Genomic DNA, 111803 nt, shown 5'->3' with positions numbered 1-111803 from the left:
GCCGGTGTCGCCGGGGGTTTCGCTGTCGATCGCCGGATGGGGGCCGGCGAGCACCAGGCGGGCTTCGTCGCGCAGCGCCTCGAGCCGGGCGAGGTGGGCCGGGCGCGCCTTCATGCGCTGCTCGAGGCTGTCTGAGACGTCTTCACTGATGATGGCGTAGAGCATGGGGAGATCCTTGACGTGGAAAGCGGGGCCGGCGCGGGCCGTTGACCGGCCAGGTGGATGCGCGCACTATAGCGCGCTTGCAAGCCGCTCCGGGGCGGCGCCGGGCGTCAGCGCTCGAGCGTTGCGGCACGGCTACTTATACGTGAAGCCCCCCATTCTGACAAACTCCCCAACCGACGTCATGCCCATGCTCCGACTCCCCGTTACCGTGCTGCCCGAGACCTTCGACGCCGACCGCGGCTACCCGGTGGATCTGCACATGCACTCCACCGCCTCCGACGGTACGCTCTCGCCCACCGAGCTGGTCGCGCTCTGCGCCCGCCGCGAGCTTTCCTGTATCGCGCTGACCGACCACGACACCATGGACGGCGTCGACGAGGCCGCTCGCGCCGCCGAATACGAAGGGCTCACGCTGGTCGCGGGCTGCGAGCTCTCGACCCGCTGGCAGGGCATCAACATTCACGTGGTCGCGCTGATGCCCGGCGGCGCGCGTGGGGCGCTGGCCGAGGGGCTCAAGGCGCAGCGCCAGGCGCGTATTCAGCGCGCCGAGGTGATCGCCGAGCGGCTCGAAAAGGCCGGGCTCAAGGACGCGCTGGCCAAGGCGCGCCACCAGGCCGGAAGCGACCGCCCGCTGGGGCGCCCGGACTTTGCCAAGGCGCTTGTCGCGGACGGGCTGGTGCCGGACTGGGCCAGCGCCTTCAAGCGCTATCTGGGCAGCGGCAAGAAGGGCGACGTGAAGGCGCACTGGCCGGAGATCGGCGAGGCCGTGGGCTGGGTAGTGGCCTCCGGCGGGGTAGCGGCGATCGCCCACCCCTTGCGCTATGGGCTGACGCGGCGTAAGCGCGGGCTGTTGATGGATGACTTCTGCGCCGCCGGCGGCCAGGCCGCGGAGCTGGTCAGCGGCCAGCAGAATGCGGACAGCAGCCGCGATCTCGCCCGCCAGCTCGACGAGCGCGGGCTCTACGCCTCGCTGGGTAGCGACTTTCACTTCCCCGGCAGCCACGCAGCCCCGGGCAGCATGAGCGTGATTCCGCGCACCGCCGCACGGCCGATCTGGCAGCACCCGAGGCTGGCTCATCTGGGCGATGCGCCGGCGGGGCTGCTCGGCATCGGCGCGTAAGCCGGCCAACCTGGCTATTCTTCAGGAAGACCGCCCAGGCGGCGACGTATTCGCAACAGGAGGCAGCGATGAGCCAGTACTTTCAGATCCATCCGGAAAACCCGCAAAAACGCTTGATCGAGCAGGCCGTGGCGATCGTTCGCCAGGGCGGCGTGGTGGCATACCCCACCGACTCCGGCTACGCCCTGGGCTGCCACCTGGGGGAAAAGAAAGCGATCGAGAAGATCAAGTGGCTGCGCTCGCTCGACGACAAGCACAACTTCACCCTGGTGTGTTCGGATCTGTCCGAAATCGGCACCTACGCCAAGGTCGATAACGCCGTGTTCCGCCTTTTGAAGGCGCACACGCCGGGGCCCTACACTTACATTCTGGAAGCCACCACCGAGGTGCCAAGGCTCCTGTTGCACCCCAAGCGCCGCTCGATCGGCGTGCGCGTGCCGGATCACCGCATTACCCACGCCCTGCTTCACGCGCTCGGCGAGCCCTTGATGAGCGTCACGCTGATCCCGGTGGGTGAGGAGCTTCCGATGAGCGACCCGGAGGAGATCCGCGAGCGCTTCGGCGCCCATCTCGATTTGATCATCGACGGCGGCGCCTGCCACCTGGACCCGACCAGCGTGATCGATCTTCGAAAGCTTCCGCCCACCATCGTACGCGAAGGCCGCGGCGATACTGCGCCTTTCCAGAGCTGAAAGCGAAGCACTGCCGCCACGCCCGATCATCGAGGCGTGGCTTTTTATTGTTTGAGTGTTTAATAAAAATAAAATACGATGGTTTCATGCTCTTTCAATAACGCTGCGTTATTGATTTATCCGTGTGATGGCACGTTCAAAAAAGGAAGTGTGAATGAATCGCAACGTCAATCGTTTTGCGCTGAGTGCGCTGATTCTCGGGGTCGGTGGAGTGATGTCGGCAGGTGCGATGGCTCAGGAGTCTTCCAGCGAGCAGGCCTGTGAGCTCGACCAGTACGCCATGGGGCTTCGCTACCATCAGCAGTCCGCCGAAGTGGCGGCGCTTCAACGCCAGGGGTATGCGCTGGCGACCTACCGTTTGAAAGACCGCCTCGCCGAGCGCGATGACGAGACGCCGCTGGCGATCATTACCGATCTCGACGAAACCGTGATCGACAACAGCGCGCTGCTGGTACGCGACATGCAGGCGTGCCACGACTTCACGAGTTGGGACACCTGGAAGCATTGGGAGCGTGAGGGTGAGCCGCGACTGATCCCCGGCGCCAAGGAGTTCCTCGAGTTCGCCGACGAGCAGGACGTGGCGATCTTCTACGTGTCGGACCGCTATGAAGAGAACAAGGCCGCCACGCTCGACACCTTGAACGCGCTGGCGCTGCCCCAGGTGTCCGATGAGCACGTGTTGCTGTTGGGCCCGCCGAAAAGCGAGCGTCGCCAGCAGGTCACCGATGACTACACGCTGGTGATGCAGTTGGGCGATACGCTGCACGACTTCTCTGAGCTGTTCACTTCCGAGCTCGACGAGCAGCGCCGTCAGGTCGAGGAGAACGCCGAGCGTTTTGGCGATGACTGGATCATGTTCCCCAACGCCACCTACGGCAGCTGGAGCGACGCCGAGCTGGACGCTTGGCAGGCACCGTTCGAAGAGCAGTGATGAAAACGCCGCGATACGCAGAAGGCCGCCCACTGGGCGGCCTTCTGCGTCGATCAAAAGCATGTGGCTTTATGAGTCGTCTTCGCGGCGCTGCTCGTCTCTCTTCTTCTCTTTCTCGTCTTCCTTCTCCTGCGCCTCTTTGCGTTTCTCCTCGCGCGGGTCGTCGCTGAACTCGTCGAGCCAGGTGCCGCAACGCAGGCAGTAGCGGGCGTCCTTTTCGTGGCGATCATAACCGCAGCCGGGGCAGGCTTCGTCGGAGTAGCGATCTTCGCGAATCGAGCGCAGTACCTGAGCGGAGAACACCCCGGTGGGCACCGCGATCACCGAGTAGCCCAGAAGCATCAGAATCACCGTGATCGATTTGCCCAGCGGGGTGACGGGGACGATATCGCCGTAACCCACCGTGGTCATGCTCACGATCGCCCAGTAGATCGAGATCGGGATGCTGGTAAAGCCCGCCTCTTCGGACTCGATGGTGTACATCAGCGCGGCGAACAGCGTCACTACCATCAAAATGCTGCTGAAAAAGAGCAGAATCTGGCGCGAGCTGCGTTTGAGCGCCTCGAGCAGCATGTGCCCTTCGCCGACGAACTCCATCATCCGCAGAATGCGAAAGATACGCAGCACCCGCAAAAGGCGCACGATCACCAGCCCGTGAGCGCCAGGTACCAGCAGCACCAGCCAAGCGGGAAGAATGGCGATCATGTCCACCACACCGTAGAAGCTCTTGAGGTAGGAGAGCGGCCGGTCGAGACAGTAAAGGCGTACCAGCAGCTCGATGCTGAACAGGACCGTGATCGTCCACTCGATATAGAGAAACAGCTCCCCGTAAGGCTGAGCGATGCTCTCGACGCTGCCGAGGATGATGAGCGACACGCTGGTCAGAATGGCGATGATCAGCGCCAGGTCGAAGGCCTTGGCGCCGGGCGTGTCGGACTCGAAAATGATATGAAAAAGCTGCGAGCGCAGGCCTTCCGGGCCCGGCGCGAGGGGAAAACTCATGGCATCGTCCTTTTGCTGGCTAGCTGGTTCAGCTTAGCGCGCTTTGCAGGGCCAGGCGATGCGCCAGGCTCAGCGCGTTGTAGCCAAAGGAGATCGTCAGGCGCTGGTCGTCGAGGGCGCGGTAGAGCGCCGCCGCCGTCGGGCGCAGCGTCTCATCGAGGGCCGAATGCTCGGCCAGCGTCTTGTAGGCGTGCTCGGCGTGCTCGAAATAGGCGCGCTCGCCGCTGTCGTTGAACGCATCGAGGGCCACCGTGGCGCGGTGAAGCCACTCGCCGGGCGTGGTGGCCTCGGGCAGCGCCCACGCCTTCTGGCCCAGCGCGTTTCCCCGAGCGGCCTTGCTCGAATCGCTCGGGCGCAGCGGCGTCTGGGCCGACAGCGACAGCGCCAGCGACCAGAGCGCCTGGGGGGAGCCGCTCTTCAGCTCGAGCTCGACTTCACAGATGGTGGCTCGGGCGCCCTGGCACTCGATCTCGCCTTCGTCGAGCACCAGCTCGATTCGGCTGTCGCTCCAGTCGATCAGCCAGCTGCGCCGCTCGAAGTCGGTGCGCAGGTGGGGAGACAGGGCGGCTATCGTACTGCTCAGCTCGCCTTCGAAAGGGGGGAGCGCCTTGAGCGAATCGAGATCCAGCTCTCCCTTGACCGGCCACTCCCACTCGCTGCGCGTCGACAGCCCGCCGCCGCCGTGGCCCCGGGTCTTGACCGTTTGCAGCGTGGCGGCGCCTATCTTGCGCAGGCGCAGGGCGATGCCGGCGCTGGCGAGCGCACCGTCTGGCGTATCGTAATAGGTGTTGGCCAGGTGCGACCGGGTCGGGGCGGCGCCAAGGGCCGGGTAGCTCAAAAGCGCGGCGATAGACGTTGAAGGCAGCGCTAGCTTGAGCTCTACTTCAACCGGGGCGTGGTCTTTCATGACAATGGCTACCTTGACGTTGTGAAGATGGCGTTAAATTTTGATGACATTTATGAACTTTTCATGACGGCGGCGAGCGCACTCTTTATACTGGCGCCCGCTATTTCCAGGCTTTCGAACAAAGGCTCATAAGCTTTATGGCTACCAGCAATCCTTTTTCAGCGATGTTCGGCCGCTCGCCATTCCACCCGTTGCTGGCGCACATCGTCAAGGCCAACGAGTGCGCCGACCAGCTGCTGCCGTTTTTCGAGGCGACGCTCATTGGCGACTGGGACAAGGCCGCCGAGCTTCGCGAGAACGTGACCCAGCTCGAGCACGACGCCGATGTCCTCAAGACCGAACTTCGCCTGAACCTGCCCAATACGCTCTTTCTGCCGGTCTCGCGCACGGACCTGCTCGACCTGATCAGCGTGCAGGACAAGATCGCCAACAAGGTACGCGACATCACCGGCATCATGATGGGGCGCAAGATGCGGGTGCCGGACGAGTTGGCCGAGCTGATGCGCGATTACATCGTGACCAGCGTGGCCTGCGTGGGCCACGCCCGCCAGGCGCTGGAGGAGCTCAAGGAGCTGCTCGAGTCCGGCTTTGGGCGCACGGTATCGGACGTGATGCGCAACATGATTCGCGAGCTGCACAACTTCGAACATCAGGCGGACGATCAACAGGTCGCCATCCGCCGTCGCCTTTTCGAACTCGAAAGCCAACTGCCGCCGGTGGACGTGATCTTTCTTTACAAGATCATCGAGTGGATCGGCGAGCTTTCCGATCGCGCCGAGCGCGTGGGTAGCCGACTCCAGATTTTGACTGCGCGCTAAGGGGGCGTCATGCAGATTATTGCCCAGCACGGCGAGGTGTTCATCATCCTCGCCTGTTTGTTCGGCTTTTTCATGGCCTGGGGGGTGGGGGCCAACGACGTCGCCAACGCCATGGGTACCTCGGTGGGGTCGAAGGCGATCACCATCAAGCAGGCGATCATCATCGCGGTGATTTTCGAATTCCTCGGCGCCTGGCTTGCCGGCGGTGAGGTCACCGCGACCATTCGCGGCGGCATTCTCGACCCGGCCCTGCTGGCCGCGCATCCGGAGCTTCTGGTGTACGGCATGCTTTCGGCGCTGCTGGCGGCGGGGCTCTGGCTCATGGTTGCCTCCTCACGGGGCTGGCCGGTGTCCACTACCCACTCGGTGGTCGGCGCGATCGTCGGTTTCGGCGCCGTGGGTCTCGGGGTGGACGCGGTGGACTGGGGAAGCGTTGGCACCATCGCCTCGAGCTGGCTGGTGTCGCCGCTTCTGGCCGGCACCATCGCTTTCGTGCTGTTCAAGTCGGTGCATCACCTGATTTTCGAAAACAGCGACCCCTTCGTCGCCGCCAAGCGCTACGTGCCGGGCTACGTCTTTCTGGTCGGTTTCATCGTCTCGATGGTCACCCTGATCAAGGGGCTTTCCCACGTGGGGCTCGACTTGAGTTTTGGCCAGAGCTTCGTGCTTTCGCTGGTGCTGGGGCTTGCCATCACCGGGCTTGGGGTGGTCATGCTGCGCCGGATCAAGTACGAAAAAGCGGCCAGCGACCACTTCGGCTACGCCAACGTCGAGCGGGTCTTCGGCGTGCTGATGGTGTTCACCGCCTGTGCCATGGCCTTCGCCCACGGCTCCAACGACGTGGCCAACGCCGTTGGCCCGCTCGCCGCGGTGATCGGCGTGGTGCAGAGCGAAGGCATGATCGACAGCGCCTCGCTGGTGCCCTGGTGGGTGCTGATTCTGGGCGGCGGCGGTATCGTCTTCGGTCTGGTCACCTACGGCCACAAGGTGATCGCCACCGTCGGTACCGGCATCACCGAGCTCACGCCGAGCCGCGGCTTCGCCGCGACGCTGGCCGCCGCCACCACGGTGGTGCTCGCCTCGGGTACGGGTCTGCCGATCTCGACCACTCACACGCTGGTCGGCGCGGTGCTTGGCGTGGGCCTGGCCCGCGGTATGGCGGCACTGAATTTGCGCGTCATCGGCACCATCGTGATGTCCTGGCTGATCACGCTGCCGGCGGGGGCGGGGTTGGCGATTCTGTTTTTCTTCATGTTCAAGGGCATGTTCGGCTAACGCCGGCGTGCGCTGACAACGCGGCACCGTTTTGCTGGTCGTTCGAGCAAAGCGGTGCCGCTTTTTTTGGCGCTGTTTTTTCAGGCTCTGGTAAAGTAGCCGGTCTACCTACGCTTTCACTCACCTGCGCCGGAGAGCGGCCCCTTGGATACACGCTTCCCCTTTGTCGACTGGTTTCGCAACGCCTCCCCGTACATCAACGCCCACCGGGGGCGAACCTTCGTCGTACTGATCGAGGGCGACGCTCTGGCGGCGGGGCGCGGCGAGCAGCTGGTACAGGATCTGGCGCTGTTGCATACCCTGGGCGTTCGGCTGGTGGTGGTGTTCGGCGTGCGCCCGCAGGTGCAAAGCGCGCTGACCGAGGCCGGTATCGAGCCGATCCGGGTCGAGGGGCGCTGGGTGGCGGACCGCGCGGTGATGGCTCAGGTCGAGCGGGTTGCCTCGCACCAGCGGCTTTGGCTCGAAGCGAGGCTCTCGCTTGCGCTGCCCAACTCGCCGCTTCACGGCGTCGAGCTGAGCGTGGTCTCGGGTAATCTGGTGACTGCCAAGCCTTTCGGCGTGCGCGAAGGGGTCGACTTCGACCACAGCGGCGAGGTGCGCCGGGTGCGCGCGGCGGCGATCGAGGAACTGCTCGCTCAGGGGTCGCTGGTTCTTTTGCCGCCGCTCGGCTTTTCCAGCACAGGTGAGGTGTTCGATCTGGATGCGGCGGACGTCGCTCACCACGCCGCCGTCGCGCTCAAGGCGGACAAGCTGATTCTGCTCGGCGATTCCGAAGGGCTCGAGGATGAGCAGGGTGCGCTTTTGCGCCAGCTCACTCCCGCCGAGGCAGAGCCGCGGCTTGCGCGCGCCGAGCCGGGCTCGGAGCTTGCCCGTCACCTGAGTGCGGCCTGCGCCGCCGCGCGCCACGGCGTGGCGCGCACCCACCTTCTATGCTGGCGCGACCCGGATGCGCTGTTGGGCGAGCTTTTCACTCGCGACGGCGTCGGCACCATGATCACCGAGCACCGCTACGAGCAGCTTCGATCGGCCACGCTCAGCGATATCGGCGGTCTACTGGAGCTTCTGGAGCCGCTGGAGCGTCGCGGCATGCTGGTGGCGCGCTCTCGCGAGCGCCTGGAGCACGAGATCGACGACTATCTGGTGATCGAGCGCGACGGCATGGTGATCGGCTGCGCGGCGCTGCACGGCTTTGCCGACAGCGCCATCGGCGAGCTCGCCTGCGTGGCGGTGCACGAAAACTACCGCGGCGGCGAGCGCGGCGAGCGCCTGGCCGGGGCCATCGAGCAGCGCGCGCGCAAGCTGAACTTCACGGCGCTGTTCGTGCTCACCACCCATACCGCCCACTGGTTCGTCGAGCGCGGCTTTCAGCCGGCGAGCCTGGAGGCGCTACCGCCGCTCAAGCGCGACGCCTACAACCACGCGCGCAAGTCCAGGGTGTTGATCAAGACGCTAGGGTGAGACAGGCAAGACGCGCCGGGTCAAAAGCTGGATAATGGGCGCATCGCCCGATGCCTTTGAAAGAGCAGGGCACACTCATCGATCCGGACGTCTCTCCATGGAAATCAAGGTCAACTACCTCGACAATTTACGCCTCGAGGCGAAGTTCGACGACTTCAGCGTCGTCTCCGATCAGCCGATTCGCTACAAGGGCGATGGCTCCGCCCCCGGGCCGTTTGATTATTTTCTGGCTTCCTCGGCGATGTGCGCGGCGTACTTCGTCAAGGTGTACTGCAACGCGCGCAACATCCCGACCGACAACATTCGGCTTTCCCAGAACAACATCGTCGACCCGGAGAACCGCTACAAGCAGATCTTCAAGATCCAGGTCGAGCTGCCCGAGGATATCTCGGAGAAGGACCGCGAAGGCATGCTGCGCTCCATCGACCGCTGCACGGTGAAAAAGGTCGTGCAGACCGGCCCGGAATTTCAGATCGAGGTGGTCGAGAACATCGACGAGGACGCCCAGGCGCTCTTGATGGGCGCGCCGGAAGGCAGTGAAACCTTCATCGAAGGCAAGGATGCGCCGCTGGAGCAGACGATCGCCACCATGAGCGGCATCCTCGCGGATCTCGGCATGAAGATCGAGATCGCCTCCTGGCGCAATATCGTGCCCCACGTCTGGTCGCTGCACATTCGCGATGCCGCCTCGCCGATGTGCTTCACCAACGGCAAGGGCGCGACCAAGGAGAGCGCGCTCTGCTCGGCGCTTGGCGAGTTCATCGAGCGGCTGTCATGCAACTTCTTCTACAACGACCAGTACTTCGGTGAGGAGATCGCGGACAGCGACTTCGTTCACTACCCCAATGAAAAGTGGTTCCAGCCCGGCCCTGATGACGCGCTGCCCGAGGAGATTCTCGACGCCCACACCCGGGCGATCTACAACCCGGAAGGCGAGCTTGCCGGCTCTCACCTTTATGACACCAACTCCGGGCGCGTGGATCGCGGTATCGTGTCGCTGCCGTTTACCCGCCAAAGCGACGGTGAGACGGTCTACTTCCCGTCGAACCTGATCGAGAATCTCTTTCTGAGCAACGGCATGAGCGCGGGCAATACCCTGGCGGAAGCCCAGGTACAGTGTCTGTCCGAGATTTTCGAGCGCGCGGTCAAGCGCGACATCCTCGAGCAGGAGCTTTCGCTTCCGGACGTCCCCCAGGAGGTGATTGCGAAGTACCCGAGCATTGTCGAGGGCATCAAGGCGCTGGAGGCCCAGGGCTTTCCGGTGCTGGTCAAGGATGCCTCGATGGGCGGGCAGTTCCCGGTGATGTGTGTAACGCTCATGAACCCGCGCACCGGCGGCGTGTTCGCCTCCTTCGGCGCGCATCCGAGCTTCGAGGTGGCGCTCGAACGTAGCCTCACCGAACTCTTGCAGGGCAGAAGCTTCGAGGGCTTGAACGATTTGCCGCTGCCGACCTTCAACTCCCAGACCCTGGCCGAGCCCAACAACTTCGTCGAGCACTTCATCGATTCGGTGGGCGTGGTCTCCTGGCGCTTTTTCAGCGCCCGCTCGAACTTCGAGTTCGTCGAGTGGGACTTCACTGATGAGGGGCGCAAGAGCTCTCAACAGGAGGCCGAGACGCTGTTCGGCATCTTCGCCGAGCTCGACGCCGAGGTGTACATGGCCGTCCACGAGGACCTCGGTGCGCCGGTGTGCCGCATTCTGGTGCCGGGCTACTCCGAGGTGTACCCGATCGAGGATCTGATCTGGGACAACACCAATAAGGCGCTCGACTACCGCGACGACATTCTCAACCTCCACGCCCTTGACGATGAGGCGCTGACGGCGCTGGTCGAGCGCCTGGAAGAGAGCCAGATGGACGATCACGCCGACATCATCACGCTGATCGGTATCGAGTTCGACGAGAACACCGTCTGGGGCCAGCTCACCATTCTCGAGCTCAAACTTTTGATCTTTCTGGCACTCGGCCGGCTCGACGAGGCGCTGGACTGCGTCGAGATGTTCCTGCAGTACAACGACAACACCGTCGAGCGCGGGCTCTTCTACCAAGCGGTACAGGCGGTGCTGGAGATCGAACTCGACGACGAACTGGAGCTCGACGACTACCTGCCAAACTTCACCCGCATGTTCGGCGAGAAGCGCATGGCGGCGGTGGTCGGCTCCGTCGAAGGCTCCGTACGCTTTTACGGGCTTACGCCCACCAATACGCAGCTCGACGGTCTGGAGCGCCACCAGCGCCTGATCGAGAGCTACAAGAAACTTCACGCCGCGCGCGCTATCAAAGCGGGTCTTGCGTGATCGAACCCAGAGAGGCCGATATGACCCCGACGCTGCTGAATACTTCGCTGATCGCCACCGCTCTGACGCTGGCGCCACACGTAGCCCTTGCCCAGAGCTCCGAGCAGAGCCAGTCAGAGGTGCGCAAGCTCTACAGTGGCCGGATGATGCCCGACGAGCAGGTCGAGCTCTCCCGCCACATCGACCGGCTCTTCCCGACTCGTACGGTCAAGGCCGCGGCCGAGCCGCATCGGTTTGGCCAGCGCGACGCCTCGCTCGAGGATTTCTCGCTGACTCATGACGGCGTGACCTACGATATTTTCGACTTCATGGCGCTCAACCGGGTGAGCGGGCTGATGGCGGTGCACGACAACGACGTGGTGTTCGAGCAGTACGCCCTGGGCAACACCGCTGACACGCCCTGGATGTCGATGTCGATCGCCAAGTCGGTCTCCTCGACGCTGATCGGCGCCGCGCTCAAGGACGGCTATATCGAAAGCCTCGATGACGCCGTCAGCACCTACGTGCCGGCGCTCGAAGGCAGCGTTTATGATGACGTTAGCGTCGAGCAGATTCTCATGATGGCCTCCGGCGTGGCCTGGGACGAAACCTACGCCGATCCGGACTCCGATCGCCGCCAGATGCTCGAGCTTCAGCTCGAACAGCGCCCGGGCGCGATTATCGAGTTCATGGGCGGGCTCGAACGCGCCGCCGAACCCGGTACGGTATGGAACTACAGCACCGGCGAAACCCAGCTTCTCTCGGCGATCATCAACGGTGCGGTGGGCAAGAGCGCCTCCGAGTATCTCTCCGAGAAGATCTGGGCCGGTTACGGCATGGAAACCGATGCGAAGTGGTGGCTCGACGGCGAGGATGGTCAGGAGATCGGCGGCAGCGGGCTCTTGATCACGCTCAGGGACTACGCGCGCTTTGGCCAGTTCGTGCTCGAGGAGCAGCGCGCGCCGAACGTGCTGCCGGAAGGCTGGGTGACGGAGTCAGCTCGGCCCCACGAGATCGGCGGCGAGGAAATCGAGTACGGCTACTCCTGGTGGCCGGAAGGCGACAACGCCTTCTCGGCGGTGGGGATCTTCGGCCAGTGGGTGTTCATCGACCCGGACAACGACATGGTGATTGCCATGACCGGCGCCCAGCCCAAGGCGGAAGCCTTCGAGATCGTGCCGGTCACCGAGTTCTTCCACGCGCTGAGCGACCACCTGGCCGCCAGCGACGCCGAGCGTTAGACGGCCGCAACCCGGTCGCGCAGGCAAGGCCCACCCGCCAGGAGGTAGCAATGTTTATTCAGGAACAGCAACTCGAGGGCCAGCACGTGCGACTGGAGCCCTTGAACGCCGGGCATATCGAGGCGCTGGCAGAGGCGGTGCGCGATGGGGAAGGGTGGGCGCTCTGGTACGCCAGCGTCCCGCATCCGGATGACATGGCCGCCTACGTGGAGCGGGCGATGGAAGAGGCCAGTCGCGGTCACCTGGCCTACGCCGTGCGCCACCTGGCCAGCGGTGACATCGTCGGCACCACGCGGTTTTACGCCGTCGATGCCGCCAATCGCCGGGCGATGATTGGCTACACCTGGTACGCCGAGCGCGTGCGCGGCACCGCGGTGAACGCCGAGTGCAAGCTCTTGATGCTGTCGAATCTGTTCGAGGCCTCCCGGGCGGTGGCCTGCGAGTTTCGCACCCACTTCTTCAACCGCGCCTCCCGCGCGGCGATCGAAGCGCTGGGCGCGAAGCAGGACGGCATCCTGCGCGCCCACCAGATTCTGAGTGATGGCTCGCTGCGCGACACCGTGGTCTACTCGATCATCGAATCCGAGTGGCCGGCGGTGCGCGCCAACCTTCAAGCCAAACTGGCGCGTTTTGCCAGTCACTCCTGACACTATTGAAGGCTAGATCACCCGTGCACCCAGCACGTTCTCGAAGTGCGAAAGCGCCCAGGCGTGACCGGCCTGGTCGAAGCTCGCCACCGCGTCACGGTGCACGACGATTTGAAAGCCCTTGTTGTAGGCATCCACGGCGGTGTGCAGCACGCAGATATCGGTGCACACCCCTACCAGATGCACTTCAGTGATGCCGCGCTCGCGCAGCCTGGTTTCGAGATTGGTGCCGTGAAAGGCGCTATAGCGGCTCTTGTCGGTGTAGTAGACGTTGGCCGCACCCTGGATGGCGTGATAATACGCCTGGAGCTCGCCAAAAAGCGCCCGGCCTTTGGTGCCTTCGATATTGTGGGGCGGGAAGAGCCTGGTTTCCGGATGGAAGGGATCGTTTTGCGTATGCCGGTCGATGGCAAAGACGACGAAATCACCGGCTTCGACAAACGTTTTGGTTAGTGTCAGCAGGGCGTCATGAATAGCCTGGCCCGGCGCACCGCAGGTGAGGCTGCCGTCATCGGCGACGAAGTCGTTCGTGTAGTCGATGTTGATCAGTGCTTTCATGTTGGCCCCGCTGGTAGTGGTCTGGATGCGCCTGACACTATCTAAAGCGAGAGAAAGAACAAAATCAACGGCGGCGACAGAAGCGACAGCAGAAAGCCGCTGACTACCGCCACCGGCACGCAGGCGACGCCGCCGTGCTGCTGGATCACCGGCAGGGTGAAGTCCATCGAGGTGGCGCCGCCGTAGCCAATGGCGAGTGCGGCGTGACGGCGAATGACCAGCGGAATCAGAATGAAGGCCAAAAGCTCACGTGCGAGGTCGTTGAAAAACGCCACACCGCCGAGTAGCGGACCGAGCTGATCGCCGATCAGAATCGCCGAGAGCGAGTACCAGCCAAAGCCTGCGGCCATGGCGAGCCCTTGGGTAAGCGTCAGCGACAAGAGCGGCGCGGCGACCAACCCGGCCAGTAGCGAACTGGCCGCCAATGTGAGCGCGATGGCGAGACCCAGCCGGTTGAGCAGAATCTGTTTGAGCCCCATGCCGGAGTTGCGCAGCTGGCAGCCGATCAGCGCGAGCAGTGCGTAAAGCGCCCATTCGGCCAGCGTATCCGCCGTGGCAAACATTCCCCGCCCCACAAACGGGGCCAGTAACGCGCCAACCACGACGCCGATGACAACCGTGAGCATCAGCATGAGCGAGCCCTGGAGCGCGGCGAGCTTGCTGGTCGGGGCGTTCTCGAGCGCTGGCGAGGCGCCCGCCTTGAGCGCGAGTCGCCGCGAGAGCCAGCCCAGCGCTGCCAGGTTGAACACCGCCGTAATGGCGAACAGGATCAGGGCGCTGCCGCCCAGTCGCGCGAGCTGACCGGTCAAGTTCTCGAGGCCGGCCAGGCCCACGCCCATCAAGAACAAAATCAGATACACCGAGGCGCTGACGGCACGGTTGATACCTTCCAGAAGCGAAGGCTGGCGCAGACGTACGAGATACCCCAGCAGCAGGGGTAATAAAACGATCAGTAAACCGGTGAGCATCGATGAAAGGGCGCTTTAACCTGGGTTGAACTGGGTCAACGTGATGGTGGTATCCCGACGGCCATCCTTGAAGTACTCCGCCGAGAGAAGCAGCCCGGGCCACTCGGGGTGGAAGCTGATCTCCAGGTGCCGGTCGGGTTTTTCGACATCCTGGAGCGTGACGCTTTTGGATTCGAAGCGCCCGGCGGGCGTAGTGACGGTGGTCGTCGGGTTCGTGTAGTACTGAAACTGCTCGTCGCGCCCGCGATGATCGAGAAAAACGATATCGCAAGGGGCGCTTTCGGTACACTGCTCGTGGCCCGCGCGGCGGGAAAGATCGAACAGCGCCGCCTGGCGGTCCAGCGCCGAAAGCTCGTTTTCGTCCAGCTGGTAGCTGTCGCCGATCCCGAACAGCGAGTAGCTGCTCGAGTAGTAGAGCGAGCGCGTTTGATCATCCTCGAGGGCGAAGCGGCTGCGCTCCTCTCCCTTGGCCACCGCCACGGAAAACCGCATGCTGCTGAGCCAGTGAAGGCCCTCCTGAGCGAGCGTATGGCGCACCGTGGCACCGGGCCAGCCGCGCACTTCCAGCCGGTAACTCGCCTCGAACGGGCGCGGCGCTTCGAGCTCCGGGGTGTCGGCAGCGGCTTTGCCGGCGCCGCCCAGGGTTAAAAGCCCAATAAAAAGCGCGCCGATTGGCGCCAGGGCAGTGGTTGGCTTGTTGATGCAGGGCACAGGCTCTTCTCCTTTTCGATACGTCACCTTGAGAGCCTCGAGGCCGCCCATTCGTTCATCCGTTTGAATGACGCTTGACCAGGGTCTGTCTGAAAAGTCGGTGAGCGAAGACAAGACAAGGCAAAAATTGGCGAAGAAGCGGAGTTTACACCGTGTAAATGAGCATTCTGATCGGACTCGCGCACGAGCCAATATTTAACGCCGTATTGTCGAGCGCAGGCACTTTGCAGACAGAGCCTAGTAGCCCTCGTCCGGATTGACCGTCTCAAGCGCCTCGTTGGCCTCGAAGGCGTGGACGTAGGAGATCACCTGGTCGATGGCGTCCGCCAGCGGCGTGGGGGCGGCCATGTGGGGGGTGATGATAACACGCGGGTGGCGCCAAAGGGGGCTCTCAGTGGGCAGCGGCTCGCGTTCGAACACGTCCAGCAGCGCGCCGCGCAAATGACCAGGCGCGCTGCCATCGCCGAGTGCCTCTAAAAGCGCCGCTTCGTCGATCAGGCTGCCGCGGCCGGGGTTGATCACGCTGGCGCCCTGAGGAAGGCGCGCCAGCCGCTCGGCATCGAGAATGTGCCGAGTCGCCGCGGTATCCGGCAAAATGGTCACCACGCACTGCACCTGGCCCAAAAGCTCATCGAGCCCGGCGTCGCCGTGCAGGCATCGAATGTCGCGGAGTTCCTTGGGCGAGCGGCTCCAGCCCAGCACCGGGAACCCTGCCTGGTAAAGCGCGCTTGCGACCGCGCGGCCAATGGCGCCAAGCCCCAGTACGCCCACCGGCCACTGCGACTTTTCCACCACTTCGTGCGGCTGCCACTGCGCATCCGGCTGCTGAAGACGGTAATGATCCAGGCTGCGGTAGAAGTGCAGCACGCCGTAGAGCACGTAGTCCGCCATCAGCTCGCCCATGCCGGCATCGCGCAGTTTGACGATCGGTACATCCTTTGGGCGCTCGGGCGTTGCCAAAAGATGATCCACCCCGGCGCCCAGGTTGATGATGCCCTTGAGCGCGGTCTGCTCGGCCAACAGATGCCCCGGGGCTTTCCAAACGGCGAGATAGTCGGCGCCCTGGCGCTCTTTGGCAGGCGCGGCGCTTGTGAGTACCGTGGCGTCAGGGAGCGCCTCGGAAAGGGCGGTTTGCCACTGCTCGGCCTGATCGGTGTGGACCACTATCTTCATGACGGCTCCCGTGAATCGCATGTTGTAGGTTACCGGCTATCATGGGTTAAGTAGGGCGAGCGCTGCAAGGACGCCGCCACTCGAGGCCGCTTCTCAAGGCCGTCATTCATGGAGAAAGGAGATCACCATGACTACCCGCCAGGCCCGCGTGGTGACGCGAAAGCGCAGCGGCAAGGGCTTTACCTATAAAACCGCAGACGGTGAGACGCTCAAGGACGAGAAGTGGCGGGCCTGGATCAAGTCACTTGCGATTCCGCCGGCCTGGCGCGACGTCGAGATCACGCTCGACAAGCGCCACCACATTTACGCCACCGGGCGCGACGACGCCGGGCGCAAGCAGTACGTCTACAACCCCAAATGGCGCGAAAAGCGCGAGGCGAAGAAATTCGACCGCATGATCGCTTTCGCTCAAAAGCTCACGCCGATGCGCCGGGTCACCGGCCAGCATCTGCTTCTTGAGGGCTTGCCGCGCGAAAAGGTGCTGGCCTGCATGGTGCGCCTGATCGATAGCGCCTACTTTCGCCCTGGCAGCGAGCGCTACCGGGAGCAAAACGACTCCTACGGGCTCACCACCATGCGCTCGAAGCACCTGACCATCGACGGCGACGAGCTGATCTTCGACTACCGCGGCAAGAGCGGTCAGGACCAGCACCGGGTGGTGGAGGATGCCAGGCTTGCAAGCGTGGTGGCGGAGCTCGACGAGACGCCGGGCTACGAGATCTTCAAGTACTTCGACGAGAACGGCGACAAGGTGCGCGTCGACAGTCATGATCTCAACGACTACATCCACGAAGTGATGGGGGATGCGTTCAGCGCCAAGGATTTCAGGACCTGGGCGGGCACCTCGATCGCTGCGCTGGCCCTCGAGGAGCTGGGCGTCGACGACGACGAGAAAGTCAGCGAGAAGAACGTGCGCGAGGCCGTCGAGCGGGTGGCGAAATCGCTTGGCAACACGCCGAGCATCGCCAAAGCGAGCTATATCGACCCGCGGGTGGTGGAGAGCTATCTCGACGGTCAAACGCTCGAGAACTTTCGCCAACTGGTAGAGGTGGAGCTCGAGCAGGAGGATCTGACCGGCCCGGACGAGCGCGCCGTGCTCGAGCTTTTGAAAAGCCGACTCAAGCGCAAGAGGTAGCACGTATGCGGGTAAAGGTGCGGCGGCGCTTAAGCGAGTTTTGCAAAAGGCTTTGACCAACTGGCAAGGGTGGGTGCTAGTATCGGCTGAAGACGACAACGGCGGCGCTCACGCGGCCTGTCGCTGCCCTGGCCCAGCACGCTGGATTTAGCGATCTTGAGAAACGAGTTGCTCGATGAATGAGGTTTCCCTGCCGTTCACCCGCGAAGAGTACGCCAGCCGCCTCTGGAAGGTGCGCGCTGAAATGGCCGGCCGCGGTATCGACGTACTGATCGTCAGCGACCCTTCCAACATGGCCTGGCTGACCGGCTACGATGGCTGGTCGTTCTACGTTCACCAGTGCGTGCTGGTGGGCCTCGAAGGCGAGCCGGTCTGGTTCGGGCGGCGCATGGACGCCAACGGGGCGCTGCGCACCTGCTGGATCGACCCGGAAAACATCACCTACTACCCCGACTACTACGTGCAGAACCCCGACATGCACCCGATGGAGTATCTGGCGCAGTCGATTCTGCCTGGGCGCGGTTGGCACACCGGGGTGGTGGGCATGGAGATGGACAACTACTACTTCTCCGCCAAGGCCTATCAGAGCCTTCTGCGCGAGCTGCCCCACGCCCGCTTCATGGACGCCAACTCGCTGGTCAACTGGTGCCGGGCGATCAAGTCGCCCCGGGAGATCGAGTATCTGCGCGTGGCCGGCAGGATCGTCGAGGGCATGCACTCGCGCATTCTCGAAGTGATTGAGCCGGGCCTGCCCAAGAGCAAGCTGGTCTCCGAGATCTACCGCGTTGGCATCGAGGGCTTCGTCGACGAAAACGGGCAGGTGTTCGGCGGCGACTACCCGGCGATCGTGCCCATGCTGCCCACCGGCAAGGACGCCGCTGCCCCGCACCTGACCTGGGACGACACGCCGTTCAAGAAGGGCGAGGGCACGTTTTTCGAGATCGCCGGGGTGTTCAAGCGCTACCACGCGCCGCTGTCGCGCACGGTGTTTTTGGGTACGCCGCCGACGGACTTCATTCGTGCCGAATCCGCGCTGCTCGAAGGCATCGAAAACGGTCTGGCGGTGGCCAAACCCGGCAACCGCACCGCGGATATCGCCATGGCCCTGGGCGCGGCGATGGACAAGTACGGTTTCGATCGCGGCGGCGCCCGCTGCGGCTACTCCATCGGGCTCTCCTACCCGCCGGACTGGGGCGAGCGCACCATGAGCTTGCGCCCCTCGGACGAAACGATTTTAAAGCCCGGCATGGTGTTCCATTTCATGCCCGGACTCTGGGTCGACGAGTGGGGCCTGGAGATCACCGAGAGCATTTTGATCACCGACGACGGCTGCGAGACGCTGGCGAATTTTCCGCGCCAGCTGTTCGTCAAGTAACGACCGCGCCGCAAGACTCGACCAAGGATACGTATGACTCAGCAAGCGCCGACCCGCCGACCCAGCCCCGTTTCCGCCACCGTCGATTTCGACGCCGACGGCGTTCAGCACGGCTTTTTGAAGCTGCCGATCTCCACCGATATCTCCGCCTGGGGCGCGGTGATGATCCCCATTACCGTAGTGAAAAACGGCGAAGGCCCCACCGCGCTTTTGACCGGCGGCAACCATGGCGACGAGTACGAGGGCATCACGTCGCTGTTGAAGCTCTCCAATGCGCTTACCGCCGACGAGGTCAAGGGCCGGGTGATCATAGTACCCTGTATGAACACGCCGGCGGTGATGGCCGGCACGCGCACCTCGCCGATGGACAAGGGCAACCTGAATCGGAGCTTTCCCGGCGACCCGGACGGCTCCGTCACCTCCCAGATCGCCGACTACTTCACCCGCGTGCTGGTGCCGATGAGCGATGTCGTGCTCGATCTGCACTCCGGCGGGCGCACGCTCGACATTCTACCGTTTGGCGCCTCCCACGTGCTCGACGACAAGGAGCAGCAGCAGGCCGCCCTCGAAGGCGCCAAGGCCTTCGGCGCCCCCTACGCCATGGTGATGTTCGAGCTCGACGCCGAAAAACTCTTCGATACCGCCTGCGAGCGCCAGGGCAAGGTGTTCGTGGCCACCGAACTCGGCGGCGGGGGCACCTCGACCCCGCAAAGCATGGCGATCACCGAGCAGGGCGTGCGCAACTTTCTCGTTCACTACGGGCTGGTCGACGGCGAGGTGGTCATGCCGGAAGGGGGCCAGATCTATCTCGATATGCCGGATGCCAGCTGCTACGTGCAGAGCCAGCACCAGGGCGTGCTGGAGCTGACCGTGGCGCTGGGTGAGGCGGTGAAAAAGGGCCAGACCATCGCCTACGTGTACGACATGTCGCGAAGCGGTGCCGAGCCGGTGGCCTACCAGGCCGAGCGCGACGGCATTTTAATGGCGCGCCGCGCGCCGTCGCTGATCAACATGGGAGACACGCTGGCAGTGATCGCCGATGTCGTCGATCGACTGGAGGCTTGAGCGCCGCGTGCATAAACTCGACCGTTATGATCTCAAGATTCTCGATATTCTGAGCCGCGAAGGGCGCATCACCAAGTCGCGCTTGGCCGAGGCGATCAATCTCTCGATCAGCCCCTGCTGGGAGCGGGTCAAGCGGCTGGAGAAAGCGGGCATCATCGAAGGCTACAGCGCGCGCATCAAAGCAGAGGCGCTGGTGCCGCGTAACCCGGTGTGGGTGCAGATCGAGCTCAAGGCGCACAACGCCGAGAGCTTTTCGCGCTTCGAGGCGCTGGTGCGCGAGACGCCGGAGGTCACCGAGTGCGTAGCCGTTGGCGGCGGGGTGGATTACCTGGTCAAGTTCGAGGCGCGCTCGATCGATAGCTACCAGCGGCTGATGGATCGCTGGCTGATCAGTGACGCCGGAATCGAGCGCTACTTCACCTATATCGTGACCAAGACCGTCAAACGCGAGCCGCTGGCGCTCGCCCCCGAAGATTTTTCATGAACAGGCATCGTTTGGCAGCGTAACAGGCGCTTGGGCATAACGTCGCTGACATGCTCGATTGCGCCCCTGCTGCTTGGCGTGGTAAAGCGCCTCGTCGGCGCAGCGTGTCAATGTCTTGAGCGTGGTTCGCTGATCGAGCGTCGCGCAGCAGACGCCCAGACTTGCCGTTACCCTGCCCGCTTGAGTGGTCCGATGCGCGATGTCGAGCTCGGCGATGCGTTGGCGAATGGTTTCGGCTTTGATCAGCGCCTTTTGCGCCATCACGTCGTCGCCGTTCGGCGCCTCTTCGTCATACTGCAATACCAGAAATTCTTCACCGCCGTAGCGGCAGACTACATCGCTCGGCGCGCAGGCACCCTTGATGGCGTTGGCGACGGCGCGCAGGCAGCTGTCGCCTTCGCCGTGGCCGTAATGGTCGTTGTACTCCTTGAAATGGTCGATGTCGACGAGGATGACCGCTGCTTTCAGCGGCGATCCCTGGCGCTTGGCCAGCTTCTCTTCGTGGTACGCCAACGCCCGGCGATTGGCAAGCCCGGTGAGCGGGTCGAGAGAGGAGAGGCGCTCGAGTTCGGCGTTTCTCAAGGCCAGCTCGCCACGCAACTGCTCCACGCGCAGGTTTTCAAGATAGAGTCGCAGGGATTCGGCACAAAAGCGGTAGTTGGCCATCAATGAGAGCACCAGCACCGGCACGCCCAGCGACACGTGATTGAGCACATAGGCGCTGGTGACCCCCTGTAAAAACCAGATCGTGGCGTAGAGACAAGCGAACACGAACAGCGAGGCGTACAGGCTGTACTCGAAAGGCGGCGTGATCACGATAGTGAGCACGAGGATGAATACCAGGCCGGCATAGAAGTAGTTGAGCACGTTGTGATCGTTCGAGCCGATCAGTACCCCACACCAGACCACGCACCCCAAACAAGAGACCAGGGTCGCAGCGAGCTCCTTGCGGCGAATGGAAGCCGGGCGCGTGTAGTAGAACCAAAGCGCGGCGGCGGCCGGCCCGACGATCAAGCTTCGCATCAGTATCGAGCGCCAGGTGATGTCGTCGAGAAGGTGGATGTCGACCAGCGTATAGGAGAAGTAGAAAAGCACCAGCCAAACGGTAATCTGCTTTAGCGAGCGCAGACGGTCGGCGTAGCGGTCCTCGTCGTACTGATCGCGCACGGAGCGATCACCGCTGCGTCGGCTAAGCATTTGATGGTAATACGTGAGTCGATACACGAAAGCGGCCTCTGAATCCGCCCAGCGCTCACGCCCTGGCCTCTTGCCATGGCAGCCCCTCGAACGCGACAGGCTTACAAACTCCCCATATTAGGCTGCCAGCTTACTCGACAACGGGCGTTTTGTACGCAGCCTGACGGGCCGTGGCCAAAAAAAACCGCTTGGAAAGAGCTGGCAGCAAAAAAAGTATGCCAATAACGCCATCGTTTCAAAAACACTTCGTGCGCGCCAGGGCGTACCGTAACGCTACTGATCCAGCGCTTTGCCGCTGTCGCGTTTTAGTGACTCAAGGAGGTTTAGATGACCGCGCTCTCCAATCGCCTCGACGACCCGCGCCTTTTTCGCCAGTACGCCTATATCAACGGCAAATGGACCCACGGTGAAGGTGGCCGCGAAGAGGCCGTGGTCGACCCGGCCACCAATGAAACCATCGGCCATATTCCGCTGCTCGAACCCAAGCAGGTCACCGCAGCGGTGGATGCCGCCGAGGCGGCATTCGCTCATTGGCGCCTGCTGCGCGCCGACGAGCGCTGCGAGCGCCTGCTCGCCTGGTATGACCTGATCCAGCAAAACCGCGAGGATCTGGCGCGCATCATGACCCTGGAGCAGGGCAAGCCGCTGCCGGACGCGCGTGGCGAGGTGGAGTACGGCGCAAGCTTTGTGCGCTGGTTCGCCGAAGAGGGCAAGCGCACCTACGGCGAAACCATCCCCAGCCACATTCCCAACGCCAGTCTCGGCACGATCAAGGAGCCGGTCGGCATTGCCGCGATGATCACGCCCTGGAACTTTCCGCTGGCGATGATCACCCGCAAGGCGGCGGCGGCGCTCGCCGCGGGCTGCCCGGTCATCGTCAAACCCGCCAACGAGACGCCGTTTTCCGCCCTGGCGCTGGCCGAGCTTGCCGAGCGTGCGGGTATTCCCGCGGGCATCTTCAACGTGGTGCTGGGCGAGCCTACCGAGGTTTCGAAGATTCTCTGTAGCGAGCCGCGCATCCGAGCGCTATCGTTCACCGGCTCTACCCGCGTGGGGCGGCTTCTGATCGAGCAGAGCGCGAATACCGTCAAGCGGCTGGCGCTTGAGCTCGGCGGCAACGCGCCGTTCATCGTCGGCCCGGATATGAATCCGCGCGAGGCAGCACTCGCCGCCGTGGCGGCGAAGTTCCAGACCGCCGGGCAGGATTGTCTGGCCGCCAACCGGATTCTGGTCCACGAATCGATCCATGACGAATTCGTCACTGCGTTTGCCGAGCGCATGGCCGCGCTCACCGTGGGCAACGGCTTCAAGAGCGAGGTGGACCTCGGCCCGCTGATTCACCGCCAGGCGGTAGAAAAAGCCGCCGCGATCGTCGACGACGCGCTCTCCAAGGGCGCGACGCTGGTCGCGGGCGATCAGACCGGCGCGCCGGGGGAAAACTTCTTCATGCCGGTGATGCTGACGGGCGTTACGCCGCAGATGAAGGTATGGCGCGAGGAGAACTTTGCCCCGGTCGCCGGTATCACCGCTTACGCCAGCGATGACGAAGTCATCGACATGGCCAATGACACCGAGTACGGCCTGGCGGCCTACGTCTACACCCACGACATTCGCCGCATCTGGAAGCTGATGCGGGCACTCGAGTACGGCATGGTCAGCGTCAACTCGGTCAAGATGACCGGCCCGCCGGTGCCTTTCGGCGGCGTCAAGCAGTCGGGCCTTGGTCGCGAGGGCGGTGCCACCGGCATCGACGAGTACCTGGAAACCAAGTACTACTGCCTCGGGGCGCTAGGCTCGGTCTCCGGCAGCTGAATGTCCGGCGCCGAAAAGAGCGCGATGGTTTTGCAACGATCGTTTCCAACGACGTTTTTTCAAGATAGTGAATGCCCCGTTCGATGGCGGGCGGGGCGCGTGTACAGAAGGCAGCGTATGAGTCAGCATCAGCAGTTAATCGATCGCGACCGCAAGGTCACCTTTCACGCCTCGACCCACCTGAAGGACTTCGCCCACGGCGACGCCCCGGGCCGCGTGATCACCGGCGGCCAGGGCATCCATATCGTCGACAAGGATGGGCGCGAGTTCATCGACGGCTTCGCCGGGCTCTATTGTGTGAACATTGGCTACGGGCGCACCGAAGTCGCCGAGGCGATCTACCAGCAGGCGCTGGAGCTCTCCTACTACCACACCTACGTGGGCCACGCCAACGAGCCGCAAATCGAGCTCTCCGAGCGCATCGTCAAGGCCGCGGGCATGAACATGTCGAAGGTCTACTACGGCATGTCAGGCAGTGATGCCAACGAAACCCAGCTCAAGATCGTGCGCTACTACAACAATGTGCTGGGCCGTCCGCAGAAGAAGAAAGTGATCTCGCGGATGCGCGGCTACCACGGCTCCGGCATCGCGTCGGGCTCGCTCACCGGGCTCAAGGCATTTCACGATCATTTCGACCTGCCGATCGATACCATCCGCCACACCGAGGCGCCGCACTACTATCTGCGCGCCGCCGAGCAGCACGGCATGACCGAGCGCGAGTTTTCCGCGTTCTGTGCCGATAAGCTCGAGTCGATGATTCTGGACGAAGGCCCGGACACCGTGGCGGCCTTCATCGGCGAGCCGGTGCTCGGCACCGGCGGCATCGTGCCGCCGCCGGAGGGCTATTGGGAAGCGATCCAGGCGGTACTGAAAAAGTACGACGTGCTCTTGATTGCCGATGAAGTGGTATGCGGCTTCGGGCGCACCGGGTCCGCCTTCGGCAGCCACCACTACGGTATCGAGCCGGATCTGGTCACCATCGCCAAAGGCTTGACCAGCGCCTACCAGCCGCTCTCGGGGGTGATCGTCGGCGACAAGGTATGGAAAGTGCTCGAAGCCGGCACCGGCGAGTTCGGCCCGATCGGCCACGGCTGGACCTACTCCGGCCACGCGCTCGGCTGCGCGGCGGGGCTTGCGAACCTGGACATCATCGAGCACGAGAACCTGGTCGGCAACGCCGCCGAAACCGGCGACTACTTCCAGCGCCAGCTGAAAGCGACCTTCGAAGGCCATCCGCTTCTGGGCGACGTGCGCGGCGTGGGCCTGATGGCCGCACTCGAGTTCTCGCCGGAGGCGAAACAGCGCCTGCACTTCGACCCCGCACTCAAGGTCGGCCCACGGGTCGCCGCCGCCGCGCTCGAGGAGAACCTGATCGCCCGCGCCATGCCCCAGGGCGACATCCTCGGCTTCGCGCCGCCCTTGACCATCAACCGCCAGGAAGTGGACGAGGTGATCCGCCGGGCCAAACGTGCCGTCGACCGCGTCACCGACGAGCTGACCCGCTCCGGCGATCTCAAGACCGGTGCGCAGGAAGCGGCGTTCACCGTCTGACGTCTTGCGATCGTCATGATGCTGGTTCAAACGCCGCTGCGTAAGGCAGCGGCGTTCTTGTTTTGCGTCGAGCAAACTACGCTTGTAACACAGCGACTCACACAAGCGAGGTACACCATGCAGCCGGTTCTAGCTTTTGACGTCTACGGGACGTTGATCGACACCCAGGGCGTCGTTGATGAGCTTGAGCGTCGTTTGAAGACGCCTTCCAGCGCCCAGGAGTTCTCGAGGCGCTGGCGCGAGAAGCAGCTCGAGTACAGCTTTCGCTTCGGCCTGATGGGGGCTTACGTCGACTTCGCCGAGTGCACTCACAAGGCGCTGCTCTTTACCGATCGCGCGATGCAGGCCGGTCTCTCCGAGAACGACTGTGATCATCTGATGAGCGTTTACGCCGAGCTTCCCGCCTTCAGCGAGGTGGGCGCGGCGCTTTCGCAGCTCAAGGCGGCCGGGGTTCGCTGCGTGGCGTTCTCCAACGGCACCGAGGAGGCGGTTGGGGGGCTTTTGAGCAAGGCGGGGCTGACCGGCTACATGGACGATCTGGTGAGCGTGGATACGATCAAGCGCTTCAAGCCCGACCCCGCCGTCTACGCGTATTTGCGCACGCGGCTGGAGGCACGCCCGGAGCATACCTGGCTTGTGTCGAGTAACGCCTTCGACGTCATCGGCGCCAAGCACGCCGGGCTGAAAAGTGCCTGGGTGCGCCGGCGAAGCGATGCGCCCTTCGACCCCTGGGGCATCGAGCCGGACATGACCGTGACCGATCTCGAGGCGTTTGCGCAGCGTCTGCTGGACACCTGACTCACTCGAGCCTTGTCTCTCGGGCCGTATTGACAGGCGACGCGCGGACTCCTATAACCGCTCAAGACCCTTACCGACGAGCCACCATGCTGCTTCTGATCATCACCGCCACACTTGCGATTGCGCTGTCGTTTCTTTGCTCGATTCTCGAGGCGGCGCTTTTATCTCTCACGCCGAGCTACATCGCTCGGCTCAAGAACGACAACCCGCGGCTTCACGCTTCGCTTGATCACTTCAAGCGCCAGATCGACCGGCCGCTGGCGGCGATTCTCACGCTCAATACCATTGCCCACACGGTCGGGGCGACTGCGGTAGGCGCTCAGGCAGCGGTGGTGTTTGGCGAGGCGTCGATCGCCATCGTCTCGGCGGTGATGACGCTTCTGATTCTGGTGCTCTCGGAGATCATTCCCAAGACCATCGGCGCCACCTATTGGCAGGCCATCGCGCCGTTTCTGCCGCGCCTGCTCAAACCGATGATCGTCGCACTGCTGCCGTTCATCTGGCTTTCCGAACAGATCACGCGGCGTTTGGGCAGCGCCGAGCACGACGTGGACCTGCGCGATGAGATCAAGGTACTGGCCCGCACCGGGCTCGAGCAGCGCGTGCTCGATGAAGACGAGTCGCGCACCATCGTCAACGTGCTGAACCTGCACGAGATCAAGGTCTCTCAGGCAATGACGCCGCGCACGGTGTGCGAAACGGTGCCGCCCAACATGACCGTGGCCGAGTTCGACGCCCTCCACGGCAAAACCTCCTTCACCCGCTTTCCGGTGATGGATGCCGCCGAGCAGCCCTTCGGCTACGTGCACAAGGCCGATACCTACCACGCCGGCGACGAGCGCATCGTGAGCGAGCTGATGCATTCGGTCGGCCGGGTGGACGCCGCCGACAACGTCGAGCGCGTCTTCGTTTCGATGCTCAAGGATCACACCCACATGCGGGTGGTCCATGACGAGCACGGCACCTTCGTCGGGCTGATCACCCTCGAGGACATTCTCGAGACCCTGCTGGGCCAGGATATCGTCGATGAAACCGACAGCGTGACCAACCTGCGCCATCACGCTCGCCAGCGCTGGCTGGGCCGCGTCAAACGCGACCGCGAGGCGCCCACGCCGCCGCGAGAGTAAGCCGCGACGCCGACCCGGGCGAGCCAGGAACAGGCGGGGTTGAGTCACAGTCTTATAGCAAAACGTTCCATGGAGAATTGCCTGAACGTGGTTTAAGGTATTAAAAGTTCGCTCAATTGAAGAGGAGGCACCATGTCACTACGTATCAATGCCGTCGTTCCGGATTTCGATGCCGAGACCAGCCAGGGCTCGATTCGCTTTCACGACTGGATCGGCGACAGCTGGGCGATCCTGTTCTCCCACCCCAAGGATTTCACCCCGGTATGCACCACCGAGTTCGGCGCGGTGGCCAAGCTCGATGAAGAGTGGAAAAAACGCGGCACCAAGGTGATCGGGGTTTCCGTTGATGGCGTCGAGGACCACAAGCGCTGGGCGGGAGACATCGAAACCTACAGCGGCAGTTCGGTGGGTTTTCCGATCATCGCTGACGAGGGCCTCGAGGTCTCCAAGCTGTTCGACATGCTGCCGGAAGACGCCTACCTGCCCGATGGCCGCACGCCTGCGGATAGCGCTACGGTGCGTTCGGTGTTCATCATCGGCCCGGACAAGCAGCTGAAGCTCTCCATGACCTACCCGATGACGGTCGGGCGCAACTTCGGCGAGATTCTGCGCGCTCTCGATGCGCTGCAGGCAACCGCTCAACACGGCATCGCTACACCGGCGGACTGGACCGTGGGGCAGGACGTGATCATTCCGCCGAGCGTGTCCAACGAAGACGCGAAGGCGAAGTTCGGTGAGTTCGACGCGGTGCTGCCGTACCTGCGCAAGACTTCCCTGAAGTAACCCCTCTCTTGCCCGGATGCCCGGCGCAAGAGACGAAAAGGCGGCTACCCGAGCCGCCTTTTTGCTGCGCGCTTTTCAGACCTGAGCGCCGTGCTCAGGAGGATTGCAGTGCCAGGCGCTCAACAGAAGTGGAGACCCCGCGGGCGCCGGCGAGGATCTCGTTGACGATGACTTCGATTTCGCCAACGCTTGCCTGGCTGGTCTTGCCCTGTTCGACCACCTGGGAGACCGCCTGGCTCGTGCGCTCGACCAGCTCGCTGTTCTCCTTGAGCACCCGGGTAATCTCTTCGACCGCGTCGCTGGAGCCCTTGGCCAGTTGGCGCACCTCGTTTGCGACCACGGCGAAGCCGCGGCCCTGCTCGCCCGCCCGAGCCGCTTCCACCGCCGCGTTCAGCGAAAGAAGGTTGGTCTGGTTGGCGATCCTGGCGATCGAGGCAGTGATGCTGTTGATCGTTTGCGCCTGCTTGTTGAGTGCGGCCATCAGCGTTTGGGCGTCTTCCAGCGTTTGAGCCGCCTGGCGCGACTCCTCGAGCACCCGGTGCAGGTGGTCGAGCCCGTTCTGGGCGATCTGCTCGGTCTGGCTCGAAGTGCTCTGGGCGCTGAGCACCGCACGCCGGGCGGCTTCGCCTTCGCGCACCGCCGCGGTGATGTCGGTGGCGAACTTGACCACCTTGATCACCTGGCCCTGCTTGTCGTAGACCGGGTTGTAGGTCGCTTCGAGCCAGACGCTCTTGCCCTGGCTGTCGATGCGTTCGAACTTGCCCTGCTTGAACTGGCCGCTGGCAAGCTCTGACCAGAAGGTGGTGAGCCTGGGTAGAAAGTCGGCGGTGCAAAACAGGCGGTGATGCTGCCCCTTGATCTGGGCGCTTGAGTAGCCCATGGTGCGCTCGAAATTGGCATTGGCATTGAGAATGGTGCCGTCGGGGGTGAACTCGATCACCGCCATGGAGCTATCCAGCGCTTTGAGCACGGCGCTGTGGTTTTCGGCGCTCTGGTGGCGGGTGGAGATGTCGCTGGCGATCTTGACGATCCGGTCCACCTTGCCGCGCCGGTTTCTCACCGGCAGGTAGATCGCCTCGAGCCACAGGTCTTCACCGCTGGCGCTGATCCGGCGAAAACTTCCCTGCTGGGGTTCGCCCCGGGCAAGCGCCGCCCAGAAGCGCTGATAATCCTGAGAGCCGACCTCTTCCGGCGGGCAGAAAAGGCTGTGGTGCTGGCCCACGATATCCTCGAGCCGGTAGCCGATCTTTTGCAAAAAGATCGGGCTCGCGTCCTCGATGACGCCTTCCGGCGAGAAGTGAATGCTGGCGGTATGCGCCTGCAGAGCGAGAGGGAGCGCATCGTATTTGAGGAACGTGAGCATGGTCGGATCTCGGTGAGTAGCGTGGTCTGTCAGGAAAGAGTTTGTACAACTATTTGTACATAGTTTGTACTAAATTTTTAGTAGCGCAAATATTTATCATCACTCTTTTTCATTAGAGTAATGCTGGTCCGGGGTTTTGCGTACTGGTCGGTTGCAAACAATTGTGTCGTGCCGCCCGGGCGCAAGCCGGGTGGCAAGAAAAATGACGCTTGCTATAATCGCGGCTCCCAAAAGGGCCCATGCGTGTGGCTCTTGTCTCGATCACTTTCCAACCGGCTCTCTTTCATGCCCTTCACCGCACTCTGGAAGATGCTTCCACCCTAGCGCTGTGCCCCTCCTTTACGGCCTCGAGCCGCCAACGCCGCACCTCTGCCGGGCGCTTTCGCCTGTGCGGGTGCGCGAATGTTTCAATCGGTTTTACGGAGTAGGGCATGGCACTTTTCCAAAAGCACGAATGGTTTTCCAATATCAAGGGCGACACGCTGTCCGGCACCGTGGTGGCGCTGGCGCTGATTCCCGAAGCGATCGCGTTTTCGATCATCGCCGGCGTCGATCCCAAGGTCGGGCTCTACGCCTCGTTTTGTATTGCGGTGATCATCGCCTTCACCGGCGGGCGCCCGGGCATGATCTCGGCGGCGACCGGTGCCATGGCGCTTCTGATGGTGACGCTGGTGCGCGAGCACGGCCTCGAGTATCTGCTGGCGGCCACACTCCTGACCGGCGTTTTGCAGATACTGGCGGGCTACTTGAGACTCGCCGAGCTGATGCGCTTCGTTTCGCGCTCGGTGGTGACCGGGTTCGTCAACGCGCTGGCGATTCTGATCTTCATGGCGCAGCTGCCGGAGCTGACCAACGTCACCTGGCACGTCTACGCCATGACGGCGGCGGGGCTTGGTATCATCTATCTGTTCCCCTATTTGCCGGTGGTCGGTAAGTCTCTGCCGTCGCCGCTGGTCTGTATCGTGGTGTTGACGATCGTCTATCTGGCAAGCGGTATGGACATTCGCACGGTCGGTGACATGGGCGAGCTGCCGGACACGCTGCCGGTGTTTTTGTGGCCGAACGTGCCGCTTACGCTCGAAACGCTGGCGATCATCTTCCCCTACGCCATCATGCTCTGCGTGGTGGGCCTTCTGGAGTCGATGATGACCGCTACTATCGTGGATGACCTGACCGATACGCCCAGCGACAAGAACCGCGAGTGCAAGGGTCAGGGTGTAGCCAACATCGGCGCCGGACTTCTGGGCGGCATGGCAGGCTGCGCGATGATTGGCCAGTCGGTGATCAACATCAAATCCGGCGGGCGTACCCGACTCTCCACCCTGATCGCCGGCGTGCTGCTGCTGTTGATGGTGGTATTTCTCTCCGACTGGGTGTCGCAAATCCCCATGGCGGCGCTGGTCGCGGTGATGATCATGGTCTCGATCGGCACCTTCAGCTGGGCCTCGATCCGCGATCTGAAAAAACATCCCATGAGCACCAATATCGTCATGCTGGCCACCGTGGCGGTCACCGTCAGCACCCACAACCTGGCGCTGGGCGTGTTCGTGGGCGTGCTGCTGGCGGCGCTGTTCTTCGCCAACAAGGTCGGGAACTTCATGGCGGTATCGAGTACGCTGAAAGGGGATATCCGCGAATACCGGGTCGCCGGGCAGGTGTTTTTCGCTTCCTCCCAGCGCTTCAACGCCGCTTTCGATATCAAGGAGAGCCTGGATCGCGTGGTGATCGATCTATCGCGCGCCCACTTCTGGGATATCACCGCGGTGCAGGCGCTCGATCGCGTGGTGATCAAGTTTCGCCGCGAAGGCACCGAGGTGGAGCTCAAGGGGCTTTCCGAAGCGAGCGCCACCGTGGTGGATCGCTACGCCGTTCACGACGACCCGAAGGCGGTCGAAAAGCTGATGGGCGATCACTGATCGTCGTTTATGTGACACAGCGTCGTTTATGTAAGGAGCAGGCCATGACCGAGCACGTATTTGCCGCCATCGACGACTCTTGCTTCGCCCAAAGCGTCAGCGAATATGGCGCCTGGGCGAGCCTGGCGCTTGGAGCGCCGCTGACGCTTTTGAACGTGATCGATAATCACGCCACGCCGCCCGGCGAGCAGGATCTCTCCGGTAATCTGTCGCTGGGCTCCCAGGAGCAGCTGATGGAGACGCTCTCCCGGTTCGACGAGCAGCGCGCCCGGGAAAACCGCCGTCAAAGCAAAGCGCTAATGGAGCGCGCTGTCGCCCACGTCGATGCTGCAGGGGGTCGCGCGCAGACGCGCACACTCAACGGTACCTTCGTCGAGACCCTGCTGGAGCTTGAAAACGAAACGCGGCTTCTGATTGTGGGCCGCCACGGCGCGCACCACGAGTCAAGCACGGCGCTTGGCGAGCATGTCGAAACCCTGGTGCGCCGGCTCAAGCGCCCGGTGCTGATCGTACCCGAGACCTTTGCGCCGCCCAGGCGGGTAATGGTCGCCTTCGACGGCAGCCAGACGGCGCGCCGGGGCGTGGAGATGCTCGCCGGCTCGCCGCTTTTTCATGGCGCCGAGTACCGCGTGGTGAGCGTTGGGCACGACACCGCCGAGCGCCGCCATGATCTCGACTGGGCGCTCTCCACCCTGCGCGCGGGAGGGCACTCGGCGGAAGGGGCGCTGATCGAAGGCGAGGTCGATCGCGTGCTGAGCGATGAGATTGCAAGCCGCGGCGTGGATCTTCTGGCGATGGGCGCCTACGGCCACTCGCGCCTGCGCCAGCTGTTGATGGGCAGCACGACCACGAAGATGCTGCGCGGCGCGCGCGTACCGGTGCTGGTGCTGCGCTAGGTGATTGGGCGGGCGAGCCGTTCGCCCAGCGCCACGCCCAAAAGCCACAGCGCGATGCTGGTCAGCGTATACCCGAGCGCAAGCCAGGCGGCGCTTTGCATGAGGTGTAAAAGCTCGAGGCTGAACAGCGAAAAGGTGGTGAAGCCTGCGCAGAACCCGCTCACCCAGAAGGCCTGCGCGCGCGCCCAGCCGCCATGTGGCGCGTAGGTGGCGCGGGCGGCGAGCCAGCCGATCAAACATGAGCCCAGCGCGTTGGCCAACAGTGTCCCCCAGGGGAAGGCATCACCCAGCGTGGCCAGTACCGCGAGCGACACCGCGTAGCGGCACAGACTCCCCAGCGCCGTGCCGAGCCCTACCAGGGCATACGCCTTGACCGTCTTCACAGGGCCGCTCCACCCAACTGCCAGCCAAGCGCCGCCAGCGCCGTGCCTAACACCAGCGTGCCCCCAAGATTGACCGTTGCCGTCAAACGGCGCTGCGACAACCAGAGTGCGCGCGTTTGCAGCGCAAGCGAGGAAACCGTGGTGTAGCCGCCGAGCAGCCCGCCCATCAGAAAAAGCCCGTGGGGCGACTCTGCCAGCGTTTTGGCGCCGAAGTGGCCAAGCAGCGCCCCGGCAGCGAGGGCACCGCTGGCGTTGACCCAGAGCGTGCCCCAGGGAAAGGGGGAGTCAAGGCGCTGCGCCAGTCGGGTCACGGCAAAGCGCCCCATGCCCCCCAGCGCCGCGCCCAGCGCCAGCAGCGCCACGTTGATCAAAGCCTGCGCCATCGAGGCCCTCTGTTACCGGTGAGTGTGAGTTATTAGTCGCCGTACAACGCAACAAGGCCCGCGCGAGGGCGGGCCTTTGGCGTGGGCCGATCAGGCGGTGGCGTTTTCGGCGGTCGAGGCGGGGCGCTTGCCCGCGTCGCTTTGGGAGGCGTTGATGCCCGACAGCAGCGCCTTGAGCGAGGCGCTCACCGTGTCGCTATCCTCGGCCACCGCGCAGATGCGCTGGCCGTCGATGTTGAGCTGCACGAACGCAATGGCGTTGGCTTCGCTGTCGCCGCCGAGCGAGTGCTCGCTGTAATCGACGATCGCCACGTGGCTGCCGCTATGCTTGCGCCAGGCGTCGGTGAAGGCGGACATCGCGCCGTTGCCGGTGCCCTGTAAACGCAGCGTCTCGTCGCCTTGCGTCAGCGTGACCTCGATGCCTTCGTTCTGGCCTTTCGAGAGGCGGTAGTCGGCAAGCGCCAGCGGTGTCTGATGGCTAAAGTGATCGAACATCACCTGGCGCACCATTTCGCTGGAGAGCTCGCTGGCGCGCTCCTCGCTCTCCTTCTGTACGTAAGGGGCGAGCGCCAGCATCATCCAGCGCGGCAGGTTGATGCCGTAATCGCGCTCGAGCAAAAACGCCATGCCGCCCTTGCCGGACTGGCTGTTGACGCGAATCACCGCCTGGTAGTCGCGGCCGATGTCACGCGGGTCGATCGGCAGATACGCCACCTGCCAGGGCTCGTCGTCCTTCTGGTGCTTGAGCGATTTACGAATCGCGTCCTGGTGGCTACCGGAAAACGCCGTGTAGACCATCTCGCCCACCCAAGGGTGGCGCGGGTGCATGGTGATACCGGTACACTCCTGCACCACCTGCACGATCTCGTCCGGGTTGGAGAGATCGAGCTTCGGGTCGATGCCCTGGCTATAGAGGTTCATCGCCAGTGTCACGATATCCATATTGCCGGTGCGCTCGCCGTTGCCCAGCAGCGTACCTTCGACCCGGTCGGCCCCGGCCAGCAGCGCAAGCTCGGCGGAGGCCACCGCGCCGCCGCGGTCGTTGTGGGTATGCACCGAGATGATGACGCTGTCGCGATTCTTCACGTGCTGGCAGAAGTACTCGATCTGATCGGCGTGGTGGTGAGGGCCGGCGACTTCGACGGTGGTGGGCAGGTTCAGAATGCAGGGGTTTTCCGGCGTCGGCTGCCAGACATCCATGACCGCCTCGCAGATCGCGAGCGAAAAGTCGATCTCGGTGCTCGAGAAGCTCTCCGGCGAGTACTGAAAGCGCCAGGCCACGTCCGGGTATTTATCGGCGTAGGTCTTCACCCAGGTCGCGCCCTGCACGGCGATATCGGTAATGCCGCCGCGATCCATCTCGAAGACGCGCTCGCGCTGCACCGTCGAGGTGGAGTTATACAGGTGGATGATCGCGCGCTTGACGCCCACGAGGGACTCGAAGGTCTTCTCGATCAAATGCTCGCGGCACTGCACCAGCACGGCGATGGTGACGTCCTCGGGGATCTGGTTCTCATCGATCAGCCAGCGCACGAAGTCATAGTCCGGCTGGCTCGCCGAGGGAAAGCCGACCATCACTTCCTTGATGCCGACCTTGACGATCTGGTGCCAGAAGCGCTTTTTCTGCTCGACGGTCATCGGCTCCAGCAGCGCCTGGTTGCCGTCGCGCAAATCCTCGCTCACCCAGATCGGCGCGCGCTCGAGATCCCGGTCCGGCCAGGTGCGCTCAAAGGCAGGGACACGGGGGGCAGGGCGGTACTTGCGATGATCGAAGGCGGTCATGGTGGCTTCCTGACGGTTATTCGAGATAGAAAAGCGTAAAGGTGTCGCTTCAAACGATAGCACCAGTATACGCCCCGAGCGGCAGAAGGATATTGCTAATCCGAGCGGCTTTTGGCAATAATTGGCAGATAATAGCGCTAAAACCACTATCATTGGCAGGAGGTAGCCGGTGCTTCCCGTTCCGCTGGAGCTTGATCGCTTCGATCGACACATCCTGGACGTTCTTCAGCAGGAAGGGCGAATCAGCAACCAGCTGCTGGCCGAGCGCATCGGGCTTTCGCCTTCGCCGTGCCTTCGCCGGGTGCGCGCGCTCGAGGAGCACGGACTGATCGCGGGCTACCGCGCCGAGGTCGACGCCCGCCAGCTCGGGTTCGATTTGATGGTGCTCTTGCATATCGCCATGGATCAGCACACCGCCGAGCGCTTCGACAACTTCGAGCGCCAAGTGCGCGAGATCCCCAACGTCATCGAGTGCCTGATCATCACCGGTCAGGCGGCGGACTTTCAGCTCAAGATTCTGGTGCGCGACATGGACGACTACCAGCACCTTCTGCTGCACGTCATCAACCGTATCGACGGGGTAACCGGCGCCCATACCAGCTTCGTGCTGCGCCGGGTGTTCGAGCACCGCCCCGTACCCACCGGCGCCGCCAGGCGCCTTTCATAGCGAGGAGAGACCATGTCCATCGAACGTCACGATACCAAAGCGCGCATGAGCCGCGCAGTCATCCATCACGGCGTGGCCTATCTGTGCGGCCAGGTCGCCGGGCCCGACGCCCGTCACGGCGATATCACCGAGCAGACCGAAAGCATGCTGGCGCGCGTCGATGCGCTGCTCGAAGAGATTGGCTCGAACCGTAAGCGGCTTCTGAGCGCTACGGTCTATTTGAAAAACCCAGGCGACGTAGGCGCCATGAACGCGGTGTGGGACGCCTGGGTCCCCGAGGGCCATGCCCCGGCGCGCACCTGCGTCTGCGCGGCGCTGCCCGCCAATGAGCTGCTGGTCGAGATCACCGTGACCGCCGCTGTCGACGGCTGATCAGGCGGCGGCGAGAAGGGCTATTTCAGCGGAAAGCGAGTGTCGCGCAGGCTATCCTTGATCTTCTTCAGGTGCGGCAGAAAATCCTCGCCCCGGCGCAGCGTGACGCCGGTGGCGAGCGCGTCGATCAAGGTCAGCTGGATCACCCGCGAGGTCATCGGCATGTAGTGGTCGGTATCTTCGGGCGTGGCGACATCGAGGGTGGCGGTGCACTCCTGAGACAGCGGTGAGTTCGGCGCGGTGATGCCGAGTACCACCGCGCCCGCCGCGCGCCCGAGCTTTGCGATATCGACCAGCTCCCGGGTGCGCCCGGTGTAGGAGATGATCACGATCACATCCCCGGTGTGGCAGGCAGCGGCCACCATGCGCTGCATCAGCACGTCGACGTAGGCCATCACCGGCAGGTTGAAGCGAAAGAACTTGTGCTGCGCGTCCTGGGCGACCGCGCCGGAGGCGCCGAGGCCGAAAAAGTGGATGTGCTTGGCCTGGGTGAGATAGTCGACCATGCGCTCGATCGCCGCCGTGTCGACCTCCCGTTCGGCCTCCTTCAGCGCGGCGATGGTGGCGCCGAAGATCTTCGAGGTGTACTGGGTGGCGGTGTCGCCGGGCGCCACCGCGCGGGTGACGTAGGGCGTGCCGCCGGCCAGGCTCTGGGCCAGCTTGATCTTGAAATCCGGATACCCCTTGGCGCCGAAGTTGCGACAAAACCGGTTGACGGTGGGCTCGCTCACCCCCGCCGCCTGGGCCAGGCTCGCGATGCTCAGGCTCGTGGCGGCCACCGGGTCGTCCATGATGACGTTGGCCACCTTGAACTCCGAGCGGTTTAGTTCGTTGAGCCGTTCGCGTAGGCGGTCGAGGAGGTCGTGGGCCATGAGGGTTCCAGAACGTTGGTCGAAGATAAACGGGCGCTGTGCTGCTCGCACCACGTTTGGAACTCTTCGGCGGGCAGCGGACGTGCGTAATAATACCCCTGCGCCGCCTCACAACCAATGGAGCGCAGGTAATCTGCCTGGGCTTTGGTTTCGATCCCCTCGGCGACCACGTCGCACCCCACGCCGTGGGCTAGGCGGGTAATCGCCAGCGCCAGGTGGCGGTCGACCTCCATATCCTCGAGATCCATGACGAAGGCGCGGTCGATCTTCAGCGTCGAGAAGGGCAGGGTCTTGATGTAAGCAAGCGACGACTGGCCGGTGCCGAAATCGTCGATCGCCACGGCGATGTTGAACTCGGCAAGCCTTGCAAGCTGCGCCCGGGCGTTCTGAATGTCGCTCAAAAGGCCGGACTCGGTCACCTCCAGCGAGAAGAACCGCGGCGGTACGCCGCGCGCCTTGATCGTTTCGAGCAGGCGCTCGGCGAAGTCGCGCTTGGCGAGCTGGCGCGCCGCGACGTTGACCGCGATATGAAACCTGTCGTCCAGAAGCCCCTTTTCGCGCCAGTCGACGATATGGGCAAGCGCCTGCTCGATCACCCACTCGCCGATGGCGAGAATGTCGCCGCTCGCCTCGGCCAGCGGAATGAACTCCGCCGGCGACACCCGGCCAAGGGTCGGATGATCCCAGCGCAGCAGCGCCTCGGCGCCGAGCACCTGGCCATCGGCCAGCGAAATCTTGGGCTGGAAGGCCAGGCACATCTCGCCACGCTCGGTGGCGCCACGTATCGATTGCTGCAGATGCAGGCGCTGGCGCTGCAGGGTTTCCAGCTCCTCGTTGTAGCTTTGCACCCGCAGCGGGCCGTTTTGCTGCGGCAGCGCCAGCGCCGCCATATGCACCAGCCGCTCCGGGTCGAAGGGCTCATTGGTGCTGCTGATACCGATACGTACGTTCAAGGGCAGCAGCAGATCGCCGAGCGTCTGATCCTGATCGAAACACTCCACCAGCCGAAACGCTTGATTGATCAGTTTTTCGAGTCGGGCCTCGGGCAGCATGACCAGAAGCTCGCTGCCGCCCCACATGCCAAGCGTTGCCGCATCGTCCAAACGTTCGTTTAACTGTCGGCTGACATGGAACATGAGCTTGTCGGCAGTGGCGTAGCCGTGAAAGCGCACCACCTCGTCGAGCTGGTCGATGGCGATGAACAAAAGGCCGGTCGGCGCGCAGGCGTCGGAGGCGCTCTGAAGCGCCTGGGTCATCGCTCGGCGGTTGGGCAACTGGGTGATGGTGTCGGTGCGCGAGAGCTGGTCGAGATCCTGCCAGCGCTTTTCGGCCAGATCCTCGAAGCTGTGGGCCTGGCGGGTACGCAGCTGGTAGCGGTGCTCGAGTTCGAGTGCATTGAGAATGCGCTGGATCACATCGTCGTACTTGAAAGGCTTGGTGATGAAGTCCCGCACGCCCATGCGCTGAGCGCGGCGGCGGGTTTCGTCGTCGATCTGGGCGGTGAGTACGATGACCGGCGGCGCCGCGTCGCCGAACGCTGCAACGAGCGCCTCCATGACCGCGTAGCCGTCCAGATGGGGCATGCGGATATCGAGCAGAATCAGGTCCGGGCGCTGTGCCCGACAGTGCTCGAGCACACGGCGCGAATCGCTCAAGCCGTGGGCGTTGTCGAAGCCGTGATCATCCAGCACGTCGAGCAAAAGCTCGACGTTGACCGGGTTGTCATCCACGACCAGCAGGTGTTGGCGGGCAAACTTCATGGGGTCACTCCCGGCACTACGTGAAGATGCTCCTCGAGCACTTTGGTGAGTTTATCGATATCCAGCGGTTTGGTGAGGTACTCGTCGAACCCCGCGGCGCGCCCTTTCTCTATATCCTGGGGGGTGGCGTTGGCCGACAGCGCCAGCACTCTGAGCCCATCGAGCATCGGATTCTGGCGCAGTGTCTGGAGCGCCTGAAAGCCGTTCATGCCCGGCAGGTCGATGTCCAGAATGATCAAATCCGGCCTTGCGTGGCGCAGGATTTCGAGAGCCAGCTCGGCGCTCGACACGACCTCGAGCTCCACCGTCTCGAGCTCCTCAATGATCTCCTGCATTAGCCGCTGATTGGCCGGGTTGTCCTCGACGTAGAGGACTTTCTTGCGCCGTGAACCCGCGCTGAGCCGGGGGCTGCCATCGCCGGAGGCCCGATGCTCGAGGCGGGCCTCGGTTTGCGGCAGCGTGAACCAGAAGGTAGCGCCCAGGCCCGGCGCGCTTTCGACGCCGATGTGGCCCTGCATACGCAGCACCAGCTTGCGCGTGATGGCAAGCCCGATGCCGGTGCCTTCGATAGAGCCGTGCTCCGCGTCCAGCCGGTTGAACGGCTCGAAGAGCTCGCTCTGGCGCTCGCGGGCGATACCAGGGCCGGTATCCGTCACGCTGATTTTCAGGGCATCGCCCTCCGGGACGACGCCAATCTCGATCACGCCGCGAGCGCAGTTGTACTTGATCGCGTTGGAGAGCAGGTTCAACAGTACCTGCTTGGTGCGGGTGTAGTCCGCCAGCACCTGCCACTTCGCCGCGAGCGGCGCACGTTTGAGCCTCATCCCAGCCGCTTCGACGTTGGCCTCGAGGGTGGCGCAGGCGTCGTCGAGCACTTCCTCGACCGAGATCGGCTCCAGCGACAGCGCCAGGTAGCCGGATTCGATCCGCGCCAGATCGAGAATTTCGTTGATCAAGCCCAGCAGGTGCTGGCCGCTTTTTTCGATCTGCTGGACCTGGCGCAGCTGCTTTTCGCTGAGCGGGTCACGTCGGCCTTTCTCCAGCAGTTGAGCGAAGCCGATGATGGCGTTGAGCGGAGTGCGAAGCTCGTGGCTCATCGATGATAGAAACTCGCTCTTGGCCTGATTGGCTTCTTCGGCCTGGTCGCGGGCGGCAGCGAGCGCCTTCGCTACCTGCTCGCGCTCGGCCATCTGCCGGTACAGGTTGATCAGTAGTGCACAGGTATCGGTGAACGGCTGCAGCCAGTCGATCAGCGCCTGGTTGAGCGGCTGTTTGCTGTTGGCGATGGCGAACATGCCGATCACCACGTCGTCGCTCAGGATCGGCACGCCCAGATAGTTATCCAGCCGTGGATGGCCGTGCGGAAAACCGCCCTTGCTTCGATGGCCGTAGACGTCGTCGGTCATCACCACTTCGCCATGGGCGAACACCCGGCCAAGCAGCGTGTCGGCGTTGGTCAGCATCATGTCGCCGCGGCGCAATCGGTCCATCAATTGATGCGAGCTTTCGCTCCAGGAGAGATCGGTGATGGCGTGAATCTTGAGCGCGTTGGTGGTGTCGGTGGGCAGCACCTCGCCGATCAGCGCGTAGTCGCTGTCGGTGAGTTCCTTGAGCGCCTCCATCAGAAATTCCCAGAGCCCCTCACCGGACATCAGCGCCTGGTAGTCGGTGATGCCCTGGTGCAGCACCTTCAAAAGGCCCTGTTCTTTCACAATGCGACGATTGGCGGCGTAGATGCTGGTCAGGTCGGTCAACACACCGAGAAACTCGACGACGTTGTCGTGGGTATCGTGAATCGCGTTGATCGCCAGGTGAACCGGCACGCGAAAGCCCTTTTTATGCAGCGCCTCGACTTCGCGCCCGCGCCCGATCACCGTGGGCTCGCCGCCGGCCAGGTAGCGCTCGATGAAGCGGTCGTGCCCGGCCGCGATCTCGGGCGGGGTCAGCACCGCGATATTGCGCCCGATCAGCTCCTCGGCCTCGTAGCCCAAAAGGCGCAGCGCGAAGGGGTTGATTGCGGTGATGAGCCCGTCGCGGCCGATACGGATCTTGGCCGTCGCGCTTTTACTGAACAGCGCTTCGAAGCGCTCGGCGGTGCGTAAAAGCTCGGTTTCGCGCTTGTGTTGACGAAACAGCGCCTCGACCTGGGCGGCCAGCCTCTCCAGCAGCCGATGCTCGCGTTCGGTGAAGTGGCGCGGCGCGCGGTCGATGATACACAGCGTGCCGATGATCTGGTCATCGACCGGGCGCAGCGGATAGCCGGCGTAAAAGCGAATGTGCGGGTCACCCAGCACCAGCGGGTTGTCGGCAAAGCGCAGGTCCTTGAACGTATCCTCGATGACCAGCGCCTTGCCCTGATAAACGGCGTGGGCGCAAAAGGAGAAATCCCGGTGGGTTTCGCAGGCGTCGAGCCCAAGGTGCGATTTGAACCACTGCCGATGTTCATCCACCAGCGACACCAGCGCGATGGGTACCTCGAAAATATCGCGAGCAAGCTCGGCGAGCTGCTCGAACGCTTCGTCCGGCGGTGTGTCCAGTACTTCCAGGCTGTGCAGAGCCGCCAGTCGCAGCGTTTCGGTATCGGGTAGATCGGCAGCTTGCATAAGGGTCTCGAAAGTGGGCCAACCTGTTATTTATCGGACGCTTTCGTCCAGGCTTTAATGTGTCAGCGCGGAATCGACATTTTTTTATCTCCGTGCTCGAAATGCCGCGTTCGGGTTCTAGTGAACCGGGGATTGCGCGATACTCGAGTAAGCCAATGCCCACGCTACAATCCGAGGTGCTCATGCACGATGGCCTATCGTCACCGCCGCTCACACTGGCCACGCTTTCATCCATCGATAGCGTGGCCGCGCCGGCCTGGAACGCGCTGGTCAGCCGCGAGCAGCCCTTCTTGCGCCACGCCTTTCTGGCGGCGCTGGAGCGAAGCGGTTCGGCCAGTGCGGCTACCGGCTGGCAGCCGCGCCACCTGAGTGTCTGGCAGGGCGAGCGGCTGGTGGCGGCAATGCCACTGTATCTAAAAAGCCACTCGAGCGGCGAGTACGTGTTCGACTGGGGCTGGGCCGAGGCCTTCGAGCGCGCCGGCGGCGACTACTACCCCAAGGCGCTTAGCGCCATACCCTTCACGCCGGTGCCGGGCCAGCGCACGTTGATCGCAAGCGACATCGACGCCAAAAGCGCTTACGCGCTGCTGGCAAAGGGCTTTCGAGAGCAGTGCGAAGCGCTGGGCCTTTCGAGCTGGCACCTGCTGTTTGCCCAGGACGCCGATGTCGATGCCTGGCAGGCGCAGTGCCCGGAGCTGATCATTCGTCACGGCGTGCAGTTTCAGTGGCGCGACCAGCGCTTCGGCGATTTCGACGGTTTTCTCGCCCGGCTCACGGCCAAGCGGCGCAAGACGATCAAGCGCGAGCGGCGTATCGTGGCCGAGCAGGGTATCACCCTCGAGCGGCTGGAAGGCGAGGCGATCGATACGGCGGCCATGGCGCACTTTTTCCGCTGCTATACGATCACCTATCATGAGCGCGGCCGTCCGCCCTACCTCAACGAGGCGTTTTTCCAGGCGCTTTTGCGCGATATGCCCGAGGCGCTGATGCTGGTGCAGGCGCGGCTCGACGACCGCCCGGTCGCAGCCGCACTCTACTTTCGCGGCGCCACCACGCTCTACGGGCGCTATTGGGGTAGTGAAGTGATGGCTGACTGCCTGCACTTCGAGGCGTGCTACTACCAGGGCATCGAGTACTGCCTCGAACGGGGCTTGACGCTTTTCGACCCCGGCACCCAGGGGGAGCACAAGCTGGTGCGCGGCTTCGCGCCCACCGCAACGCGCTCGCTGCACTACCTGGCCCACCCGGGGCTCGCCGCTGGCGTTGCCGAGTTCTGCGCGCGAGAAGGCGAGCACGTGCGCGCCTACCGGGCTGCGGCGCGCGACGCGCTGCCGTTCAAAACCCTGGACGACACCTGAACACGGCTCGCCGCCTTGCGCGCTAGCTGGCATAATGCGCGCCGTTCATACCCAAAGCGTGCGCACTCGAGAACAGGAACTTCAGATGCATCGTTGGCTGGTCATCGCCCTGCTGGGCGTTCTGGGATTATTGCAGTATCAGCTGTGGCTCGGCAGCGGTGGCTGGCAGGATTTGCAGCGCGTCGAGCAGCGCGTGGCGGTTCAGGAAGCCGCCAACGCGCCGATGCGCGAGCGCAACGCACGCCTTGCCGCCGAGGTGACCGACCTAAAGACCGGTCTGGATGCCATCGAAGAGCGTGCCCGCAGCGACATGGGCATGGTGCGAAGCGACGAGCAGTTTTTCTGGGTACCCGGGGTGGCGATCGAAAACGAGCTGATCGGGCTCAACGCCACGCTTGCGATCAAGCCCGCCGCCGTCACGCCGGAGGCGCCGGATGAGTGAGCGGCTCTGGCTGGTGGTGCCGGCGGCGGGCCAGGGCCGTCGCATGGGCGCCGACCGCCCCAAGCAGTACCTGTCGATCGGCGCACGCCCGGTACTTTTTCATACCCTGGCGCGGCTTCACCGCGCCTTTCCCGAGGCCCGGCTGGCGCTCTGTCTCGATGCCGACGATCGCTGGTTCGATCCCGCCTGGGTGCCGTTCGCCCAGTGGCAGCGCGTCGACGGCGGCGCCGAGCGCATGCAGAGCGTGCAAAACGCGCTGGCCGCCATCGACGCCCGCGACGACGATCTCGTACTGGTGCACGACGTCGCCAGGCCGTGTGTGAGCGTGGCGGATCTGCGCGCGCTTTTTGACGCCGCGACCGCGCACCCAGGCGGGGCGCTGCTGGCGATGCCGGTGGCCGATACCATGAAGCGTGAAAGCGCCGCCGGCCTTTGCGCGCGCACCGAACCGCGCGACGGGCTCTGGCACGCGCTGACGCCCCAGGGGTTTCGTTTTTCGCTTCTGGCGCGCGCGCTTTCAAACGCCGTGAAGCACGGCGTGACGGTCACCGACGAAGCCTCCGCCGTCGAGGCGCTGGGGCATGCGCCCAAACTTGTCAGCGCGCGGCGCGACAACCTCAAGATCACCCATCCCGACGATCTCGCCCTCGCGGCGGCCATTCTGGCGCTGCAGGCGGGCAATAGCGAAGAGTAGCTGCAATGCGAATTGGTCATGGATTCGACGTACACCGCTTCGGCCCCGGCGATCATCTGATGATCGGCGGCGTCAAACTCGCCTTCGAGCAGGGCTTCGTTGCCCATTCCGACGGCGACGTACTGCTGCACGCGATCAGCGACGCGCTGCTCGGCGCCTGTGCGCTTGGCGATATCGGCCACCACTTTCCGGACACCGACCCGCAGTGGAAAGGCGCGGACAGCCGCGCGCTTCTGCGCCACGTAATGGGGCTGGTCAGCGAAGCGGGCTACGCCCTGGGCAACCTGGACGCCACGATCATGGCCCAGGCGCCGAAAATGGCGCCGCACATCGACGCCATGCGCCAGGTCATCGCACGGGATCTGGGGGTGGCGCTTGACCAGGTCAACGTCAAGGCGACCACTACCGAGCGGCTCGGCTTTACCGGGCGTGGTGAAGGCATCGCCGCCGAGGCGGTGGTGCTGCTCACTCCACGAGCGCGGCAATGAGTGGACTGCCCGACTGGCCCCGAGCGCTTGACGAGCGCTTTAGCCCGCGCCCGCCGGGGCGCTACCGCGAAGCGCCAGAGGACTTTTTCGTCGACGAGCAGCTGGACTTCACCCCGCAGGGTGAAGGCGAGCACCTGTGGCTGCGTATCGAAAAGCGCGGCCAGACCACCCTCGAGGTGGTCAGAGCGCTTGGCCGCCTGTGCGAGGTAAGCCCGCGGGCGATCGGCTATTCGGGTATGAAGGACAAGCTCGCGGTGACGCGCCAGTGGCTCAGCGTTCACCTGCCCGGGCGGGAAGCGCCCGCCGCGCTCGACGAGCGACTGGCCGCTCTGGGCGTGGTCGTGCTCGAACGCGGGCGCCATCCGCGCAAGCTCAAGCGCGGTGTTCACCGCACCAACCGCTTTCGCCTGCGCCTGCGCGGCGAGGCCGTTGGCTCTGAGGCGCTGATAACGCGCTGGGAGGCGCTGTGCGACGAGGGCGTGGCCAACTACTTCGGTCCCCAGCGCTTCGGCCTTCAGGGGCGCAATCTCGACAAGGCGCGCGCGGTACTGGAAAAAGGCTGGCGCAAGCGCGACGACCGCCAGGGGATGCTGCTTTCCACTGCGCGCAGCTTCCTGTTCAATGAGTGGCTGGGCGCGCGCGTGCATGACGCTAGCTGGGCGCTGCCGCTACCCGGCGACACGCTGATGCTCGACGGCACCCAGAGCGTGTTCGCCATCGAGGCGGTCGATGAGACGCTTTTATCACGGGCTCGCGCGCTCGATTTGCATCCAACCGGCCCGCTCTGGGGTATACCGGTAAACGGGGCGGATGAAAACGGGTCAGAGAGCCGTACCGCGCAGTTGGACGCTGCGCTACGCGCCCGCCATTCGGCACTTTGCGAGGGTCTTGTGCGCGCCGGGGCGAAGCGCCACCTGCGGGCGTTGAGAGCGCGGCTGACCGAGCCATGCTTGTCGCGCGAGGCGCATTCGGTCGTGCTCGAATTTTCGCTGCCGCGAGGCAGCTTCGCCACCGCGGTGCTGCGCGAGCTGATTACGCACCCGGATTTCGATTGACCACGCGCTAAAGCGCCCAGGGAGAGGCCCATGCGACGACTGCTTTTATCCAACGACGACGGCGTCTACGCGCCGGGGCTGCGCGCGCTGCACGACGGCCTCGCCGAGTACGCCCACCTGCGCGTGGTAGCGCCGGATCGCGACCGCAGCGGGGCGAGCAACTCGCTGACGCTTTCGCGGCCGCTGTCGCTGACGGCGCTGGATAACGGCTTTTATAGTGTCGACGGCACCCCGGCAGACTGTGTCTATCTCGGTGTGAACGGCGTCTGGGACGAGCGCCCGGACCTGGTGATCGCCGGCATCAATCACGGTAGCAACCTGGGCGACGACGTGCTCTACTCCGGCACGGTGGCGGCAGCGATGGAAGGGCGCAACCTGGGCATGAGCGCGATCGCCATGTCGCTTTGCGGCGAGCGCCATTTCGACAGCGCCGCGCGGGTGGCGGCCACGCTCGTCGGCGCCGCCGAGAACCTGTCACTGCCGCCGCGTACGCTGTTGAACGTCAACGTCCCGGACTTACCCTGGGAGGCGATCAAGGGCGTGCGGGTCACCCGGCTTGGCTATCGCGGTCCGGCGGAGAAGGCGGTGCCGATCAAGGACCCGCGCGGGCGCACTCGCTACTGGATCGCGCCCCAGGCGGCCAACGCCGACGACGGCGAGGATACCGATTTCGCCGCGATCAGCGCGGGGTTTGTCTCGATCACGCCGCTTCAGACTGATCTCACGCGCCATCCGGCTCGCGACGACGTACAGGCCTGGCTGGATGCGTTTGCCTGAGCTCTCACTCGGCGAGCGGCTAGGGCGTGGGATGACCTCCCAGCGCACGCGTGATCGCATGGTCGAGCGCTTGATCGACCAGGGGATCACGGATACCCGCGTGCTCGAGACGATGGCGTCGGAGCCGCGCCATCTGTTCGTCGATGAGGCGCTGGCGCACCGCGCCTACGAGGATACGTCGCTGCCGATCGGTTTCGGTCAGACGCTATCCCAGCCGCTGGTCGTTGCGCGCATGACTGAGCTGGTGCTCAAGGCAAACCCTGAGCGGGTGCTCGAAGTGGGCACAGGCTCCGGGTATCAGGCGCTGATTCTGGCGCGGCTGGTGCCAAGGCTCTACTCGGTCGAGCGGATCGCCACGCTCGCCCGACGCGCCGCGGACCGGCTCTGGCACCTGGACGCACCGGCGCATCTGGCGGTGGGCGATGGCGGTGAGGGCTGGCCCGGCAGCGGCCGGTTCGACGTGATTTTGCTGACCGCCTGTGCGCAGACGCTGCCCGAGGCGCTTCTCGAGCAGCTTTGTCGCGACGGGGTATTGATAGCGCCGCTGGAAGCGCCGGACGGCAGCCAGTGGCTAACTCAGGTCAAACGTATCGGCGGGGCGTTCGAGAAACGCCGCCTGGAGCCGGTGCGCTTTGTTCCATTATTGCAAGGAGTGGTGGATTGAAGCATCGACGCTTGGGCGTATTCTTGAAAGGCGCCGGCATGGGCGCCGCCGACGCGGTGCCCGGCGTTTCCGGAGGCACGATCGCCTTCATTACCGGTATCTACGAAGAGCTGATCCATACGATCAAGCAGTTCGGCCCCAGCGCCTGGCCCGCCTGGCGCCAGGGCGGCTGGCGCGGGCTTTTCACGCACCTGAACATCGCCTTTCTAGCGCCGCTTCTGGCCGGTATTGCGGTGAGTCTCGTCAGCGTGGCCCACGTGGCGCTCTGGATGATGCAGGCGCATCCGCTGTTGCTCGACGGCTTCTTCTTCGGGCTCGTGGCCGCCTCGGCGCTGGTAGTGGGCCGCGCCAGCGGACGCTGGCGGCTCTGGTACGTGCTGCCGCTGGTGCTGGGGCTGCTGCTCGCCCAGGCGCTGCCGGGGCTGATGCCGCTGATTCTGTTGATCGGCAACGAGGCGCTGATCGTCGCCGTGGCTGGAGCGATCGCCATCAGCGCGATGCTTCTGCCTGGCGTGTCGGGGAGTTTTCTGCTGCTGACCATGGGGCTTTACGGCACCATCATGGGGGCTATCAAAAGCCTCGACTTCGGTATTATCATGCTGTTTGGCATGGGCTGCCTGGTGGGTCTCATGCTCTTTTCGCGGTTTCTCTGGTGGCTTCTGAGCCGCTACCACAACGCCACGATGCAGCTGCTTTTGGGGTTCATCGTCGGCTCGCTGCCGGTGCTCTGGCCCTGGCGCGAACTTCTCGGCTATCAAATGGGTCCCGATGGGCAGGTCATCCCGCTGGCGCACCGCTACCTGCTGCCCGGCGACTACGCCGCGCTGACCGGCGGCAGCGCCCAGGTGGTAGCCGTGGTGGCGCTCATGCTCGTCGGCGCGTGTCTGGTAGTATTACTCAACCAGCGTGCGGCCAAGGGCCCCGCAGTTCGACATAACGCGCGCGGCGTTGAAAAGGAGTAGGGTTTGCATGCGTAAGGTTTTTACATTTTCCTTGATGGCGCTGGCCATCAGCGGCTGCGCGAACCAGCCGTCACACTCTCCCCAGGTCCGGGATTTGAGCGAAGCGCGCCGCGCGGTGGAAAGCTCGCCTCAATACACCGTTTCACCGGGGGATACGCTCTACGGGATCGCCTGGCAACACGGTCTGGACTACCGGGAGCTGGCGGCGATGAACAATATCGCGCCGCCCTATCAGATCCAGCCGGGCCAGACCATTACGCTGCGTGAAGGCGCGAGTAGCACCTCGAATGCCGGCTCAAACCAGGCCAGCGCGAACCCGCAAGGCCAGCCGCGCCCAAGCGGGGCGGTCGCTACGGGCCTTGGTGCCTCGCAGGCGGGTACGGGCCTTGGTGCCTCGCAGGCGGGTACGGGCAATCAGGGGGCGCAGAGCGTGGCCGCCAACCAGAGCGGCGATCAGCAGATGGACTGGCTGCTGCCGGACGAAAGCGCCATCGAGCGCAACCAGCGCATCAGCGCCGAGCGCAGCGAGCGCCAGGACGACGCGCAAAGCGGCGACACCGCCCAGGCGCCAGAGCCCACGCCGGCCGTCGAGGAGCCCGCCCAGACCGTGACGCCGGAACCGGAGCCCGAGCCTGCACCCGAACCCGAACCACAGTCAGAGCCGGAACCGGAACCCACCGCCACGGCGCAGCAGCCACCGGCACAGCCGGATCGCTCCGATCGCACCTTCACGCCGGCCGAGACCATCAACTGGCGCTGGCCGACGGATGGCCAGGTAACCGGTGCCTTCGGTGAAGGCGGTACCATCACCGCCGGCATTGATATCAGCGGACAAAAGGGGCAACCTGTAAGAGCCGCGGGGCCGGGCATCGTGGTTTACGCCGGCAGCGGTGTGCGAGGCTACGGCAATCTCATTCTACTCAAACACAACGACCAGTTCCTTAGCGCCTACGCGCACAACGACAGTTTGCGCGTCAGCGAAAACGACGTGGTCGAAGCGGGAGAAGTCATTGCCACGATGGGCGATAGCGACAGCGACAGCGTCAAACTGCATTTCGAGGTGCGCCGTGACGGCCAGCCCGAAAACCCCTTGGACTTTTTACCATCGCGCTAACGTACGCTCGTTAGACGGCTTGGCCAGAGCGCAGAGCGCCCTGGGGTCCCGATAGCTTGATAAGGGCGTCATATAACAATAACGGTGAGCGCGTACACACAGTACGACCACCTACACTTTTTTACATGGCGGTTAGGCAAGACAACGGGGGTAAGACCATGAGTATGCTGGAGAAGGATCTGCAGGAGGTTGACCTTGATACGGTGGAAGAGGCGCTAGACGACGCCGACGACAGCGCAAACGAGGAAGAGGATGCCTTCGAAAAAGCACTGGGGCGCGAAGATCGACAGTCGACCCAGAGTTTGGACGCTACGCAAATCTATCTCAACGAGATCGGTTTTTCGCCGCTGCTGACGCCCGAGGAGGAGGTCTACTACGGCCGTCTGGCGCGCAAGGGTGACCCGATGGGTCGCTCGCGAATGATCGAATCCAACCTGCGCCTGGTGGTGAAGATCGCCAGACGCTATCTCAACCGCGGTTTGACCCTGCTCGATCTGATCGAAGAGGGTAACCTGGGCCTGATTCGCGCGGTCGAGAAATTCGACCCCGAGCGCGGCTTTCGCTTTTCGACCTACGCCACCTGGTGGATTCGCCAGACGATCGAACGGGCGCTGATGAACCAGACCCGGACCATTCGTCTGCCGATTCACGTGGTCAAGGAACTCAACATCTACCTGCGCGCCGCCCGCGAGCTGACGCAAAAACTCGACCACGAGGCCACCGCCGAAGAGATCGCCGAACATCTCGACAAGCCGGTGGAGACGGTCAAGAAAATGCTGGGGCTCAACGAGCGCGTGTCGTCGGTGGACTACCCCATGGGCGGCGAAAGCGACAAGCCCTTGATCGATACCCTGGCCGACGACGACGTCTCCGGCCCGGAATCGCTGCTGGTCGACGGTGACGTGCGCGAGCACGTGGATCACTGGCTCGACGAGCTCAGCGAAAAGCAGCGCGAAGTCGTGGTTCGTCGCTTTGGCCTTCGCGGCCACGAGTCGGCGACCCTCGAGGAAGTCGGCGCTGAAATCGGCCTGACCCGCGAGCGGGTTCGCCAGATCCAGGTCGAAGCGCTAAAGAAGCTTCGCCGCGCGCTGGAAAAGCAGGGCCTCTCTCTCGACGCCATTTTCGAGAGCTAAGCCGCTGGCTCAGCGAGACTTGCCCAAGGCAAGCCGCGACGCACCGGGCACGCCCGGTGCGTCGACATTCAAGTACGTAACCCGGCCCACGACGTTGGGCTTTTTTATATCCGAATGACGCCCGCGTTCCCGAAAGCGCCGGGTAAGTGAGAACCACCATGCGTCCGCTTGCGGCCCATATCGATCTCGACGCGCTGCGTCACAACTACCGCGTGGCCACTGCCTGCGCCCCCCGTAGCCAGTCGGTGGCGGTGATCAAGGCCAACGCTTACGGCCACGGCGCGCTCGCCTGCGCGAAAGCGCTGGAGCCCTTGGCACCCGCGCTGGCGGTGGCGTGTATCGAGGAGGCGCTCGTTCTGCGCGAAGGCGGCATCACCGCGCCCATCGTGCTGCTCGAGGGTTTTTTCGACGCCGATGAGCTTGCGCTCGTCGACGCCCGGGGCTTCTGGGTAAGCGTTCACAGCGAGTGGCAGGTCGAGGCGCTCGAGGCGTTCAGGCCGCAAACGCCGATTCCGGTCTGGCTCAAGGTCGACTCCGGCATGCACCGGCTGGGCTTCGCGCCCGAGCGCGTGGCGGCCATCTGGCAAAGGCTCAAAACTGCGCCCGGCGTAGGCGAGCTTCACCTGATGAGCCACTTCGCCACCGCCGACGCCGGTGACAGCGGCTATTTCGAGCGCCAGCTTGCCCGCATTACAGCGCTTGGCGAGACGCTCGATGCGCCGCTGTGTCTGGCCAACTCGCCGGCCACGCTCGCTTACCCCGCCGCCCACGGCGCCTGGAACCGGCCCGGGGTGATGCTCTATGGCAGCAACCCGCTCGAAGTCGACAACGCCATCACCCGCGAGCTACGCCCGGTGATGAGCCTGCGCTCGGAAATCATCGCGCTGCGCGAGATCGCCGCCGGCGAGCCGGTGGGCTACGGCGGGCGCTGGCGCGCGGCCCGGCACTCGAGGATTGCCGTGGTGGCGGCGGGCTACGGCGACGGCGTCGACCGCCACGCCGTCGACGGCACGCCCGTGCTGGTCAACGGCCAGCGCTGCCCGCTGGTCGGGCGGGTGTCGATGGACATGCTTACGGTGGACGTGACCGACGTGACAAGTGCAGCCATCGGCAGCGAGGTGACGCTCTGGGGCCAGAGCGAAAGCGGCGCACACCTTGGCGTCGACGAGGTGGCGCGCTACTGCGACGCCATCAGCTATACCCTTTTGACCGGGGTACTGCCCCGCGTGCCGCGCCTTTACAGCGGCGCCTAATCAACGGTATCGGAATGTCGAAGAAACCCTTTCCCCGTTCGTTCGTTCACCCGCGCTACTGGCCGACCTGGCTTGCCATCGGCGCGATGTATCTTGTGGCCTGGCTGCCCTGGCGGCTGAAACTCGGTATCGGCCGACTCATCGGGCTGCTCGCCTGGTCGCTGACCAAACGCCGGCGGCGTATCACCGCGACCAATATCGCGCTCTGTTTTCCCGAAAAAAGCGTCGAGGCTCAGCGCCAGCTGGTGAAAGAGACGTTCATCGCCAACGGCATCGGGCTGGTCGAAACCGCCACCGCCTGGTGCCGGCGCGCCGAGGGCTTTCGCCACCGGGTGGCCTACAACGGCGAGGAGCACTTGGCCCGCGCCAAAGCCCAGGGTAAGGGCGTGCTGGTGGTGGGTATTCACTTTTCGACGCTGGATCTTGGCGGGGCGCTGCACTCGCTGTTCTTTCCCGCGGACGTTGTTTACCGCCCACACAACAATCCGCTGTTCGAGCGCTTCATGACCCGAGCGCGCTCGCGCATCTTCGGCCAGGCGATCGACCGCCACGATTTGCGCGGTGTGGTGCGCCGGATCAAGGCGGGGCACATCGTCTGGTACTCGCCGGACCAGGACTTCGGCCGCGACGTCAGCGTGTTCGCGCCGCTGTTCGGTCAGCAGGCGGCGACCATCCGCTTGACCTCGAAGATCGCGCGCATGACCGGCGCACCGGTGGTGCCGCTAATGTTCCACCGCAACCCGGACAACCGCACCTACACCATCGAGTGCCTGCCCGCCTTCGAGAACTTCCCGAGCAAGGATGAAGTCGAGGACGCCACCCGGGTGAACCAGTTCATCGAGCGGGCGATCCGTAAGCACCCGGAGCAGTACCTGTGGCTGCACCGACGCTTCAAGACGCGCCCGGAAGGCGAGGAGAAGATTTACTAGCCCATAAGAGAAGCCGCCGTAAGTGCTTGGCTGTAGTCCGTTAAACAGGGCTAACACTTGTGGGAGGGAGCTTCAGCTCGCGACTGGTGGCTTGGCCAAGGCGCCTGACGGCGCCATTCGCCCGCTGAAGCGGCCTCCCACAGTAGATTTACGGGACAGCCATAAAAAAAGCCGACGTCTATGCGTCGGCTTTTTTGTGTTCGATCGTTTGATGATCAATCGAGATTACGCGAGTAGAAGATCTCCAGCATTTCCTTGCGCAGGCGGCTTTCGATGTCGCGCGCCTCTTCGAAGGTGATGTCGCGCCGCGAGGTGCCGAACAGGTAGTTGTCGAGTTCGAAATCCTTGAGCAGCATCTTGGTGTGGAACATGTTGTCCTGATACACGTTCACATCCATCATCTGATACGCCTGCTTGGTATCCTCGGCGAGATAGTCCTGGATCGAGGCGATCTCGTGGTCGATGAAGAGCTTCTTGCCGTTCACGTCCCGAGTAAAACCGCGCACCCGGTAGTCCATGGTGACGATGTCGGAATCGAAGCTGTGGATCAGGTAGTTCAGCGCCTTGAGTGGGCTGATGTGACCGCAGGTCGACACGTCGATGTCGAGGCGAAACGTGCTGATGCCGTTGTCCGGGTGGGATTCCGGGTAGCTGTGCACCGTGACGTGGCTCTTGTCCAGGTGCGCGACCACGGTTTCCGGCAAGGGGCCGGGGCCGGGTGTGGTCTGGGCTACCGGCTCGTCGAGCTCGTGCTCGGCGATCAGGATGGTCACGCTCGCGCCGTGGGGCTCGTAATCCTGACGCGCAATGTTGAGCACGTGCGCGCCGATGATATTGGTCACATCCTTGAGAATCTGGGTAAGACGCTCGGCGTTATAAAGCTCATCGATATAGTCGATATAGGCGCTGCGCTGCTCTTCGGTCTTGGCGTAGCAGATATCGTAAATATTGAAGCTTAACGAGCTGGTGAGGTTGTTAAACCCGTGGAGTCGGAGATTATCAGACAATTCCGCGCCCCCTGATAGCAGTGAAAACACCCCGACGAGCCAGCGTCGGAACCTGATCCGTACATGGTTCTAAATGCATGCTTCCAAGTTCATGGTTTGACAGACATGCAGCCCGAAAGGCCGGGCGGGCGTATTATGCCCGCCCGGCCTTTGGCTTGCATACCGCCGCGCGGTTTTTATTGCGTGCCGGTCTCCTTGATCTCGAAGGAGTGGCTGATCTCGACGCCGCCTTTCACCAGCATGATCGAGGCGCTGCAGTACTTGTCGGCGGAGAGCTCGACGGCGCGCTGCACCTGTTTTTCCTTGAGGTTTCGCCCGGTGACCACGAAGTGCACGTGGATTTTGGTGAAGATTGCCGGCACTTCGTCGGCGCGCTCGGCGTCGATCTCGGCCACGCAGTCGGTGACATCGGCCCGCGCCTTGTCGAGAATGTTGAGCACATCAAATGCCGTGCAGCTGCCCATGCCCATCAACAGCATTTCCATCGGGCGCGGCCCGGTGTTGCGCCCGCCGTGATCCGGCGGCCCGTCGATCACCACGCTATGGCCGCTGCCCGACTCCGCCACGAACTGGCGCCCGTCTGTCCACTTCACCCGTGCTTTCACGCGGCTCTCCTCTTTGAGTGGTTCAATTCATTCTCGGTGGCGCGCAGCATAACACGCACGCCTTGAAAGCAGGCTAGCGTGTTAACGGCCAGCCGCCTTCGTCGATCGAGACGAAAGTGGCGATATCCGGGTTGTAGAGATACACCCAGGCCTCGCCGAAGCGAGTGTCGAGCGTGACACGCTGGTACTCGCCTTCAAGCGGCGCCTCGAGTCGGTAATCCTCGAGCACGTCCAGCCGGGCGAGCTGCTCATGGGTCACGCGGTAGATCTCGATGAGGATTCCGCGCGAGTCGCGGCGCTTGGCGCCGGGGTAGGGGCCCACGTCATAAAGGGTAAGCAGGCGGCTGGTGTCCGCGCCTACGAACTCGGCGCCCTCCAGCAGATGGGCGTTGACCAGCCCCTTTTTCAGCGTGCCGTAAACGGCCACCAGCGGGGTGCGGGCGATATCCTCGGCCAGACTCATGGCGTCTTCTGCGGGCGCCGCCTTCTTGGATGAGGGCGTGTCGTTCAAGTGGCGCTCGAGGGCGGCGAGCCGCTCGGGGGTGCCGACATCGACCCAGTGGCCGCGAAAGTGCTCGGCGCTGACCTGGCCGCGAATGATCGCCGCCTTCAAAAGCGGCGCCAGGGCGAAGGCGCCGGGCGAGCAGCCTTTGAAAAGCGCCGGGTCGATCACGCTTACGCCGGCGTAGGTAAGCGCCGGAGCATCGAGCCCGGCGCGCCCCTCATGAAGGGAGAAGTCGCCCTGGGGGTGCTGGGGCGGGTTATCCACCAGCACCAGATGCGCAAGCGTACCCGTACCCGGCGCTTCAAGTGGCAGGCGCTCGCACCAAACATCGCCGTTGACCAGCAGAAAGGGCGCCGGGCCAAGAAGCGGTAGCGCCTTGAAGATACCGCCGCCGGTCTCCAGCGGCGTCTCTTCCACGCTGTAGATGAGCGAAAGTCCGAAGCGCGCGCCGTCGCCGAGTGCTGCCATGATCTGCTTGGCACGGTAGCTTACGTTGATCACCACCTCGCGAACGCCGGCCCGGTAGAGGCGCTCCAGGTGGTGCTCGATCAGCGCCTTGCCGGCAACCGGCAAAAGCGGCTTGGGGCAGGTGTCGGTCAGCGGGCGCATGCGCGTGCCGAGCCCGGCGGCCAGAATCATCGCCTTCATGAGCTTGCCTCGCGCTTGGCGACGATGGCCGGGCGCAGCGTCTGCCGACACCAGCGGGCGAACTCGGCGTGCTCGGGAAGCGCCGCCAGGCTGTCGTCCAGGTGGTCGAGAAAGTGCGGCAGGCGCTCGAGGTAGCCGGTTTTTTCATCGCGAAAGGTTAGGCGGCAGAAGATACCGAGCACCTTGAGCGAGCGCTGGGCGGCCATGGCGCGGCACTGGGTGATGAAGCTCGCCTCACTCACCTCGGCGCTCAGGCGCCCGTCGCGGCGTGCCTGGGCGTGGAATTCGCCTGCCAGGGCGTCGAACGTCGCCGGGTCGAAGCGCCAGTAGCGCCCGCACAGTATCGAAATCGGATCATAAGTGATGGGGCCGGCGACCGCGTCCTGGAAATCGATCATGTAGAGCGTGCCCGCGTGGGGCATGAGGTTCATGGCGTCGAAATCGCGATGTACACTGACCGCCGGCTGGGAAAGCGCCCGCTCGACCAGATCCCGACACAGCGGCGCAAAGCTCGCCGGCGTTTCAAGGCCCAGGTAGCGCTCGAGGCACCACTCGGGAAAGAGCGCAAGCTCGCGGTTCAAAAGCGGCGCGTCATAGCGGGGCAGCGGCGAGGGATCGGCGGCGTTTTGCAGCGAGGCGGCCAGCGCCAGCGCCTGGCGGGTTTGTGCGCGGGCGTGCTCGCTACTTTGAAACAGCGCCTGCAGCGGCGTATCGCCCAGGTCCTCGAGCAGCAGAAAACCGGCGTCCAGATCCGCGTGATGGATGGCGGGCACCGCCAGCCCGGCGGCGCGCCAGCGCCGGCCGATGGCGACGAAGCTCGTGGAGTCCTCTTGCTCGGGCGGGGCGTCCATGACAATTTGGGTGTCGCCGCCTGGCAGGGTGAGGCGAAAATAGCGGCGAAAGCTTGCATCGCCCCCGGCCGGGGCGAGGGTAAAGGCGTCCGGTTCTAGGCCGGTCGTGTCGGCCACCCACTGGGTGAGGGCGCGGGTCCTGGAAATGGACATTGAGGCTCCTTGCTGGTCGGCCGTCTGGCGAGCTGTATAATACCGATTCTGGATGCCAAGGATAACGAACATGGGCAAGCGATTGACGGGGACGGCGCTGGCGGGACACACGCTGGTGGGCATGGTGACGCTCGCGGCGACGTCGGCGGCGGCGCAGAGCGAGCCTCTGCCCGGTGACGCGCTCGATTGGCAGCCCTACCGGCCGGAAGAGGCTGCAAGCCAGCTGTGCCGCGGGCGCTACGTGATGCCGGGCTACCGCCTGCCCGCCGAGCAGAACCCGGAAACGCTCTCGGTGGAAACCAGCGAAGCCGACTACGCTCAGGACGGTGAGGCGCTGCTGCGCGGCGATGTGGTGCTGCGCCGCGCCGACAGCGAGCTACAGGCCAATCAGGTCTTTTTACCGGCGGATCGCGAGCAGGTTCAGGCGGCCGGGCCGCTTGCGCTGCGAAACGGCGAAGCGCTGGTGCGCGGCGAGCGCGCCACGCTATGGCTTGGGGAAGATCGCGCCACCGTTGATGACAGCCACTACGTGCTTTACGAGCCGCACCTGCGCGGCCAGGCGCGCCAGCTCGAGCAGACCGGCGAGAACCAGTACCGGCTGCACAGCGCTAGCTTCACTACCTGCGACCCGGGTGAAAATACCTGGCAGATCGTCAGTAGCGACATCCGCCTCGATCAGGCGGCGGGTTTCGGCACCGCGCGCAACGCCCGCCTCGAGGTCAAGGACGTGCCGGTCTTCTACTGGCCCTGGGTGCGCTTTCCCCTCGACGACCGCCGCCAGAGCGGCTTTCTGTGGCCGACGCTCGGCTTTTCGAGCAACGGGCTCGACTACGCCCAGCCCTACTACTGGAACATCGCGCCCAACCAGGACGCCACCATCACCCCGCGCTTCATGACCGACCGCGGCCTCTTGCTCAACGGCGAGTACCGCTACCTGACCCGTCAAAGCCGAGGCATGGTCGAAGGCGGCTACCTGGCCGACGACGGCGGCCGGCGCACCGGCGACAACCGCTTCGAAGGCGAAGAGCGCTGGTATATCGACGCCCAGCACCGGGGCCGAATCGACCCGCGCAGCAACTACGCCCTGCGCTACGGCGCGGCCAGCGACGGGCGCTACTTCGACGACTTCGGCGCCGAGTTCGGCCGAAGCGACCGGGTCGGCATGGAGCGGCTGGCGCAAGTCGACTACCGCGGCGATCTCTGGCAGCTCGACGCCCGCGCCCAGGGCTTTCAGCGCCTGGAGGACCCGCTTTCTGATAGCGACAAACCCTTCTACCGGCTGCCGAGTCTGACCGCCAACACCACGACCCAGCCGTTTGGTAACGGCTTTTACGGCCAGTGGCGCTCCAATGCCACCTACTTCTGGCGCGACGTGAACGAGAACCTGGTGCCCGAGCGCGAAGCCGCCAACGGCTCGCGCCTTCACCTGACGCCGGCGGTGGGCTGGCGCTTCGAGGAGCCCTGGGGCTATCTCGAGCCGCGCACCGAGCTCTGGAGCACCAGCTACCAGCTCGATTACGGCGCCCGCGCCACCGACCGCGATACCTCACCGACGCGCAACGTCGCCGTCACCTCGATCGACGGCGGGCTGATTTTCGAGCGCGACCTGGCCTTTGGCGGTGACGGCTACCGCCAGACCCTCGAGCCTCGTCTCAACTACGCGTTCGTTCCGCGCACCGACCAGTCGGAGCTGCCCGAGTTCGACAGCCGCGAGCGGGCGTTCTCCTGGGATCAGCTCTGGTCGCCGCTGCGCTTCTCCGGCGCCGACCGGGTGGGCGATCTCAACCGCCTCTCCTACGGGGTGCAGTCGCGCCTGATCGAGGACGATGGCGGCCGCGACCGGCTCACCTTCGGCGTAGGGCAGAGCGCCTACTTCGCCGAGCGCCGCATCGACCAGGACGGCGATGCGGATACGCTGCCCGCGCGGCCCGAGGAGAACCCCTTCGTCAATCCCGAAAGCCGCTACCAGGCCACGCGGGATCGTTCGCCGGTGGTCACGCGCCTTGATTGGCAGATCAACGATCGTTTCAGCACCGGCTACGAATGGCTCTACGACGATCAGCGCCAGCAAACCGAGCGCTCCTCCGTCGACTTGCGCTATCGCCATCCGGAAGGACACGCGGTGAACCTTGGCTACCGTTGGGAGATCGAAGGCTTCGATCCGGGCGTGGTGCCGGGCGACGACGCCTTTCGCGACTACAGCCGCGAGGAGTGGGATTTATCGGTCGGCTACCGCGCCGCACCGCAGATCGATTTGATCGGGCGCTACCTGTATGACCAGACCAACGACCGGGCGCTTGAGCAGCTCGCTGGCGTACAGTGGAACGACTGCTGCTACGGCGTACAGGTGGTCTGGCGCGAGTGGATCGACGACAACGATACCGCACGGGTCGGCGACGACTTCAGCGACCGCGGGCTGTTCTTGCGCTTCGTATTCCGCGGGCTCGGCGGCGTGGGCCAGGGCGCGAACACCTATTTCGACCGGGCGGTGCCGGGCTTCACCCCGTCTCCCTTGTAGAGAGCGTGCCGCCATGTTTGCCTTGCACGGCGCGGTGACTTCATTCAACAGCGAAGAGATGTGTGTATGACGACTCAACAAGACCTGACCCAGGCGCGTCGGGTAACCCGATTCAAACGGCTCTCGACGGTCACCGCGCTGGCGCTCTGCCTCGGCGCGGGCGCAATGCTCGGCAGCGCCGCGGCGCTGGCCCAGAACGCTCAGAACGGCTTTCAAAGCGGCTTTGGCAACAGCCAGCGTCAGGCGCTCGATAGCGTCGTGGCGGTGGTCAACGACGGCGTGATCATGAAAAGCGAGCTCGACGATCGGGTCAGCCAGGTCGAGCAGCAGGCCCAGGCCCAGGGCGGTAACCTGCCGCCGCAGCGCCAGCTCCAGGAGCAGGTGCTCGAGCGCATGGTGCTCGACGAAATCCAGCTGCAGATGGCCCGCCAGGCGAATCTGAGCGTCGACGACACCGAACTCAACCGCCAGCTTCGAAGCATCGCCGAGTCCAACGGCATGAGCATGGACGCCTTCGCCGACGCCCTCGAAGCCGACGGCCTGACTCTGGCCTCCGTGCGCGAAGAGGTGCGCCGCGAAATGCTCATGCGCCAGGTGCAGCAGCGTCAGGTGCAGCAGCGTGTCAACGTCAGCGAGCGCGAAGTCGAGCGCTTTCTCGAACAGCAGGGCGGCCAGCAGAATCAATCCTTCATCGAGGAGCGCCGCGCCCGCCACATTCTCGTCGAGCTGAACCCGACCCGTAACGATGACCAGGCTCGCGCTCGCGCCGAGCAGGTGCGCTCGCGCCTGCAGCAGGGCGAGGACTTCGCCGCCGTGGCGCGCGAGTTCAGCGACGACCGCGGCAGCGCCCTGAACGGCGGTGATCTTGGCTGGGTGCGCCCGGGCCAGACCGTGCCGGCTTTCGAGGAGGCGATGAGCGCGCTGAGCCCGGGCCAGATCTCCGCGCCGGTGCGCTCGCAGTTCGGCTATCACATCATCGAGGTGCTCGATAGCCGCCGCCAGGACGTGACGAATGAGAGCCGCCGCGACCAGGTACGCCAGGCGATCTTCCAGCGCCGCGCCAACGAAGAGCTGCAGAACTGGCAGCGCGAAATCCGCGAACAGGCCTTCGTGGACATCCGCCTGTAATGTTGCCAAGCGCTCCCTTGCCGCTGCTGGTCACTACCGGCGAGCCGGCGGGCATCGGCCCGGAGCTTACGCTGATGCTGGCCGCGCAGAAACGCCTGGCGCCGGGAACGCTGGCCGTGGGTGACCCGAAACTGCTCGCCGAGCGCGCCGAGCAGCTGGGGCTCGAGGTCGATATCGTCGAGGTCAACGGCTTCGATCAGCTCGATACAAACGCCGCCAGGCCGCAGCTCGGCGTTTGGCCGGTGTGGCTTCGCGCGCCCTGCACCCCCGGCGTGTGTGACCCGGCCAACGCCGCCTACGTGATCGAAACGCTCGAGATCGGTGTGCGCGCCTGCCGCGAGGGCAAGGCCGGCGGTATCGTCACCGCGCCGCTCAACAAGGGCGTGATCATCGACGGCGGCTTTACCGGCTTCACCGGCCACACCGAGTGGCTGCGCGACGCCTGCGGGGTCGACGAGGTGGTGATGATGCTCGCCACCGACCGCGCCCTTCACGCCCAGCGCAGCGAGTGGACCGGCAGCGCTGACCTGCGCGTGGCGCTTGCCACCACGCATCTGCCGCTTCGCGAAGTGGCCGATGCCATCACCTTCGAGCGCCTGACCCGCATCACGACGCTTCTCGCCGAGGATCTGACCCGCCAGTTCGGCATCAGTGCGCCGCGCATCGCGGTGTGCGGGCTCAACCCTCACGCCGGTGAAGAGGGCCACTTGGGGCATGAAGAGATCGAGATCATCGCGCCTGCGATCGCGCACCTGCGCGGCCTTGGGCTCGACATTCGCGGCCCGTACCCGGCGGATACGCTCTTCACGCCGAAGCACCTCGACGGGGTCGACGCGGTGCTGGCGATGTATCACGACCAGGGACTGTCGGTGCTAAAGTATGCCGGGTTCGGCCAGGCGGCCAACATCACCCTGGGCCTGCCGCTGGTGCGCACCTCGGTCGACCACGGCACCGCGCTCGACCTCGCGGGCCGGGGCGTGGCAAGCCCGGAAAGCCTTCGGGTCGCGATCGACCTGGCGCGAACGCTCAGCGAACGCCGTGCGCGCCCCGCTTAGCCTTCTTCAACCCCGTTACACGCTTTCTCCTACTCAAGGACCTTGCTTCGATGTCTCAAGCGCCTCTTCAACACCGCGCCCGAAAACGCTTTGGCCAGAACTTTCTTCGCGACCCCGGCACCATTTCGCGCATCGTGCGCGCGATCGGCCCGGCGAAGGGCGACCGGCTGATCGAGATCGGCCCGGGCCAGGGGGCGCTGACCGAGCCGCTACTGGAGGCCAACGGCGCGCTCGAAGTGGTCGAGCTCGACCGTGACCTGATTCCCGGGCTCAAGGTGCAGTTTTTCAACTACCCGGAGTTCGTGATCCACGAGGGCGACGCGCTGAAGTTCGACTTTCACGCCCTCAAGGGCGACGGCCCGGCGCTGCGCGTGGTAGGTAATCTGCCCTACAACATCTCCACGCCCTTGATCGTGCATCTTCTCGGCATGGGCGCGGCGGTGAAGGACATGCACTTCATGCTGCAAAAGGAGGTAGTCGAGCGCCTTGCCGCCGAGCCCGGCGGCACCGACTGGGGGCGGCTGTCGGTGATGGCGCAGTACTACTGCCAGGTCGAGCAGCTCTTCATCGTACCGCCGGAGGCCTTCGTGCCCAGGCCCAAGGTCGACTCGGCAATCGTGCGGCTCACGCCGTTCGAGGCGCCGCCTCATCCGGCGGAGGATCCCGCGCTGCTGTTCGAGCTGGTCAAGCTCGCCTTCGGCCAGCGGCGCAAGACGCTGCGCAACAACCTGAAGGGCCGGGTCAGCGTCGAGACCCTCGAGGCGCTTGGCATTGACCCGGGTCGGCGCCCGCAGACGTTGAGCGTGGCCGAGTACGTCATGATCGCCAATCAGGTGGCGCGCGACGACGCCGAGCGGGGTGAGCCGTGAGTGGGCTTGATATCGAAGTGAGCGTGGTGCCCGAGTACTGCCTGGAGGAGTCGAGCGTGAGCGAATCGCGCTTTGTGTTCAGCTATACCGTGACGGTGCACAACCAGAGCCCGCACAGCGTGCAGCTGATGGCGCGCTACTGGAAGATCACCCAGGGCAGCGGCGACGCCCAGGAAGTGCGCGGCAAGGGCGTGGTCGGCCAGCAGCCCCTGATCGGCCCCGGCCAACGCTTTCGCTACACCAGCCGGGCGATTCTGCAGACCCCGGTCGGGGTGATGGAAGGCGCCTACACGCTGCTCGATACCTACACCCAGCGCGCCTTCGACGCGCCCATCGCGCCGTTTCGCCTCGCCGCCCCCCGCCAGCTCCACTGAGCGTGTGAATCAGACGCGGCCTTGCGTCAGCGCCTCATCCAGATGAATGCCAAGGCGCAGGGCGAGCTGTACGATGGTCAATGTCGGGTTGGCGTGGCCGGCGCTGGCGAACACGCTGGAGCCGGCGACGAACATGTTCGCTTGATCGAACAGCCGGCAGTTGCGATCGACCACGCCGAGGCGGGCGTCGTCGCTCATGCGCGTGCCGCCCATGTGGTGGCGCCCGGCGATTTCGCCGTCGACCGGAAGCATCACCGGCTCATTTACCAGCCAGTCGGCAAACTGCACCCGGCCGATATTCTCCTTTAGCAGATACTCGGCCAGCAGCATCAGGCTTTCGCGGATGGTGTGGCGATCCAGCGCCGACTGCTGCCACACCAGCCGACTTCGCGGCACGCCCAGCGCGTCGCGCTCTTCCATGAGTTCCACCGCGTTGTCGAAACGCGGCTCCTGCTCCCAGGCGGCGCGCAGGTAGACGCCGTGGGCGGTGCCCACGCTTTGGACAAGGGTTGCTTCGAGCCCCGGCGCCTCGGCAGCAAGTGCCTGGGAAAGCTCGCGGGTGGCCTCCGGCGCCATGCGGTGCAGGCGCAGCCCGCAGTTGAGAATGCCGCGCTCGCGCATCGCCGCAGGGGTGGGCGAGAGGTAAACGTTGTAGTCGACGTCGAGCCCGAAGCGGGCGGATTCGAAAATTAGCGCCTGGCCGATCGTGGCGTGGGGATGCTCCATCCAGTAGCGCCCGAGTGCGGTGGTATCCGTTACCAGCCGGCCGCCGCTTTGCTCGTTGCACCAGAGCAGCAGCCGCGAGTTTTCGATACCGCCGCAGGCGAGTACGAAGGCGCGAGCGCGGATCGTCTTGCGCCGACCTTCGAAGTCCTTGAGGATAGCCGCCTCGACCCGGCCGTCGCCCACTGTGAGCCCCACCAGATTGGCGGTCAGGCAGTAGGTGAGGGTATCGAGCCCGTTGAGCGTGGCGGCGAACTTGTCCTTCATGCGGGTCGGGTGGCCGAGGGAAAAGCGCACCCGGTCGAGCCCGGCGCCGGGAATCGGCGTATCCGGCGCAATCGTCTCCAGATCCAATAGCGCCGCCGCGGCGGCGTAGTAGGGCTCCAGGTCCGCCCGGCGAATTGGCCAGCGGGTTTGCGGCGCGGCGGCCCTGGCGGTGAAGTCGTGGCTATCGAGCGGGCGACACACCCCGCCCCAGTGATTGGTCGACCCGCCCAGGTAGCGCAGCCGGATACTGGCCAGATCGAGGTACGTATCGCCCAGGGTGTCGCCGCGGTAGAGCGCCTGAGAGCGCTCGCTGAAAGAGGCCTCGCCGCCTTCGCACAGAAGCACCCGGTGGCCCTGCTGGGCGAGCGTCATCGCCAGGGTGATGCCCGCCGCTCCCGCGCCGATCACACAAGTGTCGAAAGTCTCGCGCTCGTCAAGCGCTTCGAAGGGCTGATACATTAGCGCTTTTCACCCGCAAGGTCGGCAGGGCTCAAAAGCCAGCCGTTTTTGAACCGAGGGGCACTCGACGGCTCGAGCGCGGCCCATACGACGGGCGCTCCTGGCAAAAGCGCGCCGCCTGCGCCAAGCGAAAACGTTTTCAACAGCGCCCGTCGGCCGGGGCGGGCTGGCAATTGCAGTGGTGCATTCGCATCAAACGTCGGCCCGGTGGGCCTTGAGTGAGGTTCATTCATCGTCGTCGCCCGTTCGCGCAGGGAGGGTTCTACCTGACTATGAAAACTATAGTAGCGCCAGGGCGACGCGTGCGGCGGGCGTTTCATTCAACGCTTTGACATCCGCTCGCCCACCCAGCGGCTTTGCACGAGTCCTGGCGTGACGGTGCGCGGTATTTCACGACTAACGGGGTTTCATGAGTATCTATGCCATTGGCGATCTGCACGGCTGCCACGCGGAGTTCGTTGCCCTGCTGGAGAAGCTCGCTTTCGATCCGGCCCGCGATACGCTGTGGCTGGTGGGCGATCTGATCAACCGCGGTCCGGGGTCGCTTGCGTGCCTGCGCGAGGCCAAACGCCTTGGAAGTGCGGCGCGCTGCGTGCTGGGCAACCACGATTTTCACCTGCTGGTCGCGGCGCGCGGCGGCGGTCGGCTGAAAAAGCGCGACACCCTCGACGGCATTCTGAACGCGCCGGAGCGCGAGGCGCTGCTCGACTGGCTGCAGGCCCAGCCGCTGGCGGTATTCGATGAGCGCACCCTGATGAGCCACGCCGGAGTACTGCCGAGCTGGAGCGTCGAGGCTGCGCTTGGCTACAGCGCCGAGGTGCAGGCGATGCTTGAAAGCGAGTCCGCCGGGGCATTTCTCGAGGCGCTTTATGGCAATAAGCCTGCGCGCTTTACCGAGTCGCTCGAGGGCATGGACCGGCTGCGCGCGCTGGTCAACGTCTTCTGCCGGATGCGCTTCATCAGCGCCGATGAAACCCTCGACTTCGACGCGAAAGAGGGGCTCGATAGCGCCCCGGCCGGGTTTTACCCCTGGTTCCAGTTTCCGCGCGGTGACGACACCCGCTTGATTTTCGGCCACTGGGCGGCCCTCGAAGGCAAGACGCCGAAAGCGCGCATCGACGTGCAGGCGCTGGATACCGGCTGCGTCTGGGGCGGTCGGCTGACGGCGATGAACCTCGCCACCGGCGAGCGCACCTCAGTGCCAAGCCGCCAGGAGGGCACCTGACATGGCCGGAAACGACGCGCTCGACGGGCTCGAAGTGTACCGGGTAGGCGGCGCGGTGCGCGATACGCTGCTGGCGTGGCCGGTGTATGACAACGACTGGGTGGTAGTCGGCGCCACGCCGGAAGAGATGACCCGGCGCGGCTTCAAGCCGGTGGGCAAGGATTTTCCGGTGTTTCTGCACCCGGAAACCTTCGAGGAGTACGCCCTGGCGCGTACCGAGCGCAAGGCCGGGCGCGGCTACGGCGGGTTCGAGGTGCACGCAAGCCCCAACGTGACCCTCGAGGAGGATCTCTTGCGCCGAGATTTGACCATCAACGCCATCGCCCAGCGCCCGGATGGCTCGCTGGTCGACCCCTTCGACGGCCAGGGCGATCTCGCGCGGCGCTATCTGCGCCACGTTTCCCCGGCCTTTGCCGAGGATCCGCTGCGGGTTTTACGTACCGCCCGCTTTTTGGCCCGCTATGCCCGCCTTGGTTTTCGCATCGCCGAGCAGACCAAAGCGCTCGCGCGCCAGGTCGTCGAAAGCGGCGAACTCGAACATCTGGCCGCCGAGCGGGTGTGGGTCGAAACCGAAAAGGCGCTGAAGGAGCCAACCCCACAGGCGTACTTTCAGGCACTTGAAGAGTGCGGTGCGCTTGCGTACTGGTGGCCGGGGCTCGGCCAGCATCTGGACCAGGCCCTCGCGCTTTTGCAAAACGCTCCGCAGGCGGCTGGTGTGCTCGCCCACTGGCGCATGGCGCTGCTGGCAAGCGCCCTGGAGGAGCCGGAGCGCGAGGCGCTCATTAGCCGACTGCGTTTGCCCAACGCCGTGGCGGCGCTGTGTCGTCACGTGGCGCTGACCCGGGCGCTTTTGCGCGAACCCGACACGGCGGATGCCGTGTTTGACTGGCTCGAGCGCCTCGACGCCTTTCGCAAGCCCGAGCAGGTCACCGCGCAGCTCGCGCTGGTGGCGATGCTTGACCCCGAGCGTGAAAGCGCGCTCGCGGCGGCGTTTCAAGGCGCCCGGGCGGTCAGCCCCCAGGCGCTGATGGCCGAAGGGCTTCGCGGCGGCGAGCTTGGTCGGGCGCTTCGCCAGCGGCGCCGGGACGCCGTTAGCGAGGCGCTGGGATTGTAAGAGCGCGTGAATAGTGAGGGGTGAAAAGAAAAGGGAAACGTATCAGGGCGATCGCCGCACGCCGCACCAGGTGAAGGGCACCGGCCAGAGGCGCTGGTCGCGAAAGTCGGCGCGCGCGAGAAGCTTCGCGTAGGGCGTGCCGCAGCGCGGGTGGGGCTGGTTCGGCAAAAGCTCGGCGAGTGGGGTGAGCACGAAGGCGTAGCGGGTGATATCCGCGCGCGGAAGCGTCAGCTCGTCGAGCGCCAGACACGTATCGCCCACGCTCAGTAGATCGATATCCAGCGCCTTGGGAGCGTGGCGGCGCCGGGGCCCCGGCGGGTTCTGCGCCGCCTCCTGGCGTTTGGTCCAGGCGTTTAGCGCCAAGGCACTCCAGTCGCTTTCGAACGCGGCGACCGCGTTGAAGAAGTTGGCCGCACCCGGGCAGCCGACCGGCTCGCTCTCGAAGATGCGCGAGAGTCTGACCGCGCCGAAGGTGCGCTCGAGAGCGTCGAAGCAGGGGCCCAGATAGACCTCGGGGGCGGCGCTGCTGCCAAGCCCGAGACAGACCAGGCTCACGGCGTATCGCTTTCGAGGGTGGCGGGAAGCTCGCCGCGGGTGATTTCGAGACCCACGCTTTGCGCCGCGGGCACGGCGGCAGGTTTACGCACCGCCAGACGCAGCCAGCTGATCGGAAACTCGTGGCGCAGGCATTCGCAAAGCCGCTCGGCGAAGGTTTCGATCAGCGCGAACTGATGCTCGTCGGCGAACTGCTGGATACGCTGGCAGATCGCGGCGTAGTCGAGCGTCAGGTGCAGGTCGTCGGTTGCGGCGGCCGGGCGGATGTCGGTGGCAAGGGTCAAATCCAGGCGCAGCGACTGGGTAATGGTGCGCTCCCAGTCGTAAACGCCGATAACGGTTTCAATCGCCAGGCCTTCAATTAAAATACGATCCATACGCTTTATCCCTCACAATCAGGACCTAGTGTACGTGAGCAGCCCAACGAACGATACATGGACGGGATGAGTACGCCCCTGTGGCCGGCGCTTGGCTGGATGCTGCTGGGCTACGTCGGCGCCGGCTGGCTCGGGGCGATTCTCGTCTGCCGGCTGGCGGGCGTGGCCGACCCGCGCCAGCGCGGCTCGAAAAACCCCGGTGTCTCCAACGTGCTGCGCCTTTACGGGCCCAGGCTTGCCGCCGCTACGCTTACGCTCGACGCTGCCAAGGCGGCGCTGGTGCTCGGGCTGGTCAAGGCCCAGGGGCAGCCGGTGTGGGTGCAGGGCGCGGTGGGGCTTGCGGTGCTGCTGGGCCACAGCTACCCGCTCTGGCACCGCTTTCGCGGCGGCAAGGCGGTGGCCTGCGCCTTCGGCACGCTGCTGGTGCTGGTGCCCTGGGTGGCACTTGTGTGCGCAGCGTGCTGGGCGCTGCTCGCCTGGCGGCTTCACACCGCGGCGGCGGCCTCTCTACTCAGTGCGCTGGCCGCGCCGCTTCTCACACTTTGGCTGGCGCCGGACTACACCTTCGTGGTCGCCGCTTTCACGCTGGTGGTGTTTGTGCGCCACGCGTTCAATATCCGCCGCCTGCGCTCCGGCGAGGAGCCCGACCTGCGCCGCCGCCGCTAGGCATCCGGCGCGGCAAGCTCGTTGAGCGGCCAGCGCGGCGTGGCCTGCATCAGGCCAGTGTGCCCGCGCTCACCGGCGGCCAGGCGCAGCGCGCCGACGTAGGCGATCATCGCGCCGTTGTCGGTGCAAAAGCGCGCGCGCGGGTAGAAGGTTCTGGCGCCGCGCTTTTCGGTTTCGATTGCCAACCGCTCGCGCAGGCGCGTATTGGCGCTGACCCCGCCGGCCATCACCAGCCGCTTGAGCCCGGTCTCATCCAACGCGCGGCGGCACTTGATCACCATGGTATCCACCACCGCTTCCTCGAACGCTCGGGCCACGTCGGCACGCGCCTGGTCGTCGAGCGCGCCGTCGGCCTCGAGCTTCTTGATCGCGGTCAGGGTGTGGGTCTTGAGCCCGGAGAAGCTGAAGTCGAGACCGGGGCGGTCGGTCATCGGCCGGGGAAAGCGAAAGCGCGCCGAGTCGCCCCGCTCGGCGAGCTTCGCCACCTGGGGGCCGCCGGGGTAGGCCAGGCCCAGCATCTTGGCCGCCTTGTCGAAGGCTTCGCCTGCGGCGTCGTCGACGGATTCGCCGAGTAGCCGGTAGCGCCCGAGCCCGGCGACCTCCACCAGCTGGGTGTGCCCGCCGGAAACCAGCAGCGCAACGAAGGGAAAGGCCGGGGCGCTCTCCTCGAGCATCGGCGCCAGCAGGTGGCCCTCCATGTGGTGCACGCCCAGCACCGGTATATCCAATGCCCGTGCCATGCCGTGGGCGGTGCTCGCGCCCACCATCAGCGCGCCCACAAGCCCTGGCCCCGCGGTGTAGGCGATGCCGTCGAGCTCGCGCTTTTCAAGGCAGGCGTCTGCCAGCACCTGGTCGATCAGCGGTAAGAGCTTGCGCGTATGATCGCGCGAGGCGAGCTCCGGCACCACGCCGCCGTACTCGGCGTGCATCGCCACCTGGCTGTAGAGCGCATCGGCTAAAAGCCCTTCACCGGCTGGCTTTTGGGTGTCGAAGATCGCGACGCCGGTTTCATCGCAGGAGGTTTCAATGCCAAGCACTCGCATAAGGGTCTCTGTCCAGAACGCATATAGAGTGATTTTATCACGCTTGCACACGCGTCGCCCCAGAGCGAACGCGCCTACCGTTTGACGCCGGGGAGGGCTCGACTAGGTTTAGTAAGGTCATTCATTCACACAAGGAAGTCGTCATGCGGGACTCGTTGACTATCACTCGGCGCAAGCTTCTCAGTGGAATGTCCGTTCTGGCCGGGTCGAGTCTGATCATCCCCGGTGCCTACGCCAGCGATACGAGCACGGAGAGCGACGAGGAGACCGAGAGCGAGTCGCCGCGGCGCTGGTGCATCAAGAACGCTACCGTCCTGACGATGGAGCCGGGCCAGGCGCCGCTTACCAAAGCCGATGTGTGGGTCGTCGACGGACGCATCGAAGCGGTAGGCGAAAGCCTGGACACTGGCGACAGCGAAATGATCGACGGCGAAGGCTGCATCGTCATGCCGGGGATGGTGGATACCCACAACCACATGTGGCAGACCCAGATGCGCGGCATGTTCGGTCAGCGCGAAGGTAGCCTGTTCTTTCCGGTGACCAAAGAGCTTGGCGAACACTTTCGCCCGGGGGATACCTGGATTGGCGAGTACCTGGCGGCGATGGAGAACGTCAATGCCGGGGTGACCACCAGCAACGACTTCTTCGATAACAACCGCGGTCCGGAGCATAGCCAGGCCGCGCTCGAGGCGCTCGCCGCCTCACCCCTGCGTGCACGGCTTCTGTTCGGCAACGAAAGCAAGACCACCGATGGTCAGATCGATCTCGAGCGTCTTACCGAGCTTCACGAGAACTGGGAGCGCTACGCCGAGCGCGGAAGGCTTTCGCTCGGGCTTGCCTGGCGGCTGCCGGAGAATCTCGACAACCAGGACGCCATGGCCATGAAGCGCCGCGAGTTCGATACCGCCCGCGAGATGAACCTGCCGATCGCCGTGCACGTCAGCGGCGAGAACCACCATGGCATGTTCCAGACGCTGATCGACGGCGACTTTTTGATTCCCGAGCTGCAGGTGGTTCACGCCACCGACGCCCGCGAAGAGCACATGGACGCACTCAACGAAGCGGGCGCGAGCCTGGCGCTGACGCCGATCACTGAGCACCGGGTCGCCTACGGCCTCACGCGGCTTTCCCACTTCGAGCGCGTCGAGCGTCAGGGGCTAGGCATCGACGGCAACGCCCTGGCCGGCAGCGGCGACATGTTCGAGATAATGAAGCACGCCGCGCTGACCGAAATCGCCGCCAGCGAAGACGAAACCAGCGTCGACTGCGAGCGGCTGGTGGCCCTGGCCACGCGGCTGGGCGCGGAGTCGATCGGTATGGGCGACGAGATCGGCACGCTCACGCCCGGCAAGCAGGCGGATCTGATCATGATCGACACCAAGCGGATCAATCTGGGCATGCTGCCCACCGAGCCCTATGCCTTCACCGTGTTCGCCGCTACCCCCGCCGATGTGTCGCTGGTCGCCGTGGGCGGGCGCATCGCCAAGCGGGGTGGAAAGCTTCTCGACATGGACGAAGAGCAGATCGCCTCGCGCATCGACGCCTCGCTTTCCCATCTGCGCGACAATCTCTAGCGAAGGCGGGCAGGGCAACAGGCCGCGTTGAGCTGCGGCCTCAAGCCGGTTGCAAAGTAGCGGTTTCACGACTAGACTACTTGGCGCTGTAAAAAGGGTCGTACACTGTATCTTTAACGTCTGAATGGGCGTGTTTTGCGTCTGTGACAACGTGGTATTAAGCGGTGTGCGCACTATCCGAACTCAAGACTCCTTAAGGTAGGTGAGTGCTTAATGCCTTCTGTAAAAGTACGTGATAACGAGCCGTTTGACGTCGCCCTGCGTCGCTTCAAGCGTTCTTGCGAAAAAGCCGGCGTTCTCTCTGAAGTACGTCGTCGCGAGCATTACGAGAAGCCGACTGCCGAGCGCAAGCGCAAGGCCGCTGCTGCGGTAAAACGTCACGCCAAGAAGCTTCAGCGTGAGCGTAAGCGTTTCGAACGGCTCTATTGATCCGTACCCAGAAACACCCGCCTCGGCGAGTGTTTCAAGAGGGATGCCAAACGGCCGCCGTCAGGTGGCCGTTTGTTTTTGGCTCGAGACCGTTTCAAGTGAGCTAACCCAAGGCGGCTTGGTTTAGCTCATTGTGTATTGGCTCACTGTCGCCTTGCCCCGCCCAGGAAAGCCCACGCCATGGCCGGACAGATTCCCCAGCGTTTCATCGATGATCTTCTGGATCGCACCGACGTCGTCGAGGTGGTGGGCGAGCGCGTTCAGCTCAAGAAAAGCGGACGCAACTACTCGGGGCTCTGCCCGTTTCACCAGGAGAAGACGCCCTCCTTCACGGTCAGCGCGGACAAGCAGTTCTATCACTGCTTCGGCTGTAGCGCCAACGGCAACGCGCTGCGCTTTTTGATGGAGTACGAGAAGCTTTCGTTTCCCGAGGCGGTCGAGCAGCTCGCCGCTCGCCTTGGCCTCGAGGTGCCGCGCGAAGGTGGCAGCGACCCGCGTCAGCAGCAGCGCGAACAAAAGCGCAAGCAGGCGGTGAGCCTGCTGGAGCTGGCCGGCAGCTTCTACCGCGAGCGGCTGAAGATGCAGGAAGGAAAGCCCGCGCGCGACTACCTTGAAAAGCGCGACCTTTCCAGAGAGGTAATCGCCGCCTACGGTATCGGCTTCGCTCCGGATAGCTGGGAGGCGCTCAAGCAGCATCTCGGCGCCAAAGGCGTGAGCGAAGCGGTACAGATCGAGTACGGCCTTCTGATCCAGAAAGAGGAGACCGGGCGCACCTATGACCGCTTTCGCGACCGGGTAATGTTTCCCATCCGCGATCTGCGCGGGCGCACGCTGGGCTTTGGCGGGCGTATCATGGGCGAGGGCCAGCCCAAATACCTGAACTCCCCGGAGACCCCGGTGTTTCACAAGGGGCGCGAGCTTTACGGGCTTTATGAGGCGCGAAAGGCCAGCGCGAAGCTCGAGCAGCTGATCATGGTGGAAGGCTACATGGACGTGGTGGCGCTGGCGCAGTACGGCATCCACAACGCCGTGGCAACGCTTGGTACCGCGACCACCGAGGATCACTTGCACCGGCTGTTCCGACTGGTGAGTCGCGTGGTGTTCTGCTTCGACGGCGACCGCGCCGGGCGCCAGGCGGCGAGCCGGGCCCTGGAGACGGCGCTGCCGCAGATGATCGACGGGCGCGAGGCGCGCTTTCTGTTTCTGCCCGAAGGCGAAGACCCGGACTCGCTGGTACGCCGTGAAGGTGAGAAAGCGTTTCAGGATCGCGTCACCTGCGCGATGCCGCTTTCGGAGTTTCTCTTCGAGCAGGCGGGCCAAGGGCGCGATTTGAATACGGTGGAAGGGCGCGAACGCTTTGCAAGCCACGTGCTCAAGGCGCTGGGCCGGGTGCCCGAGGGCATGCTCCGCTCGCTGCTGCTCGAGGAGCTGGCCAAACGCAGCGGGCTCGAAAGAGTACAGCTTTACGCCATGCTCGAGCGCTCCGAGTCGGCTCGGCCCCGGGCCGAGCAGCAGGTCGAGGCTTACGCTGCGCCGGCGTTCGATGGGCCGCAGGAGGTGCCGCACTCGATTGCCCCGCCGAGCAAGCCCCGCCCGGCGGGGCGCCGGGTGCTCTCGAGCGTGGAGCGGGTCAGTCAGCTGCTGCTACGCGAGCCGCGGCTGATCGAGGCGCTGCCCGAAAGCCTCGACTGGCTGCCGGAAAGTGACGAACAGGCGCGGTTGTGTCGCGAGCTGATCACGCTTTTGCGCGCCGGGCGCTACAAGAGCCCCCAGGTAGTGCTGGCGCATTTTCAGGGCAGCGAAGAGGGGCAGCGGCTCGCCGAGCTCGCCCGCCGGGAGCTTCTGATCCCTGCGGCCACGCGCGAGGCCGAGCTTTCCGGGCTGGTCGAGCACTTGCTCACCCGGCAGCGAAAGCGCTCGCCGGAAGAGGAGTACAATGCGCTGCTCGCCCAGGAGCGGGCGGGGCAAAAGCTCGATAAAAGCCAGCGGCAACGTTTGGCCGCCCTGGTGGTCGAACTCGCACGCAGGCAGTAGCGCTAAAACGTCAGGTATGAGTGCGGCGAACGGGTTGAAATCCCGCAGCCAGGCGCCATATTCAAGAACATCAGAGCCTTGTATAGGCTTAACCGAGTAAATTAACACACCTGGTGGGCGGCGCAAATACATTGTGCTGGGAAAAATGCGCTCATTTGCGCTATAATGTTCGGCTTATTGAGTTCAATCGATTGAGCGCCCCAGGTGTTTCATTCTTCTTCGTCGAGATAGGGTTTCTATGGCTGGAAATGCGCAGCAGCAGTCACGTCTGAAGGAGTTGATCGCGCGCGGCAAGGAGCAGGGTTACCTGACCTATGCCGAGGTCAACGATCATCTACCCGAGGATATCGCCGACCCGGATCAAGTGGAAGACATCATTGGCATGATCAACGACATGGGTATTAGTGTCGTTGAGGAAGCGCCGGATGAAGACACTTTGATGATGTCGGATCACTCCACGGACGAGTCCGCTGCGGAAGAGGCCGTTGCGGCTCTCGCCGCCGTGGAAAGTGACGTCGGTCGCACGACCGACCCGGTGCGCATGTATATGCGCGAAATGGGCACGGTCGAGCTTCTAACGCGTGAAGGCGAGATCGAAATCGCCAAGCGGATAGAAGAGGGCACCCGCGAGGTGATGTCCTCGCTTGCCTACCTGCCGGGTGCGGTCAGCTCCATTTTGCAGGCCTACGACGCCACCCAGGATGAAGAGGCCCCGGGGCGCCTGTCGGATCTGTTCTCCGGGTTCATCGACCCGGACGAAGGCATTCCTGGCGTTGCCGAAGCCGAAGCGCCGGAGCCCGAAGAGGAAGCCGAGCTTGCCGACGGCGATGATCTCGACGGTGACGACGAGGACGAAGACGACGACAGCACCGCCAGCGAAGGCGGCCCGGACCCGGAAGAGGCGCGCGCGCGTTTCGAGCAGATTCGCGAGCAAAACGCCGCGGTAGAAGCTGCTTACACGAAGCACGGTCGCGGCAGCGCCGAGCTCAAGTCCGAACAGGCGCGCCTGGCGGAGCTGTTCTCGCCGATCAAGCTGGTGCCCAAGCACTTCGAGCGTCTGGTGGGCCAGGTGCGCATCAGCGTCGAGCAGGTGCGCGCCCAGGAGAAGGCGATCATGCAGCTCTGCGTCAAAAAGGCCAAGGTGCCGCGCAAGCTGTTCATCAAGTCCTTCCCCGGTAACGAGTCCAACCAGAGTTGGCTCGATACCTTCCAGGACGAGCAGCCAAAGTACGCTGATCGCCTCGAGCCGCTGCGCGCCGATATCGCCCGCTCCCAGCGCAAGATCGCCTTCGAGGAGGACATGGTCCAGCTGATCGTGGCCGATTTGAAGGAAGTCAACCGCAAGCTCTCGATCGGTGAAGCCAAGGCGCGTCGGGCGAAGAAAGAGATGGTCGAGGCGAACCTTCGCCTGGTGATCTCGATCGCCAAGAAGTACACCAACCGCGGCCTGCAGTTCCTGGATCTCATCCAGGAGGGCAATATCGGCCTGATGAAGGCGGTGGACAAGTTCGAATACCGCCGCGGCTACAAGTTCTCGACCTATGCCACCTGGTGGATTCGCCAGGCGATCACCCGCTCGATCGCCGACCAGGCGCGCACCATCCGCATTCCGGTGCACATGATCGAGACGATCAACAAGCTCAATCGCGTATCACGCCAGATGCTCCAGGAAATGGGTCGCGAACCGACGCCGGAAGAGCTTGGCGAGCGTCTTGAAATGCCGGAAGACAAGGTGCGTAAGGTGCTCAAGATCGCCAAGGAGCCGATCTCCATGGAGACGCCCATCGGCGACGACGACGACTCGCACCTGGGCGACTTCATCGAAGATGGCACCATGCTGCTGCCGATCGACCTGGCCACCGGCGAAGGTTTGATCGAAGCCACCCGCAACGTGCTGGGCGGACTGACCGCCCGCGAGGCGAAGGTGCTGCGCATGCGCTTCGGTATCGACATGAACACCGACCACACCCTCGAGGAAGTGGGCAAACAGTTCGACGTTACCCGCGAGCGTATCCGCCAGATCGAAGCCAAGGCGCTGCGCAAGCTGCGCCACCCCAGCCGCTCGGAGCCGCTGCGCTCGTTTCTCGATGAGTGAGTGGTAAAGAGTGAAGAGTAAAAAGTAAGTCGTGAGTCGTAAAAAGCCCGCCGTTCATCGAACGGCGGGCTTTTTTGTGCTCAAGCGGAGCGCTTACATCGTGTAGGAGCGCTTACATCGTGTAGTAGGTCGGTGCGTTGGGGCCGACCGGCAGGCCGAAGACGAACACCCAAACGAAGAACAGAATACTCCAGCCCACCAGCATGAACAGCGTGTAAGGCAGCATCAGCGCGACCATGGTGCCGATGCCCATGTCGCGCTGGTAACGCGTGGCAACGGCGAGGATCAGGCCGAAATAGCTCATCATCGGGGTGATCAGGTTGGTGGTGGAGTCGCCGATCCGGTAGGCGGCCTGGATCACTTCCGGGGCGTAGCCCATCAGCATCAGCATGGGCACGAAGATCGGCGCGGTCACCGCCCACTGGGCCGAAGCGCTGCCGAGCGACAGGTTGACGAAGGCGCACATCAAAATGAACAGCGCAAAGAGGCCCGGGCCGCTGAGCCCCAGCGACTCCAGAAGACTTGCGCCGGCCACCGCCGTCACGGTGCCGAAGTTGCTCCAGTTGAACAGCGCGACGAACTGCGCGGCAAAGAACACCAGCACGATGTAGAGCCCCAGCCGGCTCATGCTTTTGGCCATGGCGTCGACCACGTCGCGGTCGGTATGCATGGTGCCGGCCAGGCGCCCGTAAACGAAGCCGAGCAGCGTGAACGATACCGCCACGATCACCACGATCCCGCTCAGAAACGGCGAGCCGCCGATCGCGCCGGTCTCTTGGTTACGCAGCAGCGCGTTTTCCGGCACTACCAGCACCAGCAGCACGGCGACGATGGCGAGCATCGCAAGGCCGGTGCCTTTCAGCGCGCGCTTCTCGACGGGCTCGAGGGTGGCCATCTCTTGGCCGTCGATTTCGTCGCTTGCCTGCTCCACATCGAACTTGCCGAGCTTGGGCTCGACGATGCGCTCGGTCACGAGCCCGCCAATCAGCGTGACGAAGAACGTGCTCACGAACATGAAGAACCAGTTGGCCTCGGCCCCCACGGTGTAGCTCGGGTCGAGTAGCTGAGCGGCTTCCTGAGTGATGCCCGAGAGCAGCGGGTCGACGGTGCCGATCAGAAGATTCGCGCTGTAGCCGCCGGAAACGCCGCAGAACGCCGCCGCCAGCCCCGCCAGCGGGTGGCGCCCTAGCGAGTGAAAGATCATCGCCGCCAGTGGAATCAGCACCACGTAGCCAAGCTCCGCGGCCATGTTGGAGAGAATACCGGCGAAGACGATGGCGTAGGTGACGATACGCGGCGAGCGGTTGAGTACCAGCGCCCGCATGGTGGCGGAAATGAGTCCCGAATGTTCCGCCACACCGACGCCGAGCATGGCGACCAGCACGGTACCCAGCGGCGCGAAGCTGGTGAAGTTGGTCACCACTTCGGTCATCAGCCGGCGCAGGCCGTCCGCGTTGAGAAGTGAGTTGACCGCGATCCACTCGCCTTCGTTGGCCGGGCGCGGGTCCGCCACCGATACACCGAGCGCGCCGGCGATGCCGCTGGCCAGCACCACCAGCACACACAGAATGGCGAACAGCGTCGCCGGGTGGGGCAAAAGGTTGCCCAGCCACTCGACGCTGTCGAGAAAGCGCGTAAAGGCGCCGCGCCTGGCGGCCCGTTCGGGTTTGTTGTCGTTGGTCATGAAGGTATCCGGTTAAGGCGCTGGCAAAAAGCGCCAAGCGTTGAGAAAGAGTGAACCGGAAACAGTAGGGGGTCGCCGAAAGCCGGGCAAACGACATTACGTATAGCGATATATAAAAAATGAAACGCCGCCCCGAGGGGCGGCGTTCAACGAGCGGTAAAGGCTGCTCAGCTTAGCGGCGCCTGAGTCTTGCGCGCCAGATACACGCGCCGCGCCAGCAGCAGAAGCTCCAGTGTCGCGAACAGGATCAGGCTGTAGCCCAAAAGCTCGACGACCTCCTCGGCGGCGTCCTTGAACGTGCGGTCGTAGCCTTCGCCCAGCACCGCCTGCCAGAAGATACCGCGCCCGTACAGGCGCGAAAAGACGTAGGTGGTCAGCACGCCGCCGGCGAACAGGCCGAAGGCGAAGGTGTTGCTGTAGTGGCGAAACTCGTCGAGAAACGCCCGGCGCTTGATCACGACCCAGGCGATCGAGGGAATGATGATCAGTGACACCAGTACTTTCCATGTGTGACGCGCAACGTACTCATCAAGGAAGTAGTCTTGCTCCCTTACCAGAGAGGAGGCGATGAAGGCGAACAGTAACAGCGTCACCGTCGGCCATACCTTCAGCACGTGGCGCACGTAGAGCAGCATCAGACAGCAGGTGGCCAGCACCGCCGTTTGGGTCAGCTCGGTAAAGCCGTATTCGCTAAAGCGAAGCTCGGGCATGTAGAGCGCTTCCAGGTAGGCGCCCTGGGCAATGGCCCCGATAAACAACACATAGAGGATCGCGCGCATGAGAGTCGTCTTGAAATTGATGGGCCAGGGAGGTGGGGCGAGTGACATCGATTATCCTTACAGGGTAGTGCGCAAGCTGGAAACATTCATTACTGAATGTTGCATTATATCGCCCTTGCCGCGCGCTCGCACGCCGAGTTTATCTTCGATGACGTTACGGCTATCGCCTGACCCGGGCCCAAGTAGACAGTGCCACGCAAGCGCCTTCTATCGTGGCGTCGAGCGAGTCGGCAGCCGCGTGTCGATATGGGCCGCCAGATGGTCCACCAGCTGGCGAATCTTGGGCGAAAGGTGGCGGTGGCGCGGATAGACTGCCCAGACAGCGGTATCGTGATGCTGGAAGGGCTCGAGCACCGCGACCAGCTCGCCGCTTTCAAGGTACGGTGCCACGTAGTAGTCCGGTAGCTGGGCAAGCCCCAGCCCCTTGAGCGCAGCGTCGAGCAGGGCCGGGCCGGAGTTGGCGTGCCAGCGCCCTTCAAGGCGCACCTCGCGGCGCTGGCCGTTGACTTCGAACAGCCAGAACGGCCGCGAGCCCAAAAGACACGCGTGCTGGCTGAGCTCGGCGAGCGTATGCGGGCGCGGCGCCTGGCGGAAGTACTCCCTTGATCCCACAATGTACTCGCGCCGCTCGCACAGCCGCTTGGCGATCAGGCTCGAATCCTTCAACACCCCCATACGAATCGCGATATCGAAGCCCTCGTCGATCAGTTCGACGGCGCGATTGGTGAAGTGCATCTGTACTTCGAGGCTGGGGTGCAGGCGCTGAAAGTCGTTGACCAGCGGCGCGACGAAGCGCTCGCCGAAGGTGGTCGCCGCGGTGAGCTTCAACAGTCCGCTCGGGGTCGCCTGCAATTTGTTGATCGTCTGTTCGGCGTCGCGCAAGCCGTCGAACAGATGCCGGCAGTGCTCTACATAGATGGAGCCGGCGTCGGTCAGGCGTATCTGACGCGTCGTACGGTAAAGAAGCTGCACCCCGAGCTGGTTCTCGAGCTGGCTCACCAGCCGGCTGACGTGCGATGTCGAGACTTTCAAATGGCGCGCCGCAGTGGAAAAGCCGCCCAGCCGGACCACTTCCACGAACGCCTCGATGCGATCCCAGCGCTGCATTTTTCTTTTACCTCTTTACGGCTTTTCAGCCAATTGTTGCCAGTGAGCAATAATGTTGTGAGTGTATCCCGGTTTATCACCCACCACTAGCTGGCTACACTGACCTCCATGAGAAACGCCCTTTAGCTTTCATTGGAGTAACGTCATGAAGTCACGCGCTGCGGTAGCGCTCGAGGCGGGCAAGCCCCTTGAGCTGGTCGAAATCGATGTCGAAGGCCCGAAAAAAGGTGAAGTGCTGGTGAAGATGGCCGCCACGAGCGTGTGCCACACCGACGCCTACACGCTTTCCGGCGCCGACCCGGAAGGCAACTTTCCCGCCGTGCTGGGTCACGAAGGCGCCGGCGTGGTGCAGGAAGTGGGCGAGGGCGTGACCAGCCTCAAGCCTGGCGATCACGTGATTCCGCTCTACACCGCCGAGTGCGGCGAGTGCAAGTTCTGCAAGTCCGGCAAGACCAACCTGTGCGGCAGCGTACGCGCGACGCAAGGCAAGGGCGTGATGCCGGACGGCACCTCGCGCTTTTCGCTGGATGGCAAGATGCTCCATCACTACATGGGCACCTCCACCTTCAGCGAGTACACGGTGCTGCCGGAGGTGTCGTTGGCGGTGGTCTCCAAGGAAGCGCCAATGGACAAGATTTGCCTGCTGGGGTGCGGTGTGACCACCGGTATCGGCGCAGTGCTCAACACCGCAAAAGTCGAGCCGGGCGCGACCGTTGCCGTATTCGGCCTCGGTGCCATCGGGTTGGCGGTCATCCAGGGCGCGGTGATGGCGAAAGCCGGCCGGATCATCGCCATCGACGTCAACGAGGACAAGTTCCCGCTTGCCAAACAGTTTGGTGCCACCGATTTCGTCAACCCGAAGAAGTACGCGGACCCGATCCAGCAGGTGATCGTCGATCTGACCGACGGCGGCGTCGACTACTCCTTCGAGTGCATCGGTAACGTCAACGTCATGCGCTCGGCGCTCGAGTGCTGCCATAAGGGCTGGGGCGAGTCGATCGTCATCGGCGTGGCCGGTGCCGGCGAGGAGATCTCCACGCGCCCGTTCCAGCTGGTCACCGGCCGGGTCTGGAAAGGCTCCGCGTTTGGCGGGGTGAAGGGCAGAAGCGAGCTGCCGGGTTACGTTGAGCGCTACATGAACGGCGAGATCAATATCGACGACTTCATCACCCACGACATGCCGTTTGAGAAGATCAACGACGCCTTCGATCTGCTTCATGAAGGCAAGAGCATTCGTACGGTGCTGCACTACTAACGCCCGTCGCAGGCTTCGAACTGCGCCTTGACTGGTCTATGCTTTGAGACCCGAGTCACTTCAACGCGGTGGGCTTCCACCGCGTTTTCATCTTCAGGAGCCTTTCCATGAGCATGAGCGAATCCCTGGAGCTTGTGTCCGCCAACCGAAGCTTCGGCGGCTGGCATAAGCGCTACCGGCACTACTCGCGGGCGCTGGACTGCAACATGGTCTTTGCCGTCTACCTGCCGCCCCAGGCGGAAACCGAGCGGGTGCCGCTTCTCTGGTGGCTTTCCGGGCTTACCTGCAATGACGAGAACTTCATGCAGAAGGCCGGCGCCCAGCGCGTCGCCGCGGAGCTTGGTGTGGCGATCGTCTGTCCGGACACCAGCCCGCGCGGCACCGACCTGCCCGGTGAGCACGAGAGTTTTGATTTCGGCTCCGGCGCCGGCTTCTACGTCAACGCCACCCAGGCGCCCTGGAAAGGCCACTACCGCATGTACGACTACGTCATCGAGGAGTTGCCCTCGGTGGTGCGCCAGCATTTTCCGGTCAACGGGCGCGAATCGATCAGCGGCCACTCCATGGGCGGGCACGGTGCGCTGATTCTGGCGCTGCGCCACCCCGGGCGCTTCTGCTCGGTGTCGGCGTTTTCGCCGGTCGTGAACCCGATGAACTGCCCCTGGGGGCAGAAGGCGTTCACGCACTACCTGGGCGAAGACGAATCACGCTGGCGCCAGTACGACGCCTGCGAGCTGGTCGCCAACGGCGCCTCGCGCCAGCGGCTATTCATCGACCAGGGCGACGCCGACCAGTTTCTCGACGAGCAGCTCAACCCCGAGCGTTTAGAGGCCGTGTGCGATGAGCACGATCACCCGCTAACGCTTCGCCGTCAGCCAGGCTACGATCACAGCTACTTCTTCATCGCCTCGTTCATCGAGGAGCATCTGCGCTATCATGCGCAGCACCTCATGAAATCTTAAGGATGCCGTAATGCTCAATCGCGCGCTGCGCCGCTATTTGCGTCTTGTATGGCGGTTCGCGTGGCGCGTGGCGCTGGGTTTCGTGGTTCTATCGGTCGCGCTGGTGCTGCTGTTTCGCGTGGTGCCGCCGCCGGGCTCGATGATCATGGTCGAGCGTAAGGTGCAGAGCCTCGTTCGCGGTGAGCCGATCACCATTACCCGCCAGTGGCGAAGCTTCGATGAGCTATCGAACAACGCCAAGCTCGCCGTGATCGCCGCCGAGGATCAGCGTTTTCCCGAGCATCGCGGCTTCGACCTGGTCGAGCTCAAGCGCGCCTGGCAGGCAAGTCAGGACGGCCGGCGGCTTCGCGGCGCCAGCACCTTGAGCCAGCAGACCGCCAAGAACGTGTTTTTATGGAGCGGTCGAAGCTGGGTGCGCAAGGGGCTCGAAGCCTGGTTTACGCTGTTGATCGAAACCTTCTGGAGCAAGAGCCGCATTCTCGAGGTGTACCTCAACGTGGCCGAGTGGGACACCGGCGTGTTCGGCCTCGAAGCCGCGGCGGATCACTACTTCGGCGCCTCGGGAAGTGCCATGACCGAGCGCCAGGCGAGCCTACTGGCGGCGATCCTGCCCGACCCGCGCAACCGCAGCGCCGCGCGTCCGGACGCCCAGGTCGAGCGGCGCAGCCAGTGGATTCGCCAGCAGATGCGAAACCTGGGCGGCGTCGGTTATCTCGAGCGGCTCTGAGCCGGCGCGCCGGTTTGACGAATTACCAGCATCACTCCCGCAATCGCCACCCCCATGCCCACAAGACCCAAAAGCGGTAAGCGCTCGTCGAACAGCCACCAGGCCTGCAGGGCCGTGACCGGCGGTACCAGGTAGAAAAGGCTTGCCACCTTCGAAGCCTCGCCCTGTTTGATCAGCGCCATCAACAGCAAAATGGCGGCGATCGAAAGCACCAGTACCAGCCAGCCAAGCGTGAGTAAAAACGTTGGCGTCCACGCCACCTGCCGGCTTTCCAGCCAAAGCGCCGCGCCACCCAGCAGCGCTCCCGCGGCCAGGTATTGAATCACCGTGCCGGAAAGTAGCGCCATCCGCGTGCAAAAGCGTTTTTGATACAGCGTTCCCAGCGAGATACCCAGAAGTGCTGCGACAACGCAGGCAAGCGAGCCGAGCCCGAACCCTTGAAAGAGTAGCCGGCCCGGGTCGAGCTTGCTGCCGAGCACCAGCAGGATGCCGGCAAGGCCAAGCGCCAGCCCCAGCCACTGCCGAGCCGTGACGCGTTCGCCCAGAAAAGGGCCGGCCAAAAGCGCCGTCAAAAGCGGCTGCAGCCCGACCAGAAGGGCGGCCAGCCCCGAGGGCATGCCGAGATGGATACCGTAAAACACGCCGCCCAGGTAGGCGCCGTGAACCAAACACCCGGACACCCCGATATGCGCCCAGAGCGCGGGTGAGCGGGGCCATGGCGCTTTCAGGAGCAAGGCCAGCGGCACCAGCAGCGAAAGCGTCAGCGCGAAGCGAATGAATAAAAAGGTGAAGGGTTCGGCGTAGGGCAGGCCGAACTTGGCGCCGATGAATCCGGTGCTCCATAAAAGTACGAACACCAGCGGCATGGCGGCCACGCCCCACTGCGTCGTGGTGCGTGTGTTGATTAGGCTCAAGGGATGCGGCATGGCGTACCTCTCAAAGGGTGGTCGTATTTATTTGCTTTTTGTTACTTATAATTACATTAAATTTTGAACCTGTGGGTTCACGCCGCGTCTGACTCAGGACATACATAACGCGCAAAGAGGTTTCTTATCATGCAACGTATGACTGCTTTGTTCTCAGCTGCACTGCTTGCAACCGGCCTCATGGCAGGTACCGCTCAGGCTCAGCAAGCAGAAGATCCGGCTCAGGATCCGATGGCGACTCAACAGGCGCCGGCTCAGGATTTCACCGATCAGCAGCTCCAGCAGTTTGCCGATGCTTCTCAAGAAATCGCCGTGATCTCCCAGGAGTACACGCAGCGTCTGCAGGAAGCAGAAGATGAATCCGCCCAACAGGAAGTTCGCGCTGAAGCCAATGATCGCATGATCGAAGTGGTTGAAAACAGCGGCCTAGATGTCGATACGTTTAACGCGATTGGCCAATCCATCCAGCAGGACCCGGAGATGATGCAGCGCGTTCAGGAAATGGCCAGCCAGTCCTGATGACGCGATACGCCTGACGCGCACCGTGTCAGGCAACCCCGCTCCCGCGGGGGTGAGGGCCCGGCCTTTTTTGGTCGGGCTTTTTTGTGCGCGACGCTTTACCGCTTGCGGCCATGGCGCCACACTTGACCCCAACGAGCGAGCGGGGAGGCAGTATGGATGTAGAACTATGGGAAATTCGCCAACACATGGGCCAGTTTCCCCCCTTCGATGGATTGTCCGACGAGCTTCTCGACGTGATCGCCGAGAACGTCGAAGTGCGCTACTTCAAGAACGGCAGCGACGTGCTCACACTCAACGAGACGATCGACGAGCTCTGCTATATCCGAAGCGGGGCGATCGAGGTCTACCGGCGCCGGGGAGAGCTCTATAACCGGCTGGGGGAGGGCGATATATTCGGCCACTTCAGCCTGTTGCGAAACCACCGCGTGCGCTTTCCCGCGACCGCCATCGAAGACACGCTGATGTACTTCATCCCCGACGCGATCTTCCAGCGCCTGTGCGAAGAGGACGAGGATTTCGCCGACTTCGTCGAGCTCGAGCGCCCCAGGCTCGAGAGCGTGGCCGAGCAGCAGAAAAAGTCCAACGACATGATGGTCACGCGCATTAGAAAGCTGGTGTCGCGCTACCCGGTCATGGTCGAGTCCACGCTCAGCGTACAGCAGGCGGCGATTCAAGCCACCCAGGCCCAGGCCTCGGCGGTGCTGGTGATCAACGAAGGAAGCCGCAACCCGCGCTACAGCTTCAAGGACAGCGAGGGCAAGAGCTGGCAGATGAGCGGTATTCTGACCGACAGCGACTTTCGCAACCGGGTCGTGGCACGCGGGCTTTCGCCGCAAACCCCCGTTGGCGAGATCGTATCGAATCATCTGATCACGGTGCAGTCCGACGCCTCGATTCATGAAGCGATGCTGGTGATGCTGCGAAGCAACGTCCACCACCTGCCGGTGCTCTACCGCCAACGCCCGGTCGGGATCGTACATCTGTCCGATATCATTCGTTACGAAACCCACAGCGGGCTCTATCTGGTCAGTAACATCTTCAATCAGGTCAGCGCCCAGGGGCTGGCGCGGCTTGCCGCCGACGTACGCGCCGCCTTCGTGCGCATGATTCAGGAAGGTGCCAGCTCGATCATGGTAGGCAGCGCGCTTTCGACCATCGGGCGTAGCTTCAGCCGCCGGCTTCTGGAGCTCGGCGAAGAGGAGCTGGGGCCGCCGCCGGTGCCGTACTGCTTCATGGTCAACGGCTCCATGGCGCGCAACGAACAGGGTATCGTCACCGACCAGGACAACGCGCTGATTCTTTCGAACGACTTCGACCCTGAGCTTCACGACGACTACTTCAAGGCGCTGGCCACCTACGTAAGCGACGGGCTCGATGCCTGCGGCTACACCTACTGCAAGGGTGATATCATGGCGACCAACGCCCGCTGGCGCCAGCCGCTCAGGGTATGGCAGAGCTATTTCGAGGAGTGGATTGCCAACCCGACGCCGGAAAAACTGCTTCACAGCTCGATCTTTTTCGATCTCGACAGTATTTACGGCGAAGATCACTATGTGGAAACGCTGCAGGACTTGATTGCGCACCAGGCGCCCCAGTCGCCGCGCTTTCTCGCCGCGATGGCGCGCAACGCCCTCAACCGCACGCCGCCACTCGGGTTTTTCCGTACCTTCGTGATGGAGAAGGACGGCAAGCACAACAACTCGATCAACCTCAAGCGCCGCGGTACCGCGCCGATGGTCGATCTGATCCGCGTGCATGCGCTGGCCTGCGGCTCCAGGGCGCAAAACAGTTTTCAGCGCTTGAAGGACGTCGACAATACCCAGCTGCTTGCCTCGGGGGTGAGCGACAAACTGAGCTACGCGCTCGAGTTTTTGCACATGTCCAGGCTGCGCCACCAGATGATCGACCTGCAGGAGGAGCGTGAGCCGGATAACAACATCGAGCCGGAAAACGTCGACGACAGCGAGCGCCATACCCTCAAGGACGCTTTTCAGGTGCTGAGCAACGCGCAGAAGTTTCTCAAGTTCCGCTACCCCATCCCGGCCCAGCGCTAAGGACGACTGCATGATCGAAATACGCCCGCGGCCGCGCCTCAACCAGCCGGACTGGACCGGCTACATGCTAAAGCGCGCGGCGGCGGCTCAGGAGGGCGCGCTCAAGCGCTTTTACGCCACCGCGCTACCCGACCCGGACACGCCGATCGACCAGGTGCCGATGGTGGCGCTGGATATGGAAACCACCGGGCTCGACGAGCGCCGCCACGCCATCGTCAGCATAGGTCTGATTCACTTCACGCTCGATCGCATCGCGCTCTCTACCCGGCGCTACTGGGTGGTCAAACCGCCCAGGCCCTTGAGCGAGGAGTCGATCACCTACCACCACATCACACACTCGGAGATCGAGCGCGCGCCGGATCTGGATGCCATCATCGAGCCGCTGCTCGAGGAGATCGCCGGGCGGCTGGTGGTGGTGCACTTTCGCAACCTCGAGCGGCCGTTTCTGGACGCCGCCGTCAAGGCGCGCCGTGGCGAAGGCGTGCTGTTTCCCATGATCGACACCATGTCGTTGGAGGCGAGGCTTCACCGCCAAACGCACTGGGCGCGGTTTCGCCGCTGGCTGGGCCGTCCGCCGGTCTCCATCCGTTTGGACGCCAGCCGCCAGCGCTACGGTTTGCCCACCTACCAGGGCCACCATGCGCTGGTCGATGCGCTCGCCACCGCCGAGCTTTTTCAGGCCCAGGTGGCGCACCGCTACTCAGGTCAAACCCCATTGAAGCGCTTCTGGTGCTAGCGATTGGTCCAACACGAAAGTACATAAAAAACGGGCGGCCCGAAGGCCGCCCGTTTTTCATTGCGTGTAGAGGGTGTATCACACCGCCTTGGGTTCGCTCATCAAACCCTTGATGATGGCGTAGCACGCCACCAGCAGGATGATCGCGAACGGGAAGCCCGTCGATACCGCCATGGTCTGCAGCGCGGTCAGACCGCCGCCGAGCAGCAGGGCAATGGCAATCGCACCTTCGATGAGCGCCCAGAACACCCGCTGCGGGATCGGTGAGTCGACCTTGCCGCCGGCGGTGATCGAGTCGATCACCAGCGACCCGGAGTCCGAGGAGGTGACGAAGAAGACGATGACCAGCACGATGCCGATGAACGAGGTGATCTGCGATAGCGGCAGCTGCTCGAGCATGAGGAAAAGCTGCAGGTCGACGCCGGCTTCACGCACCGATTCGATCCCCTGGCTTACGTACTGGTCGATGGCGGTGCCACCAAAAGCGGTCATCCACAGCACCGAGACCACCGAGGGCACGATCAGCACCGAGATCAGGAACTCGCGCACGGTGCGGCCGCGGGAAACGCGGGCGATGAACATGCCGACGTAGGGCGACCAGGAGATCCACCAGGCCCAATAGAAAGCGGTCCAGGACTGGACGAAGCCGCTATCGTCACGGCCGAACGGGTTGGCAAGCGCCGGCAGGTTGACCACGTAGCTTAGAAGGTTCTCGAAGAAGCCGGTGGCGATGAACAGCGTCGGCCCCACGGCGATCACGAAAAACAGAAGCGCAGCGGCCAGGCCGATGTTGATCTTGGAGAGCAGTTGAACGCCCTTGTCGACGCCGGCGATGATCGAGCAGATCGCGATGATGGTGATACCCACGATCAAAAGGATCATGGTGACATCGCTTTCCGGCGCGCCAAACAGGTAAGAAAGACCCGCGGAGGCTTGAGTTGCACCCAGCCCCAGCGAGGTCGCCAGGCCGAACAGGGTGGCAAAAACCGCGAGAATGTCGATCAAGTGCCCAGGCCAGCCCCAGACGCGCTCACCCAACAGCGGGTAGAACACCGAGCGCATGGAGAGCGGAAGCCCCTTGTTGAACGAGAAAAGCGCCAGCGACAGTGCCACGACCGCATAGATCGCCCAGGGGTGGAGGCCCCAGTGGAAGATGGTAGCGGCCATGCCGAGTGCCGTGGCTGCCGCGGCGTCACCTTCGGCGCCGGCGAGCGGCGCGCCGCTTGCTCCCTCGAACGAGGTGCCGAAGTGGGTCAGCGGTTCGCTCACGCCAAAGAACATCAGCCCGATACCCATGCCGGCGGCAAACAGCATCGAGAACCAGCCCATATAGGTAAAATCCGGCTTGGCGTTGGCCCCGCCAAGGCGAATTTTACCTAGCGGCGAAACGATTAGCCCGAGGCAGAGAATGACGAAAATATTGGCGGTGAGAATGAAGAACCACGCCAGGTTACCGGTCAAAAAGCTGAAGATGGCGTCGTAGATGAACGAGATATTATCCTGAAGCGCCAGCGTCAGTATGACGAACAGCGTCACCACGATGGCCGAGATGGTGAACACCTTGCCGTGAAGATCCAGGCGCAAGCCCATCTTTTCGGCAGTAAAATTGTCCTGACCGATGACGTAATCGGTATCGATCAGGTTCGCAGGCCCGTCTGGCGAGGGAATGCCCTCACTCACCGGCTCATCCTGAGACTGATTGGGTTTTTCGTTATCCACTCGATCTTTCTCCATGTTGAGTCGAAGTGATGCGTGCGAGAACCAGGGCGCTATTTGTACAGCTTGTAACGGGTTTGTACAATATATTAAAGCTATCGACCGGGCCGCATTGAACGCGCCCGGTCGATCGCTACAGGCTGATTACGAATCGAGCCACTGCTCGACGACGTCCTGATTCTCTTCGACCCACTGCTTGGCGTTTTCATAGGGGTCGCTGCCGTCTTCCTGATTCATGAGCATGACTTCGCCCATCTGATCCGGCGTCCACTCGAAGGCGTCGAGAATGGCGTAGGCTTCAGGCATCTCGTCGGCAAAGCCGTTACGGACCACGGTGTGGATCTGCTCGTCGCCGCCGAAGACGCCTTCCGGGTCCTCGAGGTACTTGAGATCCCAGCGCGCGAACATCCAGTGCGGCGTCCAGCTGGTCACCACGATGTCCTCTTCGTTGTTGATCGCGTTGCTGAGCGCGGCGACCATGGTGGCGTCGCTGCCGCTACGCAGACGAAGATCGAGGTCATAGGTATCGACGGCTTCTTCGGTCACGCCCATCAGGCCGGCACCGGGGTCGATACCGATGATCTCGCCGTCGAACAGCTCGGCGTTATCGTTGAGCTCGGTGATCGAGTCAACGTCGGTGTAGTCGGGAACGACCAATCCCAGCTTGGTACCGTTCAGGTTCGGGCCCAGGTCCTCGACGCTGTCACCCACGCGCTCCATGTAGTCGGCGTGAGTGGTCGGAAGCCAAGCGGCGACGATCGCATCGGCATCGCCAGTGGAGAGCGCCTGGAACATGGCGGCGGCGGAGAGTGAGGTCAGGTTGACCTCATACCCTGCCTGTTCGAGCACGGCGGCGATCACGTTGGTCGAGGCAACCTCGGACGACCACTCGACGTAGGCCAGGTTGACCGTACCCTGCTCCTGAGCCTGGGCAGCGGTGCCCGCCATCAGCGCGCCGGTGGTGGCAAAACCCAGGGTGGCAAGACGAATCGAACGACTGATGCGTGTTTTCATGCTGTTTCCCTTTTTAATGAATGAAGCGTTTGCACAGGGTGGCGGTTGCCAATAATGCTTTTATAGGAGGCGCGGGCCTCATCGTTGAAAACGCCGGCGCGCGCGCCGGCTTCTCAAGCATGGTGGCTAACGGAAGGGGCATCAAGTGCGCATACCTTCCGCCACCGAAAACGTCACTGGCGTTTGGATTTGCGCAGCGCCTGGGTGAGCCGGTCGAGCAGCATGGCAAGGATCACCACCGCGATACCGGCTTCGAAGCCGTCGCCGGGACGCAGCCGCTGAATCGCGCGCCACACTTCGCTGCCCAAGCCGTCGGCGCCGATCATTGCCGCGATCACGACCATCGAAAGCGCCAGCATGATGGTCTGGTTGATACCCGCCATTACCGTGGGCAGCGACAGCGGCAGCTGTACCTTGAACAGTTTCTGGCTACGGGTGGCGCCGTAGGCGTCGGCGGCTTCGATCAGATCCGACGGCACCTGGCGAATACCCAGCGTGGTAAAGCGTATCGCTGGCGGCATCGAGAAGATCACGGTGGCGAAAATCGCCGACACCGCGCCGATACCGAAAAACGGAATCGCCGGGATCAGGTAAACGAAGGCTGGCATCGTTTGCATGAAATCGAGAATCGGCATGATGACGCGGTAGAGCCGATCCGAGAGCGCGGCCAGAATACCGATCGGCAGCGCAATCACGACCGCCACGAGCGTGGCGATCACCACCAGCGTCAGCGTCTCGATCATTGGATTCCAGAGATCCATGTTCCAGATCAGCGCCAGGCCCGCTACCGCGCCGATAGCAAGCCTGGAACTCGCCAGCCGCCAGCACAGCAGGGCGATGAGCGCCATAAGCGCCCACTCGGGCAGCCACATCAGGGCGTCGTTGAGGCTATTGATACCGCTTTGGGTAAAACGCGAAATCGCGCGGGTCACCACCGAGTATTCGCTGGTCAAAAAAACCAGCGCGCTCTCGATCCAGCTACCCAGCGGGATACGGGGAATATTCTCCATTACTGCTCTCCTGCTCGTGCCAGTTCATCCAGTACCGCGCCCTTGGTGACCACGCCCATCAGGCACTTCTGGTCATCGACGACGGCGATCGGAAAGCTCTTTTCGCTGAACATGGCGAACAGGTTTTGCAAGGGTTCCTCCGGTGTGACCTGACGAAAATCCTGACTCAAGTAGCTATCCAGCTTGTCGGCGCCGGCCTCGATGGCCTGACTGGCGGCGTCCGCCTCCAGAAGACCCTGCAGGCGGTGGTCGCGGTCGGTGACGTAGATGGAGTCGAGGCTGTTGTCGCGCATGCGGCGAAGTGCGGTGCGCGGGCCATCGCTTTCGCGGGCGGTGGCGCGTACCGGGCGCATGGCGCTTTCGGCGGTGAGAATGCGTGAGCGGTCGACCCCTTCGATGAAGCGCCGGACGTACTCGTCGGCGGGCTGGGTCAGAATCTCTTCCGGCGTACCGATCTGAACCACTTCACCATCCTTGAGCAACACGATGCGATCGCCGATGGAGAGAGCTTCGTCCAGATCGTGGGTGATGAATACGGTGGTTTTCTGCATGCGCGTCTGAAGCTGCAAGAGCTCCTGCTGCATCTCCTTGCGGATCAAGGGGTCGAGCGCCGAGAACGCCTCGTCCATCAGCAGAACGCTTGCATCGTTGGCCAGTGCACGCGCCAGGCCCACGCGCTGCTGCATACCGCCGGAAAGCTGGTTGGGGTAGGCGTCTTCCCAGCCGCCAAGGCCGACCTGCTGCAGCGAGTTATAGCCAATCTCACGCCGTTTGGCCTTGTCGACGCCGCGAATCTCGAGACCGAACTCGGCGTTTTGCTGCACCGTACGGTGGGGGAACAGCGCGAAGTTCTGAAATACCATCGAAAAATGGCGTCGGCGGCACTCCAGCAGTTTCTTTTCACCGAGCGAAGGAATGTTTTCACCATCGATGACGATCTCACCTTCGGTAGAGTCGATCAGACGATTCAGGCAGCGAATCAGCGTCGACTTGCCCGAGCCGGAAAGACCCATGATGACCAAAAGCTCGCCTTCAAAGACGTCGAAAGAGATATTGGAAAGGCCCAGCGTCTGGCCGGTCTTTTCCAATATTTCAGGGCGTTTGAGCCCCTGGTCGCGCAGCTCGAGCGCCTTTTTAGGATTCTTTCCAAACACCTTGCTTAGATTTCGAACCTTGATCTTGACCGGTCGCGAATCATCCATTAATTGAACCTTCTATAGCGTAATTCATTAGTTGCTACCCATGTGGTTAGGCAGGGCGTATCAGCCCTGTCTGAACACGGTTAACCAATTTTTATAAAAGCGTGTTAGCGATGGCCCTTCGATTTATTAAAAAATATTATACATATATGATGCCGATGTGTCACAACGCCCCTGGTGACCCGACTTTAAACGTTACATGTGCCATTTTGATCCCACGTTGATTAGCATAGATTAATCGAGGATATTGCGCGGAGTTTTTATAAGTTATTGTTTATAAATTAAAAAATATTCTGTAAAAGAATCTGGCATGAGTCATGTAATCAGAGTTTCAAACGATTCATTGCATTGAACGTCAGGGCAGGCCCGATTGATCTTGCTGACCTGATGGCTCTTGACCACTTCAAGGAGGTAGTTTCCATGGACAAACAGGATAAACCGATGTTGAAACGCAAGTCGCTGATTGCATTGGGTATGCTGTTGACGGCCAGCTCATTGACGCTCGCCGGCTGTGGCAATGATGAAGAAGAGCTACCGCCGGCTCAGGAGCCGGGAGCGATGGAGGAGGGGACCATGAACGACCCCGCCATGAATGATCCCGCTACGAACAGTGACCCCGGCATGGCGAACGATCCAGCCATGTCGAATGACCCGGGTATGGCGGACGAGCCTGCCATGAACAATGACCCGGGCATGAGCAGTGATCCGGGCCTTGAGAGTAACGCCACATCTTCCCAGGAGCCGATGCCGGGTGACGACGATGTCATGTCCGAGCAGGATCCGGAAGAGAATCCGGGCTTTGGTGACGGCACCGAGCCAATGCCGGGTTCCACTTCCAACGACGATGAACAGACGAATCAGTAAGCGAGCTTACTCGAAAACGCTCCCTACGGTGGTGGACTGGTAAGGCTGTTCGTTCCCTGCGGCTACTCCATAAGGTCCATCACCATTACCCCCGCCCCCCGCGGGGGTTTTTTTGTACTCGATAAACGCCAGCACGGCTGGAAGGGCGCTGGAGCTTATCGGCTGACTGGAAAAAAGCCGGCGCTGGCGCTACGTTGAAAAGGCCTCAACCGGCAACGTGCTTCAAGGAACGCGGCTTATCAGGTCAAGGAGAACGACATGGCTAAATCATCTCATCAACGCGCCCGCGCGCTGCTCTTGAGTGCCCTGCTGGCGCTCGGCGCGGTGGGGCTCTCGGGCTGCGGCGACAGCGACGCGCCCAACCCGGATGCCGAGCCGGAACCGGAGCAGCCCATGGGCACCGGCCCGATGAACAATGAAGACGCGGGCGAAACACCGAGCGACGATCTATAGCGCTCGGAACGCCCAATCGGCGCGTTGATACCTATCGTTAATACCTGTCTTTAATATCTATCTTTAATACCTGTCTTTAATACCTATCCGGCCAGACAGCGCTAACTGTCTGGCCGGTTTTTTGCCGTTCGATGCAAAAGTCACTCTGAGGCTCAGTCGTCGTCTTCCAGACGCCGATAGAGCGTACGCCGGGCAATGCCCAGCACTTCTGCGGTGCGGCGTTTATTGCCGCCGGTGGCCTCGAGTACCTTGCGAATATAGCGCTTCTCGACCTCCTCGAGGCTTGGCCAGCGCGCCGGGGCGGGGGCTGGTGCCTGGGTGCCGGGCAGCACTTCGCCGCTTAGCGTCGGGGTGAATTCGGCATTCGTCTGGGCGCCCGCGTGGTCGCGAAGCCGCTCGGGCAGATCCGCGTGTCTCAGCACGCCCTCTTCGCTTAGCGTCACCGCGCGCATGACGGCGTTTTCGAGCTCGCGCACGTTGCCCGGGTAGGGGTAGTTCAACAGCGTGCCCAGCGCCTCGGGCTCGATCTGCTCGATCTGCTTGCCTTGACCCTCGGCGTGCTTGTCGATCAGCGCAAACACCAGGTGCTCGATGTCGCTTCCGCGCTCGCGAAGCGGCGGAATACGCAGCGAGAAGGTCTCCAGGCGGTAGAACAGGTCGCTGCGAAAGTTCTGCGCCTCGATCTCCTTGTCCAGGTCGCGATGGGTCGCGGCGATGATGCGCACATCCACCGGTTCCTCGCGCTCGCCGCCCACCGGACGAACGGTTTTCTCCTGCAGCGCACGCAGGAGTTTGGCCTGCAGGTTGATCGGCATCTCGCCGATTTCATCGAGAAAGAGGCTACCCCCCTGGGCGCTCTGGAAAAGGCCCTTGCGCGCCTCGTTTGCGCCGGTGAAGGCGCCCTTGACGTGGCCGAAGAACTCGCTTTCCATCAGATCCGCCGGGATGCTGGCGCAGTTGACCGGCACGAAGGGCGCATCATGACGCGGGCTTTCCTGATGGATGGCGCGGGCGAGCAGCTCCTTGCCGGTGCCGCTTTCGCCCAGAATGAGAATCGGCGCGCTGCTCTTGGCCAGGCGCGAGGCGTCGTGAAAAAGCCCCTGCATGGTGGCGCTTTTACCCACGATGCCGTGAAAGCGGCTGGGCTCCTCGGCGTGGGAAAGCGCCAAGCGCTGGCGCTCGAGTACGCGAAACACCGCCTCGCGGATGGCGTCGAGATCCAGCGGCTTGGTGAGAAAATCGTCGGCGCCGAGTTTGAGCGCCTCGACCGCTTGGTCGATGGTGCCAAAGGCGGTGATCACGATGATGCCAAGCTCCGAGCCGCTCTGGCGCAGCTGCTGTAAAAGCTGGATACCGGACATGCCCGGCAGGCGCACGTCGGTGATCATCATCGCTACCGGCGTGTGGCTCAAAAGCGCTATCGCCTCTTCGGCGCTGGGCACGCCAAGCGTGGTGTAGCCGGCGTCATTGAGCTCCTCTTCGAGAAGCTCGCGAATCGCCGCGTCGTCCTCGACGACCAGTAGCGGTAAAGCGTGTTCCTGTTCGGTCACAAGTGTCTTCCTCAGGCGGAGGCGGTTTCTTCGCTCAAGGGAAGGGTGATTTCGAACCCGGCCCCCCCAAGCGCGCTATCGAATACGCCGATCGTTCCGCCGTGATCGTTGATAATGCGGTGTACCATCGAAAGCCCCAGCCCGCTTCCCTGGCCTACGGGCTTGGTGGTGAAAAATGGATCGAACACCTGCTGATGGTGAGAGGCCGGAATGCCCGGCCCATCATCCTCGACCCAGAGCCTGAGCTCGGTTTCCTGCTGTTCGGCACGCACGCGAATCAGGCTCACGTCCGGCGCCTGGGCTGCGTTGCGTAAAAGGTTGGTCACGACCTGAACGATCTGCTGGCCGTTGGCCATAACGCCAATCTCGGGGTTTTGCAGCGCGATCTCCAGGCGAATCCCGCGCGGTTCGAGCTCCTCTTCCACCAGCTCGCTGGCGCTTTTGATCAGCGCATTGAGCGACTGGCGCTCCTTTTCCACGTTGTGCTGGCGGCCAAGTTCCATGAGCTGGCGCACGATATCGACGATGCGCTCGACCTCGCCGCGAATGCGGCCAAGGCGGGCGCGCTCGTCGTCACCGATTACGTCGCGCCGGGCCAGGCGCTGCGCCTGGCCGTTGATCACGGTTAGCGGCGCGCCGATCTCGTGGGCTACCCCCGCCGCCAGCACGCCAAGCTCGGCCAGCTTCTTCGATTTACGCAGGCGCTTTTCGAGTTCGATCTCGCGCTTTCGTCGGTCGTCGATGTCGCGATCCTTCTCCGCCATGGCGTCGAGCATGCCGTTGAGCCCCGAGGCGAGCCGGCGATACTCCGCCGGCCCCTCGACGCTCGCCCGCTGGCGGCGATCGCCATCCTCGACCAGCAGCATGACGCGCAGAATCTGGTTCAAGGGGCGCTCGACGTAGCGGCGAAACCCCCACCACAGGCTCAGTACGATGCCACCGGCGCCGACGATGAACACCAGCACCGCGACGATACTGATAAAGCCGGTATAGTTTTCGATGCCGGTATTGAGTCGGTTGACCTGGAGCACGCCGTAAACGGTGTTGTCCTGGCTGCGCAGCGGAATCAGCGCCGAGTAGTAGGTCCAGCCGTCGTGCTGGCGGTAGTTGCTGTAAAGGTCGTCGCGCTCGATCACGCGCTGGATTTCGTCCGGCGTGAACAGATTCTTGCCAAGCCCCAGCCCGTAGATCTCGCGCCCCTGGGGATCGAACACGTAGGCGCCGTAGATGCGATGAAACGAAAACGCCGACTGCAGCGCCTCCTCGAGCGGGGCGGCGCTGTCGCGGGCGACCGCGTAGCTCAGGGAGGTGCTCAAGGCGCGGGTGATGATCTCGACCTCGGTTTGTAGCTTGGAGCGAACGTTATCCTCGAGCGCCTTGATCGCCACGAAGCTGAACACCACCAGCGCCACGAACAGCGGCACGATGACCGTCAGAATCATCAGGTTACGTAAGCGCATCGGGCATCCATTGCGGCGTGGTCATCGGCGTTACTCCACCGGCATCAGGCGGTAGAGCCCGCCCTGGTCGCTGTCGGTCAGAAGATAGATACCGCCGTCCGGGCCTTCGCGCACGTCGCGAATGCGCCCGACTTCGCCCTGCAGCACCACTTCGCTCTCAACGACCTCTTCACCGTCGATGACGAAGCGCGCGAGCTTTTCGCTGGCGAGCCCGCCGGCCAGCAGATTGCCCTGCCAGTTCGAGAAGCGCTCGCCGCTCACCTCGGCAAGCCCGGAGGGCGCAAACCGGCCGTCGAGATCGACCTTCGGGTCGACCATGCCCGGCATCGAGTCGGCGCCAATGGGCTCGTTGGTGGCGTAGTCGTTGCCCAGCGTCACCTCTGGCCAGCCGTAGTTAGCGCCGGGCTCGATCAGGTTCAGCTCGTCGCCGGTGCGCGGGCCGTGCTCGGAGACCCAGATCTGGCCGTTGCCGCGCACCGCCATGCCCTGGATATTGCGGTTGCCGAGCGAATAGATCTCATCGAGTGTGTCGGCGTCGTCGACGAAGGGGTTATCCGCGGGTACGCCGCCGGTCTCGGTCAGGCGCAGCGTCGAACCCGCATGGTCGTCCCGCGCCTGGGCGCGGCTCGGGTCCGAGCCGCGATCGCCCACGCTCATCATCAACGTGCCGTCGCCAAGCCAGGCGAGCCGCGAGCCGTAGTGGCGCCCGGGCCCGGAGGCGCGGTCCTGTTCGAACAGCTCCTCCACCTCGCCGAGCGCATCGTTTTCAAAGCGTACGCGGGAAAGTGCGGCGCGCGTGCCGCCAGCGTCCGGCTTGCTCCAGGTGAAGTAGATCCAGTCATGCTCGCCGTCGCCAAAATCCGGGTGCAGCACCACGTCGAGAAGCCCGCCCTGGCCCTGGCCGCTCACCTCGGGCATGCCGGAAAGCGGCGTTATTTGGCCCTCGGGGGTGACCAGGTTGAGCGTGCCGCGGCGCTCGCTGACCAGGTAGCGCCCGTCCGGCAGAAAGGCGACCGCCCAGGGGCGCGTAAGGCCATCCGCCACGCGCTCGATGGAGAAGGTAGCGGCGTCGGTGGTGATCGCCTCGTGGGTGATCTCGGCCTGGGCGGCCTGGGCGCCGGCCAGCAGCGCCATAGCGCCGAGCAGGGGCCGGGCGCGGGGTAACGAAAAAGCGGGTAATCGCGACATGACGCTTTCCATGGCTCTCTCCAACCAGAAACGGTGATCGATGCTGCGAAGACTTTCGCGGCGCACTCAGGTTCCTTTATACGCTACATCATAAACGCCAGCAGTGCAGGCAGGTAGAAAACCGCCAGCAGCGTCGAGCAGAACACCAGGCTTGCCACGTACACCGGCTCGCGCTGGGCGCGCTGGGCGAACAGGTAGTTGAACACCGCGACCGGCATGCACATCTGCAAGATCAGGATGTTCCGGGCAAGCTCCGGAAGTCCGAGAAGCGAGGCGACCAGCCAGGCGGCGCCGGCGGCCAGCGGAATGCGCAGCAGGCTGAATCCTACCCCCGAGCGTAGATTCTTCACCTGAATGCTGGCCAGCGACACGCCAAGGGTGATCAGCATCAAGGGCACGGTGAAGCCGGACATCAGATCCACGATATTGGCCAGCCACCCCGGTAGGGGCGTGTCGGTCAGAAGCAGGGTCATGGCGATCAGGATCGCGTAGACGGTTGGCGTCTTGACCAGGGTTTTGAGCGGGTTACCGCGGCTGGAGAGCATGGCGCCGATGGTGAACTGGAAAAGCGACACGGTCACCATGACGGTAATACCGTAAACGAAGCCGGCGCTGCCGAAGGCGTAGAGCACCACCGGCAGGCCCATGTTGCCGGTGTTGGGGTACATCATGGGGGCGATGATGACCCGCCAGTCGCGGCGCAAAAGCCTGGCCACGCCGAAAGAGATGGCGCCCATCAGGCTGATGACCGAGGCCGTGGCAAGCATGGTCTTGCCGAAGGTGTGGGCATCGATCGAGGCGCCGGCAAGCGATGCCAGTACCAGCGACGGCGTACCGATGTTGAACACCAGCCGGGTGACGAATTCGATGGGGTAGGGGTGGCCACGGCGCACCCAGAGAAATCCCAGCCCGGCCCCGGCCAGTACCGGCGCCATGACGGCAAACAGTTCGATGAGCATTCAGCGTTCCTGGAAAGCGTAGGCCCCCATTGTCCTCAATCGTATCGTTAGCTGGCAAGGTTTCCCGCCCGGCTCACGCCTTCGCGGGCTCGAAGGCGGCCGGTGACGACCAGTGGGGTGGGCGGTGTTGGCGCAAAAAGCTCAACAGCGCACTCACCCGGCGTGACTGGTGGCCGTAGGCATACAGCATCGTGATCGGTAATGGCTTCGCCTCCCAACCCGGAAGGCACGCTATCAGCTCGCCCGGGTGATACTCCTCACGTCGACTGACGATCCAGTGGGGCAGCAGTCCGATACCTTGCCCGCTGGCGATCGCGTCCACGTGGATCAGGGTTTGATCCACCCGCAGGCGCGAGCGCGGCGGCGAGAACACGTACTCGGGCGCGTTGGCGTGGTAGAGCGGCAAGCTGGTCGCGGCGGTATCGAGCAGATCGATCCAGGCGTGGTGATACAGGTCGTCGGGATGGGAAAGCGATGGCGCCCGGCTCAGGTAGCGCGGGCTGGCGTAAAGCCCGCGGGTCATTTGCCCCAGCCGCTCCTGGTTGAGCTTGCCCTCATCGAGCGCTCCCAGCCATATATGCACGCTGTTGCTTTTGAGCGTTCTGGGCGGTCGTTCCCGGCTTTGCAGCGTGAGTTCGATACGCGGGTGGCGGTCCAGAAACTTCTCCACCACCTTCGCGACCCAGTTTCTCGCCAGCACGCCATGTACTTCCAGCGTGATCTTGCCGCTGATCTCCTCACGTAACTCCGCAAGCGCCTCCTGACTCTGGCCGGCGAGCGCCAGAAGCTCATTGCAGTAGCGATGAAACAAAACCCCCGCCTCGGTGGGCGTCAATTGATTCGCCTGACGCCTCAGCAGCGGCTGATTCAAACGCGTTTCCAACTGGCGGATTCGTCGGCTAAGGGTGGATTTGGCAACGCCCATCTTTTGGGCGCTTTGAGTCAGGCTACCGGTCGCCATCACTTCTGAAAAAGCAACGAGTTCGTCAAAATCGTACATGAAAGCGGGCCCGCCAGAGTCAAGGTTACGTCGTGTGAGCGTAATGCCATTTGCAAATAATACCGCATTGAACGTAACGCAGTGTGTCAGTACGAGAGGAAAATGAAAATACGATCGATTCTGGTTGCGTTTAACGCAACGCGATGTTTCGCGGGAAATCGAACCAAATGTGAGAGCATGTAAATGCTAATAATTAGCATTTGGCAAGCTATAACATCATCGCGATCATCGGATTATCATAGGAACACTGTCATGTCTTTCACTTTGCGCAAAACGCTGCTCGCAAGCGCAGTCTCCGCGCTCGCCGTTACCCCGGCCTGGGGGCAGGAGAGTACCTCGCTGAACAATATCGTGGTTACCGCGGCAGGGTTCGAACAGCAGGTCACCAATGCCCCTGCTTCCATCAGCGTGCTCAATCGTGAGGATATCGAGCGCGGCCGCTACCAGGACGTGACCGACGCGCTGCGCGACGTACCCGGTGTAATCATCACCGGCGGCGGTGCCGGTGATAACGGCAACGATATTTCGATTCGCGGCATGCCTGCCGAATACACCCTGATTCTGGTGGACGGGCGCCCGCGGCGAAGCCGTCAGAGCCGGCCCAACGGCAGTGCCGGCTTCGAGCAGGACTGGTTGCCGCCGCTGCAGTCCATCGAGCGCATCGAGATCGTGCGCGGGCCGATGTCCACCCTTTACGGCTCCGACGCTATCGGCGGGGTCATCAACGTGATCACCCGTACCGTTTCCGATACCTGGCACGGCAACGTGCAGATCGATACCACCTTGCAGCAGGACAACGATTCCGGCGATAGCCGCCAGGCGAACTTCTACGCTGGCGGCCCGCTGGTGTCAGACATCGTTGGCCTCGAGGTGTACGGCCGCGCCTCCCAGCGCGACGAGGACGACATCGTCAACGGCTACGAAGAGAAGAGCCTGCAAAGTTTGACCGCCAGGCTGAGCCTGGACGCCAGTGAAAACCACGACTTCAGCGTCGAGGCGGGCATCACCGAGCAGGATCGCCGCTCGCGGGTCGGGCGCTCGGCCCAGGCCGAAGGCTGCCGCGGTGAGTGTACCGACAGTTTCGGTGAGTACACCAACGAGCACGTCGCGTTGACCCATAGTGGAAGCTTTGGCTGGGGCACTACGGAAACCTTCGTGCAGCGTGAAAGCAGCGAAAACCGCTCGCGCGAGATCGAAATTACCAATACTACGGCGAAGACCAGCGCGGTGTTGCCACTGGGTATGCACATGGTGACGGTCGGGGCGAGCTACGAGAAAGAGGAGCTCGAAGACGACACCACCAACCAGATTTCCGATCTTGATCGGATCGACCAGGACCGCTGGGCGCTGTTCGTCGAGGATGAGTGGATGTTGACCCCCACCTTCGCCGTGACCGGCGGGGTGCGACTGGACAAGGACGAAGAGTTCGGCAGTCATGTAAGTCCCAGGCTCTACAGCGTATGGAACATGACGCCGGAGTGGACGCTGAAAGGCGGTGTCTCGACCGGTTTTCGCGCGCCGGCGCTGCGTGAGATCACGCCCGGCTGGGGGCAGGTCAGCCGTGGTGGCAATATCTACGGCAACCCGAACCTCGAGCCGGAAACCTCGCTCAACAAGGAGATCGCGCTACTTTACGGCGACGACAGCGGCCTGAACGGCAGCTTCACGGTGTTCCATAACGATTTCGACGACAAGATTTCGCGGGTTGCCTGCCCGATCGAACTCTGCGTCGACGGCGCCAACCAGTTCGGCAGCGACCCGACCTATCGCATCAATATTGACGAGGCCGTCACTCAAGGGGTAGAGGCGAGCTTCGGCGCACCGCTCACCGACGCGCTGGCGCTGTCGGCGAGCTACACCTACACCGACTCGGAGCAGAAAAGCGGCGAGTACAAGGGCAACCCGCTGACCCAGCTACCCAAGCACCAGGTGTCGGCCTCGCTCGACTGGCAAATCGATAGCCAGCTCAGCCAGTGGACCCGGGTGACCTACCGCGGCGAAGAGAGCCAGCCCACCGGCGGGCGCTCCAGCGGCTCGCTCGTGGCGCCGTCCTACACCTTTGTGGACACGGGCCTTGGCTACGCGCTCAACGACACCACCACGGTCAGCGCGGGGATCTACAACCTGTTTGACGAAGACGTGAACTACGACGACTACGGCTACATGGAAGACGGCCGCCGCCTTTGGCTCGGCCTCAACGTCGATTTCTGATCCAAAACGACTTCACTCAAACGGCGCCTGATGGCGCCGTTTCTTTTGCCATGATGCCCGTGCGCGCAAAAAAAGCCCCGGCCTGGGCCGGGGCTGAGTCAGCAAGCGTCATGAGCGCGCATTGAATCGGATTGAAACTTGCCGCGTTTAAAAGTCGTAGGTGGCGGAGAGCCAGTAGCTGCGACCGTCGAGCGCAACGCCGTCGGTGGCGCGGCCGGTCTGGGTGTAGTCGTAGGCGATGAAGGTGTCGCCGTCGAATTCGTAGGTCTCGTAATCCGAGAAGTCCTTGTCGAACAGGTTGTACACCGTGCCGGTCAGGCGAACGTTGTCGGTGAAGCGGTAGGTCGAGCGCAGATTGAACAGCTCATAGCCTTCGAGCTTGTTGCCCAGCTGCTCGACCAGCGCGGCATCGCTGCCCGTTACATTGCCGGTGAAGCGGTCGCGCGAGGCGTAGTACTCACCTTCCAGGGTAGTACTCCACTGCGGGTTGATCGCCCAGGTCAGATCCGCGGTGATCTTGTGCTTGGGCGCATTGGTCAGCTTCTGGCCTTCGTTGTCGCCGGAGGTGACTTCGGTGTCGGTGTAGGTATAGCCGCCGCTTACGCGCCAGGCCGGGGCGAACTGGTAGCTCGAGGTCAGCTCGAGGCCGCGGGTTTCGGCGCGGTCGACGTTGATCTGCTGGCTGAAGCTGTCCTGGGTGGTGAAGTCGCCCACGCTCAGGCAGTTGGCCACGTTGGCGAAGGGCTGGTTGCCGCTACTGTCGATGAACTGGCAGTTGGGGATATCGTCGCCGTCGGCGATCCGATCGCGGAACTGGGTGAAGAACACCGTAGCGCCGGCGGAGAAACCGTCGAGGTTGTCGTAGATCGCGCCGATCTCGTAGTTGGTGCTCTTCTCCGGCTCGAGATTGGGCGAGCCAAGGCTTGCCGAGAGCCCCTGGTTGCCGAAGCCGTTGATGCCATTGTGGAGCTGGTTCAGCGTCGGCGTCTTGTAGCCCTGGCTGATACCGCCTTTCAGCGTCCACTCGTCAGTGGTGTTCCACACCAGGTAGCCGCGCGGGCTGAAGTGGCCGCCGAAGGCGTTGTGGTTCTCGTAGCGCCCGCCCAGGGTCAGCGCCAGGTCATCGGCGAGCATCCACTCGTCCTCGACGAACAGCGCCCAGCTCGACTGGCTGAACTCTTCGCTACCGGCGGTGGCGTCCGTCAGTTTGGCGTCGATGTACTGGCCGCCCACGGTAAGGATGTGCGCATCCAGCGGCGCGACGAATTTGGTATCCACCACGGTGTCGCGGTTTTTCAGCGTGCGCGGCTCGCCGCCCTGGGCAACGTAGCCGTAGGCCGGAGCGTTGCCAGCGGGCAGGGTGCGCCCGAGCGACTCGGTTTCGTTACGCGTGATGCTGGTGTCCCAAGTGCCGGCGGCCAGCCGCGCGGAGTGGCCGAGTGCGATCTGGTCGCGCTCGAAGCGCAGCTCGTCCTCGTAGCCGAAGAACTGGGTCGGCGCCGGGGTTTCGCAGTCGTTGCGGCGCAGGCCGTCGCGGCTGCCCAGGCGGCAGTCGCTGTTGTCATAGACCTGGCGGGCGCGCTCGGCGTCGAGCCAGATCTCGTTGGTGTCGTCCGGGGTAAAGCTAACGCGGCCGCCGATGGAGTAGATGCGCGCCTCGGAAGGGCGGGGGTCGCGGCCAACGCTGTCTTCGACCAGCCGCTCGGAGCTGTCGCGGTCGAACACCCGACCGCGAAGTTGAAGGCCCAGAGTGTCCTCGACCAGCGGGCCGGAAGCGTAGAGGTTGAGCGCCTGGCTGTTACCCGCGTCGCGATCTTCCTGAATGGTGGTTTCCGCCGTAACCGAGCCTGCCCAGTCGGTGCCGATGCGGCGGGTGATGATGTTGACCACCCCGCCAATGGCATCGGAGCCGTAAAGCGTCGACATCGGCCCGCGAATAACCTCGATGCGCTCGATCGCCGAAAGCGGCGGCATGAAGCTTGTGGAGGTTTCCCCAAAGCCGTTCGGCGTGACATCACCGGACGTGTTCTGGCGGCGTCCGTCGATCAGGATCAGCGTATAGCTACTGGGCATACCGCGAATCGAGATACTTTGACCGCCGGTCTTGCCGGTGCCGGCGCGCACATCCACGCCCGGCACGTCGCGAATCGCCTCGGCGATGTTGGAGTACTGGTTCTGCTCGAGTTCCTGACGGGTCACCACCGAAATGCTCGCCGGGGCGTCGTTGAGCGTCTGCTCGTAGCCGGCGGCGGTGACGACTAGGTTGTCGAGATTGGTCGCGGTTTCCTGACCGTGAGCGGACAGAGCGACGGTGCCCAGCGCGACGGCGCTGGCGATAGCGGAGCGGGTGAAGCGAGCCATGAAGCAACCCTTGCTTGAACGTGGTAGACGAGTCGAACGAAATGACGATTCTGATTTGAATGAGATTTGTTATCAAATGTGATCGAGAGTCTAAAAACAATAGTTCCCAAATTCGAGAAAATATCACGGAACGTTGCGTTGCGGTTCGAGCAACCTTTAGCGCGCTATTTTTTATCGCTATAGCAGCTTGGGTCGCTAATCGACCTTGATGAAGGGATGTGTAGACAACTCGGCATGTCGGGTAATGCAATTGCGTTTGAGAATACTTACTATTCAGCGTTGGCACGATCTGGTATCGTGACCGGGTTTTCAATCAGGGTCTCGTGGGTTTTTCGACCCTTCCTTCCAGTGATGCAAGAGGGCATACGATGCTGCGTTACGTACTGCGTGTTGGCTTGGCGAGTGTAGTAATGGGGGGGCTGATGGCGAATGCCCAGGCCCGCGAAGTGAGTACCGCCTTTGGCGAGGTGGACGTGCCCGACGCCCCGACGCGTATCGTGACCCTGCATGAAGGCGCGCTGGATACCTCGCTTGCGGTTGGGGTCACGCCGCTGGGCGCGGTTACCTCGCGCGGCGTGGACACCGTCGCCGACTACTTCGGCGAGTACACCGACCTCGACGAGCTGCAGATCGTTGGCGTACCGCGGGAAACCAACATCGAAGCCGTGCTGCGTTTGGAGCCCGACCTGATTCTGGCGCCTTCGCAGCTTCCCGACGAGCAGTACCAGCTGCTCTCGCGTATCGCCCCGACCGTGGTGCCGGATGCCGACGGCTTGACCCGCGACGGCTGGCGCGACGAGGCTCGCTTGTACGCCCAGGCGCTGGACAAGGAGGAGGAGCTCGAGCGCGTGTTTGGAGACATCGACGAGCGCGCAGCCAGCATCAAATCGCGTATCGAAGAAGCAGGCGAAGGCGGTAACGCCTACGTGGTGCGCTGGATGCCGGGCGGCCCGATGGTGATGTCGGCAGAGCTCTTCGCCACTGGCGTGCTCGCCGCCACCGGTATCGAGGCCGAGGATGGCGGCCTGGTCGCCGAAGGGCGCCCGCATAGCGACGTGTTGAGTCTCGAGAATCTTTCACAGATCGATGGCGACTGGCTGTTTTTGGCCACGCTCAACGAAGACGGCGAGCAAGCGCTCGAGGCGGCGCGCCAGAGTAGCGCCTTCGAACGGTTGGACGTGGTTCAGGCCGGGCACGTGGTGCCGGTAGATGGCCAGGTATGGAGCAGCACCTCCGGCCCGCTGGCAGCGCAGGTCATTCTGGACGATATCGAACAAGCCCTGTTGCAGTGACAGCGCTGACTCTTTCCCGGCGTCTCGATACCCGAACGCTGATCGTCTCTCTACTCACCGCCCTCGTGGCGGTGAGTGTCGTTAGTCTACTCATCGGGGCGGGCAGCGTATCGCCTTCGCGGGTGATCGCCATGCTGTTGGGCGCCGACGACGCCGAGGCGCGCTTCGTGGTGTGGGAGCTGCGCGCTCCGCGAACGATGATCGGCCTTGCCGTGGGCATGGCGCTCGGCGTGTCCGGAGCGCTGTTGCAGGCGGTGACGCGTAACCCCTTGGCGGAGCCCGGCCTTCTGGGCGTGAGCGCTGGGGCGGCCTTTGCCGTGGCGCTGGCTCTGGTGCTGGGCGCGAGTGCGGCGACGCTGCGTATCTCGGTGGCGCAGCTCGGTGCCCTGGTGGGGTGTCTGTGCGTGCTGGGGGTGGCGCGTTTTCGCGGCGTGGGCAACGACCCGGTGCGCCTGGTGCTGGCCGGCGCCGCGTTCTCGGGGCTTCTGGGCGCGCTCACCTCGTTGATTCTGTTTTTCGATCAGCGCTCCGCCGACGAGATCCGCTTCTGGGTCGTCGGCAGCCTGGCCGGGCGTCGATTGGACGATCTGGTCGCGGTTCTGCCCACCATCGTGTTCTGCGGCGTGCTGATTGCGCTTCTGGCACGGCCGCTGGCGGCGCTGGCGCTGGGTGAGCGCATGGCCAGCGGGCTGGGGCATCATCCGCGCCTCATTCGCGCACTGATCATTCTCTGCGTGGCGCTTCTGGTGGGGGCGGCCACGGCGATCGCCGGGCCCATCGCCTTCGTTGGCCTTGTGGTACCTTTTGTCGCCCGCGCCTTCGTCGGGCCGGACATTCGCCGCACGCTGTGGGTCAGCCTGCCGGTAGGGCCCTTGATCGTATTGGCGGCGGATATCGTTTCCCGCGTCGTGGTGGCGCCTTCCGAGCTTCCGCTGGGCGTATTGACGGCGCTCTTCGGCGCCCCGGTGCTGGTGGCGGTGGTGCGCGCGCGCCGATTGCCGATGCTCTAAAACGCGCCCTGGGTGGGCCTTGCATGTGATTTTCCGAGTTGAAGAGAGATGTTAAAGCAAGATAGTGCGTCGCGGGTGCCTGGTGCGGCGATGTTCGAGACCTCGTCGCAAGCGTCACCGACGCTGCGTCCACCCGACGGCTACTGGCGTTTGGGCGACCGTGACGGCAGCGGCCTGAGTATTCTGATCGAAAAGCGCAGCGTCGGCGTCAATCTGCTGTTGGCACTCGCGCTACTGCTCGCCAGCATCGCTTACCTGAGTTTGGGCACCACCACCCTCGACCCGCGGGCGGTCGTTCAGGCGCTGGTTGGGCAGGGCGACATGATGACCGCCTTCATGGTTCAGGAGCTACGCCTGCCGCGGCTGGTGGCGGGGTGGCTGGCCGGTGGCGCCTTCGCCCTGGCCGGCATATTGATGCAGACCCTGGCGCGCAACCGCCTGGCCACCCCCGGAATCATCGGCATCGACAACGGCGCCACGGCGTTTGCCGTAGCCTCGGTGGTGGGCCTCGGGTTTTCGCTGGCGCCTTCGGCCATGGCGCTGACCGGTGCGGTTACCGCCGCAGTGCTTACCTTCGGCCTGGCCACGGGTAGCGGCACCCAGGGCTATCGCTTCATCGTCGCGGGGATTGGCGTGGGTGCGGTGTTTGGCGCGGTGACCCAGCTCATGCTGGCCCGCGTGGGCATCGACACCGCCAACGCTGCCTACCCCTGGACGGTGGGCTCGCTCAACGCCAGGGGCGGCGGCTCGGTACAGCTACTCGGTATTGGACTTGCGCTCGGGTTCGTGCTGGCATTCGGCCTGGCGCGCTCGCTCACCGTGCTGCGTTTCAGCGAAGCGACCGCGCGCGGGCTGGGTGTCAGCGTCGACGCACGACGCTTTCAGATTCTCATGCTCTCGGTCGTGCTCACCGCGCTGGCCGTGGCCGTGGCGGGGCCGGTGGGGATGGTCGGGCTGATCGGCCCCGAGATCGCCCGGGCGCTCAGCTCGCCGCGCCACGTGCCGGTACTGGCTGCCACGCTCTCAGGCGCCCTGGTGATGGTACTGGCAGACCTGCTCGGGCGCACCATGATGGCGCCGATCGAACTGCCCGTAGGGATCATTACCGCCATCGTCGGTGGCCCCTGGCTTCTTTGGATCTTGATGCGCCCGCAAAGGAGTCGCCCATGAAGGACGTTTTCACCCCGCCAACGCTTGCGACCCAAACCCTTGGCATGAGCTACGGCCCGCGCCGGGTCATTGACGGGCTGGACGTCGAACTGCCCAGCAGCCGCGTGACCGCGATCGTGGGCCCCAACGGCTGTGGCAAGTCGACCTTGCTCGCGGGCCTGGCCCGGTTGCACAAGCCGGATGAAGGCACGGTGCTGCTGGATGGCGCCGACATTCAAGGCCTGCCTTCGCGCAAACTCGCCACGCAGCTGGCATTGTTGCCGCAAGAGGCCGTCGCGCCGGAAGGATTGACGGTCACCGAGCTGATTCGCTTTGGTCGCCAGCCGCACCAGGGATGGCTGCGCCAATGGTCGGCGGAGGATCAGCGGGTGGTGCAGCACGCGCTGGGGGCGGCGGGGTTAGAGGCGCTCGCCGAGCGGCCCATCGACGCGCTCTCCGGCGGCCAGCGCCAGCGCGCCTGGATCGCCATGACCATCGCCCAGCAAACGCCGCTTCTATTACTCGACGAGCCGACCTCGGCGCTGGACCTGGGCCACCAGATCGAAGTGTTCGAGCTGGTGCGCCACCTGGCCTGCGACCACGGGCGCACCGTGGTGATGGTGCTGCACGACCTGGCCAGCGCCTGCCGCTATGCCGACCATATCATCGCCATGTGCGACGGCCAGATCATCGACCAGGGCGCGCCGGAAGACGTGGTAACGCCGGACCTGGTGCGCAAACTCTACCAGGTGGAGTGCACGCTGCTCACTGACCCGGATACCGGAAGCCCGCTACTGGCCAACGTGCGCCGAGCGGCAATGCCTGCTTGAACTAGCGGTTCACCAGCAGCGCATCGAGCGTGACCGGCACGTGATCGGCGATCTGCTGGTAGCCCAAAAGCGACATGACGCTGCGCACCGTGTTGTTGGCCATCAGCGTGCTGCCGTCGAGCGCCATCGGCTCGGCGTGGGTCACGCGCACCTGGTTCAGGCCCTCGCGAGTAAAACGCAGCGGCACCTCTTCCTGGCGGTTGATGCCCTCGTTCTGCACGCGGAAGGTGAGGGTTTCCACCATCGACTCGCCGATATCCAACGCGTCCAAACGATCCGGCGACATCTGCGCGTTCAACGTCACCAGGGTGGAGTCGGTCAGAAGCCGCGCCCACACCGGCAGCTCGCCAAAGCGCGAAAGCAGATCGGTCTGGTTGAGCTTCAGCGGCAGCGTCAGGGTGCCCTCCGGCGAGATGTTGCCCTGAAGGTTACGCACCTGATGGCGATGGGTTTGCGGCGAGGCGCCGTCGAGCTGCGTGATCGTCGCCTCGACCTGAGACTGGCTCGAATCCAGCTGCCAATCCGCAAAGGCCGGCACGGCCAGCACCAGCGGTACAAGAGCAAACAAGGCTTTCATGGCATGACTCCAGAGTAAGAACTCCACAGCAGACTCGCCCATCGGGTAAAAGTGCCGTGGTGATCGCAAGATAGCGCCCCAAGGGTAGCCTCGCCCCGCCACATTCGCTATGATATGCACGCTTTTCGGGCCTATAGCTCAGTTGGTTAGAGCAGGGGACTCATAATCCCTTGGTCGTAGGTTCAAGTCCTACTGGGCCCACCATTTCTGGTTTTTATCAAGCGCTGGCTTCTCTAAAAAAAGAAGGTGGCTGCCTTCCCGCTCCTTCTCTCGTATCTGTTCCAGTCCTATTGCCATTTTAAACACAGCGAGCGCCAACTCTGTTGAGTGAATGATATTGGTTCGTCATGCAACAACGGTTGACATGTTAGTTTACGTTTCGCTTAGTCTGTACAATAAATGGATGCTTTAAGCGCTTGGTATTACTCAAACGTTGCTTTATGAGGGCAGTTGGTGCCTCAGCTTTTTCAACATACAAAGCTTTAGCGTTATGCTTTTGATGATTGTCATTACAGCGCATAAATTATGGAGTCAAAACCATGGCACAACTGATACCGGATACCCAAGCCATGCTCGATAGCCTCCGAGCCGCCGTCTCTGAAGCGCTGGAGCGTAAGCGTCGGCTAGGCCATTACGCCGTCGTTTGGCAAGACGGTAAGCCTGCTTTAGTGGGCGAGGATGCGCCGAAGCAGAAGGTAGATCATCAATAGATCTGCTGGTGCTGGCTCACCCTGGTCGCTGTTCGGAATCATTTGATCATTACAGGAGTTCGATGATTCGGCGCATCCCCAATGGCGCCTGTTGTCTGTTCCGTGCCAACCCCGGCGGCACACGGCAGGGCAAGGTCGTCGTGGTGCAGCATCGCGCCATCGAGGACCCGGACCACGGCGGCAGCTTCACGATCAAGCTGCACCAGAGCGAAGGTCGAGAAGTACGGCGAGCTCGTGAACCAGCGCATCGTGCTGAAGCCCCAGACCAACGCCTCGGCTATAAGGACATCGTGCTCGAGAACGAGCTCGAGGACCTGAAGGTCATCGGCGAATTCCTCACCGTGCTGTGAGCGAGTGGGCGGCCGGATCGCCGGCTATGCCGATGTAGGCTAGATAGCGAGCGGTAGAGCAGGCATGCTCACCGCTATCCGATACCGCAGAACCAGGTGAGCCTTGGATGTCAGACCCGTTCAAGCAGCTCCGAGACGCTATGGACCAGTTCGCCACCGAGCGCGACTGGGACCAGTTCCACTCGCCCAAGAACCTGGCCATGGCGCTAACGGTAGAGGCAGCTGAATTGCAGGAGTGCTTCCAGTGGCTGACCGAGGCGCAGTCCAGGGAGCTGGATGAGCAGCAACTGACCGCCGTGCGCGACGAAATTGCCGATGTGCAGCTCTATCTGATCCGGCTGGCGGGCAAGCTGGACGTGGATATCGAAGCTGCATGCCGGGCGAAGATGGAGAAGAATGCGGAGCAATATCCCGCCGACCAGGTGAAGGGAAGTGCGAAAAAGTACACGCACTATCAGGATTGACGTGATGTGTGGCCGCTTTGTCTCCTGCAGCGACCTTCTCTGCTAGCTTTGTTCCTCAAACTACCTCCCGCTGAATTCGGCCTAAAGGAAGGCCGGAGACTCAGCTTTCGGTTTAAGTTTTTCCTCTAAAGCGGCCATTAATGGCGATTACATGCTTGAAGATAAACCTGTGTGGTTTATTCTTCACTCTGAAGACGGAATTTAAGGCCGCTTTTTTACGTGAAAATAAACCAGATGCTGCACAAGATCCCGTATGGCGCTGTTGTAACGACCGCCTGGCTGGTGTCACACGGCGTCACCTCGGATCAGGCGCGTAAGCTGGCCAGCAGTGGCTGGCTGCAACGCGTGGGGCACGGCGCCTACTGCCAAGCGGGAGAGCCTCTTACCTGGGAGAGCGCTGTTTTCGCCCTGCAGTCGAGCGACGGCTCGGGGATGCCACCATTTTGGCCGGGGGGCCAGACAGCCCTGGCACTGCATGGCTTTGTCCACTATCTACCCATGGGGGAGAGCACAACGCACCTGTATGGCAAGGAAGCCGTTCGGCTGCCCCGGTGGTTGAGTTATGCCGAGTGGGCAGGGCGGATGGTGCTCCACTCCGAAAAGGGCCTGCCGGTGCAGCTTCCCGGCAGCTTCACGGACTACGCGCCGGATGGCAGGACCTTTAGCTTGCAGGTATCGACCCCCGAGCGAGCGGTCCTGGAGTGGATCGCCGTGACGCCGAATGAGCTGCTGTTCAGCAGTGAGCTGGTCGACACCTTCGGCGGGCTCAATACGCTGCGTCCGCGCCGGCTGCAGGCATTGTTGGAGGGGTGCCGTTCGGTGAGAACGAAGCGTGCCTTCCTGGTGCTGGCTCGCCACGCCGGGCATGCCTGGTACGGTCGTCTGGAACCACGCCGACTGGACCTCGGCAAAGGCAAGCGGCAGCTCTGCCAGGGCGGCAAGCTGGACAGGGAATATCACGTGACGGTGCCGGAGGCGTTCCTGCATGCCGATTGACGTTCGTTACCACGAACAAATCGGTTGCTGGCCTCGTTACCCCAGCTCAGTTCCCTATACACAGGCCTATGCCGGGTTGATGGTGAAGGCACGAGAAACTCGCACCGAGCTCACTGTCGCCGATGGCTACATCGCAGCGATCACCCTAGCCAACGGAATTGCCGTGGCAACGAGAGCTCCCGAACGCTTCGAAGCAATAGGCGTGTCGGTAATCAACCCGTGGAAGATGAAAGCCGCATAACGCCAAGTAAGTTGGACGGCGAAAATTTTAGCGGCTAAAAACGCAGCACTCGCCAGAAGGCGAACAGGATAAATGGCACATCATGAACGCAGTAGAAATCGAAGCCGCAATATCAGATCTGGCACAACAGCCCTTTGACCCGGCTGAATTCCCCTATGCCTTCCTGGAAGCCTTCGGCAATAAGGCTACTACCATCAAACGGCTGCGCTCGGGTGCATCCAACAAGTCCGATCTTGGCGGCGTGTTGCAGACCAACAATATCCATATCGCAGTGGCGGATGCCGGAGCCGTTACGCGAACACTGGAGGATCTCAAGGCCAGCCCGGCGACCACCCGTGCCAAGGCGCGCTACATCCTGGCAACCGATGGCGTGCTTTTCGAGGCTGAAGATCTGGAAACTGGTGAGACGGTGGCCTGCACCTATGAGGCTTTCCCTGACCATTTCGGTTTCTTCCTACCGCTGGCGGGCATCACCACGGTCAAGCAGGTGCGCGACAGTTCCTTTGACATTCGCGCTACCAGCCGCCTGAATCGGCTGTATGTGGAGCTGCTGAAGGACAATCCTGACTGGGGTACGGAGGAGCAGCGCCATGAAATGAACCACTTCATGGCACGTCTGATCTTCTGTTTCTTCGCGGAAGATACTGACATTTTCGCTGGTAGCGGCCTGTTTACCGATACCGTGGCCCAGATGAGCGCACGGGATTCCGCCAATACCCACGAGGTGATCAGCGAAATCTTCCGTGCCATGAACACCAAACAGGCCGAACGCACTACAGCAAGTATTCCCCGCTGGGCAGATGATGGCTTCCCTTATGTGAATGGCGGGCTGTTTTCAGGTAGCGTTGCGGTTCCACGCTTCAGCAAGATTGCGCGCTCCTACCTGCTACACATTGGCAGTCTGGACTGGACCCAGATCAACCCCGACATTTTCGGCTCCATGATCCAGGCAGTCGCGGACGACGAAGAGCGCGGCGCGCTGGGGATGCATTACACCAGTGTGCCAAATATCCTTAAGGTACTGGATCCTCTATTCTTGAGCGATCTGCGCGGCAAGCTGGAAGACGCTGGCGAGAATTCGCGAAAGTTGCTGAACCTGCGCAACCGTCTGGCCAAAATTCGCGTGTTTGATCCCGCCTGCGGCTCAGGTAACTTCTTGGTTATCGCCTACAAGCAGATGCGTGAGATTGAAGCTAAGATCAATCAGCGTCGTGGTGAGCCAAATCGACCTACCGAGATACCGCTGACCAATTTCCGAGGCATTGAGCTGCGAGATTTCTCAGCCGAGGTTGCTCGTCTAGCGTTGATTATTGCCGAGTACCAATGTGACTTGCATTACCGTGGCAAGAAGCTGGCACTGGCCGAGTTTTTACCCCTTAGCTCAGATAACTGGATTACCTGCGGCAACGCCCTACGACTGGACTGGTTGAGCATTTGCCCGCCAACAGGAACGGGGGTCAAGCTGCAAGCTGATGATTTATTTGAATTGCCGCTGGACCAGGCACAGATTGATTTCGAAAATGAGGGTGGAGAAACATACATTTGCGGAAACCCACCGTATAAAGGAAATGCAAGAAAAACCGATGAGCAAAAGGCTGACCTTAAATTCCTTCTTGATGGTAAGTTTGAAAAATGGGGCTTGCTAGACTATGTATGTGGCTGGTTTATCAAAGCTTTTGAATTTGCGAAAACTACCCCCACTAAATTTGCATTTGTTGCGACAAATAGTATTGCACAAGGCCAACACGTTTCTAATTTTTGGAAGCCTTTATTTGATAAAGGACTTCGGTTTTTTTTCGCAGTACGGTCTTTTAAATGGTCGAATCTTGCAGCCCATGATGCGGGAGTCACTGTTGTAATTATTGGGTCTGATCTCGCCAAGGGGGTGGCTTCACTTTTTGACGGGGATTCAAAACTTCAAACACCTAATATTAACGGCTATTTATTGCCCCAAAAAAATTATTGGGTGTCTGCTGTGGTAAAGCCAATTTCAGGCATGCAGCCAATGATTAAAGGGAACTATTATGGCCTTTCAGAGCATTTGTTGATGGATCCTAATAAGATGCTTGAGTTAAAGGCGAGAGGAGTTCCTGAAAGTCATATTAAACGTTTTTACGGTTCCACCGAAGTTATTAATGCCAAAGCTAGGTACTGTCTTTGGTTCGAAGAAAAGCCTGAAAACGAGATACTAGAATTGGCTGATCTGCGAGCACGCATGAAAGCTGGTGTCGATAAGAGAAAAAAATCTAAGGATGCGGTGTCAAACGGTATGGTAAAGCGTCCCCATCAGTTTAGGGAGATGAATACTGGTAAACAGAATACTATTGCCGTGCCAGTTGTATCGTCAGAGAACCGAGATTTCCTCCCAGTCGATCTCTTGGGGAGAAACGCTGTTCTGTCTAATAAGTGTTTTGCACTTTTTGATGCGCCACTTTGGAATTTTTCATTAGTAGCCTCGCGCCTCCATTGGGTGTGGATAGGTACAGTTTGCGTGCGTATGCGTACTGATTTTAGCTATTCCAATACCCTTGGCTGGAACACTTTCCCTATTCCAACTCTTACTGAGAAAAACAAAGCCGATCTGACCCGCTGTGCTGAAGATATCCTCTTGGCCCGTGAAGCTCATTTTCCTGCGACTATTGCCGATCTATATGATTCAGACAATATGCCCGTCAACCTGCGTGAAGCCCACGAGAAGAACGACGAAGTGCTGGAGCGCATCTACATCGGTCGGCGCTTCAAGAACGACACCGAGCGCCTGGAGAAGCTGTTTGAGCTGTATACCAGAATGACAGCTTCCTCGCCTTCAAAGAGCAAGGCAAAACGGGAGGTATCATGAAGGAAGGATACTCCCTTTTTCAAATGTGGGAGCCTTTCCGTCAGTCGCTGATTGCCGGGCATCACTTTTATGTGAATCAAGCCAAGATACGACTTCTCTCGCAATTTGATGACATTGAGGCTGAAGCAGACAAGGCCTCCGATGAGTGGTTGGAGAAAAACAGCCTTTGCTTTGACCCTGATCGGCATGATGAAGGAGAT

Annotated in this window: 103 protein-coding genes, 1 tRNA gene and 2 pseudogenes (2 of these 106 running past the window's edge); 67 read left to right on the top strand and 39 right to left on the bottom strand. The window is 63.1% G+C overall.

Annotated elements, in window-relative coordinates; genetic code table 11:
* Nucleotides 1-165: the 5' portion of a YciI family protein gene (locus ACGK9R_RS09035; protein ID WP_394580401.1), read on the bottom strand. Its footprint begins 135 nt before the window's first position; only the first 165 of its 300 coding nucleotides appear in the window; it begins with the start codon at nucleotides 163-165; its stop codon lies beyond the left edge, outside the window.
* 187 nt (nucleotides 166-352) lie between these two features.
* On the opposite strand from ACGK9R_RS09035, the gene ACGK9R_RS09030 reads away from it, so the two are divergent.
* The 3 genes from ACGK9R_RS09030 (at nucleotide 353) to ACGK9R_RS09020 (ending at nucleotide 2908) form a co-directional block, all read left to right on the top strand.
* Nucleotides 353-1285 carry a PHP domain-containing protein gene (locus ACGK9R_RS09030; RefSeq protein WP_394580399.1) on the top strand — a complete coding sequence of 311 codons (933 nt, stop codon included), beginning with the start codon at nucleotides 353-355 and terminating at the stop codon, nucleotides 1283-1285.
* Nucleotides 1286-1353: 68 nt separating this feature from the next.
* A complete protein-coding gene (locus ACGK9R_RS09025; protein ID WP_394580397.1) occupies nucleotides 1354-1977 on the top strand; it encodes an L-threonylcarbamoyladenylate synthase in 624 nt (207 codons plus the stop codon).
* A 154-nt stretch (nucleotides 1978-2131) separates the two neighbouring features.
* Nucleotides 2132-2908, top strand: coding sequence for a 5'-nucleotidase, lipoprotein e(P4) family (locus tag ACGK9R_RS09020; RefSeq protein WP_394580395.1), 777 nt, complete (start codon nucleotides 2132-2134; stop codon nucleotides 2906-2908).
* A 69-nt stretch (nucleotides 2909-2977) separates the two neighbouring features.
* On the opposite strand, the gene ACGK9R_RS09015 is transcribed toward ACGK9R_RS09020, so the two are convergent.
* Nucleotides 2978-3910 carry an ion transporter gene (locus ACGK9R_RS09015; RefSeq protein WP_394580393.1) on the bottom strand — a complete coding sequence of 311 codons (933 nt, stop codon included), beginning with the start codon at nucleotides 3908-3910 and terminating at the stop codon, nucleotides 2978-2980.
* Between the two features lie 28 nt (nucleotides 3911-3938).
* Nucleotides 3939-4817, bottom strand: coding sequence for a CYTH domain-containing protein (locus ACGK9R_RS09010; protein WP_394580391.1), 879 nt, complete (start codon nucleotides 4815-4817; stop codon nucleotides 3939-3941).
* A 137-nt stretch (nucleotides 4818-4954) separates the two neighbouring features.
* Here ACGK9R_RS09010 and ACGK9R_RS09005 point away from each other — a divergent pair, with 137 nt between their 5' ends.
* The 6 genes from ACGK9R_RS09005 to ACGK9R_RS08980 all read left to right on the top strand — a co-directional run bounded on the left by ACGK9R_RS09005 (nucleotide 4955) and on the right by ACGK9R_RS08980 (nucleotide 12531).
* Complete coding sequence (locus ACGK9R_RS09005; protein WP_394580389.1) at nucleotides 4955-5635, top strand: TIGR00153 family protein; 681 nt, start codon at nucleotides 4955-4957, stop codon at nucleotides 5633-5635.
* Between the two features lie 9 nt (nucleotides 5636-5644).
* On the top strand, nucleotides 5645-6910 hold the full coding sequence (locus ACGK9R_RS09000; RefSeq protein WP_394580387.1) for an inorganic phosphate transporter: 1266 nt from the start codon (nucleotides 5645-5647) through the stop codon (nucleotides 6908-6910).
* Between the two features lie 144 nt (nucleotides 6911-7054).
* Nucleotides 7055-8368, top strand: a complete 1314-nt coding sequence (gene argA, locus ACGK9R_RS08995) for an amino-acid N-acetyltransferase (RefSeq protein WP_394580385.1) — start codon at nucleotides 7055-7057, stop codon at nucleotides 8366-8368.
* A gap of 97 nt (nucleotides 8369-8465) precedes the next feature.
* Nucleotides 8466-10664: an OsmC domain/YcaO domain-containing protein gene (locus ACGK9R_RS08990; protein ID WP_394580383.1), complete on the top strand. Its 2199-nt coding sequence runs from the start codon at nucleotides 8466-8468 to the stop codon at nucleotides 10662-10664.
* Between the two features lie 20 nt (nucleotides 10665-10684).
* On the top strand, nucleotides 10685-11884 hold the full coding sequence (locus ACGK9R_RS08985) for a serine hydrolase domain-containing protein (protein ID WP_394580381.1): 1200 nt from the start codon (nucleotides 10685-10687) through the stop codon (nucleotides 11882-11884).
* A 50-nt stretch (nucleotides 11885-11934) separates the two neighbouring features.
* Complete coding sequence (locus ACGK9R_RS08980; RefSeq protein ID WP_394580379.1) at nucleotides 11935-12531, top strand: GNAT family N-acetyltransferase; 597 nt, start codon at nucleotides 11935-11937, stop codon at nucleotides 12529-12531.
* A 12-nt stretch (nucleotides 12532-12543) separates the two neighbouring features.
* On the opposite strand, the gene ACGK9R_RS08975 is transcribed toward ACGK9R_RS08980, so the two are convergent.
* The 4 genes from ACGK9R_RS08975 to ACGK9R_RS08960 form a co-directional block, all read right to left on the bottom strand.
* The gene (locus tag ACGK9R_RS08975) at nucleotides 12544-13089 is read right to left on the bottom strand and encodes a cysteine hydrolase family protein (protein ID WP_394580377.1); all 546 of its coding nucleotides are present in this window, start codon (nucleotides 13087-13089) and stop codon (nucleotides 12544-12546) included.
* Between the two features lie 41 nt (nucleotides 13090-13130).
* Entirely contained in the window at nucleotides 13131-14057 is a 927-nt protein-coding gene (locus ACGK9R_RS08970) for a lysine exporter LysO family protein (RefSeq protein WP_394580375.1), read from the bottom strand.
* 15 nt (nucleotides 14058-14072) lie between these two features.
* On the bottom strand, nucleotides 14073-14768 hold the full coding sequence (locus tag ACGK9R_RS08965) for a hypothetical protein (RefSeq protein WP_394580373.1): 696 nt from the start codon (nucleotides 14766-14768) through the stop codon (nucleotides 14073-14075).
* Nucleotides 14769-15005: 237 nt separating this feature from the next.
* The gene (locus ACGK9R_RS08960; protein ID WP_394580371.1) at nucleotides 15006-15941 is read right to left on the bottom strand and encodes a 2-hydroxyacid dehydrogenase; all 936 of its coding nucleotides are present in this window, start codon (nucleotides 15939-15941) and stop codon (nucleotides 15006-15008) included.
* A 127-nt stretch (nucleotides 15942-16068) separates the two neighbouring features.
* Here ACGK9R_RS08960 and ACGK9R_RS08955 point away from each other — a divergent pair, with 127 nt between their 5' ends.
* From ACGK9R_RS08955 to ACGK9R_RS08940, 4 genes are all read left to right on the top strand, one after another.
* Nucleotides 16069-17076 (top strand): DNA topoisomerase IB, encoded by a 1008-nt coding sequence (locus tag ACGK9R_RS08955; protein WP_394580369.1) that lies wholly within the window; start codon nucleotides 16069-16071, stop codon nucleotides 17074-17076.
* A gap of 175 nt (nucleotides 17077-17251) precedes the next feature.
* Entirely contained in the window at nucleotides 17252-18451 is a 1200-nt protein-coding gene (gene doeA / locus ACGK9R_RS08950; protein WP_394580367.1) for an ectoine hydrolase DoeA, read from the top strand.
* Between the two features lie 33 nt (nucleotides 18452-18484).
* Nucleotides 18485-19516: a N(2)-acetyl-L-2,4-diaminobutanoate deacetylase DoeB gene (gene doeB, locus ACGK9R_RS08945; RefSeq protein WP_394580365.1), complete on the top strand. Its 1032-nt coding sequence runs from the start codon at nucleotides 18485-18487 to the stop codon at nucleotides 19514-19516.
* Nucleotides 19517-19523: 7 nt separating this feature from the next.
* On the top strand, nucleotides 19524-20000 hold the full coding sequence (locus ACGK9R_RS08940; RefSeq protein WP_394580363.1) for an Lrp/AsnC family transcriptional regulator: 477 nt from the start codon (nucleotides 19524-19526) through the stop codon (nucleotides 19998-20000).
* Here ACGK9R_RS08940 and ACGK9R_RS08935 read toward each other — a convergent pair.
* Nucleotides 19995-21224 carry a GGDEF domain-containing protein gene (locus ACGK9R_RS08935; protein WP_394580361.1) on the bottom strand — a complete coding sequence of 410 codons (1230 nt, stop codon included), beginning with the start codon at nucleotides 21222-21224 and terminating at the stop codon, nucleotides 19995-19997. The genes ACGK9R_RS08940 and ACGK9R_RS08935 overlap by 6 nt on opposite strands.
* A 300-nt stretch (nucleotides 21225-21524) precedes the next feature.
* Between ACGK9R_RS08935 and ACGK9R_RS08930 the strand changes: the two genes are divergently transcribed.
* From ACGK9R_RS08930 to ACGK9R_RS08910, 5 genes are all read left to right on the top strand, one after another.
* Nucleotides 21525-23009, top strand: coding sequence for an NAD-dependent succinate-semialdehyde dehydrogenase (locus ACGK9R_RS08930; RefSeq protein ID WP_394580359.1), 1485 nt, complete (start codon nucleotides 21525-21527; stop codon nucleotides 23007-23009).
* 117 nt (nucleotides 23010-23126) lie between these two features.
* On the top strand, nucleotides 23127-24560 hold the full coding sequence (locus ACGK9R_RS08925) for an aspartate aminotransferase family protein (RefSeq protein WP_394580358.1): 1434 nt from the start codon (nucleotides 23127-23129) through the stop codon (nucleotides 24558-24560).
* Between the two features lie 117 nt (nucleotides 24561-24677).
* The gene (locus ACGK9R_RS08920; RefSeq protein ID WP_394580356.1) at nucleotides 24678-25358 is read left to right on the top strand and encodes a haloacid dehalogenase type II; all 681 of its coding nucleotides are present in this window, start codon (nucleotides 24678-24680) and stop codon (nucleotides 25356-25358) included.
* 86 nt (nucleotides 25359-25444) lie between these two features.
* The gene (locus ACGK9R_RS08915; protein ID WP_394580354.1) at nucleotides 25445-26485 is read left to right on the top strand and encodes a CNNM domain-containing protein; all 1041 of its coding nucleotides are present in this window, start codon (nucleotides 25445-25447) and stop codon (nucleotides 26483-26485) included.
* A gap of 132 nt (nucleotides 26486-26617) precedes the next feature.
* The gene (locus tag ACGK9R_RS08910) at nucleotides 26618-27268 is read left to right on the top strand and encodes a peroxiredoxin (protein ID WP_394580352.1); all 651 of its coding nucleotides are present in this window, start codon (nucleotides 26618-26620) and stop codon (nucleotides 27266-27268) included.
* 94 nt (nucleotides 27269-27362) lie between these two features.
* Here the strand turns inward: ACGK9R_RS08910 and ACGK9R_RS08905 are convergent, their stop codons facing one another.
* Nucleotides 27363-28631, bottom strand: coding sequence for a methyl-accepting chemotaxis protein (locus ACGK9R_RS08905; protein ID WP_394580350.1), 1269 nt, complete (start codon nucleotides 28629-28631; stop codon nucleotides 27363-27365).
* 431 nt (nucleotides 28632-29062) lie between these two features.
* On the opposite strand from ACGK9R_RS08905, the gene ACGK9R_RS08900 reads away from it, so the two are divergent.
* Together ACGK9R_RS08900 and ACGK9R_RS08895 are read left to right on the top strand one after the other, a co-directional pair.
* Nucleotides 29063-30547 (top strand): SulP family inorganic anion transporter, encoded by a 1485-nt coding sequence (locus ACGK9R_RS08900; protein WP_394580348.1) that lies wholly within the window; start codon nucleotides 29063-29065, stop codon nucleotides 30545-30547.
* 44 nt (nucleotides 30548-30591) lie between these two features.
* Entirely contained in the window at nucleotides 30592-31443 is an 852-nt protein-coding gene (locus tag ACGK9R_RS08895) for a universal stress protein (RefSeq protein WP_394580346.1), read from the top strand.
* Here the strand turns inward: ACGK9R_RS08895 and ACGK9R_RS08890 are convergent.
* From ACGK9R_RS08890 to ACGK9R_RS08880, 3 genes are all read right to left on the bottom strand, one after another.
* Complete coding sequence (locus ACGK9R_RS08890) at nucleotides 31440-31826, bottom strand: fluoride efflux transporter FluC (protein ID WP_394580344.1); 387 nt, start codon at nucleotides 31824-31826, stop codon at nucleotides 31440-31442. The two genes, ACGK9R_RS08895 and ACGK9R_RS08890, sit on opposite strands and share 4 nt — an antisense overlap.
* Nucleotides 31823-32209 carry a CrcB family protein gene (locus ACGK9R_RS08885; RefSeq protein ID WP_394580342.1) on the bottom strand — a complete coding sequence of 129 codons (387 nt, stop codon included), beginning with the start codon at nucleotides 32207-32209 and terminating at the stop codon, nucleotides 31823-31825. The genes ACGK9R_RS08890 and ACGK9R_RS08885 overlap by 4 nt, the downstream gene beginning before the upstream one ends.
* 90 nt (nucleotides 32210-32299) lie before the next feature.
* The gene (locus tag ACGK9R_RS08880; protein WP_394580340.1) at nucleotides 32300-33991 is read right to left on the bottom strand and encodes a 2-isopropylmalate synthase; all 1692 of its coding nucleotides are present in this window, start codon (nucleotides 33989-33991) and stop codon (nucleotides 32300-32302) included.
* A 169-nt stretch (nucleotides 33992-34160) separates the two neighbouring features.
* On the opposite strand from ACGK9R_RS08880, the gene ACGK9R_RS08875 reads away from it, so the two are divergent.
* On the top strand, nucleotides 34161-34658 hold the full coding sequence (locus tag ACGK9R_RS08875) for an Lrp/AsnC family transcriptional regulator (protein WP_394580338.1): 498 nt from the start codon (nucleotides 34161-34163) through the stop codon (nucleotides 34656-34658).
* Nucleotides 34659-34670: 12 nt separating this feature from the next.
* The gene (locus tag ACGK9R_RS08870) at nucleotides 34671-35030 is read left to right on the top strand and encodes a RidA family protein (protein ID WP_394580336.1); all 360 of its coding nucleotides are present in this window, start codon (nucleotides 34671-34673) and stop codon (nucleotides 35028-35030) included.
* A 20-nt stretch (nucleotides 35031-35050) separates the two neighbouring features.
* On the opposite strand, the gene hexR is transcribed toward ACGK9R_RS08870, so the two are convergent.
* The 3 genes from hexR to ACGK9R_RS08855 are packed head-to-tail and all read right to left on the bottom strand — an operon-like array spanning nucleotide 35051 to nucleotide 40265.
* A complete protein-coding gene (gene hexR / locus ACGK9R_RS08865; protein ID WP_394580335.1) occupies nucleotides 35051-35902 on the bottom strand; it encodes a transcriptional regulator HexR in 852 nt (283 codons plus the stop codon).
* The gene (locus ACGK9R_RS08860; protein ID WP_394580333.1) at nucleotides 35854-37662 is read right to left on the bottom strand and encodes a putative bifunctional diguanylate cyclase/phosphodiesterase; all 1809 of its coding nucleotides are present in this window, start codon (nucleotides 37660-37662) and stop codon (nucleotides 35854-35856) included. The genes hexR and ACGK9R_RS08860 overlap by 49 nt, the downstream gene beginning before the upstream one ends.
* Nucleotides 37659-40265, bottom strand: a complete 2607-nt coding sequence (locus ACGK9R_RS08855) for a GAF domain-containing protein (RefSeq protein WP_394580331.1) — start codon at nucleotides 40263-40265, stop codon at nucleotides 37659-37661. The genes ACGK9R_RS08860 and ACGK9R_RS08855 overlap by 4 nt, the downstream gene beginning before the upstream one ends.
* A gap of 155 nt (nucleotides 40266-40420) precedes the next feature.
* On the opposite strand from ACGK9R_RS08855, the gene ACGK9R_RS08850 reads away from it, so the two are divergent.
* From ACGK9R_RS08850 to lpxL, 12 genes are all read left to right on the top strand, one after another.
* Nucleotides 40421-41623, top strand: coding sequence for a GNAT family N-acetyltransferase (locus ACGK9R_RS08850; RefSeq protein ID WP_394580329.1), 1203 nt, complete (start codon nucleotides 40421-40423; stop codon nucleotides 41621-41623).
* Between the two features lie 85 nt (nucleotides 41624-41708).
* Nucleotides 41709-42065, top strand: coding sequence for a cell division protein FtsB (gene ftsB, locus ACGK9R_RS08845; RefSeq protein WP_394580327.1), 357 nt, complete (start codon nucleotides 41709-41711; stop codon nucleotides 42063-42065).
* The gene (gene ispD, locus ACGK9R_RS08840; RefSeq protein ID WP_394580325.1) at nucleotides 42058-42759 is read left to right on the top strand and encodes a 2-C-methyl-D-erythritol 4-phosphate cytidylyltransferase; all 702 of its coding nucleotides are present in this window, start codon (nucleotides 42058-42060) and stop codon (nucleotides 42757-42759) included. The genes ftsB and ispD overlap by 8 nt, the downstream gene beginning before the upstream one ends.
* A gap of 5 nt (nucleotides 42760-42764) precedes the next feature.
* Nucleotides 42765-43247, top strand: coding sequence for a 2-C-methyl-D-erythritol 2,4-cyclodiphosphate synthase (gene ispF / locus ACGK9R_RS08835; protein ID WP_394580323.1), 483 nt, complete (start codon nucleotides 42765-42767; stop codon nucleotides 43245-43247).
* Nucleotides 43244-44302, top strand: a complete 1059-nt coding sequence (truD, locus tag ACGK9R_RS08830; protein WP_394580321.1) for a tRNA pseudouridine(13) synthase TruD — start codon at nucleotides 43244-43246, stop codon at nucleotides 44300-44302. The genes ispF and truD overlap by 4 nt, the downstream gene beginning before the upstream one ends.
* Nucleotides 44303-44332: 30 nt before the next feature.
* Nucleotides 44333-45079: a 5'/3'-nucleotidase SurE gene (gene surE / locus ACGK9R_RS08825; RefSeq protein WP_394580319.1), complete on the top strand. Its 747-nt coding sequence runs from the start codon at nucleotides 44333-44335 to the stop codon at nucleotides 45077-45079.
* Nucleotides 45066-45743 (top strand): protein-L-isoaspartate(D-aspartate) O-methyltransferase, encoded by a 678-nt coding sequence (locus ACGK9R_RS08820; RefSeq protein WP_394580317.1) that lies wholly within the window; start codon nucleotides 45066-45068, stop codon nucleotides 45741-45743. Before surE ends, ACGK9R_RS08820 begins: the two co-directional genes overlap by 14 nt.
* Complete coding sequence (locus ACGK9R_RS08815; protein WP_394580315.1) at nucleotides 45740-46705, top strand: DUF368 domain-containing protein; 966 nt, start codon at nucleotides 45740-45742, stop codon at nucleotides 46703-46705. Before ACGK9R_RS08820 ends, ACGK9R_RS08815 begins: the two co-directional genes overlap by 4 nt.
* Before the next feature lie 7 nt (nucleotides 46706-46712).
* A complete protein-coding gene (locus ACGK9R_RS08810) occupies nucleotides 46713-47819 on the top strand; it encodes a peptidoglycan DD-metalloendopeptidase family protein (RefSeq protein WP_394580313.1) in 1107 nt (368 codons plus the stop codon).
* A 158-nt stretch (nucleotides 47820-47977) separates the two neighbouring features.
* Nucleotides 47978-48952 (top strand): RNA polymerase sigma factor RpoS, encoded by a 975-nt coding sequence (gene rpoS, locus ACGK9R_RS08805; RefSeq protein WP_394580311.1) that lies wholly within the window; start codon nucleotides 47978-47980, stop codon nucleotides 48950-48952.
* A gap of 158 nt (nucleotides 48953-49110) precedes the next feature.
* Nucleotides 49111-50205, top strand: coding sequence for an alanine racemase (gene alr / locus ACGK9R_RS08800; protein ID WP_394580309.1), 1095 nt, complete (start codon nucleotides 49111-49113; stop codon nucleotides 50203-50205).
* Between the two features lie 14 nt (nucleotides 50206-50219).
* Complete coding sequence (lpxL, locus tag ACGK9R_RS08795; protein WP_394580307.1) at nucleotides 50220-51134, top strand: LpxL/LpxP family Kdo(2)-lipid IV(A) lauroyl/palmitoleoyl acyltransferase; 915 nt, start codon at nucleotides 50220-50222, stop codon at nucleotides 51132-51134.
* Nucleotides 51135-51349: 215 nt separating this feature from the next.
* Here the strand turns inward: lpxL and speD are convergent, their stop codons facing one another.
* The 5 genes and pseudogenes from speD to ACGK9R_RS08770 all read right to left on the bottom strand — a co-directional run bounded on the left by speD (nucleotide 51350) and on the right by ACGK9R_RS08770 (nucleotide 54903).
* Nucleotides 51350-52141, bottom strand: coding sequence for an adenosylmethionine decarboxylase (gene speD / locus ACGK9R_RS08790; protein WP_394580305.1), 792 nt, complete (start codon nucleotides 52139-52141; stop codon nucleotides 51350-51352).
* A gap of 176 nt (nucleotides 52142-52317) precedes the next feature.
* A complete protein-coding gene (locus ACGK9R_RS08785) occupies nucleotides 52318-52746 on the bottom strand; it encodes an OsmC family protein (RefSeq protein ID WP_394580303.1) in 429 nt (142 codons plus the stop codon).
* A 73-nt stretch (nucleotides 52747-52819) separates the two neighbouring features.
* Nucleotides 52820-53161: pseudogene (locus ACGK9R_RS08780) on the bottom strand (gamma-glutamylcyclotransferase); the annotation flags it as partial.
* 93 nt (nucleotides 53162-53254) lie between these two features.
* Nucleotides 53255-53899: pseudogene (gene murU, locus ACGK9R_RS08775) on the bottom strand (N-acetylmuramate alpha-1-phosphate uridylyltransferase MurU); the annotation flags it as partial.
* Complete coding sequence (locus ACGK9R_RS08770) at nucleotides 53896-54903, bottom strand: aminoglycoside phosphotransferase family protein (RefSeq protein ID WP_394580302.1); 1008 nt, start codon at nucleotides 54901-54903, stop codon at nucleotides 53896-53898. The gene ACGK9R_RS08770 and the pseudogene murU, both read right to left, overlap by 4 nt.
* A 70-nt stretch (nucleotides 54904-54973) precedes the next feature.
* Here ACGK9R_RS08770 and ACGK9R_RS08765 point away from each other — a divergent pair, with 70 nt between their 5' ends.
* The 5 genes from ACGK9R_RS08765 to apaG all read left to right on the top strand — a co-directional run bounded on the left by ACGK9R_RS08765 (nucleotide 54974) and on the right by apaG (nucleotide 60847).
* Nucleotides 54974-57421 (top strand): LPS-assembly protein LptD, encoded by a 2448-nt coding sequence (locus ACGK9R_RS08765; protein ID WP_394580300.1) that lies wholly within the window; start codon nucleotides 54974-54976, stop codon nucleotides 57419-57421.
* 66 nt (nucleotides 57422-57487) lie between these two features.
* Nucleotides 57488-58549 carry a peptidylprolyl isomerase gene (locus tag ACGK9R_RS08760; protein ID WP_394580298.1) on the top strand — a complete coding sequence of 354 codons (1062 nt, stop codon included), beginning with the start codon at nucleotides 57488-57490 and terminating at the stop codon, nucleotides 58547-58549.
* Nucleotides 58549-59604, top strand: coding sequence for a 4-hydroxythreonine-4-phosphate dehydrogenase PdxA (gene pdxA, locus ACGK9R_RS08755; RefSeq protein ID WP_394580296.1), 1056 nt, complete (start codon nucleotides 58549-58551; stop codon nucleotides 59602-59604). The genes ACGK9R_RS08760 and pdxA overlap by 1 nt, the downstream gene beginning before the upstream one ends.
* 50 nt (nucleotides 59605-59654) lie before the next feature.
* Nucleotides 59655-60473, top strand: coding sequence for a 16S rRNA (adenine(1518)-N(6)/adenine(1519)-N(6))-dimethyltransferase RsmA (gene rsmA / locus ACGK9R_RS08750; protein WP_394580294.1), 819 nt, complete (start codon nucleotides 59655-59657; stop codon nucleotides 60471-60473).
* Nucleotides 60470-60847 carry a Co2+/Mg2+ efflux protein ApaG gene (gene apaG / locus ACGK9R_RS08745; RefSeq protein ID WP_394580292.1) on the top strand — a complete coding sequence of 126 codons (378 nt, stop codon included), beginning with the start codon at nucleotides 60470-60472 and terminating at the stop codon, nucleotides 60845-60847. The genes rsmA and apaG overlap by 4 nt, the downstream gene beginning before the upstream one ends.
* Nucleotides 60848-60856: 9 nt before the next feature.
* Here apaG and ACGK9R_RS08740 read toward each other — a convergent pair whose 3' ends face one another.
* Nucleotides 60857-62296 (bottom strand): FAD-dependent oxidoreductase, encoded by a 1440-nt coding sequence (locus ACGK9R_RS08740; protein WP_394580290.1) that lies wholly within the window; start codon nucleotides 62294-62296, stop codon nucleotides 60857-60859.
* Nucleotides 62297-62705: 409 nt separating this feature from the next.
* Here ACGK9R_RS08740 and ACGK9R_RS08735 point away from each other — a divergent pair, with 409 nt between their 5' ends.
* Complete coding sequence (locus ACGK9R_RS08735) at nucleotides 62706-63521, top strand: symmetrical bis(5'-nucleosyl)-tetraphosphatase (RefSeq protein ID WP_394580288.1); 816 nt, start codon at nucleotides 62706-62708, stop codon at nucleotides 63519-63521.
* 1 nt (nucleotide 63522) lies between these two features.
* Nucleotides 63523-64635: a polynucleotide adenylyltransferase gene (locus ACGK9R_RS08730; RefSeq protein ID WP_394580286.1), complete on the top strand. Its 1113-nt coding sequence runs from the start codon at nucleotides 63523-63525 to the stop codon at nucleotides 64633-64635.
* A 42-nt stretch (nucleotides 64636-64677) separates the two neighbouring features.
* Here the strand turns inward: ACGK9R_RS08730 and folK are convergent, their stop codons facing one another.
* Both folK and folB read right to left on the bottom strand, forming a co-directional pair.
* Nucleotides 64678-65190, bottom strand: coding sequence for a 2-amino-4-hydroxy-6-hydroxymethyldihydropteridine diphosphokinase (gene folK / locus ACGK9R_RS08725; RefSeq protein WP_394580285.1), 513 nt, complete (start codon nucleotides 65188-65190; stop codon nucleotides 64678-64680).
* Nucleotides 65187-65567, bottom strand: a complete 381-nt coding sequence (gene folB, locus ACGK9R_RS08720) for a dihydroneopterin aldolase (protein ID WP_394580283.1) — start codon at nucleotides 65565-65567, stop codon at nucleotides 65187-65189. The genes folK and folB overlap by 4 nt, the downstream gene beginning before the upstream one ends.
* Before the next feature lie 66 nt (nucleotides 65568-65633).
* Here folB and plsY point away from each other — a divergent pair, with 66 nt between their 5' ends.
* Nucleotides 65634-66233 carry a glycerol-3-phosphate 1-O-acyltransferase PlsY gene (gene plsY, locus ACGK9R_RS08715; protein WP_394580281.1) on the top strand — a complete coding sequence of 200 codons (600 nt, stop codon included), beginning with the start codon at nucleotides 65634-65636 and terminating at the stop codon, nucleotides 66231-66233.
* Here the strand turns inward: plsY and tsaD are convergent.
* The gene (gene tsaD, locus ACGK9R_RS08710) at nucleotides 66230-67276 is read right to left on the bottom strand and encodes a tRNA (adenosine(37)-N6)-threonylcarbamoyltransferase complex transferase subunit TsaD (protein WP_394580279.1); all 1047 of its coding nucleotides are present in this window, start codon (nucleotides 67274-67276) and stop codon (nucleotides 66230-66232) included. The genes plsY and tsaD overlap by 4 nt on opposite strands.
* A 143-nt stretch (nucleotides 67277-67419) precedes the next feature.
* Between tsaD and ACGK9R_RS08705 the strand changes: the two genes are divergently transcribed.
* From ACGK9R_RS08705 to rpoD, 4 genes are all read left to right on the top strand, one after another.
* Nucleotides 67420-68850, top strand: coding sequence for an amidohydrolase family protein (locus tag ACGK9R_RS08705; RefSeq protein WP_394580278.1), 1431 nt, complete (start codon nucleotides 67420-67422; stop codon nucleotides 68848-68850).
* Nucleotides 68851-69063: 213 nt separating this feature from the next.
* The gene (gene rpsU, locus ACGK9R_RS08700; protein ID WP_016416934.1) at nucleotides 69064-69279 is read left to right on the top strand and encodes a 30S ribosomal protein S21; all 216 of its coding nucleotides are present in this window, start codon (nucleotides 69064-69066) and stop codon (nucleotides 69277-69279) included.
* 180 nt (nucleotides 69280-69459) lie between these two features.
* On the top strand, nucleotides 69460-71313 hold the full coding sequence (gene dnaG, locus ACGK9R_RS08695) for a DNA primase (RefSeq protein ID WP_394580276.1): 1854 nt from the start codon (nucleotides 69460-69462) through the stop codon (nucleotides 71311-71313).
* 238 nt (nucleotides 71314-71551) lie between these two features.
* Nucleotides 71552-73408 (top strand): RNA polymerase sigma factor RpoD, encoded by a 1857-nt coding sequence (rpoD, locus tag ACGK9R_RS08690; protein ID WP_394580274.1) that lies wholly within the window; start codon nucleotides 71552-71554, stop codon nucleotides 73406-73408.
* 112 nt (nucleotides 73409-73520) lie between these two features.
* Here rpoD and ACGK9R_RS08685 read toward each other — a convergent pair whose 3' ends face one another.
* The 3 genes from ACGK9R_RS08685 to ACGK9R_RS08675 all read right to left on the bottom strand — a co-directional run bounded on the left by ACGK9R_RS08685 (nucleotide 73521) and on the right by ACGK9R_RS08675 (nucleotide 76978).
* Nucleotides 73521-75092: an AbgT family transporter gene (locus ACGK9R_RS08685; protein WP_394580272.1), complete on the bottom strand. Its 1572-nt coding sequence runs from the start codon at nucleotides 75090-75092 to the stop codon at nucleotides 73521-73523.
* Between the two features lie 167 nt (nucleotides 75093-75259).
* Complete coding sequence (locus tag ACGK9R_RS08680; RefSeq protein ID WP_394580270.1) at nucleotides 75260-75919, bottom strand: hypothetical protein; 660 nt, start codon at nucleotides 75917-75919, stop codon at nucleotides 75260-75262.
* Nucleotides 75920-76078: 159 nt separating this feature from the next.
* Complete coding sequence (locus ACGK9R_RS08675) at nucleotides 76079-76978, bottom strand: LysR family transcriptional regulator (RefSeq protein WP_394580268.1); 900 nt, start codon at nucleotides 76976-76978, stop codon at nucleotides 76079-76081.
* A gap of 145 nt (nucleotides 76979-77123) precedes the next feature.
* Here ACGK9R_RS08675 and ACGK9R_RS08670 point away from each other — a divergent pair, with 145 nt between their 5' ends.
* The 3 genes from ACGK9R_RS08670 to mtgA all read left to right on the top strand — a co-directional run bounded on the left by ACGK9R_RS08670 (nucleotide 77124) and on the right by mtgA (nucleotide 79922).
* Complete coding sequence (locus ACGK9R_RS08670; protein ID WP_394580266.1) at nucleotides 77124-78233, top strand: S-(hydroxymethyl)glutathione dehydrogenase/class III alcohol dehydrogenase; 1110 nt, start codon at nucleotides 77124-77126, stop codon at nucleotides 78231-78233.
* 107 nt (nucleotides 78234-78340) lie between these two features.
* Nucleotides 78341-79195, top strand: coding sequence for an S-formylglutathione hydrolase (gene fghA, locus ACGK9R_RS08665; RefSeq protein ID WP_394580265.1), 855 nt, complete (start codon nucleotides 78341-78343; stop codon nucleotides 79193-79195).
* A 10-nt stretch (nucleotides 79196-79205) separates the two neighbouring features.
* The gene (mtgA, locus tag ACGK9R_RS08660; protein ID WP_394580263.1) at nucleotides 79206-79922 is read left to right on the top strand and encodes a monofunctional biosynthetic peptidoglycan transglycosylase; all 717 of its coding nucleotides are present in this window, start codon (nucleotides 79206-79208) and stop codon (nucleotides 79920-79922) included.
* Here the strand turns inward: mtgA and ACGK9R_RS08655 are convergent.
* Entirely contained in the window at nucleotides 79904-80848 is a 945-nt protein-coding gene (locus ACGK9R_RS08655; protein ID WP_394580261.1) for a DMT family transporter, read from the bottom strand. The two genes, mtgA and ACGK9R_RS08655, sit on opposite strands and share 19 nt — an antisense overlap.
* 129 nt (nucleotides 80849-80977) lie before the next feature.
* On the opposite strand from ACGK9R_RS08655, the gene ACGK9R_RS08650 reads away from it, so the two are divergent.
* The 3 genes from ACGK9R_RS08650 to ACGK9R_RS08640 all read left to right on the top strand — a co-directional run bounded on the left by ACGK9R_RS08650 (nucleotide 80978) and on the right by ACGK9R_RS08640 (nucleotide 84160).
* Nucleotides 80978-81367: a DUF4168 domain-containing protein gene (locus ACGK9R_RS08650; protein ID WP_394580259.1), complete on the top strand. Its 390-nt coding sequence runs from the start codon at nucleotides 80978-80980 to the stop codon at nucleotides 81365-81367.
* 155 nt (nucleotides 81368-81522) lie between these two features.
* On the top strand, nucleotides 81523-83424 hold the full coding sequence (locus ACGK9R_RS08645) for a DUF294 nucleotidyltransferase-like domain-containing protein (protein WP_394580257.1): 1902 nt from the start codon (nucleotides 81523-81525) through the stop codon (nucleotides 83422-83424).
* Between the two features lie 10 nt (nucleotides 83425-83434).
* Nucleotides 83435-84160: a 3'-5' exonuclease gene (locus ACGK9R_RS08640; RefSeq protein WP_394580255.1), complete on the top strand. Its 726-nt coding sequence runs from the start codon at nucleotides 83435-83437 to the stop codon at nucleotides 84158-84160.
* A 78-nt stretch (nucleotides 84161-84238) separates the two neighbouring features.
* Here the strand turns inward: ACGK9R_RS08640 and ACGK9R_RS08635 are convergent, their stop codons facing one another.
* The 4 genes from ACGK9R_RS08635 to ACGK9R_RS08620 form a co-directional block, all read right to left on the bottom strand.
* Nucleotides 84239-85894, bottom strand: a complete 1656-nt coding sequence (locus ACGK9R_RS08635) for a BCCT family transporter (RefSeq protein WP_394580254.1) — start codon at nucleotides 85892-85894, stop codon at nucleotides 84239-84241.
* Nucleotides 85895-86020: 126 nt separating this feature from the next.
* Nucleotides 86021-86890 carry a glycine betaine ABC transporter substrate-binding protein gene (locus ACGK9R_RS08630; protein ID WP_394580252.1) on the bottom strand — a complete coding sequence of 290 codons (870 nt, stop codon included), beginning with the start codon at nucleotides 86888-86890 and terminating at the stop codon, nucleotides 86021-86023.
* Between the two features lie 173 nt (nucleotides 86891-87063).
* Entirely contained in the window at nucleotides 87064-87900 is an 837-nt protein-coding gene (locus ACGK9R_RS08625) for an ABC transporter permease (protein ID WP_394580250.1), read from the bottom strand.
* The gene (locus tag ACGK9R_RS08620) at nucleotides 87900-89102 is read right to left on the bottom strand and encodes a glycine betaine/L-proline ABC transporter ATP-binding protein (protein ID WP_394580248.1); all 1203 of its coding nucleotides are present in this window, start codon (nucleotides 89100-89102) and stop codon (nucleotides 87900-87902) included. Before ACGK9R_RS08620 ends, ACGK9R_RS08625 begins: the two co-directional genes overlap by 1 nt.
* A gap of 417 nt (nucleotides 89103-89519) precedes the next feature.
* Here ACGK9R_RS08620 and ACGK9R_RS08615 point away from each other — a divergent pair, with 417 nt between their 5' ends.
* Together ACGK9R_RS08615 and ACGK9R_RS08610 are read left to right on the top strand one after the other, a co-directional pair.
* Nucleotides 89520-89963 carry a hypothetical protein gene (locus ACGK9R_RS08615; protein WP_394580246.1) on the top strand — a complete coding sequence of 148 codons (444 nt, stop codon included), beginning with the start codon at nucleotides 89520-89522 and terminating at the stop codon, nucleotides 89961-89963.
* Nucleotides 89964-90221: 258 nt separating this feature from the next.
* A complete protein-coding gene (locus ACGK9R_RS08610) occupies nucleotides 90222-90416 on the top strand; it encodes a hypothetical protein (RefSeq protein WP_394580245.1) in 195 nt (64 codons plus the stop codon).
* A gap of 152 nt (nucleotides 90417-90568) precedes the next feature.
* Here ACGK9R_RS08610 and ACGK9R_RS08605 read toward each other — a convergent pair whose 3' ends face one another.
* The 5 genes from ACGK9R_RS08605 to ACGK9R_RS08585 form a co-directional block, all read right to left on the bottom strand.
* Nucleotides 90569-91966, bottom strand: a complete 1398-nt coding sequence (locus tag ACGK9R_RS08605) for a sigma-54-dependent transcriptional regulator (protein WP_394580244.1) — start codon at nucleotides 91964-91966, stop codon at nucleotides 90569-90571.
* An 11-nt stretch (nucleotides 91967-91977) separates the two neighbouring features.
* Nucleotides 91978-93426: an ATP-binding protein gene (locus ACGK9R_RS08600; protein ID WP_394580242.1), complete on the bottom strand. Its 1449-nt coding sequence runs from the start codon at nucleotides 93424-93426 to the stop codon at nucleotides 91978-91980.
* Between the two features lie 30 nt (nucleotides 93427-93456).
* A complete protein-coding gene (locus ACGK9R_RS08595; protein ID WP_394580241.1) occupies nucleotides 93457-94614 on the bottom strand; it encodes a PQQ-dependent sugar dehydrogenase in 1158 nt (385 codons plus the stop codon).
* 83 nt (nucleotides 94615-94697) lie between these two features.
* On the bottom strand, nucleotides 94698-95573 hold the full coding sequence (locus ACGK9R_RS08590; RefSeq protein ID WP_394580239.1) for an AEC family transporter: 876 nt from the start codon (nucleotides 95571-95573) through the stop codon (nucleotides 94698-94700).
* 73 nt (nucleotides 95574-95646) lie between these two features.
* Nucleotides 95647-96573 (bottom strand): LysR family transcriptional regulator, encoded by a 927-nt coding sequence (locus tag ACGK9R_RS08585; protein ID WP_394580237.1) that lies wholly within the window; start codon nucleotides 96571-96573, stop codon nucleotides 95647-95649.
* 252 nt (nucleotides 96574-96825) lie between these two features.
* Between ACGK9R_RS08585 and ACGK9R_RS08580 the strand changes: the two genes are divergently transcribed.
* On the top strand, nucleotides 96826-98784 hold the full coding sequence (locus tag ACGK9R_RS08580) for a ligand-gated channel protein (protein WP_394580236.1): 1959 nt from the start codon (nucleotides 96826-96828) through the stop codon (nucleotides 98782-98784).
* A gap of 147 nt (nucleotides 98785-98931) precedes the next feature.
* On the opposite strand, the gene ACGK9R_RS08575 is transcribed toward ACGK9R_RS08580, so the two are convergent.
* Nucleotides 98932-101145 carry a TonB-dependent receptor domain-containing protein gene (locus ACGK9R_RS08575; RefSeq protein ID WP_394580234.1) on the bottom strand — a complete coding sequence of 738 codons (2214 nt, stop codon included), beginning with the start codon at nucleotides 101143-101145 and terminating at the stop codon, nucleotides 98932-98934.
* Nucleotides 101146-101513: 368 nt separating this feature from the next.
* Here ACGK9R_RS08575 and ACGK9R_RS08570 point away from each other — a divergent pair, with 368 nt between their 5' ends.
* The 4 genes from ACGK9R_RS08570 to ACGK9R_RS08555 all read left to right on the top strand — a co-directional run bounded on the left by ACGK9R_RS08570 (nucleotide 101514) and on the right by ACGK9R_RS08555 (nucleotide 105426).
* Nucleotides 101514-102437 (top strand): ABC transporter substrate-binding protein, encoded by a 924-nt coding sequence (locus tag ACGK9R_RS08570; RefSeq protein ID WP_394580232.1) that lies wholly within the window; start codon nucleotides 101514-101516, stop codon nucleotides 102435-102437.
* Nucleotides 102438-102478: 41 nt separating this feature from the next.
* The gene (locus ACGK9R_RS08565) at nucleotides 102479-103447 is read left to right on the top strand and encodes a FecCD family ABC transporter permease (RefSeq protein ID WP_394580558.1); all 969 of its coding nucleotides are present in this window, start codon (nucleotides 102479-102481) and stop codon (nucleotides 103445-103447) included.
* 90 nt (nucleotides 103448-103537) lie between these two features.
* Entirely contained in the window at nucleotides 103538-104617 is a 1080-nt protein-coding gene (locus tag ACGK9R_RS08560; protein ID WP_394580556.1) for a FecCD family ABC transporter permease, read from the top strand.
* Entirely contained in the window at nucleotides 104614-105426 is an 813-nt protein-coding gene (locus ACGK9R_RS08555; RefSeq protein WP_394580230.1) for an ABC transporter ATP-binding protein, read from the top strand. Before ACGK9R_RS08560 ends, ACGK9R_RS08555 begins: the two co-directional genes overlap by 4 nt.
* A gap of 1 nt (nucleotide 105427) precedes the next feature.
* Here the strand turns inward: ACGK9R_RS08555 and ACGK9R_RS08550 are convergent, their stop codons facing one another.
* Nucleotides 105428-106003, bottom strand: a complete 576-nt coding sequence (locus ACGK9R_RS08550) for a hypothetical protein (protein WP_394580228.1) — start codon at nucleotides 106001-106003, stop codon at nucleotides 105428-105430.
* Between the two features lie 127 nt (nucleotides 106004-106130).
* On the opposite strand from ACGK9R_RS08550, the gene ACGK9R_RS08545 reads away from it, so the two are divergent.
* From ACGK9R_RS08545 to ACGK9R_RS08510, 8 genes are all read left to right on the top strand, one after another.
* A tRNA-Ile gene (locus tag ACGK9R_RS08545) sits at nucleotides 106131-106207 on the top strand.
* Nucleotides 106208-106542: 335 nt separating this feature from the next.
* Entirely contained in the window at nucleotides 106543-106713 is a 171-nt protein-coding gene (locus ACGK9R_RS08540; RefSeq protein ID WP_394580226.1) for a hypothetical protein, read from the top strand.
* Between the two features lie 62 nt (nucleotides 106714-106775).
* Nucleotides 106776-107063, top strand: coding sequence for a hypothetical protein (locus tag ACGK9R_RS08535; RefSeq protein WP_394580224.1), 288 nt, complete (start codon nucleotides 106776-106778; stop codon nucleotides 107061-107063).
* Between the two features lie 107 nt (nucleotides 107064-107170).
* Nucleotides 107171-107527 carry a nucleotide pyrophosphohydrolase gene (locus tag ACGK9R_RS08530; RefSeq protein ID WP_394580223.1) on the top strand — a complete coding sequence of 119 codons (357 nt, stop codon included), beginning with the start codon at nucleotides 107171-107173 and terminating at the stop codon, nucleotides 107525-107527.
* 234 nt (nucleotides 107528-107761) lie between these two features.
* The gene (locus ACGK9R_RS08525) at nucleotides 107762-108523 is read left to right on the top strand and encodes a type IV toxin-antitoxin system AbiEi family antitoxin domain-containing protein (RefSeq protein WP_394580221.1); all 762 of its coding nucleotides are present in this window, start codon (nucleotides 107762-107764) and stop codon (nucleotides 108521-108523) included.
* On the top strand, nucleotides 108513-108764 hold the full coding sequence (locus tag ACGK9R_RS08520; RefSeq protein ID WP_394580220.1) for a hypothetical protein: 252 nt from the start codon (nucleotides 108513-108515) through the stop codon (nucleotides 108762-108764). Before ACGK9R_RS08525 ends, ACGK9R_RS08520 begins: the two co-directional genes overlap by 11 nt.
* An 82-nt stretch (nucleotides 108765-108846) precedes the next feature.
* Nucleotides 108847-111603, top strand: coding sequence for a class I SAM-dependent DNA methyltransferase (locus ACGK9R_RS08515; protein ID WP_394580218.1), 2757 nt, complete (start codon nucleotides 108847-108849; stop codon nucleotides 111601-111603).
* Nucleotides 111600-111803, top strand: the 5' portion of a protein-coding gene (locus ACGK9R_RS08510) for a hypothetical protein (protein ID WP_394580217.1). It continues 591 nt past the right edge of the window; only the first 204 of its 795 coding nucleotides appear in the window; it begins with the start codon at nucleotides 111600-111602; its stop codon lies beyond the right edge, outside the window. The genes ACGK9R_RS08515 and ACGK9R_RS08510 overlap by 4 nt, the downstream gene beginning before the upstream one ends.

This window comes from Halomonas sp. HNIBRBA4712, from assembly GCF_043558675.1.
Classification (GTDB): Bacteria; Pseudomonadota; Gammaproteobacteria; order Pseudomonadales; family Halomonadaceae; genus Vreelandella.
Note: the sequence above shows the minus strand (reverse complement) of the source record. Positions and strands in the feature narration are given on the sequence as shown.

What these genes read in the sequence shown, in the direction of transcription:
- ACGK9R_RS09030 (WP_394580399.1), top strand. Translation starts at nt 353, where the DNA reads ATGCTCCGACTCCCCGTTACCGTGCTGCCCGAGACCTTCGACGCCGAC.
- ACGK9R_RS09025 (WP_394580397.1), top strand. Translation starts at nt 1,354, where the DNA reads ATGAGCCAGTACTTTCAGATCCATCCGGAAAACCCGCAAAAACGCTTG.
- ACGK9R_RS09020 (WP_394580395.1), top strand. Translation starts at nt 2,132, where the DNA reads ATGAATCGCAACGTCAATCGTTTTGCGCTGAGTGCGCTGATTCTCGGG.
- ACGK9R_RS09015 (WP_394580393.1), bottom strand. Translation starts at nt 3,910, where the DNA reads ATGAGTTTTCCCCTCGCGCCGGGCCCGGAAGGCCTGCGCTCGCAGCTT.
- ACGK9R_RS09010 (WP_394580391.1), bottom strand. Translation starts at nt 4,817, where the DNA reads ATGAAAGACCACGCCCCGGTTGAAGTAGAGCTCAAGCTAGCGCTGCCT.
- ACGK9R_RS09005 (WP_394580389.1), top strand. Translation starts at nt 4,955, where the DNA reads ATGGCTACCAGCAATCCTTTTTCAGCGATGTTCGGCCGCTCGCCATTC.
- ACGK9R_RS09000 (WP_394580387.1), top strand. Translation starts at nt 5,645, where the DNA reads ATGCAGATTATTGCCCAGCACGGCGAGGTGTTCATCATCCTCGCCTGT.
- ACGK9R_RS08990 (WP_394580383.1), top strand. Translation starts at nt 8,466, where the DNA reads ATGGAAATCAAGGTCAACTACCTCGACAATTTACGCCTCGAGGCGAAG.
- ACGK9R_RS08985 (WP_394580381.1), top strand. Translation starts at nt 10,685, where the DNA reads ATGACCCCGACGCTGCTGAATACTTCGCTGATCGCCACCGCTCTGACG.
- ACGK9R_RS08980 (WP_394580379.1), top strand. Translation starts at nt 11,935, where the DNA reads ATGTTTATTCAGGAACAGCAACTCGAGGGCCAGCACGTGCGACTGGAG.
- ACGK9R_RS08975 (WP_394580377.1), bottom strand. Translation starts at nt 13,089, where the DNA reads ATGAAAGCACTGATCAACATCGACTACACGAACGACTTCGTCGCCGAT.
- ACGK9R_RS08970 (WP_394580375.1), bottom strand. Translation starts at nt 14,057, where the DNA reads ATGCTCACCGGTTTACTGATCGTTTTATTACCCCTGCTGCTGGGGTAT.
- ACGK9R_RS08960 (WP_394580371.1), bottom strand. Translation starts at nt 15,941, where the DNA reads ATGAAGATAGTGGTCCACACCGATCAGGCCGAGCAGTGGCAAACCGCC.
- ACGK9R_RS08955 (WP_394580369.1), top strand. Translation starts at nt 16,069, where the DNA reads ATGACTACCCGCCAGGCCCGCGTGGTGACGCGAAAGCGCAGCGGCAAG.
- doeA (WP_394580367.1), top strand. Translation starts at nt 17,252, where the DNA reads ATGAATGAGGTTTCCCTGCCGTTCACCCGCGAAGAGTACGCCAGCCGC.
- doeB (WP_394580365.1), top strand. Translation starts at nt 18,485, where the DNA reads ATGACTCAGCAAGCGCCGACCCGCCGACCCAGCCCCGTTTCCGCCACC.
- ACGK9R_RS08930 (WP_394580359.1), top strand. Translation starts at nt 21,525, where the DNA reads ATGACCGCGCTCTCCAATCGCCTCGACGACCCGCGCCTTTTTCGCCAG.
- ACGK9R_RS08925 (WP_394580358.1), top strand. Translation starts at nt 23,127, where the DNA reads ATGAGTCAGCATCAGCAGTTAATCGATCGCGACCGCAAGGTCACCTTT.
- ACGK9R_RS08920 (WP_394580356.1), top strand. Translation starts at nt 24,678, where the DNA reads ATGCAGCCGGTTCTAGCTTTTGACGTCTACGGGACGTTGATCGACACC.
- ACGK9R_RS08915 (WP_394580354.1), top strand. Translation starts at nt 25,445, where the DNA reads ATGCTGCTTCTGATCATCACCGCCACACTTGCGATTGCGCTGTCGTTT.
- ACGK9R_RS08910 (WP_394580352.1), top strand. Translation starts at nt 26,618, where the DNA reads ATGTCACTACGTATCAATGCCGTCGTTCCGGATTTCGATGCCGAGACC.
- ACGK9R_RS08905 (WP_394580350.1), bottom strand. Translation starts at nt 28,631, where the DNA reads ATGCTCACGTTCCTCAAATACGATGCGCTCCCTCTCGCTCTGCAGGCG.
- ACGK9R_RS08900 (WP_394580348.1), top strand. Translation starts at nt 29,063, where the DNA reads ATGGCACTTTTCCAAAAGCACGAATGGTTTTCCAATATCAAGGGCGAC.
- ACGK9R_RS08895 (WP_394580346.1), top strand. Translation starts at nt 30,592, where the DNA reads ATGACCGAGCACGTATTTGCCGCCATCGACGACTCTTGCTTCGCCCAA.
- ACGK9R_RS08885 (WP_394580342.1), bottom strand. Translation starts at nt 32,209, where the DNA reads ATGGCGCAGGCTTTGATCAACGTGGCGCTGCTGGCGCTGGGCGCGGCG.
- ACGK9R_RS08880 (WP_394580340.1), bottom strand. Translation starts at nt 33,991, where the DNA reads ATGACCGCCTTCGATCATCGCAAGTACCGCCCTGCCCCCCGTGTCCCT.
- ACGK9R_RS08870 (WP_394580336.1), top strand. Translation starts at nt 34,671, where the DNA reads ATGTCCATCGAACGTCACGATACCAAAGCGCGCATGAGCCGCGCAGTC.
- hexR (WP_394580335.1), bottom strand. Translation starts at nt 35,902, where the DNA reads ATGGCCCACGACCTCCTCGACCGCCTACGCGAACGGCTCAACGAACTA.
- ACGK9R_RS08860 (WP_394580333.1), bottom strand. Translation starts at nt 37,662, where the DNA reads ATGAAGTTTGCCCGCCAACACCTGCTGGTCGTGGATGACAACCCGGTC.
- ACGK9R_RS08855 (WP_394580331.1), bottom strand. Translation starts at nt 40,265, where the DNA reads ATGCAAGCTGCCGATCTACCCGATACCGAAACGCTGCGACTGGCGGCT.
- ACGK9R_RS08850 (WP_394580329.1), top strand. Translation starts at nt 40,421, where the DNA reads ATGCCCACGCTACAATCCGAGGTGCTCATGCACGATGGCCTATCGTCA.
- ftsB (WP_394580327.1), top strand. Translation starts at nt 41,709, where the DNA reads ATGCATCGTTGGCTGGTCATCGCCCTGCTGGGCGTTCTGGGATTATTG.
- ispD (WP_394580325.1), top strand. Translation starts at nt 42,058, where the DNA reads ATGAGTGAGCGGCTCTGGCTGGTGGTGCCGGCGGCGGGCCAGGGCCGT.
- ispF (WP_394580323.1), top strand. Translation starts at nt 42,765, where the DNA reads ATGCGAATTGGTCATGGATTCGACGTACACCGCTTCGGCCCCGGCGAT.
- truD (WP_394580321.1), top strand. Translation starts at nt 43,244, where the DNA reads ATGAGTGGACTGCCCGACTGGCCCCGAGCGCTTGACGAGCGCTTTAGC.
- surE (WP_394580319.1), top strand. Translation starts at nt 44,333, where the DNA reads ATGCGACGACTGCTTTTATCCAACGACGACGGCGTCTACGCGCCGGGG.
- ACGK9R_RS08820 (WP_394580317.1), top strand. Translation starts at nt 45,066, where the DNA reads ATGCGTTTGCCTGAGCTCTCACTCGGCGAGCGGCTAGGGCGTGGGATG.
- ACGK9R_RS08810 (WP_394580313.1), top strand. Translation starts at nt 46,713, where the DNA reads ATGCGTAAGGTTTTTACATTTTCCTTGATGGCGCTGGCCATCAGCGGC.
- rpoS (WP_394580311.1), top strand. Translation starts at nt 47,978, where the DNA reads ATGAGTATGCTGGAGAAGGATCTGCAGGAGGTTGACCTTGATACGGTG.
- alr (WP_394580309.1), top strand. Translation starts at nt 49,111, where the DNA reads ATGCGTCCGCTTGCGGCCCATATCGATCTCGACGCGCTGCGTCACAAC.
- lpxL (WP_394580307.1), top strand. Translation starts at nt 50,220, where the DNA reads ATGTCGAAGAAACCCTTTCCCCGTTCGTTCGTTCACCCGCGCTACTGG.
- ACGK9R_RS08770 (WP_394580302.1), bottom strand. Translation starts at nt 54,903, where the DNA reads ATGTCCATTTCCAGGACCCGCGCCCTCACCCAGTGGGTGGCCGACACG.
- ACGK9R_RS08765 (WP_394580300.1), top strand. Translation starts at nt 54,974, where the DNA reads ATGGGCAAGCGATTGACGGGGACGGCGCTGGCGGGACACACGCTGGTG.
- ACGK9R_RS08760 (WP_394580298.1), top strand. Translation starts at nt 57,488, where the DNA reads ATGACGACTCAACAAGACCTGACCCAGGCGCGTCGGGTAACCCGATTC.
- pdxA (WP_394580296.1), top strand. Translation starts at nt 58,549, where the DNA reads ATGTTGCCAAGCGCTCCCTTGCCGCTGCTGGTCACTACCGGCGAGCCG.
- rsmA (WP_394580294.1), top strand. Translation starts at nt 59,655, where the DNA reads ATGTCTCAAGCGCCTCTTCAACACCGCGCCCGAAAACGCTTTGGCCAG.
- ACGK9R_RS08740 (WP_394580290.1), bottom strand. Translation starts at nt 62,296, where the DNA reads ATGTATCAGCCCTTCGAAGCGCTTGACGAGCGCGAGACTTTCGACACT.
- ACGK9R_RS08735 (WP_394580288.1), top strand. Translation starts at nt 62,706, where the DNA reads ATGAGTATCTATGCCATTGGCGATCTGCACGGCTGCCACGCGGAGTTC.
- ACGK9R_RS08730 (WP_394580286.1), top strand. Translation starts at nt 63,523, where the DNA reads ATGGCCGGAAACGACGCGCTCGACGGGCTCGAAGTGTACCGGGTAGGC.
- folB (WP_394580283.1), bottom strand. Translation starts at nt 65,567, where the DNA reads ATGGATCGTATTTTAATTGAAGGCCTGGCGATTGAAACCGTTATCGGC.
- plsY (WP_394580281.1), top strand. Translation starts at nt 65,634, where the DNA reads ATGAGTACGCCCCTGTGGCCGGCGCTTGGCTGGATGCTGCTGGGCTAC.
- tsaD (WP_394580279.1), bottom strand. Translation starts at nt 67,276, where the DNA reads ATGCGAGTGCTTGGCATTGAAACCTCCTGCGATGAAACCGGCGTCGCG.
- ACGK9R_RS08705 (WP_394580278.1), top strand. Translation starts at nt 67,420, where the DNA reads ATGCGGGACTCGTTGACTATCACTCGGCGCAAGCTTCTCAGTGGAATG.
- rpsU (WP_016416934.1), top strand. Translation starts at nt 69,064, where the DNA reads ATGCCTTCTGTAAAAGTACGTGATAACGAGCCGTTTGACGTCGCCCTG.
- dnaG (WP_394580276.1), top strand. Translation starts at nt 69,460, where the DNA reads ATGGCCGGACAGATTCCCCAGCGTTTCATCGATGATCTTCTGGATCGC.
- rpoD (WP_394580274.1), top strand. Translation starts at nt 71,552, where the DNA reads ATGGCTGGAAATGCGCAGCAGCAGTCACGTCTGAAGGAGTTGATCGCG.
- ACGK9R_RS08685 (WP_394580272.1), bottom strand. Translation starts at nt 75,092, where the DNA reads ATGACCAACGACAACAAACCCGAACGGGCCGCCAGGCGCGGCGCCTTT.
- ACGK9R_RS08680 (WP_394580270.1), bottom strand. Translation starts at nt 75,919, where the DNA reads ATGTCACTCGCCCCACCTCCCTGGCCCATCAATTTCAAGACGACTCTC.
- ACGK9R_RS08675 (WP_394580268.1), bottom strand. Translation starts at nt 76,978, where the DNA reads ATGCAGCGCTGGGATCGCATCGAGGCGTTCGTGGAAGTGGTCCGGCTG.
- ACGK9R_RS08670 (WP_394580266.1), top strand. Translation starts at nt 77,124, where the DNA reads ATGAAGTCACGCGCTGCGGTAGCGCTCGAGGCGGGCAAGCCCCTTGAG.
- fghA (WP_394580265.1), top strand. Translation starts at nt 78,341, where the DNA reads ATGAGCATGAGCGAATCCCTGGAGCTTGTGTCCGCCAACCGAAGCTTC.
- mtgA (WP_394580263.1), top strand. Translation starts at nt 79,206, where the DNA reads ATGCTCAATCGCGCGCTGCGCCGCTATTTGCGTCTTGTATGGCGGTTC.
- ACGK9R_RS08655 (WP_394580261.1), bottom strand. Translation starts at nt 80,848, where the DNA reads ATGCCGCATCCCTTGAGCCTAATCAACACACGCACCACGACGCAGTGG.
- ACGK9R_RS08650 (WP_394580259.1), top strand. Translation starts at nt 80,978, where the DNA reads ATGCAACGTATGACTGCTTTGTTCTCAGCTGCACTGCTTGCAACCGGC.
- ACGK9R_RS08645 (WP_394580257.1), top strand. Translation starts at nt 81,523, where the DNA reads ATGGATGTAGAACTATGGGAAATTCGCCAACACATGGGCCAGTTTCCC.
- ACGK9R_RS08640 (WP_394580255.1), top strand. Translation starts at nt 83,435, where the DNA reads ATGATCGAAATACGCCCGCGGCCGCGCCTCAACCAGCCGGACTGGACC.
- ACGK9R_RS08635 (WP_394580254.1), bottom strand. Translation starts at nt 85,894, where the DNA reads ATGGAGAAAGATCGAGTGGATAACGAAAAACCCAATCAGTCTCAGGAT.
- ACGK9R_RS08630 (WP_394580252.1), bottom strand. Translation starts at nt 86,890, where the DNA reads ATGAAAACACGCATCAGTCGTTCGATTCGTCTTGCCACCCTGGGTTTT.
- ACGK9R_RS08625 (WP_394580250.1), bottom strand. Translation starts at nt 87,900, where the DNA reads ATGGAGAATATTCCCCGTATCCCGCTGGGTAGCTGGATCGAGAGCGCG.
- ACGK9R_RS08620 (WP_394580248.1), bottom strand. Translation starts at nt 89,102, where the DNA reads ATGGATGATTCGCGACCGGTCAAGATCAAGGTTCGAAATCTAAGCAAG.
- ACGK9R_RS08615 (WP_394580246.1), top strand. Translation starts at nt 89,520, where the DNA reads ATGGACAAACAGGATAAACCGATGTTGAAACGCAAGTCGCTGATTGCA.
- ACGK9R_RS08610 (WP_394580245.1), top strand. Translation starts at nt 90,222, where the DNA reads ATGGCTAAATCATCTCATCAACGCGCCCGCGCGCTGCTCTTGAGTGCC.
- ACGK9R_RS08600 (WP_394580242.1), bottom strand. Translation starts at nt 93,426, where the DNA reads ATGCGCTTACGTAACCTGATGATTCTGACGGTCATCGTGCCGCTGTTC.
- ACGK9R_RS08595 (WP_394580241.1), bottom strand. Translation starts at nt 94,614, where the DNA reads ATGTCGCGATTACCCGCTTTTTCGTTACCCCGCGCCCGGCCCCTGCTC.
- ACGK9R_RS08590 (WP_394580239.1), bottom strand. Translation starts at nt 95,573, where the DNA reads ATGCTCATCGAACTGTTTGCCGTCATGGCGCCGGTACTGGCCGGGGCC.
- ACGK9R_RS08585 (WP_394580237.1), bottom strand. Translation starts at nt 96,573, where the DNA reads ATGTACGATTTTGACGAACTCGTTGCTTTTTCAGAAGTGATGGCGACC.
- ACGK9R_RS08580 (WP_394580236.1), top strand. Translation starts at nt 96,826, where the DNA reads ATGTCTTTCACTTTGCGCAAAACGCTGCTCGCAAGCGCAGTCTCCGCG.
- ACGK9R_RS08575 (WP_394580234.1), bottom strand. Translation starts at nt 101,145, where the DNA reads ATGGCTCGCTTCACCCGCTCCGCTATCGCCAGCGCCGTCGCGCTGGGC.
- ACGK9R_RS08570 (WP_394580232.1), top strand. Translation starts at nt 101,514, where the DNA reads ATGCTGCGTTACGTACTGCGTGTTGGCTTGGCGAGTGTAGTAATGGGG.
- ACGK9R_RS08560 (WP_394580556.1), top strand. Translation starts at nt 103,538, where the DNA reads ATGTTCGAGACCTCGTCGCAAGCGTCACCGACGCTGCGTCCACCCGAC.
- ACGK9R_RS08555 (WP_394580230.1), top strand. Translation starts at nt 104,614, where the DNA reads ATGAAGGACGTTTTCACCCCGCCAACGCTTGCGACCCAAACCCTTGGC.
- ACGK9R_RS08550 (WP_394580228.1), bottom strand. Translation starts at nt 106,003, where the DNA reads ATGAAAGCCTTGTTTGCTCTTGTACCGCTGGTGCTGGCCGTGCCGGCC.
- ACGK9R_RS08540 (WP_394580226.1), top strand. Translation starts at nt 106,543, where the DNA reads ATGGCACAACTGATACCGGATACCCAAGCCATGCTCGATAGCCTCCGA.
- ACGK9R_RS08535 (WP_394580224.1), top strand. Translation starts at nt 106,776, where the DNA reads ATGATTCGGCGCATCCCCAATGGCGCCTGTTGTCTGTTCCGTGCCAAC.
- ACGK9R_RS08530 (WP_394580223.1), top strand. Translation starts at nt 107,171, where the DNA reads ATGTCAGACCCGTTCAAGCAGCTCCGAGACGCTATGGACCAGTTCGCC.
- ACGK9R_RS08525 (WP_394580221.1), top strand. Translation starts at nt 107,762, where the DNA reads ATGCTGCACAAGATCCCGTATGGCGCTGTTGTAACGACCGCCTGGCTG.
- ACGK9R_RS08520 (WP_394580220.1), top strand. Translation starts at nt 108,513, where the DNA reads ATGCCGATTGACGTTCGTTACCACGAACAAATCGGTTGCTGGCCTCGT.
- ACGK9R_RS08515 (WP_394580218.1), top strand. Translation starts at nt 108,847, where the DNA reads ATGAACGCAGTAGAAATCGAAGCCGCAATATCAGATCTGGCACAACAG.